Here is a 109,453-nt window from a genome sequence, read left to right as displayed (position 1 = left end):
TCGCCCACCCCCCTGCTGGGGGCGACACCAGAGGCCCGGCAAAGCCGGTTCCTCGGTGTCCCACGAAAAAGAGGGGGCCATTTTGATTGCGGGGTGAGGGCAAGAGGGGCCGCGGCGCCTTTTAGAATGCCCGCAATGTCTTATCTCGTGCTCGCTCGCAAGTTCCGTCCGAAAACCTTCGGTGAGATGGTTGGCCAGGGGCACGTGGTGCAGGCGCTCGAGAACGCGTTGACCACGCAGCGCCTGCATCACGCCTATCTTTTCACCGGGACGCGGGGCGTGGGCAAGACCACCGTCTCGCGCATTCTGGCCAAGTCGCTCAACTGCCAGGGCCCGGACGGGCAGGGCGGCATCACGGCCACGCCGTGCGGGGTGTGCCAGGCCTGCAAGGACATCGATTCGGGCCGCTTCGTCGACTACACCGAGCTCGACGCGGCATCGAACCGCGGCGTGGACGAGGTGCAGTCGCTGCTCGAACAGGCGGTCTACAAGCCGGTGCAGGGGCGCTTCAAGGTCTTCATGATCGACGAGGTGCATATGCTCACCAACACCGCGTTCAACGCGATGCTCAAGACGCTCGAAGAGCCGCCGGAGTACCTCAAGTTCGTTCTTGCCACCACCGATCCGCAGAAGGTGCCGGTCACGGTGCTGTCGCGCTGCCTGCAGTTCAACCTGCGGCCGATGGCGCCCGAGACGGTGCTGGAGCACCTGACGAGCGTGCTGCAGACCGAGCAGGTGCCGGCCGAGCCGCAGGCGCTGCGCCTGCTGGCGCGCGCGGCGCGCGGCTCGATGCGCGATGCGCTGTCGCTGACCGACCAGGCCATCGCGTTCGGCAACGGCGAACTGCTCGAAACCGGCGTGCGCCAGATGCTCGGCAGCGTCGACCGCGGCCATGTGTTCCAGCTGATCGAGGCGCTGGCGCAGGGCGACGGCAGGACGGTGGTCGACACCTCCGAGGCGCTGCGGCGCGACGGCATGTCGGCCGCTTCCACGCTGGAAGAAATGACCGCAGTGCTGCAGGCCATGGCCGTGCTGCAGGCTGTGCCCTCGCGGGCGGAGTCGGCCGATTCGGCCACCGACCCCGACGCGGCCGAGACGGCGCGCCTCGCGTCGCTGATGCCTGCCGACGAAACCCAGCTGCTCTACAGCCTGTGCCTGCACGGGCGCGGCGAGTTGGGCCTGGCGCCCGATGAGTACGCGGCGCTGACCATGGTGCTGTTGCGGCTATTGGCCTTCAAGCCTTCCAACGCGGCCGCTTCTTCGGCCTCCACGGAAAAAAAAACTCTGAATGAAGCCCGCCGGGCTGTTTCGGCCGCTGCGGTCGCAGCGCCGGCCCGGGTCGCGGCGGAGATCGCCGCAGCGCCGGTTTCGGTTTCGGCCGCTGCACCGGCGCCTCCAGCCATCCCGGCGCCCGCAGGCCAGCGTCTGGCCGTGGTCAGCGAACCCATGCGCCCGGGTGGGCCCAGGCCTTCCGCCGCGGCCGAGCCCTCGGCGCCTGCCGAGGCGCCCCGGGTGCTTGCTGTTCCCATGCGCGTGCAGCCGCCGCCGAGCCAGCGGGACGTGCCGCGGCCCGACGAGCAGCGCGGTCCGGCGCAGCCCATTCCACCGAGCGAGGACGGCGATTTCTGGCATGCCACGGTCACGCAGATGATCGCGGCCGAGAGCATCAACGCCCTGGCGCGCGAACTCGCACTGCAGTCGCAGCTGGTGGCGCGCGATGTCGACCAGTGGATACTTCGCGTGGAGCGCGAACTGCTCAACCAGCCTTCCGCCCGCGAAAAGCTCACGGATGCGTTGGCCGCGCTGGGCCATGGCGTGAAGCTCGCCATCGAGATCGGCGGCGTGGTCGACAGCCCCGCGCGCCGCAACAAGCAGGCGGCCGACGAGCGCCAGCGCGTGGCCGAGGAGGCCATTCGCAGCGATCCCGAAGTGCAGATGCTGATGCGCGAATTCGATGCGAAGATCGTGCCCGGAACACTGAAGCCGGCCTGACGCAACGCCACTGAAAACCCGTGCCGGCTCTTGCGGCATTCGGCATCGACCGCCATCTCTCTTATCCTTCCCCCATTCCAACCAATCAGGACCAACGATGTTCAACAAAGGACAACTGGCCGGCCTCATGAAGCAGGCGCAGGCAATGCAGGACAACCTCAAGAAGGCCCAGGAAGAACTGGCCACCATCGAGGTCGAAGGCGAGTCGGGCGCGGGCCTGGTCAAGGTCGTGATGACCTGCAAGCACGACGTCAAGCGCATCACCATCGACCCGAGCCTGCTGGCCGACGACAAGGACATGCTCGAAGACCTCGTGGCTGCCGCCTTCAACGCCGCGGTGCGCAAGGCCGAGGAAACCAGCGAGCAGAAGATGGGCAAGCTCACCGCAGGCATGCCGGGCCTCCCGCCCGGCATGAAGCTGCCGTTCTGAGCCATTGATGGCCGACGCCAGTTCGCTCGACGCGTTGGTCGATGCGCTGCGCCGCCTGCCCGGTGTCGGCGTCAAGTCGGCCTCGCGCATGGCGTTCCACTTGCTGCAGCACGACCGCGAGGGCGCGCAGCTGCTTGCGCGCGCATTGCAGCAGGCGGCTGGCAACGTGCGGCATTGCGAGCGCTGCAACACCTTCACCGAAGCGCCGGTCTGCCACGTGTGCCTCGACACGCGCCGCGACGCGAGCAAGCTTTGTGTGGTCGAAACGCCCGCGGACCAGGCCGCGCTCGAGCGCACCGGGGTTTTTCGCGGCTACTACTTCGTGCTGATGGGCAAGCTCAGCCCGCTCGACGGCATCGGGCCCAAGGACATCGGCCTGCAGAAGCTCTTCGACCGCGCGCTCGACGGCACCGTGAGCGAAGTCATCCTGGCCACCAACTTCACGGCAGAGGGCGAAGCCACCGCGCATGTGATCGGCGAAGCGCTCAGGCAGCGCGGCCTCAACGTGACGCGCCTCGCGCGCGGCGTGCCTGCCGGCAGCGAACTCGAATACGTGGATCTCGGCACCATCGCGCATGCCCTGGTAGACCGCCGATAGCGTGCAGCGGCCGCTGCAGCCGCTCTGCCGAACGGAGACAACATTCCAATGACTTTTTCCCTGCTCACCATCGCCTACTGGTGCGTGTTCATCGCCTGCGGCCTGCCGTATCTCGCGGCATGGGTCGCCAAGGCCGGCAGCTTCGGCCCGCGAGACAACGTGCAGCCGCGCGACTGGGCCGCAAGGCAGAGCGGCTGGCGCGCGCGCGCCAACTGCGCGCAAGCCAACAGCTTCGAAGGCCTTCCGTTCTTCATCGGCGCGGTGATCATCGCGCATCAGCTCGGCGCCAACCAGGCGCGGCTCGACATGCTGGCCGCGGCCTATGTCGTATTGCGGGTGGCCTATATCGCGCTCTACATCAAGGGCATCGGCTCCGCGCGCAGCGCGGTCTGGGCGCTCGGTTTCCTGGTCAATATCGCCATTCTTTTTCTCGCGCGATAAGCGCGCAAACAGCCTCTGCGGCGCCCCGCCACAGGCCGTTCGGCACAGGCCGCGCGGAGGTCTTCATGCTTACGTGGAAACCCGCACGGGATGACCCCGATGCAGGCAACAGGGGCGCACCCCTAAGCTCGATCGGGTTCACAGAATCAAGAGCCCGCAGGATCGCTCCATGCTCCACCGCAGAACCCTCATGACAGTCTCCGCAGTCGCTGCAGCAACGATTGCGCTGCCGCGGGTCTTTGCGCAAGCCAAGCTCGAGAAGACGAAGATTTCCATCGCAGTGGGGGGCAAGGCGGCGTTCTACTATTTGCCGCTCACCATTTCCGAGCAGCTCGGTTATTTCAAGGCCGAGGGCCTCGATGTCGAGATCTCCGATTTCGCCGGCGGCGCACGCGCGCTGCAGGCCGTGGTGGGCGGTTCGGCGGACGTGTGCTCCGGCGCCTACGAGCACACCATCAACCTGCAGGCCAAGAACCAGTTCTTCCAGGCCTTCGTGCTGCAGGGCCGCGCACCGCAGATCGCGGTGGGCGTCTCGACCAAGAACATGGCGGGCTACACGGGCATTGCCGATCTCAAGGGCAAGAAGATCGGCGTCTCGGCGCCAGGCTCCTCGACCAACATGGTGGCCAACCTCGTGCTGTCGCGCGGCGGCCTCAAGGCCAGCGATGTGAGCTACATCGGCGTGGGCGTGGCGGCCGGTGCGCTCACCGCATTGCGCTCGGGCCAGATCGATGCCATCAGCAATACCGACCCCGTCATGACCATGCTCGAGCAGAAGGGCGACGTGAAGATCATCAGCGACACGCGCACGCTCAAGGGCACGCAGCAGGTGTTCGGCGGGCCGATGCCCGCGGCCTGCCTCTACGCGCCGGTCGACTTCATCCAGAAGAATCCCAACACCTGCCAGGCGCTGGCCAATGCCATCGTCCGTGGCCTCAAGTGGCTGCAGACGGCCGGGCCCGGCGACATCATCAAGACAGTGCCTGAAACTTACCTGCTCGGCGACCGCGCGCTGTACCTTGCGTCCTTCGACAAGGTGCGCGAATCGATCGCCACCGACGGCCTGGTGCCGGCCGACGGTCCGAAGACGGCGCTCACCGCCATATCGAGCTTCGACACGGCCGTGAAGGCCGACAAGATCGACCTCATGAAGACCTACACCAACGATTTTGCTAGGCGCGCGAAAGACAGGTTCAAAGCCTGACTCCGAACGTCCCCGCGACCCGGCCTCGGCCGGGTTTTTTCTTGTGGCGGCCGATGCCAGAATTCCTGCCAGACATGTCCGACTACGCACTCGAGCTTCTCTCCATCAGCTGCACCTTCCACTCGAAGGACGATCCGGGCCAGCGCTATACCGCGGTGGCCGACACCACGCTGCGCGTGCGGGCCGGGGAGTTCGTCTCGGTGGTGGGCCCCACGGGGTGCGGCAAGTCGACCTTGCTGAACGTGGGCGCCGGTTTGCTCGAGCCTTCGTCGGGCAGCATCAAGGTCTTCGGCCAGACGCTGGCGGGCGTGAACGCGCGCGCGGGCTACATGTTCCAGACCGAAGCGCTGATGCCGTGGCGCAGCGCCATCGACAACGTGATGGTCGGGCTGCAGTACCGCGGCGTGCCCGATGCCGATGCGCGCGAACAGGCCGAGGCCTGGCTTTCGCGCGTGGGCCTTTCCGGTTTCGGCGACCGCTATCCGCACCAGCTCTCGGGCGGCATGCGCAAGCGCGTGGCGCTGGCGCAGACGCTGGTGCTCGACCCCGACATCATCCTCATGGACGAGCCCTTCAGTGCGCTCGACGTCCAGACTCGGCAGCTGATGGAGAACGAAGTGCTCGAACTCTGGAGTGCGCCGAGCGAGGGCCGCCGGGCCGCCCCAAGGCCGGAGCTCACCCCCTCGGGGGGTGGGCGCACAGCGCCCGGGGGCACACACGGACGGAAGGCCGTGCTCTTCATCACGCACGACCTCGACGAAGCCATTGCAATGAGCGACCGGGTGGTGGTGCTGTCGGCCGGCCCGGCCACGCATCCGATCGGCGAGTTCGCCATCGACCTCGCGCGCCCGCGCGACGTGGCCGAGGTGCGCACGCAGCCGCGCTTCGTCGAACTGCATACGCAGATCTGGGAGGTGCTGCGCGACGAGGTGCTCAAGGGCTATGCGCAGCAGCTGAGGAAGGCCGCATGATGCCGCGCCTGAACGAACGCAATGCGCGCTTCTGGCAGCTGGTGCTGCTCGCGATCATCCTGGTGGGCTGGCATGTGGCGTCGCGCAACCAGCAGATCGCCTTTTTCCTTGGCGAGCCGATCCAGGTGGCGGGGCGCATCTGGAGCTGGTTCCTGCCGTTCGAGGTGCCGCCGAACCTGCTGTTCCCGGAAGGCCTGAAGGGCAATGCCGACATCTACCGCCACCTGGGCACCACGCTGCTCGAAACAGTGCTGGCCTTCGGCATCGGCACTGTGCTCGGCCTGGCCTGCGGGCTTTGGCTGGCGCTGGCGCCCACGGCGAGCCTGATCCTCGATCCCTACATCAAGGCCGCCAATTCGATGCCGCGCGTGATCCTGGCGCCGATCTTCGCGCTGTGGTTCGGCCTGGGCATCTGGAGCAAGGTGGCGCTGGCCGTCACGCTGGTGTTCTTCATCGTTTTCTTCAACGTCTACCAGGGCGTGCGCGAGGTGAGCCCGGTGGTGCTGGCCAACGCGAAGATGCTCGGCGCCAACCAGCGGCAGCTGCTTCGCACCGTGTACCTGCCGAGCGCGACGAGCTGGGTGTTCTCTAGCCTGCACACCTCGGTGGGCCTGGCCTTCGTCGGCGCGGTGGTCGGCGAGTACCTGGGCTCGGCACGTGGCGTGGGCTACCTGATTCTCCAGGCCGAAGGCACCTTCGATGTGAACACCGTCTTTGCCGGCATCGTGGTGCTGACGGCCTTTGCGCTCTTGCTCGACGGCCTTGTCGGCCTGATCGAGAAGCGCCTGATGAAGTGGCAGCCGCGCAGCGGGGAGACCGAAAAACTCTAGCGCTGCGTGCGCCCGGGCCTTGGCTTTCGCTGTCCCGGGTTCAGCGCTTTTTCTTCGACGGCGTGCCGCCGCGCTTCTCGCGCACGACCTGCTTGCCTGCCGGCGACTTCACCACGTTGCTGCCGCGTGCAGCAACCGCCTTCACCGGGCTGCCGCCGCGCTTGGCGGCAACGGCGGCTCGGCCGCGAACCGGTGCCGCGCCTGTGCCGACACGGGCTTCGGGCGCAGCGCGAACCGGCAGGTACACCACCACGCTGTAGCCGCGCTTGAACGAATGATTGGGCTTGACGTCGTTCCACTCGGCCACGCTGGCGGGCTTGAGCTTGTAGCGGCGCGCGATGCTGGCCACGCTGTCGTTGCGCCCCGCCTTGACGGTGGTGCGGCGGTTGACGATCTCGGGCTGGAAGCTCAGATGGCCGCTGTCCGCCACCAGCGCCGTCACGTCTTCCTTGACGCGGGCGCCGCGCGGCACGATGAGCGTCGAACCGGCCTTGATGAGCATGCGCGGCGGAATGCTGTTGAGTGCGCGCAGGTCGGCCTCGCTCATGCCCGAGCGCTGGGCGACGTCGGCGACTGTCATCGTGGTGGGAACGACCCACGCCGTCCAGCTGGCGTACTGGCCTTGCGAGTAGGCATCGAAGTTGCGCTGGAACACAGCCGCGTTGTCCCAGGGCAGCAGGATCTGCGGTGTGCCGGCCGCAAGCAGAACCGGCTTGTGCGCGGCCGGGTTGAGGGCGCGGAAGTCCTCGAGTCGGATGTCGGCCAGCTTGGCGGCCAGTTCGACGTCGAGGTCGCGCGTGAGCGTCACGGTCTGGAAATACGGGTGGTTCGCGATCAGCGGCAGCTCGGTATTGAAGGCCTGCGGATTGGCCACGATGTTCTTCACGGCCTGCAGCTTGGGCACATAGAGCCGCGTTTCGGCCGGCATCGAAAGATCGCTGTAGGTGGTGGGCAGGCCCAGGCGCTGGTTCTTGGCGATGGCGCGGCTCACGCTGCCTTCGCCCCAGTTGTAGGCCGCCAGAGCGAGCTGCCAGTCGCCGAACATGCCGTAGAGCTTTTGCAGGTAGTCGAGTGCGGCGCGCGTGGAGGCCACCACGTCGCGCCTGTCGTCGCGGAAGATGTTCTGCTTCAGGTCGAAGTCGGTGCCGGTGGCCGGCATGAACTGCCACATGCCCGCTGCGCGCGCGCTGGAAATGGCTTGCGGGTTGAACGCGCTCTCGATGTACGGCAGCAGCGCGAGTTCGGTCGGCATGTTGCGCCGCTCGAGTTCCTCGACGATGTGGAAGATGTACTTGTTCGAGCGCTCGGTCATGCGCTGGATGTAGTCGGGGCGGCTGGCATACCACTGCTCGCGGTCGCGCACCAGGTCGCTCTCGAGGTTCGGCATCTTGAAGCCGCGGCGGATGCGGTCCCACATGTCGGCGGGCGGCGCCAGCGTGATGACGCTCTGCGAATGGGCCTCGCTGCTGGTGATGGGGGTGAGCGGCCCGCCCGGGTAGACCGGGGCGGCGCTGCCGGAGGCCTTGGAGCCGGTGCCGCCGCTGGTGGCGGTGGATTGCGGGGAGGTGGTGGAGGAGGAAGACGGGCTGGTGGTGCCCGCGCAGCCCGCGAGCAACAGTGAGCCTGCAAGGCAGACAGCAGCGATAAGTTTCATCGGAAGTCGTTTTTCCATTGGCGCAGCGCGGCAAACACGTCGGCTTCGGCCGCATCGGCGGAAAGCTCGGCGTGCTCGCGCACCGCTCTAAGGACAGTGGCTTCGCGGCTGCGAAGAAAGGGGTTGATTCGGCGTTCGGTGGCCAGTTGCGCGGGCAGCGTGGGCTGCCCTTGCGCGCGCAGGCTTTCGCAATGCGCGATGTACTGAGTCAGATCGGCATTGCCGGGTTCCACCGCGCGGGCGAAACGCAGGTTAGCAAGTGTGTATTCGTGCGCGCAGCACACGCGGGAGTCGCCAGGCAGCGCCGCCAGCGCATCGAGCGAGGCCAGCATTTGCGCCGGCGTGCCCTCGAACAGCCGGCCGCAGCCGCCGGAGAACAGCGTGTCGCCGCAAAAAAGAAGCGGCGCCCGGCCTGCGCTGGCGGGCAGAAAGTAGGCGATGTGGCCGGCCGTGTGGCCCGGCACGTCGATGACCGCGAAGCGCAGCCCGAGCACCTCGGCGCTGTCGCCGTGCGACAGCGGCGTGAAGGGCTGCGGAATGCGCTCGCGCGCCGGGCCGAAGACGGGTGCGCCGGTTGCCGCATGGAGCGCGGCCACGCCGCCCGTGTGATCGGGGTGATGGTGCGTGACTAGAATCGCGGCGAGCTGCAGCTTGTCGCGCGCCAAGGCGTCGAACACCGGTTGAGCGTCGCCCGGGTCCACCACGATCGCGTTGGACCCGTCCTGCAGCATCCAGATGTAGTTGTCAGCGAAGGCGGGCAGCGGAACGAGGGTCATGAGCGGTCAAATTATAGGTTTGCAGGATTGGTTCGCGACCCCCCCCGGCCGCTACCTGCTCGCATGGGAGCAGGCCCAGTTCGACGAGGCCGTGGCGGATGTTTTCGGCTACCACGCGCTGCAGCTCGGCGCCGCCGGCGTCGATGGCCTGCGCAGCAACCGCATGCCGCACCGCTGGCTGGCCCTGCCCGACCCTGGCCAGCAGTCCGGCAGGGCTGCGCTGTTCACCGATTTCACGGCGCTGCCGTTTGCCGCCAACAGCCTCGACCTGGTGGTGCTGCCGCATGCGCTGGAGTTGAGCGAGGATCCGCACGCGACCTTGCGGGAAGTGGAGCGGGTGCTGGTGCCCGAAGGCCGCGTGGTGATCTGCGGGCTCAATCCGGCCAGCCTCTGGGGCATGCGGCAGCGCCGCGCGCACCTGTACCGCAAGCTCGGGTTCGGCGACCTCTTCCTGCCCGAGGGCGGCGAGTTCATCGGCTACTGGCGCATGCGCGACTGGCTGCGGCTTCTGAGCTTCGAGGTGGAGTCCGGGCGCTTCGGCGTCTACCGGCCTGCGGTGCGCAGCGAGGCCTGGCTCGAACGCTGCCGCTGGATGGACACCGCCGGCGAGCGCTGGTGGCCGATCTTCGGCGCGGTGTATTTCCTGGTGGCGGTCAAGCGGGTGCGCGGCATGCGCCTGCTCAGCGCTGACTGGCGCCGTGCAGCGGCGCGCGCCACCGCGCCGGTACCCATCGCAGGCAAGATGCACAAGGCTCGCACCGAGTGCACCGATTGAATATTGAAAGAAGAAGGAAAAGAGCGTTTTGAACGAAGTCGTGATCTACACCGATGGTGCATGCAAAGGCAACCCCGGCCCCGGCGGCTGGGGCGCGTGGCTCAAGTCGGGCGCCACCGAAAAGGAACTGTTCGGCGGCGAACTCAACACCACCAACAACCGGATGGAGCTCACCGCCGTCATCGAGGGACTGGCCGCGCTCAAGCGGCCCTGCAAGGTCATCCTCTACCTGGACAGCCAGTATGTGCGCATGGGCATCACCGAATGGATCCGCGGCTGGAAGGCCAAGGGCTGGCGCACCTCGACCAAGCAGCCGGTCAAGAACGTCGAACTCTGGCAGAAACTCGACAAGCTGGTGGCCGAAGGAGGCCATCTGATCGAATGGCGCTGGGTCAAGGGCCATTCGGGCGACGTCGGCAACGAACGCGCCGACATGCTCGCCAACAAGGGCGTGGACAAGGCGCTGGGCCGGATCTGAGCCTTGACCCTCTAAGCCTCCAGCATCATCACGTCGACTTCGTCGCCCGCGGCCACGCTGCCTTGGTCGTGGTGCAGCACCACGAGGCCGTTGGCCTCGACCATCGAGCTCAGCACGCCGGAGCCCTGGTTGCCGGCAATGCGAACCTCGGGCAGCGCACCGGTCACGGCCCGCACGAAGCCGCGCTGGTATTCGGTGCGGCCGGGTTTCTTGCGGATGGCGCTCGCGGCGCGCGCGCGCAGCAGGGGCGGCGGCGCTGCAGCAATCTCGTGGCATCCCATCATGCGCAGCAATGCGGGCCGCACGAAGGCGAGAAAGGTGACCATGACGGCCACCGGATTGCCGGGCAGGCCGAAGAGCACCGCCGAGCCTGGCCCGGGCGAGGACTGCTGTCCGCGCGGAACGAGCCCGACCGCCATCGGCCGGCCGGGGCGCATGGCAACGCGCCAGAAAGCCATGTCGCCGAGCTGCTGCATCACGGCGCGCGTATGGTCGGCCGCGCCGACGCTCACGCCGCCGCTGGTGATGATGGCGTCGGCCTCGCCGGCGGCACGCTGCAGCGTGGCGGCGAGGGTGGCCGGATCGTCGCGCACCAGGCCCAGGTCGATCACCTCGCAGCCCAGCCGCGTGAGCAGGCCGAACACCGTGTAGCGGTTGCTGTCGTACACCGCGCCTTCGCGCGGCGGCTCGCCGAGGGTCAGGATCTCGTCGCCGGTCGAGAAATAGGCCACGCGCAGCCGCCGCAGCGCGGGCACCGAGGGCAGCCCCAGGCTGGCGACCATGCCCAGAGCGGCGGGCGACAGGCGCTCGCCGCGCCGCAAGGCCGGCTGGCCCTGCATGAGGTCTTCGCCCGCAAAGCGGCGGTTGTCGCCGCGGCGAAGCACCTTGACGGGAAAGCGCACGCGGTCGCCGTCGACCTTGCAGAACTCCTGCGGGATCACGGTGTCGAGCCCTTCGGGCATCACCGCGCCCGTCATGATGCGAACCGCATCGCCGGCAGCCAGCGCGCCGCGCCAGGCCGCGCCGGCCAATGCGGTACCCACCACGCGCAGTTCGATGGATGCGTCAGTGGGCGAGTCGTCCCGCAGGATCGCGCCGTCGAAGGCAAAGCCGTCCATCGCGGAGTTGTCGTGCGGCGGCACGCTGACCGGCGAAATGATGTCGTCGGCCAGCACGCGGCCCAGCGCTTCGCGCAGCGCGACCTCTTCGCGTTCCGACACCACGGCTGGCGCCACCAGTTGCGCCAGAAAGGCCTGGACACCGCCGACGCTCAGCGCCTGGGGGTCGTAGCCGGCAAGCGCGGCGGCAATGTCGGCGATGCGGCTCATCGGTTTTCCAGCGCGTGCAGTTCGGCCAGCGTGTTGGCGTTGAAGAAGGCGTCGGGCGCGTCGCCGGGCCGGTCGAAGGGCACGAGCACGGTGCGGTGCTGTGCGGTCCAGGCGTCGATCTTGCGGCCGCCGGACTGGGTGAAGTTCACCAGGCTTTCGAGCAGCGCGGTGTGCAGCAGGCAGAACACCGGCTGCGGCCGGCAGCACCGGCGCCGTGCCGGGCTCGGCGGCGGTCTCGGGGGCGCTGACCATGGCAATTTCCGCGTCGTTGGCCGTCAGTGCCTCAGCCAGCCGGCTCGCCAGATCGAGCGGAAACAGCGGCGTGTCGCAGGGCACGGTCAGCAGATAGGGCGTTTCGCAGCGCTCGAGCCCGGTCAGGAAGCCCGCCAGCGGGCCGGCATAGTCGGCCAGGCTGTCGGGCCACACCGGCACGCCGAAGGACTCGTAGGCCGCCAGGTTGCGGTTGGCATTGATCATGACCTCGCCCACCTGCATGCCCAGGCGCAGCACGGCGTGCATCGCGAGCGGCGAGCCATTGAAGTTCTGCAGGCCCTTGTCGATGCCGCCCATGCGCGAACCGCGGCCGCCGGCCAGCAGCAGCCCGGTGATCTCGCTGGGGGAAATGGAATCTTGTGTATTTGGGGTCATCCGCCGATATAGCTCATTTCGACGCGGCGCGGCGCCGGGTCGCTGGTGTCGTGTTCGCCGCTTTCGGGGCCGCGGAGTGCGCGCAGTTCGGAATAGCGGTCGACGCGGCCCTGCCAGATGTGGCCGATGGCGGAGCTGATGTCCTCGTCGGTGCCCGTGCCGCGCAGCAGCGGCCGCAGGTCATGGCCCGCGCTCGCAAAAAGGCAGAGGTAGAGCTTGCCCTCGGTGGACAGGCGCGCGCGGCTGCAGTCGTGGCAGAAAGCCTGGGTCACGCTGCTGATCACGCCGATTTCTCCGCCGCCATCGGCGTAGGCCCATCGCCGGGCGGTTTCGCCCGGCGCGCTGGGTTCGAGCGGCACCAGCGGAAACTCGGCGCCGATGCGCGCAACGACCTCGGCCGAGGGCAGCACCTCGTCCATGCGCCAGCCGTTGGTGGCGCCCACGTCCATGTATTCGATGAAGCGCAGCACCACCTTGCCGCCGTGGTGGTCGCGGAAGTAGCGCGCCATCGGCAGGATCTCCTGCTCGTTGGTGCCGCGCTTGACCACCATGTTCACCTTCAACGGGCCCAGGCCCGCGGCCAGCGCGGCGTCGATGCCGGCGAGCACGTCGGCCACCGGAAAATCGACGTCGTTCATGTGGCGGAACACCGCGTCGTCCAGGCTGTCGAGGCTCACGGTCACGCGCTGCAAGCCGGCGGCGGCCAGCGCGGCGGCCTTGCGCTGGAGCAGCGAGCCGTTGGTGGTGAGCGTGAGTGCGAGCGGTTCACCGGCCGGGGTGCGGATCTCGGACAGCTGCTCGATCAGCCCCTCGATGTTCTTGCGCAGCAGCGGCTCGCCGCCGGTGAGCCGGATCTTGCGCACGCCGTGGGCCGCGAACAGGCGCGCGAGCCGGGTCATTTCCTCGAAGCTCAGCAGCGCGCTGTGCGGCAGGTACTGGTAGTCCTTGTCGAACACATCCTTGGGCATGCAGTAGCTGCAGCGGAAGTTGCAGCGGTCGGTCACGCTGATGCGCAGGTCGGTCAGCGGCCGGCCCAGTCGGTCGAGCAGCCGCCCCGTGGCGGGCACGGCGACCTCCGGAACCGGCACCGCAGGACGTGCGCGGCCGATCTCGGAGAGCGGAATGACGATGGTGCTTTTGCTGTTCATGGGGCAAGGGCCAATTTACTCCATCGGATATGGACCGACCCGGAAAAGGCTACTCCGAAAGGCCGCCAGTCACACCGGCCGCCAGACGCAGCGCGCCCCGTCCACCTCGATGCAGCCTCAGCCGTGCTTGATGGCGACGGTCTTGAGCGTGGTGAAGCCGTAGAGCGCTTCAAAACCCTTTTCGCGGCCGTAGCCCGACGACTTGACGCCGCCGAACGGCAGTTCCACGCCGCCGCCGGCGCCGTAGTTGTTGATGAACACCTGGCCGCTGCGCACCCGCTTGGCCATGCGGAACTGCCGCGCGCCGTCGGCCGTCCACACGCCGGCCACGAGGCCGAACTGCGTGGCATTGGCGAGCGCTACCGCTTCGTCCTCGTCGGCGAACTGCATCGCGGCGAGCACCGGGCCGAACACCTCTTCCTGCGCCAGGCGGTGGTTCACCGGCACGTCGCGCAGCAGGGTGGGGGCCTGGTAGAAGCCGGTTTCGGGCGCCTCGTCGACCACGATGCCGTGGGCCACCATCGGGATGCCCGCCACCTGGGCGTCGCTCAGGAAATCCCACACGCGCTGCTGCTGCGTCTGGCGGATCAGCGGGCCGACGTCCAGGTCCATGGCGGCGGGGCCGACCCGCAGGGCCTCGAAGGCATGGCCCAGGCGTTCGAGCAGCGGCTCGTAGATGCCGCGCTGGATCAGCACGCGCGAGCCGGCCGAGCAAGTCTGGCCGGCGTTCTGCACGATGGCGTTGATGATCACCGGGATGGCCGCGTCGAGGTCGGCGTCGGCGAAGATGATCTGCGGGCTCTTGCCGCCGAGTTCGAGCGTGACCGGGCAATGCCGCTCGGCCGCCACCTGCTGGATCAGCGTGCCGATCTTCGGGCTGCCGGTGAAGCTGATGTGGTCGATGCCCTCATGCCGCGCAAGCGCGTCGCCCACTTCATGGCCGTAGCCCGTCACGATATTGAGCGCGCCGGCCGGAAAGCCGACTTCAGCCGCCAGCTGCGCCACGCGGATCAGCGAGAGGCAGGCGTCCTCGGCCGGCTTCACCACGCACACGTTGCCGGCGGCCAGCGCGCCGCCCACGCTGCGCCCGAAGATCTGCATCGGGTAGTTCCACGGAATGACGTGGCCTGTGACGCCGTGCGGCTCGCGCCAGGTGAAGACGCTGTAGCCGTCCTGGTAGGGAATGGTCTCGCCGTGCAGCTTGTCGCAGGCGCCGGCATAGAACTCGAAATAGCGCACCAGCGCCAGCGCGTCGGCGCGGGCCTGCTTCACCGGCTTGCCGCAGTCGCGCTGCTCGATGAGGGCGAGTTCGTCGATGTGCTCGGCAACCTTCTGCGAGAGCTTGTAGAGCAGGCGGCTGCGGTCGGCCGCGCTCACCTTGTGCCAGACACCCTCGAAGCAATCGCGCGCCGCTCGCACGGCGGAATCGATGTCGGCGGCATTGCTACGCTGGATTTCGTCGAAAGGCTGGCCGTCGGAAGGATCGAGCACCTGCAGGGTGCGGCCGGAGGATGACGGGACGTCGGCGTTGGCGATGAAGTTGAGTTGCATGGGGCGGGATTTTGCACCTGCTACCTGGGCGAAGCCGGCCGCGGCAGCGCCCGAACCGCGTTGAGCATGCGCTCCACATGCTTGTCCGGATTGAGGTTCTGGTAGTAGTAGGCCACCTTGCCGTTCGGCGCAATCACATACGAAAGACGATTGGCGAAGTCCGGCCGGGTCTGCATCAGGGCGTCGAAGCCGTTGATCACGGACTTGGATTCGTCCGAGGCCACGGGAAAACGGCTCTGGCAGGACTTGACCGAAAACTTCGAGAGCGTGTCGATGTCGTCGGCCGAAACCCCGATGACAGTGGCGCCGAGCGCCGCGAACTGGTCGACGGCTTCGGCAAAGGCATGCGCTTCGATCGAACAGTCGCTGGAGTCGGCCGCCGGAAAGAAGTACAACACCACCGGCCCCTTGGCCAGCGCGTCGGCCAGCGAATAGCGGAAGGTCTTGCCGCCCAGCGCGGCAGTGGCAATGAATTTGGGTGCCGGGTCGCCGATGTCCAGGGCGGCCCAGGCGGGGAGTGCCAGCCCGGCTGCGACCGTCATCAATGCGATGCGTGAGAGGATCGGTCTTGCCATGGTGTAACTCCTAGCAGGTGTGAAACGAATTCTAGGAGGGTGAGCAACTTTCGATGCGACCCAGATGAAACCAAACCGGCGGGCGCATCCATGGCAGGGGGCCAAGAAACCAAAAGGGCTGCGAGCAGCGATCCATCATGAACCCCTGGACTCAACTTCTGCGAATTTGCCTGGCCAGCGCCATGGCCATGGCGCTGGCGGCATGCGGCTCGCTGCCGCCGGCGCGTGAGCGGGCGGCCGTGAATGCCGCCGCGGCCGACCCATCCACCACGCTGGCAAAGATCGCGGCAGCCTCGACGCCGCCCGGCGAGCACTCCGGCTTTCGCCTCATGCCGCTCGGCGTGTATTCGCTGGACGCGCGCGTCCAGCTTGCGCAGCGCGCCCAGCGTTCGCTGGCGGTCCAGTACTACCAGTTCGAGAACGACGCCACCGGACGCCTCCTGATGCGCGCGCTGCGCGAGGCCGCCGCGCGCGGGGTGCAGGTGCGGCTGTTGGTGGACGACCTCTACACCGTCAAAAGCCAGCAACTGCTGCTGGCGCTTTCGGATACGCCCAACGTGGCTGTGCGGCTGTTCAATCCGTTCTGCTGCGGGCGCAACGGCTTCCTGTCGCGCTTCATGGCGTCGCCGCACGAAATAGGGCGGCTCAACCACCGCATGCACAACAAGCTGTTCGTCGCGGACGGGGTCATGGCGGTGGTGGGCGGCCGCAACATCGCCGACGAGTATTTCGTGCTGAGCGAGGCGCAGAACTTCATCGACATGGACGCACTGGTGGTGGGCAAGGTGCTGCCGCAGCTGGAGTCGATCTTCGATGCCTACTGGAACAGCGTGCAGGTCTGGCCGATTGCCGACATCGTGCGCGGCGAGAACGGCCGCACGCCCACGGTCGCCGACTTCGACGCCTGGATCGGCATGGCGGCGCCGCCGCCGAAGATCCTGCTTCCGCCGTCCGACGTGCTGGGCTACGGGCCGATCGCCGAAGAGCTCGATGGCGGCCGCATGGGGCTGCTGTGGGGCGAGGCCCGCGCCATTGCCGATCCGCCCACCAAGCCGACCACGATGACCGAGGACGAGGCCATTGCCACCAGCGTGACGATGAAGGTCTGGACGCTGCTGATGGACGCCAAGTTCGAGGTCGACCTGACCTCTCCCTACCTGGTGCCGGGCGAGCGCGGCATGGCGGCATTCGAAGACTTGGCCAGGCGCAAGGTCAAGCTCACCCTGCTGACCAACTCGCTGGCGGCCAACGACGAACCGCTGGTGCACACCGGCTATGCGCGCTACCGCGAGCGGCTGCTCAGAAGCGGCGCCGACCTGTACGAGCTGAGCCCGCAGCGCACCACCGCGGGCGAGCGCTTCGGCATGTTCGGCAAATCGCTGGGGCGGCTGCACTCCAAGACCGCGGCCATCGACAAGACGCGCATCTTCATTGGCTCGATGAACCTCGATCCGCGCTCGGCGAGCCAGAACACCGAGATGGGCGTGGTGGTCGACAGCCCCCAGCTGGCGCGCGAGATGCTGCGGGTCATCAACATCAGCAAGCTGCAGAACTCGTACCGCCTGCGCATCGCCAAGGACACCGGCACGCTGCAGTGGCTCACGAACGACGGTGAGAATGAGGTCATCCTGACGTCGGAGCCGGAATCGAGCTTCTTTCAGCGGCTGCACAACCTGATCATTGCGCCTCTCGTTCCCGAAATGTTGCTTTAACCACCCGTGGTGGCGCCAACCTCGGCGCCATCGACCCCCACGCCGTAGCAGCCACTTGCATAAGCGTATGCTGCCCCCAGATGCAATCCATGAACACGACCCACAATCCGTCTCCCAAGACCGATCTGGCAGTGACCCACGTGCTGGCTCAACTGCTGGAGCGGCTTGAGCACAGCGCCGTTCCCGTAGGCGCCGAACAATACCGCTCGGTGGTAGAACACTTGGTGCACGAATTCAACGACGTTGAACCGGGCGCCGACCTGGGTCGTCTGCTCGACGCCTATCCTGCCGCCGCCGAGGTCTATGAAAACCTCAATTACCAACATGCCGGCCTCTGCCGCTCGACGCTAGACACGGCGCTTGCAGCCGAAGTCAGCGCCAGAGAAGCCATTGCACGCGCCATGCGCAACACTGAACCGAAAAAGGACAAAGCCGATGGCCAAAGCTGAGGTCAAGACCGCCGTTGTGGCCGATGGCCTGCGTTACAAGTCGAAAGCGCCGGGCTCGCCGTTCCGCGCCTCGGCGTCGTTCAGCGGGGCAACCATGTCCTGCTTCATGTGCGGAAAGCACCGCGTACGGTCGCAATTGCGCACCCGCCAGGTGCTGGGCAAGTCGCAGACCGTTTGCGCACCCTCGTGCAAGGCACTCGACGAATCGCTTGAATAAACCGGGATTCGCCGGCTTGGCAGGGCCGGGCGACGCCTTGGCGACAATGCCCGGGCGCGCATTGCAGATTTTCTTTCCAAATCCGCCGCAATCGATATACAGTTAGACACAATTGATGCATTTATTGCATTAGTCAAAAGTTCTAATTCGTAGCCGACGGCAAATGATTTCGTATATATGCAATGACGCCCAGTGCCGGGCGATCTGCGGAAGGAACCTGCAATGAACAAGTCGCGTCATGTGGTCATGCAGGTGGTCAAGCGTTCTTCCGGAAGTGCAACCCACCATGTGGAATTCCTCATGGACAACATTTTTGCGGAGCGCCTGCGCCAGCTGCGTTCGCTGGTTCCGCCGCTGGGCAGCCTCAACAAGCAGCGCGATCTGGTGATCGACAAGGTGCGCGTGCGCCTTCCGAATGCCATCTGGCGCACGGGAAGCCAGGTCGACGATGGCGTGGAGGGCTCCTGCATCGTCATTGCGGCAGAAGGCTCGTTCAATTGCGGCGGCAAAGACCGCACGACGCGTGAAAAGCTGGTCACCTACAACTTTTCGATTTCGCGCCTGATCGAATTGCACGCCGAACGGCCCGACGGCGAAACCCTCTACATTCGCGATGGCACCTTCGCCAACGACGAACCCGCCGAGTCGGCCGCCGGCCTGTGGGTTGCTTCGCTGAATGAACCGGAAGTCGTGATGCGCGTTCCGGATGCCCCTTCGGACTTCGATACCCTGCACGACCTGACCATGCGCCCCGAGCAGCGGGCGGCCATCAGCCCTCCCACGCACCGGGCCAGCTTCTACTAACAGGCGGCGGCACCCGTCTCGGCTGCCGCGCCCAGGCGCAGGACGGCTTCGAACCGAGCGGCTGCTCAGGCCGGTTTGGCTTGCGCCGGATCGTAGAAGAACTCTTCCTGGGCGATGCGGTCGCCCTCCCAGCGTTGCCAGGCGAGCTCTTCCATGCGCATGGCCTTGCCATCCTTGAAGCGGAAATCGAAGACCCAGCGGATCACCACGTGGTCGCCGTTCACGAACACCGGCCGCACGCAGGTCGAAACCACCGAGGCCGTGCGGTCCAGCGTGGCCTGCTCGCGGGCAACCAGCGTGCTGCGGCCGCGCCGGGGCTCGGCTTGGTTCTCCCGCATGCTCGCGCCCTCGGCGTAATAGTTTTCGATGGCTTGGGCGTGCGCGCCGCTTTCCACGGCGGCGATGAAGGCCTCGAGTCGTTCCGCGGTGGGCATCAGCTCTTCACTTTCACCTCGACGCGCCGGGCTTCGCCCGCAGGGCCGTCCGCCTGGGTCTGTTCGGGCTTGGCAAGCTCGATCTTGTCCGCGGGCGCGCCGGCGGCCTTGAGCGCATCGCCAACGGCAATGGCGCGCTGCTTGGCGAGTTCGGCGTTCTTGGCAGCATCGCCGCTCGCATCGTGGTAGCCGCTCACGAGCAGGATGCCGCCGCTCTGCACGGCCTTGACGACGTCGGCCAACGCTTCCTTGGCGTTGGGCGCGACCTCGGCCTTGCCGCTCTCGAAATAGAGCTTCACCACGCCGTTCTCGACCTTCACGGCCGCGGCTTCGGCGATCGTCACGGCGCCTGAGGCCACCGCTGCCTCCGGCGTCGCGGATGCGGGTGCCTGCCCCGATGCCGGAGCCGAGGAGGCGGCCGGTGCGGTCGCGGCCGGGGGCGTCTCGACCTTGTGCGGCACAGCCGCCGCCGCATCGCCGCCGTGGAATTTGACCACCAGCGGAACGATCAGCAGCGCCACGATGTTGATGATCTTGATCAGCGGATTCACCGCCGGGCCGGCCGTGTCCTTGTAGGGGTCGCCCACGGTGTCGCCGGTGACGGCGGCCTTGTGCGCCTCGGAGCCCTTGCCGCCGTGGTGGCCGTCCTCGATGTACTTCTTGGCGTTGTCCCATGCGCCGCCGCCCGTGCACATGCTGATCGCGACGAACAGGCCGGTCACGATGGTGCCCATCAGCAGGCCACCCAGCGCCTTCGGTCCGAGCACAAGGCCGACGACGATCGGTACCACCACCGGCAGCAGCGAGGGAATCATCATTTCCTTGATGGCCGCGCCGGTCAGCATGCTCACGGCCTTGCCGTACTCGGGCTTGCCGGTGCCTTCCATGATGCCGGGGATCTCGCGGAACTGCCTGCGCACCTCCTCGACCACCGCGCCGGCCGCCCGGCCCACGGCTTCCATCGCCATGGCGCCGAACAGGTAGGGGATCAGGCCGCCGATGAAGAGGCCGACGATCACCATCGGGTCGCTCAGGTTGAAGCTGATGTTCAGCCCGAAGCTCTCCAGTTTGTGGGTGTAGTCGGCAAAGAGCACCAGCGAGGCGAGGCCGGCCGAGCCGATGGCGTAGCCCTTGGTCACGGCCTTGGTGGTGTTGCCGACGGCGTCGAGCGGGTCGGTGATGTCGCGCACGCTGGCGGGCATCTCGCTCATTTCGGCGATGCCGCCGGCGTTGTCGGTGATCGGGCCGTAGGCGTCGAGCGCCACCACGATGCCCGCCATGCTGAGCATGGCGGTTGCAGCCACCGCAATGCCGAACAGGCCCGCGAGCGTGTACGAGGCCATGATCGCGATGCAGACGAAGATCACCGGCCATGCCGTCGAACGCATCGAGACGCCCAGGCCCGCGATGATGTTGGTGCCGTGGCCCGTGGTGGAAGCCTGCGCGATGTGCTGCACCGGCTTGTACTGCGTGCCGGTGTAGTACTCGGTCACCCACACCAGCGCGGCCGTGAGCGCCAGGCCCACGAAGCAGGCGCCGAACAGCTTGAGTTGGCTGCCGCTCGCGGCAATGGCGTTGTCGGGAATCAGCCAGGCCGTGACGAACCAGAACGCGATCAGCGACAGGATGCCCGCCACCGCCAGGCCCTTGTAGAGCGCCGGCATCACGTTCACCATGCCCGGCGAGGCCTTGACGAAGAAGCAGCCGATGATCGAGGCGATGATCGACACGCCGCCCAGCGCCAGCGGATAGAGCACCGCATTGAGCGGCGCCGCCGTGACCATCAGCGCGCCCAGCACCATGGTGGCGATCAGCGTGACGGCATAGGTCTCGAACAGGTCGGCCGCCATGCCCGCGCAATCGCCGACGTTGTCGCCCACGTTGTCCGCAATGACGGCCGGGTTGCGCGGATCGTCTTCGGGAATGCCCGCTTCGACCTTGCCCACCAGGTCGGCGCCCACGTCTGCGCCCTTGGTGAAGATGCCGCCGCCCAGCCGCGCGAAGATCGAGATCAGCGAGGACCCAAAGGCAAAGCCGATCAGCGGATTGAGGATGGCCGAGAGGCTGCGGTCCGGCGTGAGATTGCCGTTGCCCGCCAGGAACCAATAGAAGACCGAGACGCCCAGCAGGCCCAGTCCCACCACCAGCATGCCCGTGATGGCGCCGCCGCGGAACGCGACGTCGAGCGCCGGGCCGATGCCTTGCGTGGCCGCCTGCGCGGTGCGCACGTTGGCGCGCACCGACACGTTCATGCCGATGAAGCCGCAGGCGCCCGAAAGCACCGCGCCCACCACGAAGCCGACGGCCGTGGTCGCATCGAGAAAGATGCCGATGAGAATGGCCAGGACCAGGCCGACCACCGCGATGGTGGTGTACTGCTTGGCGAGGTAGGCCGATGCGCCGGCCTGGACGGCCGCCGCGATCTCCTGCATCCGCGCATTGCCGGGGTCCTTGGCAAGAATCCAACTTCGAGCCCAGAAACCGTAGCCCACGGCCACGAGGCCGCAGACGATGGCGAGTATCAGGGGGGTGTTGCCGATCATGCTTTGCTTCTCCATTCGTTCGTTGTGACTTGTGGAGACGGACAGCATGGGTCCTGCGCGCAACGCGTACGGGACCCAGGTTTTCCGTCGCGTTGCTTCCTCGAAGCTCGCTGCACCGAAGTGCGGAGCCGATTGGCCAACGGCCAGAATTTACAGGCAAAAACGAGAGCGTGTGCGACCGGGCCGCGACACGGAAAGTAAACTCCGGGTTTGTCCCCATCTCCCCTCATACTTTTCAACTACTCGTAAAACGTCATGTCCTTCGACAAAGTCTCCCCCGGCAAGAACGTTCCCGACGCCTTCAATGTCGTGATCGAAATCCCGATGAACGCCGACCCGATCAAGTACGAAGTCGACAAGGAATCGGGCGCGATCTTCGTGGACCGCTTCATGACGACCGCGATGTACTACCCGGCCAACTACGGCTACGTGCCGCAAACCCTCTCTGGCGACGGCGACCCGGTCGACGTGCTGGTGATCGCGCCATATCCGTTGCTGCCCGGCGTCGTGGTGCCGTGCCGCCCGCTCGGCATCCTGATGATGGAAGACGAAGCCGGCGTCGACGGCAAGGTGCTGGCCGTGCCCACCGACAAGGTATTGCCGATCTACAGCCACTGGAAGTCGGTGGACGACGTGAACCCGATGCGCTTGAAGGCCATCAGCCACTTCTTCGAGCACTACAAGGACCTGGAAGCCGGCAAGTGGGTCAAGGTGCTGGGCTGGGAAGGCATCGACGCGGCCAAGAAGGAAGTCGTCGACGGCATCGCTGCCTACAAGAAGTAATCGGCTCCGCGGGGCGCGCGGCCGGCCGCTCAGCCGGCCTTGAACGGGCTGCGCTCGCCCAGGTGGTCCATGTAGTTTTCGATGCCTTCGCCCTCGCGCTCGAGAAAGCGCTCGACTGCGTCGGCGAACGCGGGGTGCGCCAGCCAGTGGGCGCTGGTGGTCTTCACCGGCATCAGCGCGCGCGCCATCTTGTGTTCGCCCTGCGCGCCGCCCTCGAAGCGCCTGGCGCCGTGCGCGATGCACCAAGCCAGCGGCTGGTAGTAGCAGGCCTCGAAATGCAGGCAGTCGACGCGCTCCACGGCGCCCCAGTAGCGGCCGTAAGCCACCAGCGGACCGTCTGCGTGCGTGGACAGCGCGATCAGGCTCGCTGCAATGGGCTTTCCTCCGCGCTCGGCAATGAACAGCAGCCAGGCTTCTGGCAGGGTGTCGGCCATGCGCTGGAAGAAATCGCGCGAAAGGTAGGGCGGATTGCCATGCTCGCGATAGGTGCGCGCATAGCAGCGGTAGAAGAAATCCCAGTCCGGTCGGGCGATGCCGGCGCCGCGCGACCAGCGAAAAGTCACACCGGCCTCGGCCACCTTGCGGCGCTCCTGGCGGATCTTCTTGCGCTTGTCGTGCGACAGGCTGGCGAGAAAGGCCTCGAAGTCCGCGTATCCGGTCGCCCCGCCTAGGTGCTCGGGGGCGGCATTCGTCCAGTGGAATTGCACCGTGTTGCGCAGCATCAGACCCGCTTCGGTGCATGCGGCGATGTCCGCGTCTGCGCCGAACAGCAGGTGCAGCGACGAAAGATCTTCCTTCTTGCACCAGGCCACCAGCGCCTGCACCAGCAGCGTGCGGCTTTGCGCATCGCGGGCCAGCAAGCGTGCGCCGGGCACCGGCGTGAACGGCACCGCCACCACCGCCTTGGGATAGTAGGCGAGCCCGTGCTGTTCGTAGGCATTGGCCCAGGCCCAGTCGAAGACGTATTCGCCGTAGGAGTGCGTCTTGATGTACGCCGGGCAGGCCCCCCGCAACTCGTTGCCGCGCCACAGGGTGATGAATTGCGGCGTCCATCCGCTCTCGGGCGAGGCGCTGCCGCTGTCGTGCAGCGCCGCGAGGTATTCGTAGCGCATGAATGGCGACGGCTCCGCTTCGGCCAAGAGCAGCGCGTTCCATGCTTTCGGGTTCAGGTCCGACAGTGACGCCAGCACCCGAATGACATAATCGTTCAAGCCTTTTTCTTCCTTCTGTATGACGCTCAAGCTCGCCATTGCGCAACTCAATTTCGTGGTGGGCGACCTCGCCGGCAACGCAAGAAAAATCGTCGACGCCGCGCGCCAGGCCCACGCTGAGGGCGCGCGTCTTCTGCTGACGCCCGAACTCTCGATTGCCGGCTATGCGGCAGAAGATCTTTTCCTGCGTCCCGCCTTCACCGAAGACTGCGATGATGCCGTGAAAGGCATTGCCGCCGCGCTGGCCGATCTCAAAGACATGGTCGTGGTGGTGGGGCATCCGACGGGCGGCAGCCTGCGCAGCCGCTCGGTGGCGGTGCAGATGCGCTACAACGCCGCCAGCGTGATCAAGGAAGGCCGCATCCTCGAGACCTACGCCAAGCGCGAACTGCCCAACTACCAGGTGTTCGACGAGCGCCGTTACTTCACGCCGGGGCAGGGCACCTGCGTGTTCGAGGCCGGCGGCGTCTCGGTGGGCGTGCTGATCTGCGAAGACGCCTGGTTCGACGAGCCGGCCGAACTGGCTCGCGCGGCGGGCGCCGAGGTGCTGGCCGTGATCAACGCCTCGCCGTATCACGTCGGCAAGGAAGGGGAACGCGTGGCGCGGATGGCCGACCGCGCCCGCGCTGTCGGACTGCCGCTGATCTATGCGCACCTGGTGGGCGGGCAGGACGAAGTGGTCTTCGACGGCGCGTCCTTTGCGCTGCAGGCCGACGGCGCACTGGCGATGCAGGCCGAGAGTTTCAAGGAGAGCCTGGTCTTCATGCAGCTGGAGCGCTCGCCGCAGGGCGTGGGTGTGGTGGCGGCGCCTTCGGCCATCGCGGCGCCGCGCGAAGCGGAAGCCCAGCTTTGGGATGCACTGGTACTGGGCGTGCGGGACTACATCGGCAAGAACGGCTTTCCGGGTGCCATCCTGGGGCTCTCGGGCGGCATCGACTCCGCATTGGTGCTTGCCATTGCGGTCGATGCACTCGGCAAGGACAAGGTGCGTGCGGTCATGATGCCTTCGCCTTACACCGCCGACATCAGCTGGATCGATGCGCGCGAAATGGCCACCCGCCTGGGCGTCCGCTACGACGAGATCTCGATCAAGCACACCTTCGAATCGTTCAAGGGAGCGCTGATAGAGGAGTTCAAGGGCCTCCCCGAGGACACGGCCGAGGAGAACATCCAGGCGCGCATCCGCGGCACGCTGCTGATGGCGCTGTCGAACAAGTTCGGTTCGATCGTTCTCACCACCGGCAACAAGAGCGAGATGGCCACCGGCTACTGCACGCTCTACGGCGACATGGCGGGCGGCTTCGCGGTCATCAAGGACCTGCTGAAGACCACCGTGTTCGCGCTGGCGCGCTGGCGCAATGCCCATGACCCGTACGGTACTGGTGCCTCGCCGATTCCCGAGCGCATCATCACGCGGCCCCCGAGCGCCGAACTGCGGCCCGACCAGACCGATCAGGACAGCCTGCCGCCCTACGACGTCCTCGACGGCATCCTGGCACGCTACATGCAGGACGACGAGGGCATCGACGAGATCATCGCGGCCGGCTACGAGCGTGCGGTGGTCGAGCGTGTTGCGCGGCTCATCAAGATCAATGAATACAAACGGCGCCAGGCGCCTGTGGGCATTCGGGTGACCCACCGAAGCTTCGGCAAGGATTGGCGTTACCCTATCACCAGCAAGTTCAACGAAACCGCCGGAGCGCAAAAACCATGAAGCAGATCACCGCCATCGTCAAACCCTTCAAGCTCGAGGACGTACGCGAAGCCCTGGCTGAAGTGGGCGTTACCGGCCTCACAGTGACCGAGGTCAAGGGCTTCGGGCGCCAGAAGGGGCACACCGAGCTCTACCGTGGTGCGGAATACGTGGTCGACTTCCTGCCGAAGATGAAGGTGGAAGTGGTCGTCAACGAAGGCGACGTGGAGCGCTGCATCGAAGCCATCGTCAATTCCGCACGCACCGGCAAGATCGGCGACGGAAAGATCTTCGTCACCGGCGTGGAGCGCATCGTGCGCATCCGCACCGGCGAGGAAAACGAGAACGCTGTTTAACTGGCTCGCCCCCAGGCTGCGCGCTACAGGTTTTCGGCCAGGCGGTCGTCTCGGGGGTGCAGGGGTACTTCGGCGCGCAGCGCCGTGAGCAATTCGGTGGGGTTGGTGCCGGTGCGGATCAGGTTCATCTGCCAATCGCCCATGAAGCCCTCTCGCACGCTGTGCGCCAGGAAGCCCAGCAGGCCGTCGTAGTAGCCGGCGGTGTTCAGAATGCCGGTGGGCTTGTCGTGGTAGCCGAGCTGGCGCCAGGTCCAGATCTCGAACAATTCCTCGAAGGTGCCGATGCCGCCCGGCAGCGCGACGAAGGCGTCGGCGCGCTCGCCCATCATGGCCTTGCGTTCGTGCATGGTGTCGACCACGTGGAGTTCGTCGCACAGGGGATTGGCCAGTTCCCGGTCGACCAGCGCCTTGGGAATGATGCCGACCACGCGGCCGCCGGCGTTGCGGGTGGCTTCGGCCACCGTGCCCATCAGGCCGGTGCGTCCGCCACCGTAGACCAGCTGGCCGCGGTGCTGGCCGATCCACTGGCCAACCGCTTCCGCGGCCCTGGAAAACTCGGCCCGCTCGCCAGGTCGCGAGCCGCAATACACACAGATCGAAAATTCAGGATTCATGCCGCCATCATGCCTCGTGCGGCGGGCGTCTTCATGACGCGAAGCGCTGCCACAGCGCCGCCAGCCAGATGCCCCCGCACAGGGTGAGCGACAGCAGCACGGCGGCGCTGCCCATGTCCTTGGCGCGCTTGGAGAGGTCGTGCCATTCGGGGCCGATGCGATCGATGGCGGCTTCCACCGCGGTGTTGAGCAGCTCGACGATCATCACGAGGATGGCGCTGCCGGCGAGCAGGGCCACTTCGACCCAGCTGCGGCCGAGCCAGAAGGCCGCCGGAATCATCACGATGGCCATGACGGCTTCCTGGCGGAAGGCCGGCTCGCTCCAGCCCGCCCGAAGGCCGTGCAGCGAGATCAGGGTGGCATGCCACACGCGATCCAGGCCCTTGCGGGCCTTTTGCGGGTTCACGGCGGGATCGGGAAGCTTGGGCAGGGCACTCATCGGCGGCTCATCGGCTTGGAGGTTATGAGCCGCGTACCGGCCCAGGCGTCGTGCCAGAACTGGCGCTCGGGGTGAAAGCGCGCCAGCAATGCCCAGACGGCGACCCATCCGAAGATCAGCACCGTGGATTCTCCGCCCGAAAGCTTGAAAGGTGCGATGGCGGCCAGCGGCGGCAGGAACCAGATCCAGCTGAGCAGGTAGCGCGCCAAGGCGCGGGGCTGGGTGAGGGGCCGCCCGTGCGCATCGACGATGCGGATGTTCCAGGTTTTCATGGCCAGCGTCTGTCCCCGGGTCCAGAACCAGACGAAATAGACGCCGAACACCACGAACAGGAAGGCCTGGAGCAGGTGCCGGCGGGAATCCATGGCGTCCCGCATCTGGCCGAGCGTGCTGAACAGCCAGCCTGCAACGAACACCACCGCGAACAGCAGCATGCCCTCATACAGCCAGCATGCCATGCGCCGCCACAGGCCGGGCACTATCGGAAGAGGAGCGCTGGGGGAAGTCTCTGCGAGCGATGAGGAGGGATTCGATTCCGAGAATTCGGAAGAATTTGGAGCCATCGAAACCTTGGGAATCAGGGGGGCGAGGACTGCTCGGCGCCACGGCCTGCAGGATTGGAAGCGGACGATGGCGGCGAAACCTGGGCGGCAGCCGATGGCATGGGTACCTGCGCCTCGGCCGGAGTCGGCTGCGACGTGGCGGCGGATGTGCCGGACGGGGAGGGCGTGGACACGACGGACGGGACACGTTCCGGCGGCGACGCCACCATGATGGCGGCAGGCGCCGTGGCTGGCGCGGGAGCGACAGGTGGGGCCAGCATGATGCGCGGCGTGTGCTGCCCCGCAGGCGTTACGGCAGGCACTGTCACGAGTTTCTGGGCAGGAACTGGACGCACCGGAATGGCGGCACCGCGCGGCTTGGCGGGGGCGCGCTCCGCCAGCCGGCGCCTTTCTTCCTCGCTCAAGGCCTGGTACTGCTCCCACTTGGCCTTGCGTTCGTCGGCAGGGACGCGCTTCACCTCTGCAAAGTTGAGGCGCGCCTGGGCCCGCTGCTGATTGCTCAGGGCTGCCCATTCGATCATTCGGCTGTGCAGGATGGTTTGGTCATCGGCCGACATGTTCGCGTAGTTGCGTGACAGCGCCAGCCACTTGCGCTTGTGCCCCGGGTTCAGGGCGTGCCAATGCGACGCGAGCGGCCGCAGTGCCTGCTGCTGCTCGGCGGTGAGTTCGCTCCAGTACGGCTTGGTCGCTGGAGCGGTCTTCGAAGCCGAGGAAGGCGAGGCCGTTGCCGCCTGCGCAGTACCGCCGGCCGATTTGAGCGGCGGCTCGGAACGGGGTTGGGCGCCGGCGAGCGTCAGGCCGAACAACGCAGCAGCGAGCGCGCCCGCCCAAATGACTGCGCCCGACGTTGGCGGGCGCGGCGGGCGGGACATATCGGTGCGGGAAACGGAAGGACGTCGCATTCGTTCAACGGAACTCAGTCGGAAGCGCCATCGGACTTGAGGAACTGGGCGAAGCCGGGGTCGGTGTAGGCGGCGGGAGGGAGATCGTCCGTCAGCAGGGCGGAATCGACTTCCGCCAGTTCGCTGGCACGGTTTTCGTCCTGCAGCACGCTGATGGTGATCAGCCCTGCAACCAGCGCGATCAGCGGCACCACCGAACCGATGCGGGTCCACCAGCCGCCGCCCATCGTTGCCACATGCCCCGACTGCATGACCACCGAAGCAGCCCGCAACTGGGGCGCCTGCTTGCGCATTGCGACGGCTTGCGCGCGCGCCACCCGCAGCCGCTCGCCGATGTCGTGCGGCAGCTCCTGGCTGCCGTTGGACAGCCGCGCAGCGACGCGCCGGCCGAATTGATCCTCGGCAGCAAAAGAAGAGGTTGGAACCTTAGTGTTCATAGCGAAATTCCCTTGGCTTTAAGCGCCTTGCTCAGGGCGTGCACGGCCCGCGAACAATGGGTTTTGACGCTGCCTTCGGAGCAGCCCATTGCAGCGGCCGTCTCCGCCACATCCATTTCTTCCCAGTAACGCATCAGGAAAGCCTCGCGTTGACGACCGGGCAAAGCTGCTATCTGTTCTTCGATCTCGTGGAAGACCTGGGCGCGGCGGGTCGTGTCCTCGGCACTCTCCGTTTCTCTGGAGTCGGTTGGCGAGACGAAGTTCTCCAGCAGGTCGAAATCTCCGTCGTCGCCGGCAGACTCGAAGTCGCCGAGGTTGGAGAACAGGGCGCGGCGGGTTTTCTGCCGGCGGAACCAGTCGAGCGTGCAATTCGAAAGAATGCGCTGGAACAGCATCGGCAGCTCTTCCGGCGGCTTGTCGCCGTAGTGCTGCGCCAGCTTCATCATGCTGTCCTGCACGATGTCGAGCGCCGCTTCCTCGTCCCGCACGTGGTAGACCGAGCGCTTGAAAGCGCGCCGTTCGACGCTCTTCAGAAAGTCGGAAAGTTCTTGTTCAGTGGCCAAGCGAGAGGGGGCGCCGCGGGCGCCGCATGGGGAATGGGGGTATCGGGAAGCGCTTATGTTTTTCTGCCGCGGATTATGCCCCCGTGCCTTTTCATGGGGATTTTTGCGCGGCGGCAAGCTCATCAATGTCATAATCCGCGCTGCAAGTCAAAAGGCAAACGGGTCACGGTCCGGCGGAACATCAGTCCGCTCATGGCTTTGGCCTCAAGTCCTGGCGCGGCCCCACAAGGGCTGGCAAGGGGCACCCAAGGTTTTTCGTTCCCGAAAAAACTCCAAAGGTTGATCATGGAAATCTCGAAGGCGGAACTCGCTTCCGCAGCAGCCGCGTCCTCTGGCGCCGGCAACCCAACGCAAGAACTCATGGGCGCTGAAGTGCTGGTCAAGGCACTGCAGGCCGAAGGCGTCCAGTACGTCTGGGGCTACCCGGGCGGCGCGGTTCTGTACATCTACGACGCGTTCTACAAGCAGGACACCATCCAGCACGTGCTGGTACGCCACGAGCAGGCCGCCGTCCACGCGGCCGACGGCTATGCGCGCGCCACCGGCGAAGTGGGCGTGGCGCTGGTCACCTCGGGCCCCGGCCTGACCAATGCGGTCACCGGCATCGCCACGGCGTACATGGACTCGATCCCGATGGTGATCATCTCGGGCCAGGTACCCACCGCCGCCATCGGCCTGGACGCCTTCCAGGAATGCGACACCGTGGGCATCACCCGCCCCATCGTGAAGCACAACTTCCTCGTCAAGGATCCGAAGGATCTGGCCATGACGATGAAAAAGGCCTTCCACATCGCACGCAGCGGCCGTCCCGGGCCGGTGGTGGTGGACGTGCCCAAGGACGTCTCCTTCAAGAAGACGCCTTACGCAGGCTACCCCGACAAGGTCGAGATGCGCTCGTACAACCCGGTGCGCAAGGGCCACGGCGGCCAGATCCGCAAGGCGCTGCAGCTGCTGCTGAACGCCAAGCGCCCGTACATCTACACGGGCGGCGGCGTGCTGCTCGGCAACGCCTGCAACGAACTGCGCACGCTGGTCGACATGCTCGGCTACCCGGTCACCAACACGCTGATGGGCCTGGGCGCCTATCCGGCGAGCGACCGCAAGTTCCTGGGCATGCTGGGCATGCACGGCACCATCGAAGCCAACAACGCGATGCAGAACTGCGACGTGCTGCTGGCCGTGGGCGCGCGCTTCGACGACCGCGTGATCGGCAACCCCAAGCACTTCGCGCAGAACGAACGCAAGATCATCCACATCGACATCGATCCGTCGAGCATCTCCAAGCGCGTGAAGGTCGACATCCCGATCGTCGGCGACGTGAAGGACGTGCTCGCCGAACTGATCTCGATGATCCGCGAGAGCACCACCAAGCCTGACGCCGGCGCGCTGGCCGACTGGTGGAAGACCATCGAGGACTGGCGCTCGCGCGACTGCCTCAAGTACGACCGCGGCAACAAGGACGTGATCAAGCCGCAGTACGTGGTCGAAACCCTCTGGAACATGACCAAGGACGCCGACGCGTACATCACGTCGGACGTGGGCCAGCACCAGATGTGGGCTGCGCAGTACTACCGTTTCGACGAGCCGCGCCGCTGGATCAACTCGGGCGGCCTGGGCACCATGGGCGTTGGCATTCCGTACGCCATGGGCATCAAGCTCGCGAAGCCCGATTCGGAAGTGTTCACCATCACCGGCGAAGGCTCGGTGCAGATGTGCATCCAGGAACTCTCCACCTGCCTGCAATACAACACGCCGATCAAGATCTGCTCGCTCAACAACCGCTACCTGGGCATGGTGCGCCAGTGGCAGGAGATCGAATACTCCGGCCGCTACAGCCACAGCTACATGGATGCGCTGCCCAACTTCGTGAAGCTGGCCGAGGCCTATGGCCACGTCGGCATGCTGATCGAGCGTCCACAAGACGTGGAGCCGGCGCTGCGCGAAGCGCGCAAGCTCAAGGATCGCACGGTGTTCATGGATTTCCGCACCGACCCCACCGAGAACGTGTTTCCGATGGTCAAGGCCGGCATGGGCATCACCGAGATGCTGCTGGGTTCCGAAGATCTCTGAGCGATCCTCGGCGCATTCGCTTCAATCACTCTTTACTGACGAATCTATTGCCCGCCGAGCCCGCGCATTACCGTGCACGGGGGAGGGCGGCGAAAAGAGGAGTCACGCAAACATGAAACACATCATTGCAGTGCTGCTGGAAAACGAGCCGGGTGCTCTTTCCCGCGTGGTGGGCCTGTTCTCGGCCCGCGGCTACAACATCGAATCGCTGACTGTCGCGCCGACCGAGGACGCGAGCCTCTCGCGCATGACCATCGTCACCGCCGGCTCGGACGACGTGATCGAACAGATCACCAAGCACCTGAACCGGCTGATCGAAGTGGTGAAGGTCGTCGACCTGACCGAAGGCGCGTACACGGAGCGCGAACTCATGATGGTGAAGGTGCGCGCAGTCGGCAAGGAGCGCGAGGAAATGATGCGCATGGCCGAGATCTTCCGCGGCCGCATCATCGACGTCACGGACAAGAGCTACACCATCGAACTCACCGGCGACCACGGCAAGAACGACGCTTTCCTGGAAGCGATCGACCGTAGCGCTATCCTCGAGACCGTCCGCACCGGTGCCAGCGGCATCGGGCGCGGCGAGCGCATCCTGCGCGTGTAGGGGGTGCAGAAGATCCCCTCAGTTTCATATTCCAAAACCAACACATGAGGAGAAGGTAATGCAAGACTTGCTGGGTTTCGAGAAGATGGTGACCCCGATCATCATTCGGATTCTGTACTTCCTCGGGCTGCTGGGTGTGCTCGCCGCAACGGTCATCTCGTTGTTTCAGGGCCGCATCCTGGCTGCCATCGGTATTCTTGTTTTCGGCGCGATCATGGTTCGCGTCTACAGCGAATTGCTGATCCTGCTGTTCCGCATTCACGACAACCTCGTGTCCATCAACCAGCAAATGAAGGACCGGAATCCCTCCGGCCAACTGTGAGTGAACGCACCTCCGCACCGGGGGTGCCAGAGATTAAATAGGAAAGACGCATCATGAAGGTTTACTACGACAAGGACGCCGACCTCAGCCTCATCAAGGGCAAGACGGTCGCAATCATCGGTTACGGCTCGCAAGGCCATGCGCATGCGCAGAACCTGAACGACAGCGGCGTCAAGGTCGTGGTCGGCCTGCGCAAGGGCGGTGCCTCGTGGCCCAAGGTCGAGAAGGCCGGCCTCAAGGTCGCCGAAGTGGCCGACGCCGTGAAGGCCGCCGACGTGGTCATGATCCTGCTGCCCGACGAGCAGATCGCCAACGTCTACAAGAACGACGTCGCGCCGAACATCAAGGAAGGCGCTTCGCTGGTCTTCGCGCACGGCTTCAACGTGCACTATGGCTTCGTGCAGCCGCGCGCCGACCTCGACGTGTGGATGGTCGCTCCCAAGGCCCCGGGCCACACCGTGCGCAGCACCTACACGCAAGGCGGCGGCGTGCCCCACCTCGTGGCCGTGCACCAGGACAAGACCGGCAAGGCGCGTGACCTCGCGCTGAGCTACGCCACCGCCAACGGCGGCGGCAAGGCCGGCATCATCGAGACCAACTTCCGCGAAGAAACCGAGACCGACCTGTTCGGCGAACAAGCGGTTCTGTGCGGCGGCACGGTCGAGCTGATCAAGGCCGGTTTCGAAACGCTGGTGGAAGCCGGCTACGCGCCTGAAATGGCGTACTTCGAATGCCTGCACGAGCTCAAGCTGATCGTCGACCTGATCTATGAAGGCGGCATCGCCAACATGAACTACTCGATCTCGAACAACGCCGAATACGGCGAGTACGTCACGGGCCCGCGCATCGTGACCGAAGAGACCAAGAAGGTCATGAAGCAAGTGCTCAAGGACATCCAGACCGGCGAATACGCCAAGAGCTTCGTGCTGGAAAACGCTGCCGGCGCCCCCACGCTGATCAGCCGCCGCCGCCTGAACTCCGAGCACCAGATCGAAGTCGTCGGCGAAAAGCTGCGCGCGATGATGCCCTGGATCAAAAAGAACAAGCTGGTCGACCAGACCCGCAACTGATCAGCCAATGAACCGGGTGCCGCGGCGCCCGGTTTCCGAGGGCCACCCGCTGGGTGGCCTTTTTCATGACGGGGCGAACCACCCCCCTGAACTACACTGCGAACCCATGCGATTTACAGATCAAGAAGCCATCGAACGGATGGCTGTTCGCGCAGTGCCCACGAGGGACGGAGGCAAATTCAATGCATGACGACACGGTTCCCGACGAGGTGCCTCCGCGCAAGCGCCGCAAGGGCATCTACATACTGCCGAACCTGTTCACGCTGGCCGCGCTGTTCGGCGGCTTCTATTCGGTCGTGATGGCGATGAACGCGCGCTTCGATCTTGCGGCACTCGGCGTGTTCGCCGCGATGATCCTCGACAGCCTCGACGGCCGCGTGGCTCGCATGACCAACACGCAGAGCGCGTTCGGCGAGCAGATGGATTCGCTGTCCGACATGGTGTCGTTCGGCGCCGCTCCGGCGCTCATCGCCTACGAATGGTCGCTCAAGGGCCTGGGCCGCTGGGGCTGGATTGCGGCCTTCGTCTACTGCGCCTGCGCGGCGCTGCGGCTGGCGCGCTTCAACGTCAACACCGGCGTGGTCGACAAGCGCTGGTTCCAGGGGCTGCCCTCGCCGGCGGCGGCGGCGCTCGTGGCCGGTTTCATCTGGCTCATGACCGAATGGGGCAAGCGGGGCGGCGAGGTGCTGTATCTCTCATGGACGCAGATCACGTGGATCACCTTCGCGTTCACGCTCTATGCCGGACTTTCGATGGTCACCAATGCGCCGTTCTACAGCTTCAAGGACGTCCAGATGAAAAAGAGCGTGCCTTTCGTGGTGATCGTGCTGATCGCGCTCGGCATCGCGGTCATCAACATCCATCCGCCCACGGTGCTCTTTGGCCTCTTCGTGGCCTATGGCTTGAGCGGCTATGTGGTCTATGCGTGGCGCAAGGCCAAGGGGCAGCAGGCGAGCGTGATCAGCACCTCGACCGAAGAGCCCGACGAGCGGGGCTTGCATAACTGAAGCCGGCTTGTGCTACATTCGCAATCCTCATGACCAAGATTTCGCTGCTGGCCCTACTAGCCCTCCCTCACGGGCGGAGACGGTAGCGCACGCGCAAATCCCTCACCACGGCCCGTTCGCACCAGCAACGGGCCGTTTGTCTTTGGGGTTGCTGGTTGATCACCAACCATCACAGAGAAATCGACATGTTGAAGCAACCTCAAGCCAAATACCGCGCATTCGCCCCGATCGGCCTCAAGGACCGCACCTGGCCCGATGCCGTGCTGACCAAGGCCCCGATCTGGCTGTCGACCGACCTGCGCGATGGCAACCAGGCGCTGGTGGAGCCGATGGACATCCCGCGCAAGATGCGGATGTTCGAGACGCTCGTGGCCATCGGCTTCAAGCAAATCGAAGTCGGCTTTCCTTCCGCCTCGCAAGTCGAATTCGACTTCGTGCGCAAGCTGATCGAGGAAGACCGCATTCCCGACGACGTGACGATCCAGGTGCTGACGCAGGCGCGCGACCATCTCATCGCACGCACCTTCGAATCGCTGCAGGGCGCGCCGCGCGCCATCGTGCATCTCTACAACGCCGTGGCGCCCGTGATGCGCCGCGTGGTGCTCGGCATGGACGAAGACCAGATCGTCGAGCTTGCCAGCAGCCATGCGCGCATGTTCAACGATTTCGCCGCGAAGCAGCCGGGCACGACGTGGACCTTTCAGTATTCGCCCGAAATGTTCTCGGGCACCGACGTCGTGTTCTCGAAGCGCGTGGTCGACGCGGTGACGGAAGTCTGGGCGCCGACGCCGCAGCGCAAGTGCATCGTGAACCTGCCCACCACGGTCGAGCACTCCACGCCGAACATCTTTGCCGACATGATCGAGTGGATGCACCGCAACCTCGCGCGCCGCGACTCCATCGTGCTGTGCGTGCATCCGCACAACGACCGCGGCACCGGCACGGCGGCCGGCGAACTGGCGCTGATGGCGGGCGCCGAGCGCATCGAGGGGTGCCTGTTCGGCAACGGCGAGCGCACCGGCAATCTCGACCTCGTCAACGTCGCGCTCAACCTCTACACGCAGGGTGTGTCGCCCGAGCTCGACTTCTCGAACATCGACGAGATCCGCGCGACGGTCGAGCACTGCAACCAGATCCCGGTGCATCCGCGCCATCCGTATGTGGGCGATCTCGTCTACACCTCGTTCTCCGGTTCGCACCAGGACGCGATCAAGAAGGCCTTCGCTGCGCGCAAGGAGGGCGACATCTGGGACATGCCCTATCTGCCGATCGATCCGAAGGACGTGGGCCGCAGCTACGAGGCCGTGATCCGTGTCAACAGCCAGTCGGGCAAGGGCGGCATGGCCTACCTGCTCGAAAGCGAATACGGCCTCGAGATGCCGCGCCGCCTGCAGATGGAGTTCATGCAGACCGTGCAGCGCGTGATGGACGTGGCCGGCAAGGAGCTCACCGCCGCCGACCTCTGGGAGCTGTTCGTGCGCGAATACGGCCTCGAGGCCGCGCATTCTCTGCAGCACCGCGTGATCGAGGAAGAAGGCGAGGGCGCCGGCGCCTCGGTGGTGCTGCGCGGCGACCTGCCCTGGGACGGCGAGATCCGCGCCATCGAAGGCCGCGGCAACGGCCCGATCGACGCCTTCACGCAAGCGCTGAGCAACGCCACCGGCCATGCAGTGCGCGTGATGGACTACCACCAGCACGCCATTGGCGCGGGCGCCGATGCCAAGTCGGTGGCGTACCTCGAACTGCGCGTGGACGAGGCCCAGACGCTGTTCGGCGTGGGCATCGACGCGAACGTGATCTCGGCTTCGCTGAAGGCCATTGTCTCCGGTGTGCAGCGCGCGCGGAGTCGCGGCGCGCACAGCGCACAATCGGTGGTTGAGCTCGCCTGACGCTGCCCCCGCCGTACGCGCAAGGTGCAAATGAACCAAGGAGATCCGCGATGACCGACCAACTCATTATTTTCGACACCACCTTGCGCGACGGCGAGCAATCGCCCGGGGCTTCGATGACGCGCGACGAGAAGATGCGCATCGCCAAGCAGCTCGAACGGCTCAAGGTCGATGTCATCGAAGCGGGCTTTCCGGCCAGTTCGAACGGCGACTTCGAAGCCGTCAAGGCCATTGCCGACATCATCAAGGATTCGACGGTGTGCGGCCTGTCGCGCGCCAACGACCGCGACATCTCGCGCGCGGCCGAGGCGCTCAAGGGTGCGGTGCGCGGGCGCATCCATACCTTCATCGCGACCTCGCCGCTTCATATGGAAAAGAAGCTGCGCATGTCGCCGGACGAAGTGCACGAGCAGGCGAAGCTCGCCGTGCGCTTTGCGCGCAATCTCGTGTCCGACGTGGAGTTCAGCCCCGAGGATGGCTACCGCAGCGATCCCGACTTTCTCTGCCGCGTGCTGGAAACCGTGATCAACGAGGGCGCCACCACCATCAACGTGCCCGATACCGTGGGCTACGCCATTCCCGAGCTCTACGGCAACTTCATCAAGATGCTGCGCGAGCGCGTGCCCAACAGCGACAAGGCGATCTGGTCGGTGCATTGCCACAACGACCTCGGCATGGCGGTGGCCAACTCGCTGGCTGGCGTGAAGATCGGCGGCGCGCGCCAGGTGGAGTGCACGATCAACGGCTTGGGCGAGCGCGCGGGCAACTGCTCGCTCGAGGAAGTGGTGATGGCGGTCAAGACGCGCCGCGATTACTTCGGCCTCGATCTCAACATCGACACCCAGCACATCGTGGCTGCGAGCCGCATGGTGAGCCAGACCACCGGCTTCGTGGTGCAGCCCAACAAGGCCGTGGTGGGCGCCAACGCCTTCGCGCATGCCTCGGGCATTCACCAGGACGGCGTGCTCAAGGCCCGCGACACCTACGAGATCATGCGGGCCGAAGACGTGGGCTGGGCCGCCAACAAGATCGTGCTGGGCAAGCTCAGCGGGCGCAATGCATTCAAGCAGCGGCTGCAGGAACTGGGCGTGACGATGGGCAGCGAAGCCGACATCAACGCCGCCTTCTTGCGCTTCAAGGAACTGGCGGACCGCAAGTCCGAAATTTTCGACGAGGACATTCTTGCGCTCGTCAGCGCGGAAGAGCTGTCACACGTTGACGAACAGTTTGCTTTTGTCTCGCTCGCCCAACACAGCGAAACCGGCGAACGTCCCCAGGCCAAAGTCGTTTTCACCGTCCAGGGCAAGGAAGTCACCGGTGAATCCGACGGCAATGGCCCGGTTGATGCTTCCCTCAAGGCGATCGAGTCGCACGTCAAGAGCGGCGCCGAAATGGTGCTTTACTCTGTCAATGCGATAAGTGGCTCGACAGAAAGCCAAGGAGAGGTTACAATTAGGTTACAAAATGCGGGGCGGGTCGTCAACGGTGTCGGGGCCGATCCAGACATCGTGGTCGCGTCGGCAAAAGCTTATTTGAGCGCGCTCAATAAGTTACAGAGCCAAGCTGAGAAAGTGGCGGCACAAGGATAGGTTGACTTGCGGTTCTTGAAGAAAAGGGCGCAAGTAACTGATATTGCGTGCCTTTTTTGATTTGGATACACTGCGGTTCTCATTTTCGCCGCTGGAGTTAATTAAATGTCTGAAACCCGCCCCCGCCGAGTTTCCAGCCAGCGGTTCTTGCCCGCAGTCAAATTCGTCGCCGTCGCGCTCTGCGCCACGGCGTTTTTGCTGTCCGGTGCAGAGGCCGCCAAGAAGGAAAAAACAGCCGCAACCAAGACCTCCGTGGCCAAGAAGGCCGCAGGACCGGTGCCGGTGGAAGTCAAACGTTCTGCCAATGCGTCGCGTGGCAGCAAGGCCGATCGAAGCGAAAAAGTCGTTCGCGGCGGCCGCAACGTGGTGGCCTCTATCCGCCAGAGGAATGGCCGCACCGTGGTTGCCGTGCAGCGCCGTTCGGTGGTTCGCGTCGAAACGCCTGCGCGCCAGTCCTTCGGGCAACTGGCCGGCCTGCATGGAACCGATGACGTGCTCGACCTGAAGTCGAGCGTCGCGCTCGTGATCGACCAGGACACGCACGAAGTGCTGTTCAGCAAGAACGATCACGCGGTGCTCCCGATCGCATCGCTCACCAAGCTGATGACCGGCCTCTTGATCAGCGAAGCCCGTCTTCCGAACGACGAGCTGATCACCATCACGCAGGACGACGTCGATACCGAAAAGGGCAGCCGTTCGCGCCTGACGGTCGGCACCACGCTGTCGCGCGGCGAGCTTTTGCATCTTGCCCTGATGTCGAGCGAGAACCGCGCGGCGCATGCACTGGGCCGCACCTATCCCGGCGGCCTTGCCACCTTCGTGAGCATCATGAACGCCAAGGCGAAGATGCTCGGCATGAAGGACACGCGCTACGTGGAGCCCACCGGCCTGTCGAGCCGCAACCAGTCGAGCGCGCAGGACCTCGCGCTGCTCGTCAATGCCGCTTATTCCGACGCCACGGTGCGCTCGCTGTCGACCTCGCCTGAATACCAGGTCGAAGTGGGCAAGCGCGTGCTGCAGTTCAACACCACCAACCGTCTCGTGAAGAGTCCGGATTGGGAAATTGGCGTGCAGAAGACGGGCTACATCTCCGAAGCCGGCCAGTGCCTCGTGATGCAGGCCAAGGTGGCGGGGCGCAAGCTGATCATGGTGTTCCTGGATTCGGCCGGCAAGTTCAGCCGCATTGCCGACGCGGAACGTGTTCGCCGCTGGGTCGAGGCCACGCATGCCTCCACCGGATCGCCGGCCGCAGCGCGCAGCACTGCGACTTACCAGGTCGCTGGCTGACAGAACCAGCCGCCCTGAAAAGGGCGGCCATGTCGAGAACCGCGGCGAAGCCCGGTCGATCAGCCCGCGGTGGGGCCTGAAGCGCCGCTGGCGCCGATTGCCGCAGGGCCGGCCGAAGCCGCCGCTGCAGCATCCTTGTAGCCCAGTGCTCCCGAAATTTCATTGGCCGTGGCCTGCAGCTTGGGCAGCCATCCTTCGTCGAGCCGGTCCGCCGGCGCGGAAATCGACAACCCCGCCACCAGTTTGCCCTGGTCGTCGTAGATGCCGGCGGCCATGCAGCGCACGCCCAGTTCGAGTTCCTCGTTGTCGCGTGCAATGCCGTACTGGCGCGCCTTCGACAGTTCGCGCTCGAGTGCAGGCAGCTGCGTGATGCTGTTGCGCGTGTGGCCGGCCAGGCCGGTTCGCGTGGCGTAGCTGCGCACGCGCTGCGGATCGTCGGCCGCCAGGAACAGCTTGCCGGTCGAGGTCAGGTGCAGGGCCGCCCGGCCGCCGATGGCGCGCACCACCTGCATGCCCGAACGTTCGCTGTACGAGCGCTCGATGTAGACGATCTCGTCGCCCTGGCGCATGCTCAGGTTGACGGGCTGCTGGGTGAGCTTGTGCAGCTCGCGCATCGGCCCCAGGGCGGCGTCGCGCACGTTGAGCCGGCCCTTCACCAGGTTGCCGAGTTCCAGCAGCCGCATGCCGAGCCGGTAGCTGCCGGCCTCGGGCCGGTCGACAAAGCGGCCGACCGCCAGGTCATTGAGGATGCGGTGGGTGGTGGAGGGGTGCAGGCCCGTCTTCTCGCTGATTTCCTTCAGCGAAATGGCCTCCTCGCGGGAGGCGAGCACGTCGATCAGCGCGAACATGCGCTCGATCACCTGGATGACTGGAACGGCAGGAACGTCGGATTGGTTTTTTCTCATGGCGCGATGCGGTGTGGACCGGGCGCCATTTTACCTTGTGAAATCGGATGGTGCTTGCCAGCGTCCGTCGATCAGCAGTTCGTGGGGCGAAAAGCGCGCCTTGTAGTTCATCTTGGCGCTGCCCTCGATCCAGTAGCCGAGGTAGACATGCGGCAGGCCGAGCTTGCGCGCCTGCTCGACCTGCCACAGCACGCTGTAGGTGCCGTAGCCCGTGGACGAGGCCCCCACGCTCGGCACTGCGTGTTCTCGCTGCCCCCCGAGGGAGGCGTCCGCTTGCTTGGGGCGGCCCGGCGCTGCGCGGGCGTCCGGTTCGTAGAAGGTATAGACCGCAGAAATGCCGTCGTTCAGCACATCGAGTATCGACACCATCTTCAGTGCGCCCGCCGTGCCGTCCGGCAGCGTCTCGCGGAATTCGACGAGCCTGGAGTTGACCCGGCTCTGCAGCAGGAACTGGGTGTACTGGTCGATGCTGTCGTGGTCCATGCCGCCGCCGGCGTGGCGGCCGGTCTGGTAGCGAAGATACAGCTGGTAGTGCTCGGGCACGAAGCACAGCTTGAGCACGCGCGCCAGCAGATTCTGGTGCTGCTTCACGGCGCGGCGCTGGCTGCGGGTGGGCCGGAAGCTGTTGACCAGCACGCGCAGCGGTATACAGGCGCGGCAACCGTCGCAATAGGGCCGGTAGGTGAACATGCCGCTGCGCCGGAAGCCGCTGAGCACGAGGTCGGAGTAGGCGTCGTTGTGGATCAGATGGCTGGGCGTGGCCACCTGCGAGCGGGCCTGGCGGTCCGGCAGGTAGCTGCAGGGATAGGGCGCCGTCGCGTAGAACTGCAGCGTGTGAAGCGGAAGATCCTTGAGGTGCGTCACGTCGGTTCGGAAGGTCGCGCGGAAAGGAGTTCTGCCCAGTATACGGGCTCGAAATGCCATCGTGGCCCTTGTTGTTCCCGGGCCCTGGCGACGTGCGCCACGAAGCGGCTGCGCGACATTTCGCGGGCTCCCAGGCTCGCGAGGTGGGAGGTGTTCTGCTGGCAGTCGATCATCTTCACCTGGAAGCGGCGGCACAGGCACACCAGCGCGGCCAGCGCGATCTTGGAGGCGTCCGGACGGCGTGTGAACATCGACTCGCCGAACACCGCACGGCCCAGTCCCACGCAGTAGAGGCCGCCTGCCAGCTTGCCGTCGATCCAGGTTTCCACGCTGTGCGCGTGGCCGGCCCGATGCAACGCCATGTAAGCCTCCACCATGTCCGGCACGATCCACGTGCCCGATTGGCCGGTGCGCGGCGACTGCGAGCAGGCTGCGATGACGGAGGCGAAATCGTGATCGATGCGCACCTCGCAGCCGGCCGTCCGGGTGAATCGGGCCAGCGTCTTGCGCAGCGACCGGTGCAGCTTGAATTCGGCCACCTGCAGCACCATGCGGGGGTCGGGACTCCACCAGAGAATCGGCTGGTCTTCGCTGAACCAGGGGAACACGCAGCGGCTGTAGGCGTGCACCAGGGTATCGACATCGAGCGCTCCGCCGGCGGCGAGCAGCCCGGGTACGGGATCGTGCTCGCCCCAGGCGGAGGCGGGGTCGGGCAGTGCGTCGCCGGGTTCGAGCCAGGGCAGTTGTTGCATGCCCGTAGGTATACACGGCTTCGCCCGCGCGTCGGCCGGCGCAGGAAAAATGCCCGTCCTCCAGCGGGACGGCAAACGATTGCGGCCCGCGAACCACAGGCGCTGCCCGTGAAGCGCACAAGACTATCCGAAGCCCATATAGTGCTGCTTCCCCATTTGCACTCCATGCGGATCTGCCAGGCCAGCGTTGCCCGGCGAAGGCCTGCCCAAGAGGACCATGTTGACCACTGATTCCACCCCCACGCGTTTCGGCAGCGGCCAGGCAGTGCGCCGCCTCGAGGACGAGAGCCTGCTGTCTGGCGCGGGCCGCTATACGGACGACGTCACGCTGCCTGGCCAGGCGCATCTCGTCTTCCTTCGGTCTCCCTATCCGCATGCGCACATCGTGTCGATCGACACGGCCGCCGCCGCCGCGATGCCCGGCGTGCTGCGCGTGCTCACCGGCTCTGAACTGGCCGAAGCCGGCGTCAAGCCGATGCCGGGCGCCGTGGGCTTCAAGCGGGCCGACGGCAGCGATTGCGCCAGCCCGCCGCGCCTGGCCATGGCGCACGACAGAACCCGCTTCGTGGGCGAGGCCGTGGCCGCGGTGGTGGCCGAAACCTTCCAGCAGGCACGCGATGCCGCCGAGGCGGTGATGGTCGACTACGAAGCGCTTCCCATGGTGGTCGACCTCGCAAGCGCCACCGCCGCCGGTGCGCCGCAGCTGTGCGAGGAAGCCACCGGCAACATCGCGGCTGAAATGCGGCACGGCAGCAGCGACGCCGCAACGGCCGCCTTTGCCGGGGCAAAGCACGTGGTGGCGCTCGACGTGGTCAACCAGCGCGTCGTGGCGCTGACCATCGAGCCGCGCTCGGTGCTCGCGGCGCCTGACGCCGAATCGGGCCGCCTGACGATCCGCATGAGCACCCAGATGCCTTCGGGCGTGCGCGATTCGGTGTGCGCCGCCCTCGGCCTCGCGAAGGAAAAGGTGCGCGTGGTGGTGGGCGACGTCGGAGGCGGCTTCGGCATGAAGACCGGCGCCTACCCGGAAGACATCGCCGTGGCCTTTGCCGCGATGCAGGTCGGGCGCCCCGTGAAGTGGGTGGCCGACCGCAGCGAGGAGTTTCTTTCGAGCGCGCACGGCCGCGACATCGAGGCCCGCGCCGAACTCGCGCTCGATGCGGACGGAAAGATCCTTGCGCTGCGCATCAAAACGCTGGCCAATGTCGGCGCCTATGCCACCGGCACCGGCGTTGCGATCCAGCTCTTGATCGGGCCGTGGGTGCAGACCAGCGTCTACGACATCCAGACCATCGACTTCCATTTCAAGGCGGTGCTCACCAACACCGCGCCCACGGGGGCCTACCGCGGCGCGGGCCGTCCCGAGGCGATCTTCACCATCGAGCGATTGATGGACGAGGCCGCGCGCCAGACCGGCATCGACCGCATCGCGCTGCGCCGCCGCAACTTCATCCGCCCCGAGCAGATGCCCTACAAGAACCCGATGGCGCAGACCTACGACACCGGCAAGTTCGAGTCCGTGATGGACCAGGCGCTCGTGCTGGCCGACTGGCAGGGTTTCGAGGCCCGCGCCGCCGAGTCGGCCAGGAACGGCAAGCACCGCGGCCTGGGCGTTGCCACGTTCCTCGAATGGACCGGCGGCAATGTGTTCGAGGAGCGTGTCACGGTCTCGGTGCAGGCCGATGGCGTCATCGAGGTGTTCTCCGCCGTCAACGCCATGGGGCAGGGCATTGCCACGTCGCTTGCGCAGCTGGCGGTCGATGCCTTCGGTGTGCCGATCGAGAAGGTGCGCGTCGTGCTCGGCGACACCGACCGCGGCGACGGCTTCGGCAGCGCCGGTTCGCGCTCTCTGTTCACTGGCGGATCGGCGGTTCGCATCGGCGCCGAACGCACCATCGACAAGGCGCGCGCACTCGCGGCCCAGGAGTTCGAAGCCGCCATCGACGACATCACCTATACCCGCGGTGTTTTCACCGTGGCCGGCACCGACCTCGAACTCGACCTGTTCGCTCTGGCCGGCAAGCAGCCCGAGCGCGAGATCTTCGTCGACTCCACCAGCACCGTGGCCGGCCCGACCTGGCCCAACGGCTGCCACGTCTGCGAGATCGAAATCGATCCGCCGACGGGCGAGATCAGCGTGGTGGCCTACAGCTCGGTCAACGACGTGGGCCGCGTGATCAACCCGATGATCGTTCGCGGCCAGCTCGAAGGCGGCGCGGTGCAGGGCATCGGCCAGGCGCTGTACGAACAGGTGGTGTACGACAACGAGACCGGCCAGCCGCTCACCGGCAGCCTCATGGACTACGCGGCGCCGCGCGCGGACATCGTCCAGGCCATTTTCCACATGGAAATGGACGAGTCGACACCGTGCGCCAACAACCCGCTGGGCGTGAAGGGCGTGGGCGAGCTGGGCACCATCGGCGCCACCCCCGCCATCGTGAACGCCGTGGCCGATGCCTTTGCGCGCAACGGCCTTGCGACCAGTGCTCCGCGCCTGCACATGCCGCTCAGCCCGGCGCGCGTGTGGCAGGCCATGCACACCGTCGACTGAGCATCTTCAGGCCGGGTGATCGAAGGTCCAAGGCACCATGCTCGTCACCACCGAACTGCAGACCGACGCGATCCGCGTGGCGAGCTACCGCTGCGACGCGCAGCCCGGTGCGCGGCCGTTCACCGAAACGCATGCCGGCTATTCGGTCTCGTACGTGCGCAAGGGCAGTTTCGGCTGCCACACGCGCGGCAGCGCCTACGAACTGGTGGCCGGCTCCGTGCTGGTGGGCTGCCCGGGCGACGAATACGTCTGCACCCACGACCACCATGTCTGCGGCGACGAATGCCTGGCCTTCCATCTGTCGCCGGGCTTCGTCGACCTGATCGGCGGCGACCGGCGGACCTGGCGCACCGCAGCGCTTCCGCCGCTGTCCGAACTCATGGTGCTGGGCGAACTTGCACAGGCCGCGGCCGAGGGACGCAGCGATGCGGGCCTCGACGAGTTGGGCATGTGGTTCGCGCGCCGTTTCGTCGACGTGGTGGAAGGGCGCAGCAAACCCACGCCGCAATCCACCGCCGCGCGCGACAGGCGCCGCGCGGTCGATGCGGCCATGTGGATCGACGCGAACTCGCACGACGGCATCGGCCTCGAAAGCGCGGCGTCCGAAGCCGGACTGAGTCCGTTCCATTTCCTGCGCGTGTTCTCGCAGGTGCTCGGCGTCACGCCGCACCAGTATCTGGTCCGCTCGCGCCTGCGCCATGCGGCGCGCCTGCTGGCGGACGGCGACCGCCCCGTGACCGACGTGGCCTTCGACGTCGGCTTTTCCGACCTGAGCAATTTCGTTCGCACCTTCCGCCGTGCGGCCGGTGTGTCGCCGCGCGGCTTTCGCCAGGCCGCCAGGGGCGACCGCAAGATTTTCCAAGACCGCCTCGCCGCCCTGTTCGATGATGACCGCCTGATCCACCCATCGAGCAGAAAGCCATCGCCATGTACCACCCCATCGGACTGAAAGTCAAAGACCTTGCCGCGCACCGGCGCTGCCACGCGGCGGCCTGCCGCTGAAGGCGCACAACCATGGCAACGATCTACAAGGAATTCATCGTCGAAGCCGATGTGTCGCGCGTCTGGGACGCGCTGCGCGACTTCGGCGCCGTGCACACGCGCCTTGCGCCCGGCTTTCTCACCGGCTGCGAGCTGGACGGCAAGGGCGCGCGCATCGTCAGCTTTGCCAACGGCCTGGTGGCGCGCGAACTGCTCGTGGGCATCGACGAGCCCAACCGCCGGCTGGCCTACACCGTGACCGGCGGCAAGGCCAGCCACCACCACGCCTCGGCCCAAGTGCTCGCGCATGGCGAGGGGCGCTCGCGCTTCGTCTGGATCACCGACGTGCTGCCCGACGAGTTGGCCGCTTACATCGAGCCGATGATGGCGCAGGGCGGCGTGGCGATGAAGAAGACGCTCGAGGCGGCTGGCTAGAAATCTTCGAGCGGCAAGCCCACATAGTTCTCCGCCAGCGCGGTGGAAGCTGCATGCGAATGCACGAGGTAGTCGAGTTCGGCTTCCTGGATCTTCTGGCCGAAGGCACCGGTCTCGGGAAAGCGGTGCATCAGCGAGGTGAACCACCACGAAAAGCGCTCGGCCTTCCAGACGCGGCGCAGGCAGAGGTCGGAATACCGGTCGAGCGCAGAGGCCGATTTATCGCCATAGAAGATCTCGAACGCGCGCGAGAGGTAGCCCACGTCGGCCGTCGCCAGGTTGAGCCCCTTGGCGCCGGTGGGCGGCACGATGTGCGCGGCGTCGCCGGCCAGGAACAGCGCGCCGAAGCGCATCGGTTCGGCCACGAAGCTGCGCAGCGGCGCAATGCTCTTTTCGAGCGAGGGACCGGTCACCAGCCGCTCGCGGGCTTCGGGATCGAGCCGTGTGCGCAGCTCGTCCCAGAAGGCCTCGTCGCTCCAGTTGCGGACCTGCTCGTCGGCCGGCACCTGCACGTAGTAGCGGCTGCGGTGCGCGCTGCGCATGCTGCACAGCGCAAAGCCGCGTTCGGTGTTGGCGTAGATCAGTTCGTGCGAGACCGGCGGCACGTCGGCCAGCACACCGAGCCAGCCGAAGGGGTAGACCTTCTCGTAGGTCTGGATGGCGTCGGCCGGCACGCTGGCGCGGCTCACGCCGTGGTAGCCGTCGCAGCCGGCGATGAAGTCGCATTCGATCTCGTGCGTCTGGCCGTCTTTTTCGTAGCGCACGCGCGGGCGCTGCGAATCGAAGTCGTGCAGGCTGACGTTGGCGGCGCTGTAGATGGTGGCAAGGCCCTCGGCCAAACGCGCTTCCATCAGGTCGCGCGTTACTTCGGTCTGGCCGTAGACCGTGACCTGCTTGCCGTTGGTCAGGCCATGCATGTCGATGCGGTGCCGCGCGCCCTTGAACAGCAGTTCGATGCCCCCGTGCGGCAGCCCTTCGGCCCTGGCGCGCGCATCGACGCCCGCGCGCGCCAGCAGGTCCATGGTGACCTGTTCGAGCACGCCGGCGCGGATGCGCCCGAGCACGTAGTCGCCGCTCTGGCGCTCGACGATGACGTTGTCGATGCCGGCCTTGAAAAGCAGCTGTCCGAGAAGCAGGCCTGCCGGGCCTGCGCCGATGATCGCGACCTGTGTGCGCATGTTCGTGTCTCCAATGGGTTTTCCGGGAGCGTAGGGCGTGCGCGGCCGGCTCGCGCGGCGTGCGGCAAGGCTCTGTGCGATCATGCGAATGGCTGCGCGATCATCGCGCAACACTTCGCAGATTGACCGAAATGACCATCGCCAAGGCCGACTTCATCGAGGGCATTGCCAAGGGAATGGCGGTGCTCGAAAGCTTCGACACCGAGCGCCAGCGCCTGAACGCCACGCTGGCCGCCGAGCGCGCCGACCTCACGCGGGCCGCCGCGCGGCGGCACCTGCTCACGCTGGCCCACCTGGGCTACCTGGAGACCGACGGCAGCTATTTCTGGATGGCTCCCAAGGTGCTGCGCTTCTCGGGCAGCTACCTGGCGTCGTCGCGCCTGCCGCGCGCACTGCAGCCCACCCTGAACCGGCTGGCGGCGCAGACGGGGGAGTCGTTCTCGGCCGTGGTGCTCGACGGCGAAGAGGCGGTCATCATCGCGCGCAGCGGCGCCTACGGCACGCCGACCCGCGTGCTGGCCTATGGCCTGCACCTTGGGGCCCGCTTGCCGGCCCACGCGACGTCGACCGGACGGGTGCTGCTCGCGGCCATGGCGCCGGCCCAGTTCACGCTGTGGCTCAAGGGGCGCCACCTTGCGCGGCTCACGCCGCACACCACCACCCAGGCGCGCGGCCTGCGCCAGCTGATCTCGCGCGTGCGCAAGAACGACTACTGCTTTGCCAGCGAAGAACACGAGCTCGGCGTGCAGGCGCTCGCGGTGCCGCTGCGCGACATGCAGGGCCGCACCGTGGCCGCGCTCAACGTGGTGCTGTCCGGCACGCGCTACCAGGAAGAGACGCTCCAGCGCGAGATGCTGCCGCTGCTCTTCGAGGCGGCGCGTGAAGTCCGCTCGCTGCTGTGAGATGAACTTCCGCACCGCCTCCGCCTCGAATCCCGAAACGCAAGAAACTGAACACCATGCGACTCCTGCTTCTCGAAGACGACGTGATGATCGGCGAGGCCGTGCTCGACCTGCTGCGCGCCGAGCAGTACGCGGTGGACTGGGTCAAGGACGGCGAGGCGGCCGAGTCCGCATTGCGCACCCAGCAGTACGACCTCGTGCTGCTCGACCTGGGCGTGCCGCGCCGCGACGGGCTCGAGGTGCTGCGCAGCCTGCGCGCCCGCAAGCAGCGCATGCCGGTGCTGATTGCCACCGCGCGCGACTCGGTGCAGCAGCGCATCGAAGGACTCGACGCGGGGGCCGACGACTACGTGCTCAAGCCCTACGATCTCGACGAGCTTCTGGCCCGCATCCGCGCCTTGCTGCGCCGCGCCGCGGGGCGTGCCGAGCCGGTGTACGAGCACATGGGCGTGAGCATCAACCCCGCCACGCGCGAGGTCGCGGTGGATGGCCAGCCGGTGGTGCTTTCGGCGCGCGAATGGGCCGTGCTCGAACCGCTGATCGCGCGGCCCGGCATGGTGCTGTCGCGCGTCCAGCTCGAGGAAAAGCTCTACAGCTGGAAGGACGAGATCAGCAGCAATGCGGTCGAGGTCTATGTGCACGGCCTGCGCAAGAAGCTCGGCGCCGAATTGATCCGCAACGTGCGCGGCGTTGGCTACATGGTGCCGAAGGCATGATCCGCGCGCTGACCGGATCGCTGCGCGCGCGCCTGCTGTGGTTTTTGCTCGCGGCCATTGTGCTGGCTGCCGGCGCGCAGGCGCTGGTGGCCTACCGCACGGTGCTGAAGGAGGCCGACGAGATCTTCGACTACCACATGCAGCAGATGGCGCTGTCGCTGCGCGCGGGCCTGCCGCCGAGCGCGGCCGTGGGCGGCCTGGGCAGCGGCGAGCAGAACTTCGATTTCGTGGTGCAGGTATGGACCGCCGACGGCGTGCGCATCTTCGAATCGGCCGAGCAAGCCGCACTGCCGCAACTGGCGGTGCTGGGCTTTGCCGACGTGCGCGCGCGCGGAACCACCTACCGCGTGTTCTCGATGCAGACCAGCGGGCTCGTGATCCAGGTGGCGCAGGACATGGCGGCGCGCCGCAACATGGCCGGCGCGCTGGCTCTGCGCACCGTCGCGCCGGTGGCATTGATGGCGCCGCTGCTCATGCTGGTGGTGTGGTGGGTCGTGAGCCGGTCGCTCGCGCCGGTGGCGCGCGTGCGCGGGCAGGTCGCATCGCGTCAGGCCGACGATCTTTCGCCCGTGAGCGAGGAGAACCTGCCCGACGAGGTGCGCCCGCTGGTGCAGGAGCTCAACCTTCTGTTCGACCGGGTGCGGCATGCCTTCGATGCGCAGAAGCACTTCGTCGCCGATGCGGCGCACGAGCTGCGCTCGCCGCTGGCCGCGCTCAAGCTGCAGGTGCAGGGCCTGCAGCGCGCACCCGATGCCGCATCGCGCGAGCTGGCCGTGAGCCGGCTGGTCGCGGGCATCGATCGCGCGACGCGCCTGGTCGAGCAGATGCTTGCATTGGCCCGGCATGAAGCCAGCATGGCCGCGGGCGCAAAGTCCGAGCCGGTCGACCTGGCCGAGGTGGCGCGCCTGGCCATTTCGGATGCGGTCGCGGCTGCGCAGGCCCGGCGCATCGACATCGGCATTTCGCATGCCAATCCGGCCGTGGTGGAGGGCCAACCCGAGGCACTGCGCATGCTGCTTCGCAACCTGATCGACAACGCCGTCAAGTACACGCCCGAAGAAGGACGCGTCGATGTCGGCATTGCAAGTCTCGGCAAGGCGGTCGAGCTCAGCGTGGACGACAGCGGCCCCGGCTTGCCGCAGGAAGAGCGCGAACGCGTGCTCGACCGCTTCTACCGCTCGGGCGAGCCGCAGGCGCCGGGCAGCGGACTTGGCCTGGCCATCGTGAAGTCGATCGCCGAATTGCACGGCGCCACCGTCGCGCTCGCGGCATCGCCGACGCTGGGCGGCCTGCGGGTGCTGGTGCGCTTTGCCGCCAGGGCCTGAAATCGCCGCGCGCGGTTTAAGCCGGGCTTAAGCCAGCGGACCGACATTCCTTTCATCGTGATTTGCGTGCAGACGCATTGAAAGGAAAGCTAGAAATGAACACCCGCCTGACTTCTCCCCATGCCCTGGTTCTTGCCCTGGCGACTGCCGGGGTGATCGGTGCCGTCGGTGCCGGCGCCTACACCAGTGCCCGCGCCGTGAACGCGCCGACCACCAACGCCACGAGCGTGGCGCCCGCGGCCATGGTGACGCTGCCCGACTTCTCGACCATCACATCGCGCGACGGCCCCGCGGTGGTCAACATCAGCGTGACCGGCACCGCCAAGGCCTCGGAGGACCAGGCCGCGGCCGAGATGCAGGGCATCGATCCGGACGACCCGATGTTCCAGTTCTTCCGCCGCTTCCAGGGCCAGATCGGCCCGCGCGCCCAGCAGCAGCGCGAAGTGCCGACGCGGGCGCAGGGCTCGGGCTTCATCGTGAGCCCCGACGGCATCATCATGACCAACGCCCACGTCGTGAAGGACGCCAAGGAGGTCACCGTCAAGCTGACCGACCGGCGCGAGTACCGCGCGAAGGTGCTCGGCGCCGACGCCAAGACCGACATCGCGGTGCTCAAGATCGACGCGAAGAACCTGCCCACGCTCGCGCTCGGCAACACCAAGGACCTGAAGGTCGGCGAATGGGTGCTGGCCATCGGCTCGCCCTTCGGCTTCGAGAGCACGGTGACGGCCGGCGTCGTGAGCGCCAAGGGCCGCTCGCTGCCCGACGACAGCTACGTGCCGTTCATCCAGACCGACGTGGCGGTGAACCCTGGCAACTCCGGCGGGCCGCTGCTCAACACGCGCGGCGAGGTGGTCGGCATCAACTCGCAGATCTACAGCCGCAGCGGCGGCTACCAGGGCGTGTCGTTCGCCATTCCGATCGACGTGGCGGTGCAGGTGAAGGACCAGATCGTCGCGACCGGCAAGGCCACGCATGCGCGCCTTGGCGTGGCGGTGCAGGAGGTGAACCAGGCCTTTGCCGATTCCTTCAAGCTCGACAAGCCCGAAGGCGCGCTGGTTTCCAACATCGAGAAGGGCGGCCCCGGCGACAAGGCCGGCCTGAAGGCGGGCGGACGTGATCCGCAAGGTGGACGGCCAGCCCATCGTCTCGTCGGGCGACCTGCCCGCCGTGATCGGGCAGCAGGCGCCGGGCAAGAAGGTCACGCTCGAAGTCTGGCGCCAGGGCGAGCGGCAGGAGCTTTCGGCCAAGCTCGGCGATGCGAGCGACAAGCCCGCGCAGGTTGCCAAGAACGACAGCGCGGCGGGGCAGGGCAAGCTCGGTCTTGCGCTGCGCCCGCTGCAGCCTCAGGAAAAGCGCGAGGCCGCCATCGAGAACGGGCTGCTCGTCGAGGATGTGGCAGGGCCGTCCGCCATGGCCGGCGTGCAGGCGGGCGACGTGCTGCTGGCCATCAACGGCACGCCCGCGAAAAGCCTGGAACAGGTGCGCGAGGTGGTGGCCAAGGCCGACAAGTCGGTGGCGCTCTTGATCCAGCGCGGCGAAGACAAGATCTTCGTGCCGGTGCGGATCGGGTGAAGCCCGCGCCAGGACAAAAGATGGCTTCATCCGCGGGCGGGCCTTTCGGCGCACATCCTGCCCACGTCGGCCACCATGATCGGCGTGTGCATGACCGTGATGTCGATCGGCCACCTGGGCCCGCGCGACGATCTGCGGCTCTTGATCGACCGCCTGCTGGCCATCGACGCGCTGGTCTTCCTGGCCAGCGCGCTGCTGTCTTTCATCTCGATGCGCTCGCGCAGCTCGGGCGTGCGGCTGGAGGCCTGGGGCGAGATGGTCTTCATTGCGGGCCTCGCGTTGCTGGCCCTGGGCGCGGTGACACTGGCTTTCGCGCTGCGCTGAGGGCCGAGCGGCGAATCCCGCCTTTTTACGGCGGGGTTTCCCGCCGGTTCACGAGTCCTTGTTGCCCGGATCCTTGTCGGGAACCTGTGCGTCGAGCTCATCCTTGATGGATTTGTTTCCTCGAAGGGCCAGAAAAAGTACGGCGCCCAGGCCAATGGCAACAATCACGGCAATGAATCCGCCGTCGAAGGCCCACCACCAGAACAAACCGCCCGCAACGAGCAGCAGCGCGGTGATGAGTAAAGTTTTCAAGTGCATGGCCCAAGCCGATAGTACGTTGGCGCTAATGTACGCGTCGTTACCGTTTGGCGCGTGGCTTGTGGTTCGGGATATACCCTCTTTTTGACATTTCTCGATCTGCATTAAATGCGGGCGAGCTCCCGGCCTGGCGTGCTGCGGGGGGGCGTAGCGCTCCATCGATAGGTCTTCCGCGGCTCACTCCTACATGTGCGCGCAGGCGAGCTGTCCTACGGTGCTTGAAACATCGGAGGTACTACCATGCCGCGTACGCGCAAGCCTTTCCAGCCTTCCGAAGATCCGAAGCTGGCATCCGAGGATCCCTCGGCCGTGATTCCGCCCAAGGGACACCGCAACAGGGACATCGACACCGTGAAAGTCACGGCGGGTTCACCGCTCGAGGAATCCGTCGGAAAGCAGACGAACTCAAAAGAGGGGATGAGCCACTCGTCCCAGACTGGAAGAACCTGAAGAGGGCGGTCAGCCGTATGCCAGCGCGAGTTCCGTGATTCCTTCCGGCGTGATCTTCACGACCACCGCGGATTCGTAGCTCCTGAACGAACTGCGAAGATCGAGCGGCGGGGAGATGTCCGCTTCCACGCAGCCCAGCGCCTTGAGAACCGCGATGGCCTGGATCAACTCCGGATCGCGCACATGAACCGGGAAGCTCGCGTGCTCGATCTCGAGCAGGTACTCGATGGGTGTAGCTGGCACAGTCGGGATGATGGCCCAACCGCGGCGGCTTGCGCTCAGCCTGTGTTGATGAGATTCGTGCGGACCACCTTACAACGGCGTCGGACAGGTGCATGTCCAACAGGACCGTTGCTCAGATCGGCCGCACATCGAAGAACGCTTCATCGGTATCTCCAAGATCGCGAAAGCCGGAAGTTCGGGCCGCGTCATAGGCCTTCATCCACCGCTTGGCCAGCGCCATCTCGTTTCTCGTGAGGTCGGTTTCGCTGGACTCGCTGGCATTCTGGAACGCGTGCAGTGCCTGCACGACCTCGCCGCTGAGCTGCCGATCGAGTTCACGCTGAAAGCGCTGCTCCGCCACCTTGACGGCATCGGTTGCGGGGTGCGGATAGTCGGCGAGCCGCACGATGTACGCCACTCGAGGTTCCGGCTCGATGTCTTCGAACCTGAAGGGCGGTTCTTCCGGTGCGTCGGTCTGCGATGCTGCGACCGGCTGTCTTGGAACTGCGGCTTGGGGGTAAAAAAGTTCAGCCTGGTTCATGTTCATGTTCTCCATCGAGTTCGGCAAAGCTTTGCGCACTTCCTTCGGGATCGAAACATTTTGCAGCAAACCTGTATGAATATACAGTAGTATTGGGGCATGGAAAACGTGCCTGCAACGCTCTGGATTGCCGCTTGCGCGCATCGGCTGCAGCAGCAGTGGCACACCGTCGACCCGCTCGAGCTGGAGGATGTCGCCCGCGATCTGTGGCGCGATGAACGCCTGCGATCGATGCCGCCCGAGGCTGCGGCCGTGAAGTGGCTGAAGCCGATCACCGAGCGACCTGGCTCTGTTGTTCGGGTGGCCGTTGGCCTGGAAGTTGACCACGCCTGACATCTCGCGCCAGTGCTCGAAACCTGACTTGCAGTTGCCCCGAATCTTGGTTTGCGGGGCCCTTGATGTGGCGACACCTCAAGGATTCCGCCCAGCCGCGTGCTGGGCGTTTTTTTTGTCTGGACGGCGGGTGAGCAGATCGTCCGACACGGCGAAGCCCGGATTCGAGTGAGCATCAGGCCATGCAGCCACTCCACAGAATCGCCGTCACCGTGATCGAAGAGGAAGAGGGCGCCTACCGCTGGCGCCTGGTCGAACTCGAAGGCGATGGCTGGCACATCCTCAACCAGCAGGCGAGGTCCATGAAGACCTACAAGGCAGCGATGGCGGCTGGCCTGCTCGAGTTGCAGAAGATGGTCGAGGATCTCGATGTCGGGCCGCGCGAGGATGAGCCCAAAGTGGCGAAGAGCAAGAAGAGCGGGTCCGTCTTCGGCTTCGGGTTTTGGCTGCCGAAGATGGGCTGATCTTCCAAGCGGCATCGCGCCTGCGCAGCGCCCCAGAAGGCATGGTTCCGGGGTAGGAGTACTGGATATTGGAAGCTTCCAATATCGGCCCCCAAAAGGAAATGCCCCGCTACCTTTTGAGTAGCGGGGCATCCAGAGGCCTTGCGGCTTGTGGTGGCTCCTCGACCTGGGCTCGAACCAGGGACCTACGGATTAACAGTCCGGCGCTCTACCAACTGAGCTATCGAGGAACAAGCCTCAAATTATAGCGTGGTTTTTTGAGCCTTCTGAACGCGCGAATACGGCCGCCATAAATTTCCGAAAATTTTTTGAACCCGCACTCAGAGCGACACGCTCAACCCGAGGCGCAGCGTGCGCGGCGCTCCGGGAAAGAGATAGATGTGGCCGAACTGGTAGGGCGATTCCTTCCAGTAGCGGCGGTCGAACAGGTTGTCGATGGCGAGGCTCCAGCTCGTCTGGACGCCGCGCAGCCTGGTGTCGTAGCGCAGCGCCGCATCGACGCGTGTCCACGAGGGCAGGCTGATCGAACCGTCGGGCAGCACGTTGCGGCGGCCTTCATGCGAAAGCAGTCCCAGCACCTCGAGACCGGGCACCGAAGCCACGCGGTAGGCTGCTTGTGCGCGCACTACCTGCTTGGGCACGTTGGTGGGCGACTGGCCGTTGGTGGCGGGCTCGGCAGTGCTTCCGTGGCGCTTGGCATCGATCAAGGTCACGCTGCCGCCAAGGCGCCAGGGCCCCGCGTTCCATTGCGCGCCCGCCTCGAGCCCGCGGTGCACCGCGCTTCCGTCGTAGCGACCCTCGCAGGGCGTGGTGCCGAGGCGGTTGCAGGCGTCAAGGTTCGTCATGGGTCGCTTGATGTCGAACCATGCGAGCTGCCACGCGAAGGTATCGCTGCCGCCCTTGAGTCCCAGCTCCCACTGGCGCGAGGTCAGCGCGGGCAGCGCCTCGCCTGCGTTGGTGTACTGCGAGCTCTTGTTCGGCACCACCTGCGACTCGATGCCCTTGCCCCAGCTCGCATAGGCCAGGAGGCCCGGCTGGATGGCGTAGCTGGCGGCGATCCATGGCGTGGTGATGCCGTCCTTGTAGCCGGTGGGGCGCGAGCCATCGGTGCGGATGCTGTCGCGGTCGAGCCGCGTGTGGCGCACGCCGATCCAGGTGGTGAAGCGGCTGTTCCAGCGGATCGCGTCCTGCACCGAGAGCTCGGTGGAACGTTCGTCGCGGTTGGTGTTGGCGTCGGTCAGCGTGGGGTCCGGCGGCACGATGGCCGTGGCCCAGACATTGCCGGTGCCGACGTAGTTGTAGGCCTGGTCCTGGAAGCGGTTGCGCACGCGGCTCGCGAGCAGGCCGAAGCCCAGCTCGTGCCGCACGCTGCCGGTCATCACATTGCCCTTGAGGTTCAGGCTGCCGGCGGTTTGCGTGCGCCGCTCGTTCTCGCTGCGGAAGTCGTAGAAATCGAAGGTGCCATCGGAGCAATAGCGGTCGTAATTGCCTTCGGCGCCGCAGCCGAACGCATAGGCCAGCCGGTCATCGCTCTTGAGCCTTTGCTGGCCGATCTGCGCGCTCCAGCGCCAGTCGGCATTGATCGCCTGGCTGAAGCGCACGCTGCCGGTGAGCGCATTGAATTCCGAAGGCTGCGACCACGGCTGGTTGTTGAGGTTGATCCTTGGGTCGACCGGCGCGGGCAGGGTGCTGCCCAGCAGGCTGAAGCCGTTCTGGCTCGGCTGCATCTTGTGGCTGCGCTCGATCTCGAACTCGAGCACCGAATCGCGCGTGATGCGCCAGTCGCCCGCCAGCGCGAACAGATTGCGGTTGCCGTCGAGGTTGTGCACGAGCGGCTTGAGGTTTTCGTTCGCCACGTTGAGCCGATAGCCGAACTCGCGGTTCGCGCCGAAGCGCCCGCCCAGGTCGAGCGCGCCGAGCACGCTGCCGCGGCTGGTGGTTTCGATGCGCAGCGTGCGCAGGTCCTGCTCGGTGGGCCGCTTGACCACGTAGTTGACCAGCCCGCCGGGCGCACTGGTGCCGGCCTGGATGCCGCTGGTGCCACGCAGGATCTCGATGCGTTCCTTGTTGTCGAGCGGGATCGATGTCTCGGCGCTGATCGGCAGGCCCTCGCGCCGGTAGTTGAAGCGGTTGTCCAGCACGAAGCCGCGCACCGTCAGGTAGTCCCAGTAGCCGGCCGAGTTGTAGGCGTCGGTCACCGAGGCGTCGAACTGCGTGAGGTCGGCGAGGCGGCGCGCGCCGCTCGCGCGAAGCTGCGTGCTGTCGATCACCGTGGCCGAGAGGGGCAGTTCGCGCAGCGGCACATCGCCGAAGCCGCTCACGTCGGCTTGCGGTGCGGCGCTGCTTTCGTTCACCGTGACGGCAGGCAATTCGGTTGGCTGCTGGGCCTGCGCGCCGCCGGTGGCCAGAAGAAAGGCAGCAGCCATTGCACGCGAGAGCGGCGACAGCAGCCAGGATCGGAATTGCTTTTGTGTCATTGGTTCGTTCATGCCGAGGCGGCGCTCATGGCCGCCATCCATTGCGCGGCCGTGGCCTCGGGATCTTCTGCGGCGACCAGCGCGCGCACCACCGCGACCGAGCCGACACCCGTGGCCAGCACCTCGGGCAGGCGCTGCGCATCGATGCCGCCGATGCCCACCAGCGGGTAGCCGCGCAACAGGCGCGCATAGGCCCCGAGCCGTGCCACGCCCTGCGGCGCCGTGGCCATCTTCTTGAGGGTGGTCGGATACACCGCGCCCATCGCGATGTAGCTCGGGCTCACCGCATCGGCGCGCACCATCTCGGCATAGCCGTGGGTGCTGACACCGAGCCGCAGGCCCGCATTGCGGATCTGCCGCACCTGGGCGGGCGTGAGCGCGTCGAGGTCTTCCTGGCCCAGGTGCACGCCGTAGGCGCCGGCGGCGATGGCCGTCTGCCAATGGTCATTGATGAAGAGCAGCGCGCCCATGCCGCGCACGGCATCGACGGCGGCATGCACTTCGCGCTCGGTGGCCGCAGCGTCGTCCGACTTGAAGCGCAGCTGCACCGTGGGAACCCCGGCGCGTGCCATGCGGCCGACCCCTTGCGCATCGGGCAGCACCGCATAGAGGCCGAGCCGTTCGGGGCAGGGCGCGAAGGCATCGCTACGTGCGGCCGGCGGGAATTCGCGCAAACCGAAATCTGCGGGCGTCTCGGGCCATTGGTTCGCATCGAACGCGCCGGTGCGCACCGTCTGCGCCTGCCACGCCCGCGCCAGGCATTCGGCATCGATCTCGATGAAGCCGAGCGCCGTGCAGGCTTGCTTCGCGCCGCGATACACCGGGTCGTCCGAAGAAAAGCGGCCCGCCGAAATGGCCGCGGCCGTGGCGGCACCGAAGCGCAGCCCGTGCGCCGCAACGATCGCGTGGGAGATGGCGCCGGCGTTGGCGCGGGAGCCGGTCGAAGCGTTCATGCTGCGTGATGCCAGAAGGGCGTGCCGAGCACCGGCGTGCTGGGCTGCGCGGAGTCTTGCGCGGCCATGGCGCCGGCGCGGTGGGCAGCACGGCCGGCCTGCACGGCGTCCGCGAAGGCGCCGGCCATCGACACCGGGTCTTGCGCCAGCGCCACTGCGGTGTTGAGCAACACGCCGTCGTAGCCCCACTCCATGACCTGGCAGGCATGCGAGGGCAGGCCCAGGCCCGCATCGACCAGCATCGGCACGCTGAGCCGCTCACGCAGCAACTGCAGCGCGTAGGGATTGACGGGCCCGCGGCCGGTGCCGATGGGCGCGGCCCAGGGCATCACGGCCTGGCAGCCGACATCGACCAGCCGCTGGCACAGCACGAGGTCTTCGGTGCAATAGGGCAGCACCTGGAACCCGTCGCGGATCAGCTGCGATGCGGCATCGACGAGGTTCAGCGTGTCAGGTTGCAGCGTGTAGTCGTCGCCGATGAGTTCGAGCTTGATCCACGGCGTATCGAACAGTTCGCGCGCCATCTGCGCGGTGGCGATCACTTCCTGCACGCTGTGGCAGCCGGCGGTGTTGGGCAGCACCGGCACCGCAAGGCGGCGCAGCAGTTCCCAGAAGCCGTTGCCGCTGTCGCTTGCGCCGGGGCTTGCGGACTGGCGGCGCAGCGAGGCCGTCAGCATGGCGGGCCTGGCGCGCTTCACCGCGGCTTCGAGCAGGTCCGGCGATGGGTACCGCGCGGTGCCCAGCAGCAGGCGGCTCTGGAAGGTCTGGCCGTAGAGAACCAACGGATCGTTGTCTGGCACGGAAGATGTGGTGGTCATGGTGTGTGTTGTCTCCATCTCTGCGGGTCGTTTCGCTCAGCCGCCGGTCACGGGGCGGATCACTTCGATGCGGTCTTCGGACTGCAGTGCGCGCGCCGCATGGGCCGAGCGCGGCACGAACTCGCGGTTCACGGCCACCGCGAACGGCGGCACGGCGTCCAGTGCGGCCAGCGCGTCGATCACCGTGGCGCCGTCCGGCAGCGTGAAAGGCTTGTCGTTGATCAGGACGTTGATCGTCATGCTTCGGATGTCTCCAGGCCGAGCTTCTGCGCAAGCGCGGAGCGGCCGTGCGCGAGCAGCTCCATGGCGGCATCGAGCACGGCGGGCGCGATCATGAAACCGTGGCGGTACAGCCCGTTGATCTGCAGCACGCGCGCCTGCGGCTGCCGGATGGCGGGCAGGTTGTCGGGCAGCGTGGGGCGGCATTGGGTCGCGATCTCGAGGATGCGGGCTTCGGCGAAGCCGCTGTGCACGGCGTAGGCCGCGCTCAGCAGTTCGAGCGTGGAGCGCACGCTGGCGGGCGACATGTCGTCGGATTCGATTTCGGTCGCGCCGATCACGAATACGCTGCCCGGCTTGGGTGCGATGTAGAGCGGATAGCGCGGATGCACCAGCCGCGTGGGCCGCTGCAGCGCCACCTCGGGCGCATGCACGCGGATGACCTCGCCGCGCACGCCGCGCAGCGCGTTCCACTGCGGTTTGGCACCGAGGCCGCGGCAGTCGATCACCCAGTCGGGTTGGCCCGGCGTGCCGGGGGAGAAGTCGCCGGGTGCGCGCGGCGACTGCCAATGCAGCTTCACGCCGTTGCTGGCTTGCAGCGTGGCAAGCAGGGAAGCCAGCAGCGCACGGTTGTCGAGCTGGCCCTCGCCCGGCAGAAACAAGCCCTGCGCGAAGCGCTGGCCGAGCGAAGGCTCCAGCGCGGCGATGCCGGCGCCGTCGAGCGTGCGCATCGGGGCGAGTTCGGGCACCTGCGTGCCGGTGCGCGCCAGCACGCGTGCGAGCCGCGCGGCCTCGGCGGCGTCCTGCCGGTGCCAGAGCACCAGCGTGCCTTTGCGCTGGAAGAACACGGGCTGCGCCAGTGGTGCCAGCAGCTCGGGCCAGCGGCTCAGCGCGTACTGCCCCATGCGCACAACCGGCACCGGCGCCACGGCCGATTCGGCCAGCGGCGCGAGCATGGCGGCCGCCACGCGTGCGGCGGCGCCTTCGGCCTCGGGGCTGCCGGCTTCGAACAGCTCGACCTTGCAGCCGGACCGCGCCAGCGTGACTGCGAGCAGCCGGCCCATGAGGCCTGCGCCGAGGATGGCGGCGGATTGGAATGGGAGGTTCATGGCTTTGCTCCGCGGCTGTTGCCCCCTCTCCCCTTGGGGAGAGGGCTGGGGTGAGGGCCGACGGCGCTGGCCAGGGCCGCGCGCTTGCAGACGCCCATGCCCTCACCCCGACCCTCTCCCCAGGGGGAGAGGGAGCAGGACGGCCGCGGCGCGGGCCGAAGCGCGCGTCGCCGATAATTTTCCCTATGACCCAAGCACTTTCCGATGACGCGCCGCAAGCGCCCCTGCGCTACGCACGCGTGCTCTCGATCGCCGGCTCCGACAGCGGCGGCGGCGCCGGCATCCAGGCCGACCTGAAGACCTTCGCGGCGCTCGGCTGCTATGGCATGACGGCCATCACGGCGCTCACGGCGCAGAACACGCTCGGCGTCGCAGGCATCCATGCCGTGCCGCCGGCTTTCCTGAAGGCGCAGATCCAGGCGGTGGTCGAGGACATCGGCGTGGACGCGGTCAAGCTCGGCATGCTGCATGCGCCCGAGGTGGTCGAGGTGGTGGCCTGGGCCATCGATCACTACCGGCTGCCCAACGTGGTGCTCGACCCGGTGATGGTCGCCACCAGCGGCGACCGGCTGATAGCTTCGGAAACCGTGCAGGTGCTGGTGCGCGAGCTGTTCCCGCGCGCCGTGGTGGTCACGCCCAATCTCGATGAAGCGGCCTTGCTCATCGGCCATGCCATCGATGGCATCGATGCGCTCGACGGCGCGGCCGACGAGTTGCTCGCGCTCGGCGCGCAGGCCGTGCTGCTCAAGGGTGGCCATCTGCCCGGCGACGAGGTGGTCGATGTGCTGCTGCGGTCCGACGGCACGCGCAGGCGCCTTTCCTCGCAGCGCATCGCGAGCCGCAACCTGCATGGCACCGGCTGCACGCTGTCGTCCGCCATTGCGGCGTACCTGGCGCTGGGGCATGGCCTGCCCGAAGCCGTCGAGCGCGCGCGCGCCTACATCCTCGGCGCGATGGCGGCCGGTGCGGGCGTGAAGATCGGTGCGGGCCACGGTCCGCTCAACCACGGCTTTGCGCCAGTGCCGACACACCGCCTGCGGTCGTAGATGTGGGCTTGGGCCGACTGGCCCAGGCCAGCACGAAAGTTGCCGCGAGCGTGGGCAGCGCCGAGCCGAACTGCGGCGCCCACTTGGCGAGCGCGTGGTAGGCCGCGATGCCCGCAATCCAGATCAGTGCCGCGCCCAGATCGACCCGGCGCGTGCCCGCCGACGAGATGGCGCCGCCCGTGCCCAGCCGCCCGAGGATCACGCCGTAGAGCGGCACGAACACCGAACTCAACAGCAGCAGGAACGGTTCGAGCGTGTGCATCGGCAGCACCAGCGCCAGCGCGGTGCACAGCGCGGCCAGCAGCAGGCCCCAGCGCTTCACGCTCCAGCGCGGCAGCAGGCTGTGCGTCGATACCGAGCCCGAATAGACATCGCCGTAAGCGTTGTCGAGCTCGTCGATGAGGATGAGGCCCAACGCCACCAGCCCGCCCTGCGCGAGCAGCAGCGCGGTGACCAGGCCCGTGCCCGGTTCCGCCACGCTCACCACCATCACGCCGAGCGCATAGCACCAGACGTTCGCCAGCGCGTAGCCGGCCCAGGTGCCGCTGAACGCGCTGCCCAGGCCGCCCGCGCTGCGCTTGCCGTGGCGCGCGTAGTCGGCCACCAGCGGCAGCCAAGAAACCGGCATGGCAATCACGAGGTCGAGCGCGCCGAACATGCCCATGCTGCCGTCGCCCGGCCGGGCCCAGAAGGCGTCGAGTCCCTTGGCCTGCAGCCGCGTTGCGAACTGCCAGGTCAACCAGAGCAGCGACAGCACCACCAGCGGCAGGCCGAAGCGGCTCACGAAGCGCCGCACCAGTTTCACCATGGAGCCGGCCAGGAGCGCCAGCAGCACAGCGCCCCAGAGCAGCGTGGTGAGGGCGCCGCCCAGCGGCCCACCGAGTGCCAGGCCGAACGCCTGCTGCCCGATGGCCTGCGTGCCCTCCCGCATGATCACCAGCTCGAAGGTGGTCCAGCCCACCAGCTGCACGATGTTGAGCAGCACCGGCAGCCGCGCGAAGGCACTGCCGTAGGTGGCGTGCATCAGCCCGGCGCTCGCCAGGCCGCTCTCGCAGCCCAGCCGCGCGGTCCAGGCCAGCAGGCCCGCGCCGAGCAGCGAGCCCAGCATGATCGCGATGGCTGCGTCGCGCGTGCCCACCGCCGGCACCAGGTAGGCGCCGATCTGCATCACCAGCAGCCCCACGCCCAGGCTGAACCAGAGCGATGCGTGGTCATGCCAGCCGAACACGCGCTGCGACGCGGGCAACGGCGCCAGCGCCTCGTTGGCGGAAGAACGTTCGTCGTCGTCGTGTGCCATCCAGTTGCTCCAGTGCAAAAGGTTTGGCAGGTGGGCGAGGCTCCGGCGGTGGGGCCATCGCGCGAGACAACGCGACAGGCCGCCGGACCAGCTTCCCTGCGCGAGGATTACCTCAGTCAGGTTCAAAGGGACTCTCTCAGTCAGCCCCGGAATGGATTCCGGTTCGACACCCCTAGCGTGGTGCTCCGCGCCGTGGCGCAAAGCGGAAACTATTGTACGAGCCTGCGCGCCAAGCCTCCAAACCATGGATGATGGCCCAGGTTTGGCAACCCGCATGCCGCCACTTCGAGGATGTGTCCCATGAGCGATCCTGCAATCGACCAGTCCCTTGCCCAGGCCTTCCAGCGCTTCACCGAGGCCAACCCCGCGAGCCGGCGCCAGTTCGACGAACAGGCGCGCTACATGCCCGGCGCCAACAGCCGCTCGGTGCTTTTCTATGCGCCGTTTCCGCTCACCATCGCGCGGGGCGAGGGCGCCGCGCTCTGGGACTCCGACGGCCACCGCTATGCCGATTTCATCGCCGAGTACACGGCCGGCGCCTACGGCCACTCGGCACCCGAGATACGCGATGCCGTCGTCGAGGCGATGCAGGGCGGCATCAACCTCACGGGCCACAACCTGCTCGAAGGCCGGCTCGCCAAGACCATCTGCGAGCGCTTTCCGCAGATCGAGCAACTGCGCTTCACCAACTCGGGCACAGAGGCCAACCTGATGGCGCTCACGGCCGCGCTGCACTTCACGGGAAGGCGAAAGATCGTGGTGTTCTCGGGCGGCTATCACGGCGGCGTGCTCGGCTTCGGCGCCAAGCCGCTGCCGACGACCGTGCCCTTCGACTTCCTGGTGCTGCCCTACAACGACGTGCAGGCTGTGGACGAGCAGATCGCCAGGCACGGGCCGGAGATCGCCGCGATTCTGGTCGAACCGATGCAGGGTGCGAGCGGATGCATTCCGGGGCGCCTCGACTTTCTGCAAGCACTTCGCGATGCCGCGACGAAGGTGGGCGCGCTGCTGATCTTCGACGAGGTCATGACTTCGCGCCTGGGGCCGCAGGGCCTGGCCAACAGGCTCGGCGTCCGGTCGGACCTCACCACGCTCGGCAAGTACATCGGCGGCGGCATGTCGTTCGGCGCCTTCGGCGGGCGTTCGGACGTGATGGCGCAGTTCGATCCGCGCACGGGGTCGCTCTCCCATTCGGGCACCTTCAACAACAACGTGATGACCATGGCGGCCGGGTACGCGGGCCTCACGAAGCTGTTCACGCCCGAGGCGGCCGGCGCGCTGGCCGAGCGCGGCGAGGCGATGCGTGCGCGGCTCAATGCGCTGTGCACGAAGGAGGGCGTGGCCATGCAGTTCACCGGCGTCGGCTCGCTGATGAACGCGCATTTCGTGCATGGGGAAGTGCGGCGCGTGGAAGACCTGGCGGCGGTCGACGGCCGGCTGCGGCAGCTGCTGTTCTTCCACCTGCTGAGCCAAGGCATCTACGCCTCGCCGCGCGGTTTCATCGTGCTCTCGCTGCCGCTGACCGACGCGGACATCGACCGATTCGTGGCCGCCATCGGCAGCTTCATCGGCGAATACCGCGCGCTGCTGCCTAGCGGGAAGTAGCCACGCCCAGCAGCTCGTGCAGCCGCGTGCTGGTGGTGGTGTACTGCAGCGGAATCGCCTTGCCCGGGAACACGATGGCGGTGGCGCCCCAGGCCGCCAGCGTGGCTTCGTGGAAGCCGCAGACGATGAGCTTCTTCTTGCCCGGATAGGTGTTGATGTCGCCCACCGCGAACACGCCGCGCTCGCGGGTTTCGTACTTCTCGGTGTCGACCGGCACCTGCTTGCGCTCGAGCTCCAGGCCCCAGTCGGCAATGGGGCCGAGGCGCGGGGAGATGCCCAGGCAGGCAATCAGCGCGTCGAGCGGCAGATCGACGGTCGTTGCATCGGGCGTGGTGATCTGCAGTTGCCTGCCGTCGAAAGCCGTGGGTTGGCCGACCTTGAACGCGAGCCTGCCTTCGGCCACCAGCGCACGCATCGAAGCGACGAGGCCTTCGTCGGCCTGGAAGCCGTCGCGCCGGTGGACCAGCGTGACCTGCCTTGCAATGGCCACGAGCGCAACCGCGGTTGCCAGCGCAACGTCGTCGCCGCCATTGACCACCACCGCCTGCCCGGCAAAGCGGTCCAGCGAATCGGGGTGATAGAAAAGGGAGCTGCCTTCGAACTGCGCAATGCCTTCGATTGCGATGTGCTTGGGCACGAAGGCGCCGACACCGGCCGCGATGAACACCGTCTTTGCCAGGAAAGCCGTGCCGGCGGAGGTGGTCAGCAGCAGCCGCTCATCGGCCTGCCGTTCGAGTGTGGCCACCTGCTCGCCGAAATGGAATTGCGGCTTGAAGGGCGCGAGCTGCTCCAGCAGCGATTGCGCAAGGCCGCGTCCGCTGGTGACCGGCGTGCCGGGAATGTCGTAGATCGGCTTGTCGCCATAGAGCGCCACGCACTGGCCGCCCGCGGCGGGCAGCGCATCGACGATGTGGCAGGAGATCTCGAGCAGGCCGAGCTGGAAGGCCTGGAACAGCCCGACCGGACCGGCGCCGATGATCAGCGCGTCGGTTTCGATGAGGGCTCGGCCTTCGGGGTTCAACGGACCAGTTCGCCGATCTTGTCGGTCTTGTCTTTCCACTCTTCGGCGTCAGGCAGCGCGGGCTTGCGCTTGGTGATGCTCTTCCAGCCATCGGCCAGCGAGAGCTCGGCGTTGAGCTTGATGAAAGCGATCTGGTTGGCCGGGAGGTCTTCCTCGGCATAGATCGCATTGACCGGGCATTCGGGGATGCAGACCGCGCAGTCGATGCACTCGTCCGGGTCGATCACCAACATGTTGGGGCCTTCGCGGAAGCAATCCACGGGGCATACGTCCACGCAGTCGGTGTATTTGCAGCGGATGCAGGCTTCGGAGACGACGTGGGTCATTTGTCTTCTAACGTCAGTGTGAGGTCGGGGAAAACCCGAGATTTTAGGCCTTTGCGGCGGCAGGCTGCACGAGCACGGCGGCAGCGGTCTTGTGGGAGGCCGTATCGACCAGCACCAGCGAGCCCAGGGCCCGCGATTGCGTGAAGGGCAGCACGGCCAGCGGCTGCTGCAGCGAAAGCACCACATCGCCGATGGAATTGGCTTCCAGCTGCGTGGCGGGCTCCGATTCGAGCGTGGTGATGTTCACCCGGTCGACGATGCGCGCCACCTTGGCCTTGACCCAGCGGTGGCCCTGCAACGCCCAGTAGATGCGGCCCGCAACCAGCGGCTCGTCGTCGAGCCAGGCCACGGTGGCGGTGATTTCGCGCACCGGCTCGAAGGCGTCGGGCGCGAGCAGCCAGTCGCCGCGGGACACGTCGACTTCGCGGTCGAGCACGATGCCGGCGCTGTGGCCCGCATGCACCACCTTCGGCTGGCGCGTGTGGCTCAGCACCTGGGCGACGGTGGCGGTCTGGTTGCTTGGCAGCACGGTCACGCGCTGGCCGGGTTCCACATGGCCTGAAGCCACGCGGCCCCAGAACACGCGGCGGCCCCGCGAGGTGTCGGCCGAGGCCGAGAACTTCTCGACCCACTGCACCGGGAAGGCGAAGGGCACGGCCTCGTCCTGCACGGTGACCGGCAGCTCTTCGAGCAGTTCGAGCAGGCTCGGACCTTCGTAGCCGACCCAGTCGGCATGGCGGGTGGCGACGTTCCAGCCCTTGAGCGCGGAGATTGGCACGATCGCGGCCACCTGCACGCCGGCCGCTTCCGCAAAGGCGTTCAGCGCGGTCGAGATGCGTTCGAAGGCCAGGCCGGCATCGTCGATGGCGTCGAGCTTGTTGACCGCAAACACGATCGACTGCACGCGCAGAAGATGAGCGAGCAGCGTGTGGCGGCGCGTCTGCGGCAGCAGTTCGCGCTTGACCACGGTGCCGTCTTCCACCTCGGCGGCCCAGGCCAGCTTGGTGGCATCGACCAGCACCACGGCGGCATCGGCGGCCGAGGCGGCCGTGACCATGTTGCGGGTGTATTGCTCGTGGCCCGGCGCGTCGCCGATGATGAACTTGCGCTTGGCGGTCGAGAAGTAGCGGTAGGCCACATCGATCGTGATGCCCTGTTCGCGCTCGGCCGAGAGGCCGTCGGTCAGGAGGGCCAGATCGGTTTCGCCGCCGCGCTGCACGCCGGCGAGCTGGTCCTGCAGCACGGTCTTGCTGTCGACCAGCAGGCGGCCAATCAGCGTGCTCTTGCCGTCGTCGACCGAGCCGCAGGTGATGAAGCGCAGGGCGGTGCCGGTGTCGCCGTGCACGTCGGTGGTCGCAGGGGTTGCAGTCGTCGCGCTCATCAGAAGTAACCGTCTTTCTTGCGTTTTTCCATGGATGCTTCGGAAGTCATGTCGTCCATGCGGGTGGCGCCGCGTTCGCTGACGTCGACCGACAGCGTTTCCAGTACCACGTCGCCCGCATCGGCGGCAAGGCTCTCGACCGGGCAGGTGGTCGTGATGTCGCCCACGGTGCGAAAGCGCACGTCGCGCACCTGCACGGTTTCGCCGTCGCGCGGCGGAGTCAGTTCGGTCACGGGCACCAGCAGGCCGCGGCGCTCGACCACTTCGCGCTTGTGGGTGTAGTAGATCGACGGCAGGCCGACGTGCTCGCGCTCGATGTACTGCCACACGTCGAGTTCGGTCCAGTTCGAGATCGGGAACACGCGGAAGTGCTCGCCCGGGGCCAGGCGCGTGTTGAACAGCGTCCACAGCTCGGGGCGCTGGTCCTTGGGCTGCCATTGGCCGAAGCTGTCGCGGTGCGAGAAGATGCGCTCCTTGGCGCGTGCCTTTTCCTCGTCGCGGCGCGCGCCGCCGATCAGCGCGTCGAAGCGGAATTCTTCAATGGCTTCGAGCAGCGTCACCGACTGGTGCGCATTGCGCGATTCGCCGGGGTGCGCAAGGCGCACGGTGCCGCGCGCCATCGAGTCCTCGACGCTGCGCACGATCAAATCGGCGCCCAGTTCCTCAGCGCGCTGATCGCGGTAGGCCGTCACTTCGGGGAAGTTGTGGCCGGTGTCGATCATCAGGAGCGGATACGGAATGCGGCCGGCGCCGAAGGCCTTTTCCGCGCACTTCAGCAGCACCAGCGAATCCTTGCCGCCCGAGAACAGCAGGGTGGGGCGCTCGAAAGCGGCCGCCACTTCGCGCAGGATGAAAACGGTTTCTTCTTCCAGCGCATCGAGGTGCGTGTTGGACAGGCGCGCGGGAGAGTGCATGGGCGGCAGCAGCAGTTCGGTTTCGGTACGGGCGTTCATCGGAGGAGTGCTGAATACGGGAATCGGTGAAGCGTTGGCTCTCAGTGCGCGAGATGCAATCCGCACTCGCGGTTGTCTTCGCCTTTGGTCGGGTCCACGTAGTCGAAGTTGTTGGGCAGGCCATGCGCCTCGCAGTACGCGTACAGATCCTTGGACGACCAGTGCAAGAGCGGCGCGACCTTGATCAGGCCATCGGGGTTGACGCTGACCGGGTCCATCTGCGCGCGCACGGCCGTGTCGGTGGCCCGCAGCGCGGTGAACCAGACCTTCGGTGCCGTCTCGCGCAGCGCGCGGGCAAAGGGCTCCAGCTTCACTTCTTCCGTGAAAGCGGCATGGCGCGGATCGTCGAGCGCCGGCGTCGGGCCCTCCACCGCTTCGCGATGCGCACGCGAGCGGCGCGGCAGGTAGATGTGTAGATGAAGGCCCAGCTGCTTCGTCACCTCGTCGGCAAAGCGGTAGGTGGCCTCGGTGTTGTAGCCGTTGTCCATCCAGACCACGGGAACATCCCGCTTTGCGCGCGTGACCATGTGCAGGATCACGGCCTCGAAAGGGCGGAAGTTGGTGGTGATGATCGCGCTCTGGCCCAGGCCGATCGCCCAGTCCACCAGGCCCTGCGCATTGCGGCCGAGTTCGGTGTTGATGCGTGCGAAGTCGATGTCCGTGGCAATGCTCATGTCGATGGTTTCCATGCGGGCTCAGGCACCGGCCGCGAAGTGCGGCGCGGTCTGTACCGCATCGCCCTGGTAGAAGGCGGCGAAGCGGTCGAACTGGCGCTGTGCATCGGTGGCGTCCACGCCTTCCTTCAGCACGGCGCTGGAGAAGCCGGTGCGTTCCATCTGCACCAGCTGGTCGATCAGCACGTCGCCGGTGGCGCGGATGTCGCCCTTGAAACCCAGGCGGCGGCGCAGCAGAAAAGCCTGGCTGTAAGCACGGCCATCGGTGAACTTCGGAAAGTTCAGGTCGATGCGCTCGATGTCTTCCAGGCACACCTCGATGGCGAGCGGATCGGCATCGTTGGGCAGCTGCAGGACCTTCGGGTCGCCGTCGTCGACGTGTTCTTCGGCGGCGAGGATGTTGAGGCGCCTGTTCATGCTGCCTCCTCCACCTTGAAACGCGCACCGTTGGCCGCGGCCTTGAACGGGTCGGGTCCGACGCGGCGCAGCGTGTCGATGAAGGTCTCGCCCGACACGCGGGTGTCGCGGTAGGTGGTGAGCACGGCCTCGATCACGCCCGGCACTTCGGCCGCCGAGAACGAGGGGCCCACGGCCTTGCCGGCCACCGGCGCGCCGCTGAGCGCGGAGCCGTCAGAGCCGCCCAGCGACACCTGGTACCACTCCTTGCCGTCCTTGTCGACGCCCAGGATGCCGATATGGCCGCTGTGGTGGTGGCCGCAGGAGTTGATGCAGCCGCTGATGTGCAGGTCGATCTCGCCCAGGTCGTCGAGCTCGTCGAGGTCCTGGTAGCGCTCGGTGATGGCTTCGGCGATGGGAATGGAGCGCGCATTGGCCAGCGCGCAGAAGTCGCCGCCGGGGCAGGCGATCATGTCGGTCAAGAGGTGCACGTTGGCGCTGGCAAAGCCGGCCGCGCGGGCGGCGAGCCACAGCGCATGCAGGTCTTCGGCATGCACCCAGGGCAGCACGATGTTCTGGTCGTGCGTGACGCGGGCTTCGCCGGCCGAGAAGCGGTCGGCCAGTTCGGCGAGCGTGTCGAGCTGGTCGGCCGAGGCGTCGCCGGGCGCCTGTTTCAGGCGCTTGAACGACAGCGTCACGGCGCGCAGCGCGGGGTTCTTGTGCGCGGCCACGTTGCGGGCCAGCCAGCGGGCGAACATCACGTCGTCGTCGGCGTGGGCACGCAGTTCGGCGTCGGTCTTTTCGGCGCTTTGCAGCACGCGGGTGGCGAGCGTCGGCGGCACGAAGGAGGCGGCCACGCGGTCGTATTCTTGCTGCGTGATGGTGTGCGGCGCGCCGTCGTGCTCGATGATCTGCTTGTACTCGGCCTCGACGTCGTCGATGTAGCGCTGGCCCTCGGCCTTCACCAGAATCTTGATGCGCGCCTTGTAGATGTTGTCGCGGCGGCCATAGCGGTTGTAGACCCGGATCACCGCTTCGAGGTAATTCATGATCTGCTGCCAGGGCAGGAACTCGCGCAGCACGGTGCCGATGATGGGCGTGCGGCCCATGCCGCCGCCCACCTGCACGCGGAAGCCGATCTCGCCCGCTTCGTTCTTTACCACATGCAGGCCCACGTCGTGCCAGCCGGTGGCGGCGCGGTCTTCGGTGGCGCCGGTGATCGCGATCTTGAACTTGCGCGGCAGGAACGCGAACTCGGGGTGCAGCGTGCTCCACTGGCGCATGATTTCCGCGAACGGGCGCGGATCGGCGATTTCGTCGACCGCGATGCCCGCGCGCTCGTCGCTCGTGATGTTGCGGATGCAGTTGCCGCTGGTCTGGATGCCGTGCATGTCGACCGAAGCCAGCAGGTCCATCACGTCGGCCGACTTGGCGAGCGGAATCCAGTTGTACTGGACGTTCTGGCGCGTCGAGAAGTGGGCGTAGTGCGTGGGGAGCTTGTGGCTGCCGAGCAGGCCCTGCGTCTCGACGGCCTTGCGGTAGACCTCGGCTTCGGGCTCGTCGTACTCGCGGGCGATCTTCGCCAGCACGCGCAGCTGGCGGCTCGAAAGCTCGCCATAAGGCACGGCCACGCGAAGCATCGGTGCGTAGCGCTGGACATACCAGCCGTTTTGCAGGCGCAGGGGACGGAACTCATCCTCGTGGAGGCGGCCCTTTTGCCAGCGCTCGAGCTGGTCCCGGAATTGGGCGGCCCGCTGATGAACGAACTGTCGGTCGAATTCTGTGTATTGGTACATCGTGCGTGTGTGTCTTGAAGAAGTGCGGTGCCGCACGTACAACGGGGCGCCCCAGCAAGAAGCCGAGATTCTGAAACCGGGCCTTATGGAAGCAAACTATTTTTTGGTTCGCGCTTTATGCGGATAAGCTTATTCTTCAATAGCCATGCGGGTTTGCGGGCGGTTGAATGCTTATTCTGGATAAGGGCGAAGGGGTTTGGGACGGGTGCTTTTTGGCAACGTGCTTTGATCTTGGTTCCGGGGCCGGGTCTCGCCCCGGCGGGCGACCTACTTTTCTTTGCTTCGCCAAAGAAACGTAGGCAAAAGAAAGGCGACCCCACTGTCTGCGACCCCTTCGCTGCGCTACGGGGCAACCTGCGGTGCTCGCGTTTCGCGGGGGTCCGCAGAACTCGCTTCGCTCAAACAGCTGCGGCCCTGATCCGCGAAACGCTCCGCTCCTCGGCGCATACAGAGGGGAGGGCAAACCACACGGGCCTTTGCTTCGCTCGGCCACCAAGCCACCGCAGGCGCGCAGCGCCTGTGGTGGTTGGGCTGTTGAATTTGGCTGTTGGTCTTGGGGGCCGAGCGAAGCGAAGGCTGCCCGCTCCCACCCCTTCTGTATGCGCCGAGGAGCGCAGATGGAGGCGGGATCAGGGCCGCAGCTGTTTGAGCGAAGCGAGTTCTGCGGACCCCCGCCGGAGTCGAGCACCGCAGGTTGCCCGTAGCGAAGCGAAGGGACGCAGACAGTAGGGTCGCCTTTCTTTTGCCTACGTTTCTTTGGCGAAGCAAAGAAAAGTAGGTCGCCCGCCGGGGCGAGACCCGGCCCCCGCCCTCAAAAAAACTCAACTCAACTCAACGCAACATAGAAGACATCGCCGAACAGCAGTTCAGCATCCGCACAGCCGCTTCCACCGTGTCCGCGGTAAAACGCAAGCTCACACCGTCGATGCGTTCGAACGATGGCCACTGACAGAACAGGTCGGCCATCATCGGCGACTGCGTGCGCAGAGTGACCACCTGCGGGCCCTTCAACACCAATGGGCTCGCATTGCCGCGCGCAGCCAGCGCCGCAGCCACACCGGCGCGGATCGCCTTGCGCGATTGCTCCGGCGACAGCGACACCCCGCTGTTGAACCCCGTCGCCTTCTTGGTTTCCACGAAGGTCGCATGCGGAAAGAGCACCCGGTTCTCTGCGATGAACACGTCGTCCCCGCTGGCCATGACCACCGGTGCGCCGTATTCGCCGGCCAGCGCGCCGTAGAGCCCGGCCTCGCCCAGTTCCTGCTCGCCGAGCCGGATGCCGGCAAAGGCAAAGCTGTTGATGGTGTGGGCGAGGATGCCGCGCCCCTGGGCGCGCGAGTGGTAGCCCACCATGCAGACGGCGTCCACGCCTTCCTCGACGCCGGCCACCATGCTCAGGTAGCGCGGCTTGCCCTGCACCACGCGGGCGCGCGCATCGAGCACGTCGGGCGGCATGTTGCGAAAGCCGCCATGCGAATCGTTGACCAGCACCTCGGTGGCGCCGGCCTCGAAGGCGCCGGCAATGGCCGCGCTGGCCTCGTGCGCCATCAGCAGGCGGGCGCGTTCGTACTCGGGATTGCCCGGCCGCGCCTGCTCGTGGTGGTAGACGCCCGCAACGCCTTCGATGTCGGTGGAGATCAGGACTTTCATGGGAGGGGGTGCGGTTGTGTGAAGGAAGAAAGGGAAGAGGGCGGCAGCAGTTCCGACAGCGCTGCCCGGTGATTGCCATCGCGGCCCGTCACGGCCGTGGCGCACCAGAGCGCATGCAGGATCGCCTGTTCGGTGCTGTCGGCCGCGGCCTGGAAGAGGCCGTCGAGCAATCCGTCATGCATCATGGCGATGGCCGGCATCGGGCGGTCGACGCGATCGGGCACGGTGTAGGCGGTCGAAAAGGCCAGCACGATGTCGCCGCTGCCATGGCCGAAGACCGAGCCGGTGCGTGCCAGCCCGGCGCCCGCGCGCAGCGCGAGGCGGCGCAGCTGGCGCGCGTCGAGCGGCGCATCGGTGGCAACGACGATGATGATCGAGCCCTTCTCGGGCTCCTTGCATTCGCGCGTGCTGTGCGCGGCCAGCCGTTCGCCGGCCGGATGCCCGGCCAGCACCAGTTGCGGCTGGCGCCCGTAGTTCGCCAGCACCAGCGTGCCGACGGTGTGCAGCTCCCCCCCGGGCGCCGAGACGCGCCGCGAGGCGCTGCCGATGCCGCCCTTGAGCTGGAAGCTCGACATGCCGCGCCCCGCGCCGACCGAGCCCTGCGCGAAGTCGGCGCCGGCGCTCTCGAGCGCGCGAAGGTAGTCGGTCTCGGTCACGGCCAGCCGCTGGATGTCGTTCAGAAAGCCGTCGTTGCACTCGAAGACCAGCGGGTTCACCGTCGGCAGCGACCGTCCGCTCTCGGGGTTGGCCGCGAGGCAATGGCGGATCTGCGCCGTGGCCACCGTGCCGACCGAAAAAGTGTTGGTCAGCGCAATCGGCGTCTCCAGCACACCGAGCTCTCCGAGCTGCACCAGCCCCACGCTCTTGCCGAAACCGTTGAGCACCACGGCGGCGGCCGGCACCTTGTCGCGGAACGGGTCGCCCGCATGCGGACGGATCACCGTCACGCCGGTCTGCACGCCGCCGTCGTCGAGCGTCTGGTGGCCGACCGTGACGCCTTCGACGTCCGTGATGGCATTGCGCGCGCCTTGCAGCAGGGTGCCGATGTAGGGCAGGGTGTTCGCTGGCATCAAGACAGATGGAATTATTCGCGGTCGATCTTCGGATCGAGCGCATCGCGCAGCGCATCGCCGAGCAGGTTGAACGCCAGCACGGTGAAGAAGATGGCCAGGCTCGGGAACAGCGCCACGTGCGGCGAGGTCACCATGTCGGCGCGGGCTTCGCTGAGCATCGCGCCCCATTCCGGCGTGGGCGGCTGCGCGCCCATGCCCAGGAACGAAAGGCTCGCGGCCGTGATGATCGAGGTGCCCACGCGCATCGAAAAATACACCACGATCGACGAGATGGTGCCCGGCAGGATGTGCCGCACGATGATGGTCCAGTCCGATGCGCCGATGCTGCGCTCGGCCTCGATGTAGGTCTGCTGCTTGAGCACCAGCGTGTTGCCGCGCACCAGGCGCGCGAAGGCCGGCACGCTGAACACCGACACCGCCACCACCACGTTGGTCATGCTGCTGCCGAGGATGGCGACCACGCCCAGCGCCAGCAGGATGCCGGGAAAGGCGAACAGCACGTCGGAGATGCGCATCACGATGCGGTCCCACCAGCCTTCGTAGTAGCCCGCGAGCAGGCCGAACGCCGTGCCGACGAAGCCGCCCACCAGCACCGACAGGAAGCCGGCCATCAGCGAGATGCGCGCACCCATCAGGATGCGGCTGAAGATGTCGCGGCCCAGCGGATCGACGCCGAACCAGTGCGTGGCCGAAGGCCCCGTGTTCAGCATGTCGTAGTCGAAGAAGTTCTCCGCGTCGAAGGGCACGATCCACGGCGCGAACACCGCGACGAACACCAGCAGCAGCACGAACGCCGCCGCGACGATGCCCACGGGCTGCTTCTTGAAGCGGCGCCAGCACTCGCCCCAGGGCGTGCGGACCTTGCCCGCGGTTTGAACCGCCACGACAGGAGAAAGAGGAACGATGGATTCGGCGGAAGCTTGGGTCATATCAGTCGCTCGTTGCGGCTTTTTCGTGGAACACCGCGGAACCGGCTTTGCCGGGCCGCTGGTGTTGCCCCCGGTGAGGGGGTAGGAGAAGCGACACGAAGTGCGCGTAGCCTGGGGGTGGTCATTTGTACCGGATGGTGGGATTGATGTAGCCGTACAGCACGTCCACCACCAGGTTGATCAAAATGAATTCGAGCGAGAACAGCAGCACCAGCGTCTGGATCACGGGGTAGTCGCGCATCTGCACGGCATCGACCAGGAGGCGTCCGAGGCCCGGCCAGTTGAAGACTGCCTCGACCAGGATCGAGCCGCCCAGCAGGAAGCCGAACTGCAGGCCCATCATCGTGACCACCGGAATCAGCGCGTTGCGCAGGCAGTGCTTGATGATCACGGTGCGTTCGCGCACGCCCTTGGCGCGCGCAGTGCGAACGAAATCTTCCTGGATCACCTCGACGAACGACGCGCGCGTGAAGCGCGCCATCACGGCGGCCACCGCGGCGCCCAGCGTGATCGAGGGCAGGATGTAGTGCTTCCAGGTGGCGGCGCCCACCGTGGGCAGCCAGCCGAGCTGGACCGAGAAGATCTGCATCAGCAGCATGCCCAGGGCAAATGCCGGAAAGGAGATGCCCGACACGGCCAGCGTCATGCCGAGCCGGTCGGGCCATTGGTTGCGGAACACGGCCGAGACGATGCCGATGCCCATGCCGAAGATCACGGCCCACACCATGCTGGTGATGGTCAGCATCACCGTGGGGAAGAAGCGCTCGCCGATCTCCATCGACACTGGCCGCCGCGTGCGGATCGAGGTGCCGAAGTCGCCCTGCAGCATGTGGGTGAAGAAGCTCACGAACTGCTGCGGCAGCGGCTTGTCGAGGCCGAGTTCTGCGCGGACCATGGCCACGGTCTGCTCGTCGGCATCCTGGCCGGCGGCAAGGCGCGCCGGATCGCCGGGCAGCATGTGGACGAACAGGAACACCAGCACCGCCACGATGAGCAGCGTGGGGACGAGGCCCAACAGTCGTTTGAGGAAGTAATTCAGCATGGGGTGCGGTTGCCGCGAGCGAGCGATGGCGGCATGCCATCGCCCGTCGGACAGTCAGTCAGGAAAACAGGGAGCCGGCGATCAATTCGACACTGCAATAGCGTCGATGTTGATGTTGCCGTCAGGCATCACGAACACACCCGAGAGGCGCTTGGCATGCGCCGACAGGTTCTGCTCCGTGACCATCGGCACGCGCGGCAGGTCCTTGCGGATCTCTTCCTGCGCGGTCTTGTAGAGCGCGGTCCTTTCCTTTTCGTCCACCGTCACCAGCGCCTTGGCCAGCGCGTTGTCGACCACTTCGCTCTTGTAGAACGACATGTTGTTCAGCTTGGGCGCCCAGGCTTCCGAGGCGAACAGCGGGCGCAGGCCCCAGTCGGCTTCACCGGTCGACGACGACCAGCCCGTGTAGTACATGCGGACCTTGGCCGTCTTCGGATCAGGCCATGCATCGACCTGCTCGGTGCGCTGGCCCACTTCGAGCGCCTGCACCTGCAGCTTGATGCCGATCTGCGCGAGCTGCTGTTGCACGAACTGGATCGTCTTCTGGCTGGTCGTGTTGTTGTAGGCGCTCCACAGCACCGACTCGAAGCCGTCGGGGTAGCCGGCTTCCTTCATCAGTTCCTTGGCCTTCTTCAGGTCGTAGGGAATGGGGGCCATCTTCTCGGCGTATTTCACGCCCTGCGGCACGATGCCCTGCGCGGGGAAGGCATAGCCGCCGAACGCGACCTTGGCCAGCGCTTCCTTGTTGATGGCGTAGCCGATGGCTTCGCGCACCTTCGGGTTGTCGTAGGGCTTCTGCAGCATGTTGAATGCCAGGAAGCGCGTGATGATCGACGGCGTGGCCACCACTTCGAGCTTGTCGCTCTTCTTCAGCAGTTCGGCCTGCTCGTAGGGAATCGGGTACGCGAAGTCGGCTTCGCCGGTCTGCAGCATCGCGGCGCGCGTGTTGTTCTCGAGCACCGGCTTCCACGACACCGTGTCGACCTTCGGGTAGCCCTTCTTCCAGTAGCCGTCGAACTTCTTGGCCTTGACGGCTTCGGTCTGCTTCCACTCGACGAATTCGAAGGGGCCCGTGCCCACGGGGTGGAAGGCGATGTCCTTGTTGCCCCACTTCTTCAGCGCGGTGGGCGAGATCATCGCGGCCGAGGCGTGGGCCAGCGAGTTGATGAAGGGACCGAAGGGCTCCTTCAGCGTGATGCGCACGGTGGTGGGGTTCAGCGCCTCGACCTTGCCCACGCGGTTGAACTGGTTGTAGCGCAGCAGCTTGTTGTCCTGGTTCAGCACGCGGTCGAGCGTGAATTTCACGGCCTCGGCGTTGAAGTCGGTGCCGTCGTGGAACTTGACGCCGGTGCGCAGCTTGATGGTGTAGACCAGGCCATCCTTCGACACTTCGTAGCCTTCGGCCAGCACGTTCTGCACCTTCAGGTCCTTGTCGAACTGAAACAGCCCTTCATAGAAGGACTTGGTCACGGCCGTGGTGATGGTGGTGTTGGTGTTGTACGGGTCCAGCGTCTCGGGCTGGTAGCCGATCGACAGCACCACGTCTTTCGCGGCCAGTGCCGTGCCCGATGCGGCCAGCGCGGCCAGGCCCAGCAGTGCCGATGCCCATCGCAGGGAGGAAGAAGATTGCTTCATGGAAAGAAACTCCAGTCGGTTCGAGGAAAAAGCAGGAGGGCCTGCGGGTTGAAAAAATCTGTCGATCGCTCAGAAGGCGCCGCCGATGGCATGCCGTGCCACGAAGTGGCCTGGTGCAACTTGCACCAGCGGCGGCACGTCGGGCTCGTCGCCGACGGCGCGGATCGGGCTCGGGATCTCGCCTTCGAGCAGCGCGCGCGGCTTGTGGCGGCGCGACGGGTCGGCCACCGGCACCGCGGCCATCAGCTTGCGGGTGTAGGCGTGCTGCGGCGCTTCGAACACCGCGCGGCGCGGACCGATCTCGACGATCTGGCCCAGGTACATCACGGCCACGCGGTGGCTGATGCGCTCGACCACGGCCATATCGTGCGAGATGAACAGAAAGGCCACGCCCAGCTCGCGCTGCAGGTCGAGCATGAGGTTGACGATCTGCGCCTGGATCGACACGTCCAGCGCCGACACCGATTCGTCCGCCACCACCACCTTGGGGTTGAGCGCGAGGGCGCGCGCAATCGCGATGCGCTGGCGCTGGCCACCCGAGAACTCGTGCGGATAGCGCTGCGCCACCTCGGGCGGCAGGCCCACCTTCTGCAGCAGCCAGTCGACGCGCTGCTGCGCCTCGGCGCCCTTGGCGATGTTGTGGATCAGCAGCGGCTCCATGATCGAGAAGCCCACTGTCACGCGCGGATCGAGCGAGGCGAACGGGTCCTGAAAGATGAACTGGATGTTGCGGCGCAGGGCCTGCAGCTCGCGCGTGGGCAGCTCGCGGATGTTCTGGCCGCCGAACTCGATGGCGCCGCTCTGGCTCTCGACCAGGCGCAGCAGCGAGCGGCCGGTGGTCGACTTGCCGCAGCCCGATTCACCGACCAGCGCCAGCGTCTCGCCGGGATAGAGGTCGAAGCTGATCTTCTCCACCGCATGCACGCGGCGCTTCACGCGGCCGAACAGGCCGCTGCGCACGTCGAAGCGCGTGACGAGGTCGCGCACGCGCAGGATCGGGCCAGCCTCTTCGCGCACGGTGGTTTGCGGCGTGGTGTGGGTGCAGAGCACGGTGTCGGGGCTGCCCTCGGTGCGCAGCAGCTCGAACTTGGCGGGCAGGTCGGTGCCCTGCATCGCGCCCAGCTTCGGCACGGCCGATAGCAGCGCCTTGGTGTAAGGGTGCTGCGGCGCGGCAAACACGGCGTCGGAGCTGCCGGCTTCGACCTTGTCGCCGCGGTACATCACGAGCACGCGATCGGCAATCTCGGCCACCACGCCCATGTCGTGCGTGATGAAGAGCACGCCCATGCGCATCTCCTTCTGCAGCTCGCGGATGAGCTGGAGGATCTGCGCCTGGATGGTCACGTCGAGCGCGGTGGTGGGTTCGTCGGCAATCAGCAGCTGCGGCTTGCATGAGAGCGCCATCGCGATCATCACGCGCTGGCGCATGCCGCCCGACAGCTGGTGCGGAAAGCGGTCGAGCACGTTGCGCGCTTCGGGAATGCGCACCAGCTCCAGCATGCGCAGCGCCTCGGCGCGCGCGGCCGCATCGTTCTTGCCCTGGTGGATGCGGATGGCCTCAGCGATCTGCTCGCCGGCCGTGAACACCGGGTTCAACGAGGTCATCGGCTCCTGGAAGATCATCGCGATGTCCGCGCCGCGGATGTTGCGCATTGCGCTGTCGCGTGCCTGCGCGAGGTCGAGCACTTCGCCGTTGCGGCGGCGGAACGCCATGCGCCCGCCGAGGATGCGGCCGCCGCCGTGCTCCACCAGCCGCATCAGCGCGAGTGAAGTCACCGACTTGCCCGAGCCCGATTCGCCCACCACCGCGAGCGTTTCGCCATGGTCGACGTGGAAGGAAAGGTTCTTGACCGCATCGACCGTGCGCTCGGAGGTCGAGAAACGCACGGTGAGGTCGTCGACGGCGAGGACGCGGCCGTCTGGCAGGGCGAGGGCAGGGGAGGACATGGGAGTGCGAAAGGAAGAGGGCGCGTGCGGTCAGGCGAAGATGGCTGTTGCGGGTGCTTCGTCGCCGCGCGCGTGGCCGCGGTACATGCCTTCGGTGTTGAAGGCGAGGCTCAGGTTGCCGTGGCGGTCGATGGCGATCAGCCCGCCGGTGCCGCCGATGGCGGGCAGCGACTGGTGCACCACGGCATGCGTGGCGGCTTCGAGCGTGGCGCCGCCGTAGGCCATGCGCGCGCAGATGTCGTAGGCGGCAGCGACGCGGATGAACATTTCGCCGCTGCCGGTGCAAGACACGGCGGCCGTGCGGTCGTCGGCATAGGTGCCGGCGCCGATCAGCGGCGAATCGCCGATGCGGCCGACGCGCTTGTTGGTCATGCCGCCGGTCGAGGTGGCCGCCGCAAGATGGCCGTGCATGTCGAGCGCGACAGCACCCACGGTGCCGAACTTCTTGTCTTCGTCGAGCGGCGGCGTCATGGCGGCACCTTCGTGGTCGGTCACCACGCGGCCGGTGTCGCGCACGCGGTAGAGCTGCTGGCGGCGTGCCTCGGTGGAGAAGAAGAAAGGTTCGACCATCTCGAGCCCATGCTCGCATGCGAAGGCTTCGGCGCCGGCGCCGGCCAGCAGCACATGGGCGCCGTCTTCGAGCACGGCACGCGCGGCGCGCACCGGGCGGCGGACATGGCAGACGCCGGCAATGGCACCGGCGGCGAGCGTTGCGCCGTCCATCACGGCGGCGTCGAGCTCGTGGGTTTCCTCATGCGTGAACACCGCGCCGTGGCCCGCGTTGAAAAGCGGGCACTCTTCGAGCAGTTCGACCGCCAGGCAGGTAGCGTCGAGCGCGGATGCGCCCTTCCGCAGCATCGCCTGCGCGGCACGCACGATGTTCTGCAACGCGTCGTGATAAGCCTGCGCCTGGTCTGCGCTGGTCGTGGCGGCACTGATGGTGCCGGCACCGCCGTGAATGGCGATGACGGGCGTGATGTTCTTCATCGGGAAGCTTTCTTCTTTTTGTTGCGGGCGCCGGCCGGAGCGGCACCGGCAACCTGCGTGGAGGAGGAGGCTTCCGCCCGCGGCAGGCCCTGCGCGCCATGCAGCCAGGGCCGCACCGCCTGCAGGATGCGGCCCGCGGACTGCACCGCGCGGGGCGCGCGCAGCGCCACCGCGCTGGTCAGCGCCTCGATCAATGCCAGCACGCTGGTTTCGCAGTTCGGCCGGTAGCTGGTTTCGGTCTGGCAATAGAGCACCACGTCGGCCAGCGGCGCCAGCGGGGAACTCGGGCGGTCGGTCAGCGCGAGCACGGCGCAGCCCTGGCCCTTGGCGATCTGCGCCAGCGCCACCGTGTCCGTGAGGTAGCGCGGAAAGGTCAGGCCGATGAAAAGGTCTTGCGGGCCGGCATGCATCAGCGTGCGCGCCGCATGCGTGACGCCGCTGACGCTGGACAGCATCCGCACGTCGTTGCAGCTGCCGTCGAGCCCGTGCTGCAACAGCCCGGCGAGCCAGGCGCTGGCGCCGAAGCCGGCAATGTAGACGGAGCGCGCCTTGCCGATGCGCTGCACCGCGGCTTCGCAGGCCGCGTAGTCGAGCGACTGGCGCGTGGCTTCGATGTTGCGCCGGCTCTCGTCGAGCGCAGTGGCGAACACTTCGGCCACGGTGGTCGGATGCTCAAGGTTGCCGCGCAGCCGCTCCACCGGCGCCACCAGCGATTCGAAGCCGCGCACGAGTTCGGCGCGGAAGGTGGCGTAGCCGTCGAAATCCAGCGCGCGCGCAAAGCGGTTGGCGGTGGCAACGGACACGCCCACGGCAGCCGCGAGTTCGTCGATCGGCAGCGTGGCGACTTGCAGCGGATGCTCCAGCACGAAGTCAGCCACCTGGCGGTGCGAACGCGTCAGCCGCGGCAGCGCCTGCGCGATGCGCTGGGCCACGGTGGTGCCATTGGTGTCGACGTTGGTGCTCATGGGGCGGGCGATGCACCTTGAAGGGTGCGGGCGATGAAAATGAATTTACAAATATATGACAGATAAGAAAATTTTCTGTCATTTTCGAACGATATCGCAAGTAGCGGGCCAGGAAAGAGGGGCTTTGGCGTGGTCGACGTGCGAAATCAAGGGATTACCCTGATCCCGTCTTTCATGCCCACCTTGCGGCTTCTTGACTCTCCCATGGTGTGAAGGGCGAGACTTTGCACTTTGGCTGGAAGGAGAACTCCATGGAACGTCTCATCACGGCACCGACTGCTGCGGCGCGCTTGTCTCTTGCCGACGTTGTTGCCCGGTCCGGCGCGTCAGCGCAATTGCTGCGCGACTGCGAGTCGCTCGGGCTGCTCGACGGGATGGCGCGCACCGAAGAGGACGGCTGCCGCTATGACGAACGCGCCGTGTCGACACTGCGCTTCGCGCGAAGGGCGCACGCACTGGGTTTCGAAACACCGGAAGTCGCCGCGTTGCACGCACTGTGGCGCGACGGGCATCGCGCGAGCTTCGATGTGAAGCGCGTCGCACTCGAACGGGCCGACGACCTGGCCCAGCGGATCGAGGAGCTCGCGCACATGAAGCGCCTGCTGGAGCGCCTGGCCCATTGCTGCGAAGGTGACGACCGCCCGGAATGTCCCATCCTGGATGAGCTGGCCGGGCTCCAGGGGTTCGCCAACTGCGAAGCGCGACGTGGATAGGGCTACGGCGCCGCCTTCTCCTTCTGCATGAAAACGCTCAACGGATCGTCGGGGTAGCCGCCGAACCGCTCGCGCCGCGCGTACCCTGCACGCGCATAGAACGCGAGCGCCTCGGGCTGCCGCACACCCGTTTCCAGCCGGAACACGGCACATCCGCGCGCGGCCGCTTCGGCTTCGAGAAAGCCCAGCACCTTCGCGGCAACGCCTTGTCCGCGGTGCTGCGGCCGCACGTACATGCGCTTGAGTTCGCCGTAGCCGGGGTTCACGACGAGGGCGCCGCAGCCGATGGCCGTGCCCGCCTCGTCGCGCGCGACCGCGAACAGCACGTGGGCCGCCGACAGCGCCGCAATGCTGATGCCGTAGTGGCTCTCGGGCGGGTACAGCGGCTTCTGGTATGCATCGAGGTCGGCGATGAGCTGGATGACGTCGGGTTGGTCGGGGTTTTCAATCGCGATCTGCATCGCTCGATCGTACCGGGCCGGTGGATCGCAAAGCCCGACGCGCGGCGAGGGTTCCATGCAGCGGCCAACAATGGATGCGTCATTCGTCCTGTTCGTTCGTTCATTCGATGAAAGGAGTCATACCTTGGAATACCGTCATCTCGGCAAATCGGGCCTCAAGGTCCCCGTATTGAGTTTCGGCACCGGTACTTTCGGCGGCAAAGGCGAGCTTTTCAGTGCCTGGGGCAGCACCGACGTGGCCGGGGCCCGCAAGCTGATCGACATCTGCCTGGAGGCGGGCGTCAACATGTTCGACAGCGCGGACATCTATTCGGCCGGCGCGGCCGAGTCGGTGCTCGGCGAGGCGATCAAGGGCCGCCCGCGCGACCAGCTGCTGATCTCGACCAAGGCCACCTTTCGCAGCGGCGACGGGCCGAACGAGGTGGGTTCGTCGCGCTACCACCTGGTGCGCGCGGTCGATGGCGCGCTCAAGCGCCTGGGCACCGACTACATCGACCTGTTCCAGCTGCATGGCTTCGACGCGAGCACGCCGATGGAGGAAACGCTCGCCACGCTCGACGACCTGGTGCGCGCAGGCAAGCTGCGCTACATCGGCGTTTCGAACTTCTCGGGCTGGCACCTGATGAAGTCGCTGGCGGTGGCCGAGCGCTATGGCTACGCGCGCTACGTGGCGCACCAGGCCTACTACTCGCTGGTCGGGCGCGACTACGAATGGGAGCTGATGCCGCTCGCGCAGGACCAGGGCGTGGGCGCGGTGGTCTGGAGTCCGCTGGGCTGGGGCCGGCTCACCGGCAAGATCCGCCGCGGCCAGCCGCTGCCGGCCACGAGCCGGCTGCACGTGACGGCCGACATGGGCCCGCCGGTGCCCGACGAACTGCTTTTTCGCGTGGTCGATGCGCTCGAGAAGGTCGGCACCGAGGTCGGCAAGACCGTGCCGCAGGTGGCGCTGAACTGGCTGCTGCAGCGCCCGACCGTGTCGAGCGTGGTGATCGGCGCGCGCGACGAGGCGCAGCTTCGCCAGAACCTGGGCGCCACGGGCTGGAAGCTCACGCCCGCGCAGGTGGCCGAACTCGATGCCGCCAGCGCCACGACGCGGGCGTACCCGTACTGGCACCAGCAGGGGTTCCTGGAGCGCAATCCCAATCCGGTCTAGGCTGGCATCAGCCCAAGCACCCAGCGCTCGAAGTGCTCCAGCGCCCCGGAAGCCGGGCGGCCCTCGGGATACGCGAAGTAGTAGCCCTGGCGCACGTCCAGGTGCCGGTCGATCGGGATCACGAGCTCGCCGGTGCGCAGTTCGCGCTCGATCAGGATGCGCGGCGCCAGGCCCACGCCCATGCCGGCGGCCGCAGCGGCGGTCACCATGGTGAAGAGTTCGTAGCGCGGCCCGCGCGAGGCGTGCACGGTGTAGTCCCAGCCCTGCTGCGCATACCAGTCGCGCCACGCCTGCGTGCGCGTGCCCAGGTGAACGTGGCGGCAACGCCCGAAGGCAGATTCATCCCACGGGCCGTTGGCATCGCGGAAGGCGGGGCTGCAGACCGGAACCATCTCGCCTTCGGAAAAGATCAGCCCGCCCTGGGTGCCGGGCCAGAACTGGTCGCCGAAATAGATGGCCGCGTCGTAGGCGTTCTCCTGGAACGAGAAGGGCTGCGAGCGCGCCGAAAGATTGACGGTGATGTTGGGATGCCGCCGGCTGAAATCGGGCAGCCGCGGAATCAGCCATTGCGTGGCAAAGGTGGGCACCACGGCCACTTCGAGCACAAAGCCCATCTCGTGGCCGGCGCTGATCTCCAGCGTGTCGCGGCGGATCTGGTCGAGATGGCGGCGGATGCGCGCCGCGTATTCGCGCCCGGTGTCGGTGAGCGTGAGGCGCCGCCGCACGCGCGAAAACAGCGCCACGCCCAGCCGCTGTTCGAGCGTGGCCACCTGCCGCCCGACGGCGCTTTGCGTCAGCGCGAGTTCGGCAGCCGCGCGGGTGAAGCTCCCCAGGCGTGCCGAGGCCTCGAAGGCCTGCAAGGCACCCAGGTTGGGAATATCTTTTCTCATCGTTGCTATTCTGCGTGCCGGGCTCGCGCCTTTTCGGTGAACAGCAAGAAAGGAATTTCATGCGTCGTGTGGTGATCATCGGCGGCGGTGCCATCGGCTCCGCCATCGCCTATTTCCTGAACCGGGACCCGCAGGAGGAGCCGTTCGACATTACCGTGGTCGAGCGCGACTTCTCGTACACGCAGGCGTCGTCGGCCTTGTCGGCCAGTTCGATCCGGCAGCAGTTTTCGACCGCCATCAACATCGAGATGTCGCTCTACGGCATCGAGTTCTTTCGCGGCCTTGGCGAAAGCCTGCGGGTCGAAGACAACGTGCCCGACATCGGCCTGGTCGAGCCCGGGTATCTGTACCTGGCGCCGCCGGAGGGCGTCGATGTGCTGCGCGAGAACCATGCGTTGCAGAAGGCGCACGGCGTCGACGTGATCCTGATGGCGCCCGGCGAACTGAAGGCGCGCTTTCCATGGATGTCGGCCGAGGGCATCGCGCTGGCGTCGCTGGGCCTTTCGGGCGAGGGCTGGTACGACGGCTACAGCCTGTTGCAGGCCTTTCGCAAGAAAGCCATTTCGCAGGGGGCGCGCTATGTGCAGGCGCAGGCCACCGGATTGCAGCGCAGCGGCCGGGCGGTGGCGGGCGTCGAACTCGACATTGGCAGCGTGCTCCCCGCCGACGTGGTGGTCAATGCCGCCGGCGCCTGGGCCGCAAAGGTGGCGGGCTGGGCCGGCATCGACCTGCCGGTGCGCGGGCGCCGCCGCATGGTGTTCAGTTTTTCGTGCCCCGAGACCCTGCCGGGCTGCCCGTTGGTGATCGACACCTCGGGCATCTGGCTGCGCCCCGAGGGCCGTCGGTTCATCTGCGGCTTTGCGCCGCCACAGGACCGGGACCGCGACGATGCGCCGCTCGAAGTCGACTACCGCGTGTTCGACGATTTCATCTGGCCCGCATTGGCCAGGCGCGTGCCCGCCTTCGAGGCTGTTCGCATGACCGGCGCATGGGCCGGCTACTACGAGATGAACCTGTTCGACCACAACGCGATCCTCGGCCTGCATCCGGACTGCGACAACCTGTTCTTCGCCAACGGCTTTTCCGGGCATGGGCTCCAGCAGTGCCCGGCGGCAGGGCGCGGCGTGGCGGAGCTGATCCGGTATGGCGGGTACCGCAGCCTCGACCTGTCGCCGGTGTCCTTCGCGCGGATCCTCGAGAACCGGCCATTGATCGAGAAGAACGTGATCTAGCCTTGGCGCAGGGGGAGGCGTACGATCTTCGCAAGCGAGGGTCACAGCACCATGACTGCACAGGCATTGATCGATACCGCACAGGCGCTGGTCGCCGGCGACAAGGGCTTGCTCGCGATGGACGAGAGCAACGCCACCTGCCACAAGCGCTTCGCGAAACTGGGCATTCCCCAGACCGAGGATGCACGGCGCGACTGGCGCGAACTGATCGTCACCGCGCCGGGCCTGGGCGCCAGCATCAGCGGCGCGATCCTCTTCGACGAAACCATCCGCCAGCGAACGAACTCGGGCGCGTCCTTTGTCTCGGTGCTCGCCAGCGCGGGCATCATCCCCGGCATCAAGGTCGACACCGGCGCGAAGCCGCTGGCGGGCCATCCCGGGGAGACGGTCACCGAAGGGTTGGACGGCCTGCGCGAGCGACTGGCCGAATATGCCGCCATGGGTGCGCGCTTCGCCAAATGGCGCGGCGTCATCACGCCCGGCGCCGGCCTGCCCAGCCGTGCGTGCATCGAGGTCAATGCCCACGCGCTGGCCCGCTATGCAGCCTTGTGCCAGGAGGCCGGACTCGTTCCCATCGTCGAGCCCGAAGTGCTGATGGAGGGCGATCATTCCCTCGCGCGCTGCGCGGAAATTACCGAAGAAACCCTGCATGCGGTGTTCGTCCAACTGCGTCTGCAGGGTGTGCTGCTCGAAGGCATGCTCCTGAAGCCGAACATGGTGCTGCCCGGGCACGATTGCCCGACGCAGGAGAGCGTGGACGAGGTCGCCCACGCCACGCTGTCGTGCCTGCTGCGTGTCGTGCCTGCGGCCGTGCCGGGCATCGCGTTCCTGTCGGGCGGCCAGTCGGCGCAGCTCGCTTCGGCCCGGTTGAACGCCATGAACGCGAAAGCCGGGCCGCGGCTGCCCTGGGCGCTGGCGTTTTCATACTCGCGCGCCGTCCAGCAGCCGGCGCTGGACGCCTGGAAAGGCGACGCCGCCAATGCCGCTGCGGCGCAGAAGGCGCTGGTGCACCGTGCCCGCTGCAACCAGGCCGCGCGCCGCGGTGCCTACGACGCGCTGGCGGACGCGCCGAAGCCAGGCTGAGCTTCAGCCGCCCTTCGCCGCATTCACCAGCACGGGCTTCGAGCGGTAGCTCTCCGGAAACAGCTTCCTCAAGTCTTCGATCTTCGGCAGGTCGTTGAATACGATGTACTCGTTGCCTGGATGGCGGGTGAGGAAGTCCTGGTGATAGGACTCGGCCGCATAAAACGGCTTCGCCATTTCGATGGTGGTCGCCAGTGGCTTGCCGAAGGTCCTGGCCTGGTTCAGCTGCACGATGTATGCCTTCGCGATGTGGGCCTGCTCGGCGTTCTCGGCAAACACGGTGGAGCGGTATTGAGGGCCTGTGTCCGGCCCCTGCCGGTTCAGCTGGGTCGGGTCGTGCGCCACCGAGAAATAGATCTGCAGCAGCTTGCCGTAGCTGATCTGCCGCGGGTCGTAGGTGATGCGCACCGATTCGGCATGGCCGGTGCGGCCTGAACCCACGTCCTCATAGCGCGCCGTCTTCGCTTGGCCGCCGGCATAGCCGGACACGGCGTTGTTCACGCCCCTGACGCGCTGGAACACGCCTTGCACGCCCCAGAAGCAACCGCCGGCGAACACGGCGACGTCGTATTTCGTGGTGGGCGAGGCCGGCAGGTCGGCCGCTGGCGCCGGCACGCGCCGGGCCGGCTCTGCGGACGAAGGTGCGGCATGCCAGGCCAGCGCCGCGGCAGCGAGCATGCCGGCGGTGAGTGCGGGGAATCTCATGTGCTGTCCTTGAAGGAGCCTTGGGTGCCTGGCCAATGGGAGCGACATTGCCGCTGATTCCAGCGGCCGTCAATGTTCGGGGCCGACGTGCCGGTTCAGCCGTTCGATGAGTCCTGGCAGGTCGAAGCCCTGCGCGCCCACCGACTTGGGCAGCGCATGGAAGAGGCGCGGCATCAGGTAGAGCAGCACGAAGCGATCGTCCTGGCGCCACTTGAGCACGTTCGCCCAGACGATCCGGCTCTCGCCGTGCGGGGCGCGAAGGCGCAGTGCGTCGTCGAGCAGCTCCGCCGAAAACTCTTCCCGGATCGCCTTGTACTTGCGGTAGTGCCGGCGGGCCGTCATCGGCATGAGCACGAAGCGCATGGCCAGCAGAACGCTCGCGCCGCCGACCAGCCCGCCCAGTGCGCTCGCCTGGACCTGCCGCGTGCCGAAGACCGCCGCCAGCACGAGCAGCACGGCAGCGGCGGCCAGGATCCATTGCGCCAGGCGCGGCAACCGCGCGTAGAGCTTCATGGCATCGACGTAGTCGTCTTCGGAGATCTTGAATGTCGCGGGCATCGTGCAGCGCTCGTGGGTTGCCTATGGGTGGAGGCGATGCTACAGCGCGGCCGCCGACCGCCTGCCGATCCACATGCCGGTCACGCGGTTCACGGCGGGCAGGGGCGTGCGGCCGCCGCGCCCGGACGCGTCGCCTTGCTGGTGCTGCTTTCATCCACCGCGCCGAGCGGGCGCGTGAATGTGCAGCCATAGGCCGGGTCGGCCACCGTGGCCGCGGTGATCACGTCGTCGCCGGCCGGCTTCACGCCGTCGCGCTCCCACTTGACCATCGCGTCGAAGGCTTCGACCTGCTCGGCGATCGTGAAGTCGCAATGCGAGATGCCGCGCACCGCGCGCTGCACCAGCCAGCCGCTGTTGCCCTTGACCGCCACGCGCTGGTTGTAGATCTGCTCCATGCTGAAGGGCACGTAGAGGTCGCCCAGCGTGTGCAGCGTGACCACCGGAATCTTGAACTCGCCATTCGCCTTGGGGATCCAGCGCAGGCCATCGGTGCGCAGGCGGTTGGCGTCGGCCGCCGCGCTGAGCTTGAGCGTTGCGGCGTTCAGTGCCGTGGTTCCCGGCACGTCGCCGTCGATGGTGTAGGTGAAGCGGTTGGTGTCGAGCGTGCTCCTGTTCAGGATGCCGTTGACCGTGCCGTCGCTGCCGAACACGCCCCACACCGCCGCGAACGAGCCGCCCTGCGTGAAGCCGAGGTCGAACATGGGCCGCTCGCCGCCCGTGAGGTTCTTCACCACCGAGCCGAACTTCAGGCCGGTGGCCGTGGGCGTGCCCGGGAAGGCGGTGTACAGCGTGCCCGTGACCTGCGCCTTGATGTCCGACCAGTTCACGGTCGGGTACTTCGGTAGTCCCGCGAGCGCCTGCGCGGCAACCTGCGCGCCAGCGAAGTAGTCGAACAGCTCGGTGTCGCCCGTCACGCCGCACATCGGCACCGCGCCGTGGTACTTCACCTTGTGGTTGGCGGTGGCGTAGGCCTCGTCCTCGATGGCCGCCGCCGTGATGTGGCCGCCCATCGAATGGCCCGTGATGTAGATCTTCGATGGCGCCGCGAGCTCGCGGCCGCTGGCCTTGGCGACGGCGTTGAACTGCAGGGCCAGCGCGTTGGTGTCTTCCACGCCTGCGCGCACGTCGTAGAAATTCTTGCTGTAGCTCGATGCGGCCCAGGCGTAGCCGTTCTGGATCAGGAAGCGGCGGATGGAAGGGTTGTTCACGACCAGCAGGTTGCTCTCGCCGGCATAGCCGTGGGCGTACATCACGAGCTTGCCGTTCCAGTTGGCGGGCACCTCGATGCGGTACTGCGCGCCGCCGAGCATGCCGGCCCAACGGCTGGTGGTGGTGTTGTCGATGGTGTCGCCCGCATCGGCCGCGAGCGCTGCGAAGGTGGTGGCCGCCGGGTCGGCGGGTGCGAAGGAATTGCGGCTGTCCTGCAGGCGCGTCTCTTCGGGCGGCGCAGGGGGAGGAGGAGGCGGCGCCGGCGGCGCGGGTGCCGGAGCCGGCGCCAGTGGCGTGAAGGCAAAACCGTTGCCTCCGCCCCCGCCGCAGGATGCGACGGCAAGGCTGGCTGCAAGGGCAAGAAATGTCAGGCGCGTGGAATGCATGGGATGTCTCTCTCCGTTCTTGTGTTGTTGGGAAGAAGCCCGGCGCAGCGCAGCCTGGCCGGCCCGTAGAGAACGACCGTGCTATTTCACTGAACCGGCGGCGGAGCGTAGGAGCGTTGCCGGGCGCGTCGGCCCGGGCTTTCCCGTAGCTGCTATCTCCTGCGCGACACCTGGGTGCGGCGCATCAGTCCTTGCGGCGCGTCACCACCACCGTGGCTTCGAGGCCCTCGTAGGCCTCGGCATCGCCATACCAGCTGCCCGAGATCGGCGCGGCCTGCGCCGGGTCGCGCGTGACGCCGACGCGGATCAGCTGGCCGCTGCCCATGAGGTTGTTGGTCGGGTCGAAGGCGAGCCAGCCGATGCCCGGCAGGTAGGCCTGCAGCCAGGCGTGCGTGGTGCCGGCGCCGGTCATCGATTCGCCGGGTGCCTGGGCCGCGCGGTCGAGCGCGGCGTCGTACAGGTAGCCCGAGACGAAGCGCGTGGCGATGCCCAGGCGCCGCGCGGCTTCCATCATCAGCAGCGCGTAGTCGCGGCAGCTGCCGCTGCCGAGCGCCAGCGTCTGCAGCGGCGTCTGCGTGCCTTCTTCGTCGCGCGCCCGGTATTCGAGGCTCTGGCCGATGTGCGCGTTCATGCGCGCGAGCACTTCGCGCGTGCTGTTGGGCTGGTCGGTGTGCAGGAACTGGTGGGCCCAGCGGATCAGCGTGCCGCTGGCATCGTCGTCGTGGTGCGGACGCAGGTAGTGCTCGAGATCGAGGCGCTCCTGCACCGAATAGGCGAAGGGCAGAAACTCGGCGGCCGGATCGAGCGCGAGCTGGTCCTGCTGCGCCGGCACGTGCTCGATGGTGAAGGAGCACACGATGCGCAGCTCGGTGGCCTCGCCCATGGGCTGCACCAGCGCGACCGAGTTCGAATGCGGGTCCTGGATCAGCCGCGTGAACGACTGGGGGCTCACCTGCAGGTCGGTGGCCAGCACACGCAGGTCATGGCTGTCGCGCGGGCGGAACATCACCCGGTGCAGGCCAAAGGTGACCGGCTTTTTGTAGCGGTAGACGGTGGTGTGGATGATGTCGTATTGGATGGCCATGCGATGCATTCTCGGGCCTTGGCGGGCTGGCGCCTACGCCTGGGTGCGCTGCGTTGCGAGCGCCTTGGCCAGGTTGGCGGGCAACGGCAGCGGCTCGCCGTGCCATTGCGCGGCCAGCAGCTCCGCGCACAGGGCCGCGAAGCTCAGGCCGCGCGAGCCCAGCGCGGTGCACGCCCAGAGGCTGGACGCACCGACCGCATCGGCATCGAGCGGACCGACCAGCGGCCGGCGGTCGCCCGACGCGCAGCGCACGCCGACCCAGGCGTGGGCCTCGCCGCGGTCGAAACTCGCGGCCAGTGCGGCGGCTGCGCCGGGGTGCAGGCGCTGCAGGCGCTCGCGGTTGGCGGCGGCATCGGCGTCGTTCGGTTCGAGCTCGGTGCTGTCGCGGTCGAAGGTGGCGCCGGCCAGCCAGAGGTGGCTGCCATCATCGGCCGGGACATGCGCGATCAGGTGGCCGTCACCATTGATGGGGGCCGCCGGAAGCCCGGGATCGGCCGTCATGGAACCCCACATGACCTGGCCGCGCACGGGCTGCAGCGGAAGCCCCGGAGCGAAGCGGCCAGACTCGAAGCCCGCGGCGACCACCACGCGCTCCGCCTCGGCCAGCAGCCGGTCCGCTGCATCGAACAGCTGCCATGCGCCGGCACTGCGCGCCATGCGTGCCATCCGCGCGCTGCCGCGGAATTCGATGCCCGGCCCGCGCAGCCAGGCGGTGATCAGCCGTTGCGGGCGAACCCAGCCCGCGCGCGCATGCCAGAGGGCGGGCGCATCGGCCGGCAAGCCGGCTTGCGCCAGCTGCGCGGCGCTTGCAGGCCACGATTCATTGGGGCCGCCATCGCTCCACCCGGCGGGAACGCGCGTGTCGCCGTCGGGCCGGCGCTCCAGCACGCCGCTGGCGCGCCAGTCGCGGCCTTGCTCCAGCAGGCGTTGCAGTTCGTGCCAGGTCGCGCGAATACCGGCGCGCGTGAGCCGCGACAGCAGGGCGTCGTCGGGCGAGACGTGCGGCGCCATCACGCCGACCGGCAGGCCGGAAGCGCCGGCGGCCGGGCGGTCGGCCGCATCGAGCACCATGACCTGCCATCCGCGGCGCGCCAGGCTGGCGGCCACCGCCGCGCCGGCCAGCCCGGCGCCGATCACGGCGCAGCGGCCCGGGGTTTCGATCCGCTCCGGCGCGGGGCCGCGGCGCCGAACCGTCCAGGCCGGCGCGAACACGCCGTTCAGGCAGTCGCGCTTGGGCGGCAGGCCCTGGCGCCTTTGGAGCTGGAAGCCGTTCTGCGAGAGCGCATCGCGCACCGCACGGGCATAGGTCCAGGTGGCCAGGCCGGTGCCCTGGCGCGCAAAGCGCGACACGGCCTTCAGCGTGTCGGGCGACCACATGGCCGGGTTCTGCTGCGGGCTGAAACCGTCGAGAAAGATGCTGTCGGCCTCGAAGCGCTGCGCGCGCAGCATTGGCTGCACGTCGCCGATGCACAGCGTGAGCAGCACGCGGCCCGCGTCGAAGGCCAGGCGATGAAAGCCCGGCAGCAGCCCGTGCCACTGCGCGGCCAGTTCCCTGGCCAGCGGCATCAGCTCCGGGTAGGCCCCGGCGGCGCGCAGCAGGTCTTCGGGCCCGACCGGATGCGCCTCGATGGCGACGAAGTGCAGCATCCGCGGCCGGTTCGCGTCCGCACGCCACGCTTGCCAGGTTGTCAGGAAATTGAGGCCCAGCCCGAATCCGGTTTCGAGAATCCGCCAATGCGGCCGTCCGGACCAGGCTTCAGGCAGGCCACAGCCGCCCAGGAACACGTGGCGCGACTGCGCCAGCGCCCCGGTTACGGTGTGATAGATGTCGTCGAAGCGCTCGCTGTGCGGCACGCCGTCGGCGCGCCAGGCGACGGGCTCGGCGGCCAAGGCGGGCTCAGTTCGAGGGGGGAGGAGGAGGCACGTAACCCTGGGCCACGTCGGCGCCTTCGCCGAAGAAATGCTTTTCCATCTGGCGGGCAAGGTATTGGCGGGCGCGCAGATCGGCCAGATTCAGCCGGTTTTCGTTGACCAGCATGGTCTGCTGCTTGAGCCAGGCGGCCCAGGCTTCCTTGCTGACGTTTTCCCACAGGCGCTTGCCCAGTTCCCCCGGATAGGGCGGGAAGTCGAGCCCTTCGGCCTCTTTGCCGAGCTTGATGCACTGAACCATGCGTGCCATTTTTGATTGCCTCTGGTGGGGAAAGCGGTTGCTTAGTTGATTTGGCTATTTAGAACTGAGAACTTGGTTGTTCCAGTTTCTATATGTCGTATTCAGAATACGCAGCTTCATTGATATGCCTTTTTGAGCAAGACACCATGAGCCTTCGCCGCGACTTTATCAAGCTTTCCCTGGGTGCCGGCGTGGCCGGTGCCATGGCCCTGACGGCGTTGCCGTCGTTCGCGCAGCAGGGCGCGGCTCCCGTCACGCTGCTGAACGTGTCGTACGACCCGACGCGCGAGCTCTACGTCGACTACAACCGCGCGTTTGCCAAATACTGGAAAGGCAAGACCGGCCAGGACGTGACGATCAAGCAGTCGCACGGCGGTTCGGGCAAGCAGGCCCGCTCGATCATCGACGGCATCGACGCCGACGTCGCCACCCTGGCGCTCGGCGGCGACATCGACGCGCTGGTCACGCACGGCGGGGCCGTCAAGGCCGGCTGGCAGAAGCGCCTGCCGCAAAACTCCGCGCCCTACACCTCGACCATCGTGTTCCTGGTGAAGAAGGGCAACCCCAAGGGCCTGAAGGACTGGGACGACCTCGTCAAGCCCGGCGTGCAGGTGATCACGCCCAACCCCAAGACCTCCGGCGGCGCGCGCTGGAACTACCTGGCCGCCTGGGAATTCGCCAAGCGCAAGTACGGCAGCGACGCCAAGGCCAAGGAATACATCGGCAGCCTGTTCAAGAACGTGCCCGTTCTCGACACCGGCGCGCGCGGCTCGACCATCACCTTCGTGCAGCGCGGCGTGGGCGACGTGCTGCTGGCCTGGGAGAACGAAGCCTTCCTGGCGCTGAAGGAATTCGGCCCCGACAAATTCGAGATCGTGGTGCCGTCGATTTCCATCCTGGCCGAACCCACAGTGGCGGTGGTCGACAAGGTGGTCGACAAGAAGGGCACCCGCGCGGTGGCCGAGGAATACCTCAAGTACCTGTATTCGGACGAAGGCCAGGACATTGCGGGCCGCAACTTCTACCGCCCGACCTCGGAGAAGGCCAAGGCCAAGTACGACAAGCAGTTTCCCAAGCTCACGCTGGTGACCATCGACCAGGCCTTCGGCGGCTGGGCGAAGGCGGACAAGGACCACTTCGCGGACGGCGCCTCCTTCGACCAGATCTACACGGCAAAGCAGCGCTGACCCGCCTCGAGCTCCGAAGATCCCGAAAAAAACCGAAAGCCTCCCGTGTCCGTTCTTCTGATTGCCGGCAGCCCTTCGGCGCCATCGCGCTCCACCGCCTTGCTCGAGGCCGTGGGCGAGCGGCTGGCCGGCCGCCATGCGCACATCGAGCGGCTCGCGATCCGCGACCTGCCGGCCCAGGCGCTGCTCCTGGCCGACTGGAACCATCCGGCCATCGAGCGTGCGATTGCGCAGGTGGCGCATGCACGTGTGGTCGTGGTGGCTACGCCGGTCTACAAGGCCGCCTACAGCGGCGTGCTGAAGGTTTTTCTCGATCTGCTGGCGCAGAACGCGCTCAAGGGCAAGACCGTGCTGCCGCTGGCCACCGGCGGCAGCCCGCACCACATGCTCGCGCTCGATTACGCCTTGCGGCCGGTGCTGCATGCGCTTTCGGCGCGCCACATCCTGCCGGGCGTCTACGCGACCGATTCGCAGATCGCGCTGACGCCCGAGAACGCCTACCAGGTGCATGCCGACCTGGCCGAGCGGCTCAACGAGGCCGTCGAGGTGCTCGCGACCGAAGGGCTGAAGCTGCCGGCCACGCATGGCTTCGAGCCGGTGCCTTTCTCCAAGGTGCGATGTAGCGTTTAGCACTGGCTCGCCCCCCAGTCTTCGCGCACTTCGTGTCGCTACGCCAACCCCCTACCGGGGGCAACACCAGCGGCCCGGCGGAGCCGGTTCCGCAGTGTTTCACGAAAAGAGAAAAGACCCTGGCTGCTTTGGGCAGTCGCGGGCACAGCTTTGCCTGAAGTTTTTGCACAAGGAATCACGCATGAACCCCGTTGCCACCGAAGACTCCGCGCTCGACGCGCAGCCCCGCTCCATCTGGAAGGCGCTGCGAGACCTGGCCATCAGCACGATCGTGGTGACCGCCATCGCGCTCATCGTCGGCTTCATCTCGGCCTGAGGCTGCCTCCATTCGCATTCGAAAAGGACGAACTCATGACTTCCATCTCCATTCCGCGCCGCCGCCTGCTGCAGAGCGCCGCTGCCGCCGCCATCGCATTGCCTTCCTTCGCCGCGCTGGCCCAGGCGCCGGCGCGCCAGCTGCGCATCGGCAACCAGAAAGGTTCGCTCAGCATCCTCAAGGGCCGCGGCACGCTCGAGAAGCGGCTGGCGCCGCTCGGCGTGGCTGTGAAGTGGACCGAGTTCACCGCCGGTCCGGTGCAGCTCGAAGCACTGAACGTCGGCTCCATCGACTTCGGCGACGTGGGCGAGGCGCCGCCCATCTTCGCGCAGGCCGCCGGTGCGCCGCTGGCCTACGTGGCCACCACACTGCCGCGGCCCCAATCGGAAGCCGTGCTGGTGCCCAGGGGCTCGGCCATCAGGACCGTGGCCGAGCTGAAGGGAAAGAAGGTTGCGCTCAACAAGGGCTCGAACGTCCACTACTTCATCGCCAAGCTGCTCGAGAAGCACGGCCTTGCCTACGGCGACCTGAACCTCGTCTTCCTGCCGCCGGCCGATGCGCGCGCCGCGTTCGAGAAGGGCTCGGTCGATGCATGGGTGATCTGGGATCCGTTCCTTGCCGCCGCCGAGAAATCGCTCGAAGCCCGCGTCCTGGCCGACGCGACCGGCGTGGTGGGCAACCGCGGCTACTACTTCTCGTCGCTCGGCTATGTGGCAAAGAACGCCGATGTGCTGGCTATCGCGATCGAGGAGATCAACAAGATCGATCTCTGGGGCACCGCCAACAGGAACGAGCTGGCCACCGAGCTGGCCGCCCTCTGGGGTTTGCCGAAGCCGGTGGCCGACCTGTCGGTGGCGCGCGCGGCCTACGGCACCGGCTCCATCACCAGGGCCGTTCTTGCCGAGCAGCAGAAGATCGCCGACACCTTCTTCGACCTGAAGCTGATCCCCCGAAAGATCAACGTGCTCGAGGCCGCCGCGGCGGGAATCGCGTGACGCGGGACGCAGTGCGCGATCGCGCCGCCCGCGTGCTCGCCACGACCACGCGCGCCTGGGGCATTCCCGAGCCGCGGCGCACGCAGGCTGCATTGCGGCGCCCGCGCTGCGCGCTGCCCCGCGTGCGCGGCTTCTTCTTTGCCATCTGACGCACCGACGGAAGGACGACATGCAGATATTCTGGTTTCTCCCCACGCACGGCGACAGCCGCTATCTCGGCACCAGCGAAGGCGCGCGGCCGATCGACCTGGCCTACCTGCAGCAGATCGCGGGCGCGGCCGACAGCCTCGGCTACGAAGGCGTGCTGATTCCCACCGGCCGTTCGTGCGAAGACCCGTGGGTGATCGCCTCGAGCCTGATCGGCGCGACGACGAAACTCAAGTTCCTGGTGGCAGTGCGGCCCGGCCTGCACCAGCCCAGCCTGGCCGCGCGCATGGCCGCGACCTTCGATCGCCTCTCGGGCGGCCGCCTGCTGGTGAACCTGGTCACCGGCGGCGACCAGGCCGAGCTCGAAGGCGACGGCGTGTACCTGGACCATGCGGCGCGCTACGAGCAATCGGCCGAGTTCATCCGCATCTGGCGCGAGATTCTTGTGCGCAGCCACAGCGGCCAGGCCTTCGACTACGAAGGCCGGCACCTCCGCGTAAAGGGCGCGAAGCTGCTCTATCCGCCGGTGCAGGAACCCTATCCGCCGATATGGTTCGGCGGCTCGTCGGCCGCCGCGCACGAGCTTGCGGCCGAGCAGGTCGATGCCTACCTCACCTGGGGCGAACCACCCACCGAGGTGGCCAGGAAGATCGCCGACGTGCGCAACCGCGCCGCGCGCAAGGGCCGCACGGTGGAGTTCGGCATCCGGCTGCATGTGATCGTGCGCGAGACGGAAGACGCCGCATGGAAGGCCGCGGAAGAATTGATCAGCCGTGTCGACGACGAGACCGTGATCCGCGCCCAGGCCGCCTTTGCGCGCATGGACTCCGAAGGCCAGCGCCGCATGGCCGCGCTGCATGCGGGCGGTGCCAGGCGCTCGCGCGCCGAGCTGGAGATCTCGCCCAACCTCTGGGCCGGTGTCGGCCTGGTACGCGGCGGCGCGGGCACGGCGCTGGTGGGCGACCCGAAGACCGTGGCGGCGCGCATCGAGGAATACGCGGCGCTCGGCCTCGACAAATTCATTCTCTCGGGCTATCCGCATCTCGAAGAGGCCTACCGCTTCGCCGAACTGGTGTTCCCGCTGCTCTCGCGCAAGGCGCAGGCACGGCTCGCGGGCGGCTCGCTGAGCGGACCGTTCGGCGAAGTCGTTGCCAATCTCGATGCGCCTTCGCGCTTCGCTTCCCAAAGCTAGGAAGGATCTCTCCCATGACGGAACAAGTGCAGGAACTGCCGGCGGTCGCGCCTTCACGAGAAGAAAACGCCGGCGGCGCGCTCAAGGCCTTCGGCGCCAATGTGGCGGGGCGGCTGGTGCCGTGGCTCGTGCCGGTGGGGCTGATCGTCTTCTGGCAGATTGCTTCATCGCTGGGCTGGCTCTCCACGCGGGTGCTGCCGGCACCGGTGGACGTGGTCAAGGCCGCGTGGGCGCTGGCCGTGTCGGGCGAGCTCTGGACGCACGTCAAGGTGAGCGCGGGACGCGCACTGGCGGGGCTTGCGATCGGCGGCGGAACGGGGCTGGTGCTGGGCCTCTTGACAGGTTCGGTGAAGTTCTTCGAGACGCTGCTCGACTCGACCATCCAGATGGTGCGCAACATTCCCGCGCTGGCGCTCATTCCGCTCGTGATCCTGTGGTTCGGCATCGACGAGTCGGCCAAGCTGTTTTTGATCTCGGTGTCGGTGTTCTTTCCGATCTACCTCAACACCTTTCACGGCATCCGCAACGTCGATCCGCAACTGATCGAGATGGGGCGCACCTACGGCCTGTCGCGCTGGCAGCTGTACCGCGAGGTGATCCTGCCCGGTGCGCTGTCGTCCATCCTGGTGGGCCTGCGCTTTTCGCTCGGGCTGATGTGGGTGATCTTGATCGTGGCCGAAACCATCTCGGCGCAGGCCGGCATCGGCTATCTCACGATGAACGCCCGCGAGTTCCTGCAGACCGACATCGTGCTCGTGGGCATCCTGCTGTATGCGCTGCTCGGCAAGCTGGCCGACCTGTTCGCGCGCGGGCTGGAGCAATGGTGGCTGCGCTGGCATCCTGGCTACCAGAAGAAGACGGCGAAGTGAGGTCTTCGTTTCTGGAAAACGGGATGACAAGTCGCTTCTCTATTCGTCGCCGCGTTGTGTTTGACGTGCTGTGTTCAGGGCGCGCTCCCGCCGACGAGGTACCTTGCTCCGCGAATGTCCCCCGGCCTGCGGCCTCCTCCTTTATTTCGCATTCGCGGAGGGGAGTACCCGGTGGCCTGTGCACGCGCCCTGAACAACAGCGCCCCGAAACAAGAACCTATCGGAACGAGAGATTGAAATGAATGCCGTCAAAGACTCCCCCCTCATCGCCGGCGGCGTGCGCCTCGAAGCGCGCGGCCTGCACAAGCGTTATGGCGCGCGCGAGGTACTGCGCAACACCCAGCTCAGCATCGATCCGGGGCAGTTCATCGCCATCGTCGGGCGCAGCGGCTGCGGCAAAAGCACGCTGCTGCGGCTCGTCGCCGGGCTCGAAGAGGCCAACTCCGGCGGGCTCTTCACGGACGGCAAGGCCATTGACGGCCTGCACGACGACACCCGGATCATGTTCCAGGAGGCGCGCCTCCTGCCCTGGCGCCGGGTGCTCGACAACGTGACGCTCGGCTTGCCTAATGACGCCACGGCGCGTGGCAAGGAAGTGCTCGCGCAGGTGGGCCTGGCCGACCGCGAGAACGAATGGCCGGCGCGCCTGTCGGGTGGACAGCGCCAGCGGGTGTCGCTCGCGCGGGCGCTGGTGCATCACCCGCGCCTGCTGCTGCTGGACGAGCCGCTGGGCGCGCTCGACGCGCTCACGCGCATCGAGATGCACCGCCTCATCGAGAACCTCTGGCAGCGCCACCGCTTCACCGCGCTGCTGGTGACGCATGACGTGCAGGAGGCCGTGGCGCTCGCGGACCGCGTGATCCTGATCGAGGACGGGCGCATTGCGCTCGACGAGAACATTGCGCTCGCCAGGCCGCGCTCTCAGGGCGATCCGGCGTTCGCGGCCATCGAGAAACGCATTCTCGACCGCGTGCTGCAGAAGTCGGGGGAGGCCGAGCCCACCGGCACGGACGCCAACTGGCTGCAGCCCTCCGCGCACACGTTGCGCTGGGCGATCTGAACCCGTCGTTCATCCACAGAAAAGAAAAGAGCGACCGCCTTGCCCGTGTCGCCCTTGTTTCTCCTACCCGAACCCTTCCTTCAACCTCAAAGAGAAAGAAACATCATGTCCATCCAAGCCATCAACGTCCGCAACCAGTTCAAGGGCAAAGTCCGCGAGATCATCCGCGGCGACGTCGTCTCCGAAGTCGACGTCGAAACCGCCTGGGGCATCGTGACCTCGGTCATCACTACGCGCTCGGTCGACGAGCTGCAGCTCAAGGTGGGCTCCGACGTGGTCGCGCTCGTGAAGTCGACGGAGGTTTCGATCGCGAAGCTCTGATGGACCCTCGGGCTTGCGAGCAACCCGGCGCCGCGTTGGCGCCGGGGTTTTTCCGGTTGCAGAGCCGGGTTTTCAGTTCTTGGCACATCGGCCGCGGGCTTCTACAGTGTGATGTACAGAACGCCCGGAGAGAAAGCCATGGCCAATTTCGAAGTAGGCGACATCGTTCGCGCGCTGCACGCCGCGCGCGACGAGTGGCGCGACTCCCAGCGCCGCTCGCGCGAGCCCGGCACGCGCGAGTTTCCGTCGCGCGACGCGCTCGCGCAGATCGTCGAGTCGCTCAAGGGCGCGCTCTTTCCGATGCGGCTCGGGCCGCCGGAACTGCGCCATGAGAGCGAGGATTTCTACGTCGGCCACACGCTGAACACCGCCTTGCAGGCGCTGCTGGAGCAGGCGCGGCTGGAGCTCGAATACAACGCCCGCCACGAGCCGCGCCCCTCGAGCGAGATCGACGGCGTTGCCGCCGAGGCCATCCGCCAGTTCGCGAACGCGCTGCCGCAGCTGCGCCGCCTGCTCGACACCGACGTGCTCGCGGCCTACCAGGGCGACCCGGCCGCGCGCAGCGTGGACGAGGTGCTGCTGTGCTACCCGGGCGTGCTCGCGATGATCCACCACCGGCTGGCGCACGAGCTCTACCAGCTCGGGCTGCCGCTCCTGGCACGCATCGTGGCCGAGCTCGCGCATGCGCAGACCGGGATCGACATCCACCCCGGCGCGCAGATCGATGCCGGCTTCTTCATGGACCACGGCACGGGCGTGGTGATCGGCGAGACGGCGGTGATCGGCAAGCGCGTGCGCCTGTACCAGGCCGTGACGCTGGGCGCCAAGCGCTTTCCGACCGATGCCGAAGGCAACCTGCAGAAGGGCCTGCCGCGCCACCCGGTGGTGGAGGACGACGTGGTGATCTATGCCGGCGCCACCATCCTCGGGCGCGTGACGCTGGGCAAGGGCGCGGTCATCGGCGGCAACGTGTGGATCACCGACGACGTGCCTGCGGGCGCGAGCGTGACGCAGGCCAGCCTGCAGAATGCGCCGAAGGCGAACGCGCCATAGGAACGGCACCAAGGGGCAGGCGACTTCGGCCGCGCTATGCTTGGCCGTTGTCAACTATGTAGCTTGCCTTCGCATGTCCTTGCCTCAAGCCACTTCCTCCGCTTCTTCTGCGCCCCCGGCGGTCGACGAGTCCTGCGATGTCCTCGTGATCGGCGGCGGACCCGCGGGCTCCACGATCTCGGCGCTGCTTGCGCAGCAGGGCCGCAAGGTGGTGCTGCTCGAGAAGGCGCACCACCCGCGCTTTCACATCGGCGAATCGCTGCTGCCCGGGAACGTCGAGCTGTTCGACAAGCTCGGCGTGCGCGACCAGGTCGACAGGATCGGCATGCCCAAGTTCGGCATCGAATTCGTCTCGCCCGAGCACGAGCACCGCAGCTATGTGGAATTTGCCGAAGGCATGGACAAGTCGCTCGATTCCGCCTGGCAGGTGCGCCGCTCGGAACTCGACGAACTGCTGTTCCGCAATGCCGCCACGCGCGGCGCGCAGACGCTCGAAGGCTGCAAGGTGCGCGACGTGGCCTTCGATGCCGACGGTGCCACGGTGCAGGCCGAGATGGACGATGGCGCCAGGCGCAGCTGGCGCGCCCGCTTCGTGGTCGATGCCACGGGACGCGACACGCTGCTGGCCAACAAATTCCGCTGCAAGGAAAAGAACCCCGACCACAACAGCACTGCGCTGTTCGGCCACTTCACCAACGCCGAGCGGCTCGAGGGCAAGAAGGAAGGCAACATCAGCATCTGCTGGTTCCCGCACGGCTGGTTCTGGTTCATTCCGCTGGCGGACGGAACCACCAGCGTGGGCGCGGTCTGCTGGCCGTACTACCTGAAGACGCGCGACAAGCCGCTGAAGGACTTCTTCTACGACACCATCGCGCTCTGTCCGGTGCTGGTGGACCGCCTGAAGCACGCCACGCTGGTCGACGACGCGGTGCACGCCACCGGCAACTTCTCGTATTCGAGCACCCACGCGACGGGCGACCGTTACCTGATGCTGGGCGACGCCTTCACCTTCATCGACCCGATGTTCTCGTCGGGCGTGTACCTTGCGATGCACAGCGCCTTCGACGGCGCCGCGCTGGTGGCCACCGCGCTCGACCGGCCGGCCGAACTGGCGCCCGTGCGAAAAAGTTTCGAGGCCATGATGCGCAAGGGACCGCGGGAGTATTCGTGGTTCATCTACCGCGTGACCAACCCGACCATCCGCGACATGTTCATGCACCCGGGCAATCCGTTCCGCGTGAAGGAAGGGCTGATGTCGCTGCTGGCCGGCGACATCTACCGCGGCACGCCGATGTGGCGCGCGCTCGGCATGTTCAAGTTTCTTTACTACTTCATTTCGATCACCCACCTGCGCCGCACGTGGGAGGGATGGAAGCGGCACCGCTTCAACATCCGCGACATGGGTGCATTGAAGGGCGAGACGATCCTCAAGTCGGAGTAGCGCCCCATGGCGCCCACGCCGAGCGCGAGGCGCGCAGTGTGGCCACGGCATGCGCAACGCCCGGGCCGGGACTGCCGAGCACCTCGATGCCGAGGTCTGCCAGTTCGTCCGCCACAGGTGCCATCGAGGCCTGCGCCAGAACCACCACGTCGGCGCCGATGGCGGCACCGCGAATCGCGCTTGCCAGCATCTCGATGTAGCGAGCGGTGTCGCCGGCCTCGAAGTGCGTCCAGGCCTCGGCGACGAAAAGCGTACGCGGCCTGACACCGACGCCGGCCTGCGCGGCGGCCGAAAGAACCAGCGCGGTGGTCGGCTCCAGCGTGCTTTCGAGCGCCGCTGCAATCAGCACGCGCGGGCCGGCGCGCACGGCGCGGTCGGCCATCGCGCGGTCGATGCGCTGGGCCGTGAAGGCGCCGCCCGTGGCGGTTTTTTCGGCGATGCCGCCGATGGTCGAGCAGGTGCACGCCACCACGGCGGCGCCGTCGGATGCGGCCTCGCGCATGGCCTCGTGCACGCGCGCGGCCAGCATCGGGTTGTCGATGCCCGCGGCCCGGGCTTCGTGCAGCAGTTCCTCCACCACAAGATGACGCACCTCCAGATCGGGCGCGATCTCGCGGGTGAGGCGCTCGAAGGTCGGCACATGAACCTGCGCCGTGTGGAGAAAGGCGATGGCGTCGGTCATCGAGAATTCAAGCCGCTTCGCGGGCGCGCCGTGCCTCGTAGGCCTTCAAGTGGACATAGGCCGTGCGCAGCACCGAAGGCACGGGCGAAGGGGCGGCGGGCGCGCGGCCCAGCAGGTCGCCGACGATGTGGTCGGCCTCGACCAGCGCCCCGCGCACGATGTCCTTGTACATGGAGGCCGTCATCGTGGAGCCCGGCGCCGTCATGATGGCGCGGCCGCGTTCGACGGCTGCGGGGCGCGGCGCGAAGCCGTTGTGCGCGGCGATGGCGCAGCATTCGTCGAAGATCGCGAGCGCCACGTCCTGTCCGCCCGCGCTCGCGATGTCGCCGATGGACGCGCGCATCAGGCTCGTGAGGCCCGCCGCCGAGGCGATGAAGACCCACTTCTCCCACATGTCCTGCGAGATGTTCTCGCTCAGCGTGGCATCGAACTTTGCACCGGCGAACTGGGCGGCAATGGCATCGACGCGCGCCGAGCGGCCGCCCGCGCGCTCGCCGAAGGCGAGGCCGTGCATGTCGTTGAGGTGCAGCACGCGGCCTTCGTCGTCCAGCGTGGCGGAGATCATGCACAGGCCGCCCAGCACGCATTCGCCGCCGAAGCGCCCGGCCAGGCGGTCGATGTGCTTCATGCCGTTGAGCAGGGGAAGAATGACCGTGTTCGGGCCGACGGCTGGCGCGAACGAATCCATGGTCGAGTCGAGGTCGTAGGCCTTGCTGCCGACCACGACCACGTCGAAGGGCGCCTTGATGTCTTCGGCCAGCACATGGGGCGGGGAGGGCAGCTGCAGGTTGCCGAACGGGCTCTGAACCACCAGCCCGGTCTTCGCGATCTGCGCCGCGCGCCGCGCTCGCAGCAGAAAGGTCACGTCGCGCCCCGCTTCGAGCAGCCGGCCGCCGAAATAACCACCGAGTGCACCGGCACCCACCATTAGAAATCGCATCGTGAATTGCTCCTGAGCCGAAAGGACTCGGGCGATGATGCCCGTGATTGGGCTGACCTGCTGGGCCTGCCGCAAAGGCGGGCCAGACCGAAGAGCTTTGCTGGAAAAGGTCATGGGTGCTTCGCATAATCGTCCGGTGATTCCTTCCATTCATGCTTTTCCCACCTCAAAGGAGCTTCATCCATGAGCCAGACCCGAATTGCCGTGATCGTCGGCAGCCTTCGCAAGGATTCGTTCAACCAGAAGCTGGCCCTTGCGCTGGCGCACCTCGCGCCGTCGGACTTCACGTTCGAGCATTTGCGCATCGACGATCTGCCTTTGTACAACCAGGACGACGACGGCAACCAGGCGCCTTCGGTGAAGCGGCTCAAGACCGAGATCGCGGCCGCCCAGGGTTTGCTGTTCGTCACGCCCGAATACAACCGTTCGGTTCCCGGCGTGCTGAAGAACGCGATCGACCATGCGTCGCGCCCCTATGGGCAGAGCGCCTGGGCTGGCAAGCCGGCGGGCGTGCTGGGCATTTCGGTAGGCGCCATCGGTACCGCGGTGGCGCAGCAGCATCTGCGCACTGTGCTGGCGTACCTCGATGTCCCCACGCTCGGGCAGCCGGAGGCGTTCCTTCAGGCCAAGGAAGGCCTGTTCGACGACAAGGGCCACATCGGCATTGAAGGCACGAAGAAGTTCCTGCAGGGCTGGATGGACAAGTACGTGGCCTGGGTCAAGAGCCACGCGGCGGCCTGATGTGCCGAACCGCTGTTGAAACCAGCCCATGAAAAATGCCGCCCAGGGGGCGGCATTCTTTTTTCTGGCGAAAACCGGGGCTCAGGCAGCCTGGGCCACGTCCTTCTGGTTGGCGGCTTCGGCCGTTGCCGCCCGGATGTCGGCGCGTGCCGCGGCCAGCGCGGCGGCCTTGGGCGCATCGCCCATGGCAAGGCCTTCGGCACGAACGAAGCGCACGTCGGTGATGCCGAAGAAGCCGAAGATCACTTTCAGGTAGCTCTCCTGGTGTTCCGTCGCCTGGCCGCCTTCGGTGGTCGAGTAGATGCCGCCGCGGCTGGACGCCACGATCACGGTCTTGCCGCCGGCCAGGCCCACGGGGCCCTTGTCGGTGTATTTGAAGGTGCGGCCGATCTGCGCGAGCCGGTCGATCCAGGCCTTGAGCTGGGTCGGCACCGAGAAGTTGTACAGCGGCGCGCCCACCACGATGACATCAGAAGCCAGGAACTGGCTCACGAACTGTTCCGAGAGCGCGTTCTCGCGCTGCTGGGCTTCGGTCGGCTGGGCCTGCACACCGGTCTTGATGCCCAGGGCATCGGCGCCGAAGTGCGACGGGGCGTTGGCGGCGAGGTCGAGGTACTCGACGGTGGTGTCGGGATGCGCGGCTTTCCAGGCCGCCACGATCTCGGCCGTGAGGAGGCGGGAGGTCGAATTGGCACTCAGGATGCTGGAGTCGATGTGGAGCAGCTTCATGGTCGATTGCTTTCGTGTGGAGGCCGGCGCTCAAAGTTGGCCGGCGATGGGGTAATTCTATTTTTGATGCGAGTGGGTGATAAGTAGCCAAATTTTGACTACATCGTTCTATATGCAGGACAATAAGCGCATGCAAGACCCCAACGACATGGTTTTCTTCGCCGAAGTGGCAGAGCGCGGCGGCTTTGCCGCGGCCAGCCGTGCGCTCGGCATTCCCAAGTCGCGCCTGTCGCGCCGCGTGGCGGAGCTGGAGGATCGGCTCGGCGTGCAGCTGATGCAGCGCAGCACGCGGCGGCTGTCGCTCACGCCGGCGGGGGAGATCTTCCTGCGCCACTCGGCCGCCGTGCGGGACGCGGCCCAGGCCGCGACCGAGGCGGTGGCGCAGGTGCATACCGAGCCCTGCGGCACGGTCCGCCTGAGCTGCCCGATCACCATCGCCCACAGCGGGCTCGCGCAGCTGCTGCCGCGTTTCATGGAGCTCTACCCGGCGGTGCGCATCGACCTGCGCGTGATGAACCGTCCGGTGGACCTGATCGAAGAGGGAATCGACATCGCGCTGCGCGTGCGCCCCGCCATCGAGGACAGCACCACGCTCGTGGCCAAGGTGCTGGGCACCAGCCGCGCCGTGCTCGTCGCCCGGCCAGAGCTGCTGCAGCGCCTGGGTCCGGTCCGCACGCCGGACGACCTGGCGCGGCTGCCGACGACGGCCATGTCGGCCAACGGCGAGGGCCGCAGCGAATGGCGGCTCGAGGGCCCGAACGGCGAGATTCACGTGCACGTCCATACGCCGCGCTGCGTGGCGGACGACCTGGCAACGCTGCAGCTGGCCGCGCTCGAAGGCGTGGGCGCGACGCTGTTGCCCGGCTACATGTGCCGCGCCGACGTGGAGGCAGGCCGGCTCGCGCAGGTGCTGCCCGGCTGGGGGCCGGCGCCGGTGATCGCGCACATGGTTTTTCCGCAGCGGCGGGCGCTGGTGCCGGCGGTTCGCCGGCTGATCGATTTCCTGACCGAGCACATGAGCGGGAGCCAATCGGGCATGTATTAGCCGGATCGGCGGCTCCTTATGCGGAAAACGCCATAACCAAACAAGTAGATATTCGTTTGGCATTGAAGCCGCACTTCGCACAATCCCAGGCTCTCATCCACTCAAGGAGCGACCATGGCGACCCTGCGACTCGGCGATACAGCCCCCAATTTCACCCAGGACTCCAGCGACGGCCCCCTCGACTTCTATCAGTGGGCCGGCGATTCATGGGTGGTGTTCTTCTCGCACCCGGCCGATTTCACGCCCGTGTGCACCACCGAGCTCGGCAAGACCGCGGCGCTGTCGGGCGAGTTCGCCAAGCGCGGCGTGAAGCCCATCGCGCTGAGCGTCGACCCGGCCACCCGGCACAAGGAATGGATCGGCGACATCAACGAGACGCAGAACACCACGGTCAATTTCCCGATCATTGCGGACCATGACCGCAAGGTGGCCGACCTGTACGACCTGATCCACCCGAACGCATCGGCCACGGCCACGGTGCGCAGCGTGTTCATCATCGACCCGAAGAAGGTGATCCGCGCGACCATTACTTACCCGGCATCGACCGGCCGCAACTTCGACGAGATCCTGCGCGTGATCGATTCGCTGCAGCTCACCGACAGCCACAAGGTGGCCACGCCCGTGAACTGGAAGGACGGCGACGACGTGGTCATCATCCCGAGCATCCAGGACCCGGCCGAACTCGCCGAGCGCTTCCCCAAGGGCTTCAAGGCCGTGAAGCCTTACCTGCGCATCACGCCGCAGCCCAACAGGTAGGCGGGCAGGGCAGCGCCGTCATGCAGACTTCCGTGATCATCGTGCCCGGCTGGCGCGACTCCGGGCCCGGCCATTGGCAGAGCCTGTGGGAAGAGCGCATTCCGGGCGCGGCGCGGGTGGTGCAGGACGACTGGGCCTCGCCCAAGCGCGAGGCCTGGGTGGACACGCTGGCCAGGCTGGTGCTCGAAAGCCCCGGACCGGTGGTGATTGCCGCGCACAGCCTGGGCTGCATCGCCACGGCGCACCTGCCGCCCGAAGCCGCCGCCCGCATCCGGGGCGCGCTGCTGGTGGCGCCGGCCGATCCGGAGCGCCGGGCCGTGCTGTCGGACTTCGCGCCCGTGCCGTATGCGGCCCTGCCGTACCGCAGCATCGTGGTGGCGAGCAGCAACGACCCGTATTGCCCGATCCGCTTGGCCGGCGCCTATTCACGCGCCTGGGGCAGTGAGTTTGTCCGCATGCAAAATGCGGGGCATATCAACATCGATTCGGGACATGGAGACTGGCCGCTCGGCTTGGCCCTGCTCCAGTCGCTGACCGACGAGCCCGCCGCCTGGCCTGCGGGCCGTGAATTTTCAGAAACCTTGGCAACCTCATGACTTCCAGATTCAAGACCTTCGCCGCCGTGCTCGCGCTGGCGTCTTCGGCACTCGCCGGCAGCAGCGCCTTCGCGCAGGGCACCACGCTGCTGAACGCCTCCTACGACGTGGCGCGCGAGTTCTACAAGGACTACAACGCGGCGTTCGTGGCCAACTACAAGAAGACCACCGGCAAGGACGTGAAGATCGACCAGTCGCACGGCGGCTCCAGCGCCCAGGCGCGCGCCGTGGCCGACGGCCTCGATGCCGACGTGGTGACCATGAACACCTCCACCGACATCGACTTTCTTGCCAATGCCGGCGTGGTCGCGAAGGACTGGAACAAGCAATTCCCCGAGAACGCATCGCCCACCACCTCGACCATGCTGTTCCTGGTGCGCAACGGCAACCCCAAGGGCATCAAGGACTGGGACGACCTGGTCAAGCCCGGCGTGCAGGTCGTGATCGTCAACCCCAAGACCGGCGGCAACGGGCGCTACGCCTACCTGGCGGCCTGGGGCTACGTCAAGAAGAAGGGCGGCACCGACGCCCAGGCGGCCGAGTTCGTTGGCAAGCTGTTCAAGAACGTGCCGGTGCTGGCACGCGGCGGCCGCGACGCGACCACCGCCTTCCTGCAGCGCAACATCGGCGATGCGCTGATCACCTTCGAATCCGAAGTGGTGTCGATCGATCGCGAATTCGGTTCGGGCAAGGTCGACTCGGTCTACCCGTCGATCAGCATCGTGGCCGAGAACCCGGTGGCCGTGGTCGAGCGCAGCACCAAAAAGAAGGGCACCGGCGAACTCGCCAAGGCCTACCTCGACTGGCTCTACTCCGAAGAAGCGCAGGAGATCGCGGCCAGGCATGCGCTGCGCCCGCGCTCGCAGGCCGTGCTCAAGAAGTACGCCACCACCTTCAAGCCGCTGCAGCTGTTCACGGTGCAGGAACTGTTCGGCAGCCTCGGCGAAGCACAGAAGGTGCACTTCAACGACGGCGGCCAGTTCGACAAGCTCTACACCCCTGGCGCAAAGTAAATGAGCGGCGCTGTTTCTTCGGCGCTCCCGTCCGCGGGAGCGCCTTTTGCGCGTGCCAACCGGGCCGGCGGCGCCAGGCGCGTGCTGCCTGGTTTCCACATCACGCTCGGCTTCTCGATCCTCTACCTGAGCCTGATCGTCTTGATTCCACTCTCGGCGCTGGTCTTCAAGACCTTCACGCTGAGCTGGGAGCAGTTCTGGGTGGCCGTGACCGCGCCGCGCGTGATGGCCTCGTACCGGCTCACGTTCGGCGCCTCGCTGATCGCGGCCGTGGTCAACGCCGTGTTCGGCCTGCTCGTGGCCTGGGTGCTGGTGCGCTACAAGTTCCCGGGCAAGCGCATCGTCGACGCGCTGGTCGATCTGCCGTTCGCACTGCCGACGGCGGTGGCCGGCATCTCGCTGACCGCGCTGCTCGCGGGCAACGGCTGGGTCGGGCAACTGCTGGAGCCGCACGGCATCAAGCTGGCGTTCACGCCCGCGGGCATCGTGATTGCGCTGATCTTCATCGGGCTGCCGTTCGTGGTGCGCACGGTGCAGCCGGTGCTCGAAGATGCCGAGAAGGAGCTCGAAGAAGCCGCCACTTCGCTGGGCGCGACGCGGCTGCAGACCTTCACGAAGGTGATCTTTCCGTCGATTGCGCCGGCATTGCTCACCGGCTTTGCGATGGCTTTCGCGCGCGCCATCGGCGAGTACGGCTCGGTGATCTTCATTGCCGGCAACATGCCGATGATCTCGGAGATCACGCCGCTCATCATCATCGGCAAGCTGGAGCAGTACGACTATGCGGGCGCCACCGCAGTCGCGCTGGTGATGTTGGTCATTTCATTCATCCTGCTGCTGGTCATCAACGGCCTTCAGGCCTGGCAGCGCAAGCGCGCAGGAGCATGAGATGAGTGCGCCTTCCAAAATCATTCGCCGCGCGCAGGCCGGCACCACCGAATCGCCCTGGGTGCGCTGGACGCTGATCGGCCTTGCGCTCGCGTTCATGTTCCTGTTCCTCGTGCTGCCCCTGGCCGCCGTGGCCACGGAAGCCTTGCGCAAGGGCCTCGATGCCTATATCGAGGCGCTGAAGGAGCCCGACGCCTGGAGCGCGATCCGCCTCACGCTGATCACGGCCGCCATCGCGGTGCCGCTGAACCTGGTGTTCGGCGTGGCCGCGGCCTGGGCCATCGCCAAGTTCGAGTTCCGCGGCAAGGCCTTCCTGACCACGCTGGTGGACCTGCCGTTCGCGGTGTCGCCGGTGGTGGCGGGCCTGATCTACGTGCTGGTGTTCGGCGCGCAGGGCTGGCTCGGCCCGTGGCTGGCCGAGCACGACATCAAGATCATCTTTGCCGTGCCCGGCATCGTGCTGGCGACCGTGTTCGTGACCTTCCCGTTCATCGCGCGCGAACTCGTGCCGCTGATGCAGGCGCAGGGCACCGACGAAGAGCAGGCCGCCATCGTGCTGGGCGCGACCGGCTGGCAGACCTTCTGGCGCGTGACCCTGCCCAACATCAAGTGGGGCCTGCTGTACGGCGTGATTCTTTGCAATGCGCGCGCCATGGGCGAGTTCGGCGCGGTGTCGGTGGTGTCGGGCCACATCCGCGGCCAGACCAACACCATGCCGCTGCATGTGGAAGTGCTCTACAACGAATACCAGTCGGTGGCGGCCTTTGCCGTGGCCTCGCTGCTCGCCATCCTGGCGCTGGTCACGCTGGTGATCAAGTCGGTTATCGAGTGGCGCCACGAACGCGAGATGAAGGCGATTGCCGAACTGCCGCCCGAGCGGCCCACGGCGGCTTGAAGATTTTTGGGTGGGGGAGAACCCTCACCCCGGCCCTCTCCCCGAGGGGTGAGGGAGTCATCAGAGGAAGACACAGGCAGAGATCCATGAGCATCGAAATCCGCAACATCAGCAAGCAGTTCGGCGACTTCCGGGCGCTGAACAACGTGAACCTCGACGTGGAGTCGGGCGAGCTCGTCGCGCTGCTCGGCCCCTCGGGCTGCGGCAAGACCACGCTGCTGCGCATCATCGCGGGGCTGGAAACGGCCGACACCGGCAGCATTCTCTTTTCGGGCGAAGAC

112 protein-coding genes, 1 tRNA gene and 2 pseudogenes (1 of these 115 running past the window's edge) are annotated in these 109,453 nt (G+C 66.7%); 59 read left to right on the top strand and 56 right to left on the bottom strand.

Annotation, left to right across the window (positions count from 1 at the left end; genetic code table 11):
* Positions 1–135: 135 nt before the first annotated feature.
* The 7 genes from dnaX (at position 136) to QFZ47_RS27270 (ending at position 6,466) form a co-directional block, all read left to right on the top strand.
* A complete protein-coding gene (gene dnaX / locus QFZ47_RS27300) occupies positions 136–1,992 on the top strand; it encodes a DNA polymerase III subunit gamma/tau (protein WP_307658607.1) in 1,857 nt (618 codons plus the stop codon).
* Between the two features lie 97 nt (positions 1,993–2,089).
* On the top strand, positions 2,090–2,422 hold the full coding sequence (locus QFZ47_RS27295) for a YbaB/EbfC family nucleoid-associated protein (RefSeq protein WP_012747441.1): 333 nt from the start codon (positions 2,090–2,092) through the stop codon (positions 2,420–2,422).
* A gap of 7 nt (positions 2,423–2,429) precedes the next feature.
* On the top strand, positions 2,430–3,020 hold the full coding sequence (gene recR / locus QFZ47_RS27290) for a recombination mediator RecR (protein ID WP_307658606.1): 591 nt from the start codon (positions 2,430–2,432) through the stop codon (positions 3,018–3,020).
* Between the two features lie 48 nt (positions 3,021–3,068).
* Positions 3,069–3,461, top strand: coding sequence for an MAPEG family protein (locus QFZ47_RS27285; protein ID WP_307658604.1), 393 nt, complete (start codon positions 3,069–3,071; stop codon positions 3,459–3,461).
* 169 nt (positions 3,462–3,630) lie between these two features.
* Entirely contained in the window at positions 3,631–4,665 is a 1,035-nt protein-coding gene (locus QFZ47_RS27280; RefSeq protein ID WP_307658603.1) for an ABC transporter substrate-binding protein, read from the top strand.
* A gap of 74 nt (positions 4,666–4,739) precedes the next feature.
* Complete coding sequence (locus tag QFZ47_RS27275; protein WP_307658602.1) at positions 4,740–5,636, top strand: ABC transporter ATP-binding protein; 897 nt, start codon at positions 4,740–4,742, stop codon at positions 5,634–5,636.
* On the top strand, positions 5,633–6,466 hold the full coding sequence (locus QFZ47_RS27270) for an ABC transporter permease (RefSeq protein ID WP_370880621.1): 834 nt from the start codon (positions 5,633–5,635) through the stop codon (positions 6,464–6,466). The genes QFZ47_RS27275 and QFZ47_RS27270 overlap by 4 nt, the downstream gene beginning before the upstream one ends.
* Before the next feature lie 40 nt (positions 6,467–6,506).
* Here the strand turns inward: QFZ47_RS27270 and QFZ47_RS27265 are convergent, their stop codons facing one another.
* Positions 6,507–8,120 (bottom strand): transglycosylase SLT domain-containing protein, encoded by a 1,614-nt coding sequence (locus QFZ47_RS27265; RefSeq protein ID WP_307658601.1) that lies wholly within the window; start codon positions 8,118–8,120, stop codon positions 6,507–6,509.
* A complete protein-coding gene (gloB, locus tag QFZ47_RS27260) occupies positions 8,117–8,896 on the bottom strand; it encodes a hydroxyacylglutathione hydrolase (protein ID WP_307658600.1) in 780 nt (259 codons plus the stop codon). Before gloB ends, QFZ47_RS27265 begins: the two co-directional genes overlap by 4 nt.
* Before the next feature lie 19 nt (positions 8,897–8,915).
* Here gloB and QFZ47_RS27255 point away from each other — a divergent pair, with 19 nt between their 5' ends.
* Entirely contained in the window at positions 8,916–9,671 is a 756-nt protein-coding gene (locus QFZ47_RS27255) for a class I SAM-dependent methyltransferase (protein WP_370880650.1), read from the top strand.
* A gap of 28 nt (positions 9,672–9,699) precedes the next feature.
* Entirely contained in the window at positions 9,700–10,149 is a 450-nt protein-coding gene (rnhA, locus tag QFZ47_RS27250; protein WP_047783547.1) for a ribonuclease HI, read from the top strand.
* An 11-nt stretch (positions 10,150–10,160) separates the two neighbouring features.
* Here rnhA and moeA read toward each other — a convergent pair whose 3' ends face one another.
* The 5 genes and pseudogenes from moeA to QFZ47_RS27225 all read right to left on the bottom strand — a co-directional run bounded on the left by moeA (position 10,161) and on the right by QFZ47_RS27225 (position 15,399).
* A complete protein-coding gene (gene moeA, locus QFZ47_RS27245; RefSeq protein ID WP_307658598.1) occupies positions 10,161–11,477 on the bottom strand; it encodes a molybdopterin molybdotransferase MoeA in 1,317 nt (438 codons plus the stop codon).
* A pseudogene (gene mobA / locus QFZ47_RS27240) lies at positions 11,474–12,125 on the bottom strand (molybdenum cofactor guanylyltransferase MobA). Before mobA ends, moeA begins: the two are co-directional and overlap by 4 nt.
* Entirely contained in the window at positions 12,122–13,273 is a 1,152-nt protein-coding gene (gene moaA, locus QFZ47_RS27235; RefSeq protein ID WP_307658596.1) for a GTP 3',8-cyclase MoaA, read from the bottom strand. The pseudogene mobA and the gene moaA overlap by 4 nt, the downstream one beginning before the upstream one ends.
* A gap of 117 nt (positions 13,274–13,390) precedes the next feature.
* Positions 13,391–14,824 (bottom strand): aldehyde dehydrogenase family protein, encoded by a 1,434-nt coding sequence (locus QFZ47_RS27230; protein ID WP_307658595.1) that lies wholly within the window; start codon positions 14,822–14,824, stop codon positions 13,391–13,393.
* A gap of 20 nt (positions 14,825–14,844) precedes the next feature.
* Positions 14,845–15,399, bottom strand: a complete 555-nt coding sequence (locus QFZ47_RS27225; protein ID WP_307658594.1) for a peroxiredoxin — start codon at positions 15,397–15,399, stop codon at positions 14,845–14,847.
* A 137-nt stretch (positions 15,400–15,536) separates the two neighbouring features.
* Here QFZ47_RS27225 and QFZ47_RS27220 point away from each other — a divergent pair, with 137 nt between their 5' ends.
* The 4 genes from QFZ47_RS27220 (at position 15,537) to QFZ47_RS27205 (ending at position 18,581) form a co-directional block, all read left to right on the top strand.
* Positions 15,537–17,111, top strand: coding sequence for a phospholipase D family protein (locus QFZ47_RS27220; protein ID WP_307658593.1), 1,575 nt, complete (start codon positions 15,537–15,539; stop codon positions 17,109–17,111).
* Between the two features lie 80 nt (positions 17,112–17,191).
* The gene (locus QFZ47_RS27215; RefSeq protein ID WP_307658592.1) at positions 17,192–17,560 is read left to right on the top strand and encodes a hypothetical protein; all 369 of its coding nucleotides are present in this window, start codon (positions 17,192–17,194) and stop codon (positions 17,558–17,560) included.
* A complete protein-coding gene (locus tag QFZ47_RS27210) occupies positions 17,547–17,777 on the top strand; it encodes a hypothetical protein (RefSeq protein ID WP_012747462.1) in 231 nt (76 codons plus the stop codon). The genes QFZ47_RS27215 and QFZ47_RS27210 overlap by 14 nt, the downstream gene beginning before the upstream one ends.
* A gap of 192 nt (positions 17,778–17,969) precedes the next feature.
* Positions 17,970–18,581 carry a hypothetical protein gene (locus QFZ47_RS27205; RefSeq protein ID WP_307658591.1) on the top strand — a complete coding sequence of 204 codons (612 nt, stop codon included), beginning with the start codon at positions 17,970–17,972 and terminating at the stop codon, positions 18,579–18,581.
* Positions 18,582–18,646: 65 nt separating this feature from the next.
* Here QFZ47_RS27205 and QFZ47_RS27200 read toward each other — a convergent pair whose 3' ends face one another.
* The gene (locus QFZ47_RS27200; RefSeq protein WP_307658590.1) at positions 18,647–19,015 is read right to left on the bottom strand and encodes a nuclear transport factor 2 family protein; all 369 of its coding nucleotides are present in this window, start codon (positions 19,013–19,015) and stop codon (positions 18,647–18,649) included.
* Positions 19,015–21,558, bottom strand: a complete 2,544-nt coding sequence (locus QFZ47_RS27195) for a sodium-translocating pyrophosphatase (protein WP_307658589.1) — start codon at positions 21,556–21,558, stop codon at positions 19,015–19,017. The genes QFZ47_RS27200 and QFZ47_RS27195 overlap by 1 nt, the downstream gene beginning before the upstream one ends.
* A 255-nt stretch (positions 21,559–21,813) precedes the next feature.
* Between QFZ47_RS27195 and ppa the strand changes: the two genes are divergently transcribed.
* Positions 21,814–22,341: an inorganic diphosphatase gene (gene ppa, locus QFZ47_RS27190; RefSeq protein ID WP_042576736.1), complete on the top strand. Its 528-nt coding sequence runs from the start codon at positions 21,814–21,816 to the stop codon at positions 22,339–22,341.
* 29 nt (positions 22,342–22,370) lie between these two features.
* Here the strand turns inward: ppa and QFZ47_RS27185 are convergent, their stop codons facing one another.
* Positions 22,371–23,552 carry a GNAT family N-acetyltransferase gene (locus QFZ47_RS27185; protein WP_307658588.1) on the bottom strand — a complete coding sequence of 394 codons (1,182 nt, stop codon included), beginning with the start codon at positions 23,550–23,552 and terminating at the stop codon, positions 22,371–22,373.
* Between the two features lie 19 nt (positions 23,553–23,571).
* Here QFZ47_RS27185 and QFZ47_RS27180 point away from each other — a divergent pair, with 19 nt between their 5' ends.
* Both QFZ47_RS27180 and QFZ47_RS27175 read left to right on the top strand, forming a co-directional pair.
* The gene (locus tag QFZ47_RS27180) at positions 23,572–25,266 is read left to right on the top strand and encodes an NAD+ synthase (protein ID WP_307658587.1); all 1,695 of its coding nucleotides are present in this window, start codon (positions 23,572–23,574) and stop codon (positions 25,264–25,266) included.
* A complete protein-coding gene (locus QFZ47_RS27175; RefSeq protein ID WP_012747471.1) occupies positions 25,263–25,601 on the top strand; it encodes a P-II family nitrogen regulator in 339 nt (112 codons plus the stop codon). The genes QFZ47_RS27180 and QFZ47_RS27175 overlap by 4 nt, the downstream gene beginning before the upstream one ends.
* A 23-nt stretch (positions 25,602–25,624) precedes the next feature.
* On the opposite strand, the gene QFZ47_RS27170 is transcribed toward QFZ47_RS27175, so the two are convergent.
* The 6 genes from QFZ47_RS27170 to QFZ47_RS27145 all read right to left on the bottom strand — a co-directional run bounded on the left by QFZ47_RS27170 (position 25,625) and on the right by QFZ47_RS27145 (position 29,119).
* Complete coding sequence (locus QFZ47_RS27170) at positions 25,625–26,215, bottom strand: LOG family protein (RefSeq protein ID WP_307658586.1); 591 nt, start codon at positions 26,213–26,215, stop codon at positions 25,625–25,627.
* 31 nt (positions 26,216–26,246) lie between these two features.
* Positions 26,247–26,654, bottom strand: a complete 408-nt coding sequence (locus QFZ47_RS27165) for a diacylglycerol kinase (protein WP_307658585.1) — start codon at positions 26,652–26,654, stop codon at positions 26,247–26,249.
* On the bottom strand, positions 26,651–27,112 hold the full coding sequence (locus QFZ47_RS27160; protein WP_370880620.1) for an RDD family protein: 462 nt from the start codon (positions 27,110–27,112) through the stop codon (positions 26,651–26,653). Before QFZ47_RS27160 ends, QFZ47_RS27165 begins: the two co-directional genes overlap by 4 nt.
* A gap of 119 nt (positions 27,113–27,231) precedes the next feature.
* Positions 27,232–28,119 (bottom strand): DUF3106 domain-containing protein, encoded by an 888-nt coding sequence (locus QFZ47_RS27155; protein WP_307658583.1) that lies wholly within the window; start codon positions 28,117–28,119, stop codon positions 27,232–27,234.
* A gap of 14 nt (positions 28,120–28,133) precedes the next feature.
* Positions 28,134–28,556 (bottom strand): DUF3619 family protein, encoded by a 423-nt coding sequence (locus QFZ47_RS27150; RefSeq protein WP_307658582.1) that lies wholly within the window; start codon positions 28,554–28,556, stop codon positions 28,134–28,136.
* Positions 28,553–29,119: an RNA polymerase sigma factor gene (locus QFZ47_RS27145; RefSeq protein ID WP_047783529.1), complete on the bottom strand. Its 567-nt coding sequence runs from the start codon at positions 29,117–29,119 to the stop codon at positions 28,553–28,555. Before QFZ47_RS27145 ends, QFZ47_RS27150 begins: the two co-directional genes overlap by 4 nt.
* Positions 29,120–29,404: 285 nt before the next feature.
* Here QFZ47_RS27145 and QFZ47_RS27140 point away from each other — a divergent pair, with 285 nt between their 5' ends.
* The 8 genes from QFZ47_RS27140 to QFZ47_RS27105 all read left to right on the top strand — a co-directional run bounded on the left by QFZ47_RS27140 (position 29,405) and on the right by QFZ47_RS27105 (position 38,957).
* Positions 29,405–31,189, top strand: coding sequence for an acetolactate synthase 3 catalytic subunit (locus QFZ47_RS27140; RefSeq protein ID WP_307658581.1), 1,785 nt, complete (start codon positions 29,405–29,407; stop codon positions 31,187–31,189).
* Between the two features lie 112 nt (positions 31,190–31,301).
* Positions 31,302–31,793, top strand: a complete 492-nt coding sequence (gene ilvN, locus QFZ47_RS27135; protein ID WP_012747479.1) for an acetolactate synthase small subunit — start codon at positions 31,302–31,304, stop codon at positions 31,791–31,793.
* A 58-nt stretch (positions 31,794–31,851) separates the two neighbouring features.
* A complete protein-coding gene (locus QFZ47_RS27130) occupies positions 31,852–32,115 on the top strand; it encodes a DUF4282 domain-containing protein (RefSeq protein ID WP_042579951.1) in 264 nt (87 codons plus the stop codon).
* Positions 32,116–32,168: 53 nt separating this feature from the next.
* The gene (ilvC, locus tag QFZ47_RS27125; RefSeq protein WP_093019123.1) at positions 32,169–33,185 is read left to right on the top strand and encodes a ketol-acid reductoisomerase; all 1,017 of its coding nucleotides are present in this window, start codon (positions 32,169–32,171) and stop codon (positions 33,183–33,185) included.
* Positions 33,186–33,367: 182 nt separating this feature from the next.
* Positions 33,368–34,192, top strand: a complete 825-nt coding sequence (gene pssA / locus QFZ47_RS27120; protein ID WP_021007106.1) for a CDP-diacylglycerol--serine O-phosphatidyltransferase — start codon at positions 33,368–33,370, stop codon at positions 34,190–34,192.
* 185 nt (positions 34,193–34,377) lie between these two features.
* Positions 34,378–36,081, top strand: a complete 1,704-nt coding sequence (gene leuA / locus QFZ47_RS27115) for a 2-isopropylmalate synthase (RefSeq protein ID WP_307658580.1) — start codon at positions 34,378–34,380, stop codon at positions 36,079–36,081.
* Positions 36,082–36,131: 50 nt separating this feature from the next.
* A complete protein-coding gene (locus tag QFZ47_RS27110) occupies positions 36,132–37,670 on the top strand; it encodes a 2-isopropylmalate synthase (protein WP_307658579.1) in 1,539 nt (512 codons plus the stop codon).
* A gap of 105 nt (positions 37,671–37,775) precedes the next feature.
* Positions 37,776–38,957 (top strand): serine hydrolase, encoded by a 1,182-nt coding sequence (locus tag QFZ47_RS27105; RefSeq protein ID WP_307658578.1) that lies wholly within the window; start codon positions 37,776–37,778, stop codon positions 38,955–38,957.
* A gap of 59 nt (positions 38,958–39,016) precedes the next feature.
* On the opposite strand, the gene QFZ47_RS27100 is transcribed toward QFZ47_RS27105, so the two are convergent.
* The 3 genes from QFZ47_RS27100 to aat are packed head-to-tail and all read right to left on the bottom strand — an operon-like array spanning position 39,017 to position 41,478.
* Complete coding sequence (locus QFZ47_RS27100; protein WP_307658577.1) at positions 39,017–39,862, bottom strand: IclR family transcriptional regulator; 846 nt, start codon at positions 39,860–39,862, stop codon at positions 39,017–39,019.
* Positions 39,863–39,892: 30 nt separating this feature from the next.
* Entirely contained in the window at positions 39,893–40,726 is an 834-nt protein-coding gene (locus QFZ47_RS27095; protein ID WP_307658576.1) for an arginyltransferase, read from the bottom strand.
* The gene (gene aat / locus QFZ47_RS27090) at positions 40,723–41,478 is read right to left on the bottom strand and encodes a leucyl/phenylalanyl-tRNA--protein transferase (protein ID WP_307658575.1); all 756 of its coding nucleotides are present in this window, start codon (positions 41,476–41,478) and stop codon (positions 40,723–40,725) included. Before aat ends, QFZ47_RS27095 begins: the two co-directional genes overlap by 4 nt.
* A 217-nt stretch (positions 41,479–41,695) precedes the next feature.
* Here aat and QFZ47_RS27085 point away from each other — a divergent pair, with 217 nt between their 5' ends.
* The 3 genes from QFZ47_RS27085 to QFZ47_RS27075 all read left to right on the top strand — a co-directional run bounded on the left by QFZ47_RS27085 (position 41,696) and on the right by QFZ47_RS27075 (position 45,445).
* Positions 41,696–44,029 carry a xanthine dehydrogenase family protein molybdopterin-binding subunit gene (locus tag QFZ47_RS27085; protein WP_370880619.1) on the top strand — a complete coding sequence of 778 codons (2,334 nt, stop codon included), beginning with the start codon at positions 41,696–41,698 and terminating at the stop codon, positions 44,027–44,029.
* Positions 44,030–44,066: 37 nt separating this feature from the next.
* Complete coding sequence (locus QFZ47_RS27080) at positions 44,067–44,978, top strand: helix-turn-helix domain-containing protein (protein WP_307658574.1); 912 nt, start codon at positions 44,067–44,069, stop codon at positions 44,976–44,978.
* Positions 44,979–45,043: 65 nt separating this feature from the next.
* Entirely contained in the window at positions 45,044–45,445 is a 402-nt protein-coding gene (locus QFZ47_RS27075) for an SRPBCC family protein (protein WP_307658573.1), read from the top strand.
* Here the strand turns inward: QFZ47_RS27075 and pobA are convergent.
* A complete protein-coding gene (pobA, locus tag QFZ47_RS27070; RefSeq protein ID WP_307658572.1) occupies positions 45,442–46,623 on the bottom strand; it encodes a 4-hydroxybenzoate 3-monooxygenase in 1,182 nt (393 codons plus the stop codon). The genes QFZ47_RS27075 and pobA overlap by 4 nt on opposite strands.
* 131 nt (positions 46,624–46,754) lie before the next feature.
* Between pobA and QFZ47_RS27065 the strand changes: the two genes are divergently transcribed.
* The 5 genes and pseudogenes from QFZ47_RS27065 (at position 46,755) to QFZ47_RS27045 (ending at position 51,465) form a co-directional block, all read left to right on the top strand.
* Positions 46,755–47,525 carry an IclR family transcriptional regulator domain-containing protein gene (locus QFZ47_RS27065; RefSeq protein WP_307658571.1) on the top strand — a complete coding sequence of 257 codons (771 nt, stop codon included), beginning with the start codon at positions 46,755–46,757 and terminating at the stop codon, positions 47,523–47,525.
* Positions 47,526–47,581: 56 nt separating this feature from the next.
* Complete coding sequence (locus tag QFZ47_RS27060) at positions 47,582–48,241, top strand: response regulator (protein ID WP_307658570.1); 660 nt, start codon at positions 47,582–47,584, stop codon at positions 48,239–48,241.
* Positions 48,238–49,566, top strand: a complete 1,329-nt coding sequence (locus tag QFZ47_RS27055) for an ATP-binding protein (protein WP_307658569.1) — start codon at positions 48,238–48,240, stop codon at positions 49,564–49,566. Before QFZ47_RS27060 ends, QFZ47_RS27055 begins: the two co-directional genes overlap by 4 nt.
* Positions 49,567–49,661: 95 nt before the next feature.
* Positions 49,662–51,141: pseudogene (locus QFZ47_RS27050) on the top strand (DegQ family serine endoprotease).
* Positions 51,142–51,216: 75 nt separating this feature from the next.
* Positions 51,217–51,465: a hypothetical protein gene (locus QFZ47_RS27045; RefSeq protein ID WP_307658568.1), complete on the top strand. Its 249-nt coding sequence runs from the start codon at positions 51,217–51,219 to the stop codon at positions 51,463–51,465.
* A 48-nt stretch (positions 51,466–51,513) separates the two neighbouring features.
* Here the strand turns inward: QFZ47_RS27045 and QFZ47_RS27040 are convergent, their stop codons facing one another.
* Positions 51,514–51,882: a hypothetical protein gene (locus QFZ47_RS27040; RefSeq protein ID WP_307658567.1), complete on the bottom strand. Its 369-nt coding sequence runs from the start codon at positions 51,880–51,882 to the stop codon at positions 51,514–51,516.
* Positions 51,883–51,963: 81 nt separating this feature from the next.
* On the opposite strand from QFZ47_RS27040, the gene QFZ47_RS27035 reads away from it, so the two are divergent.
* Positions 51,964–52,173, top strand: a complete 210-nt coding sequence (locus QFZ47_RS27035; RefSeq protein ID WP_307658566.1) for a hypothetical protein — start codon at positions 51,964–51,966, stop codon at positions 52,171–52,173.
* Positions 52,174–52,182: 9 nt separating this feature from the next.
* On the opposite strand, the gene QFZ47_RS27030 is transcribed toward QFZ47_RS27035, so the two are convergent.
* Positions 52,183–52,416 carry a hypothetical protein gene (locus tag QFZ47_RS27030; protein ID WP_307658565.1) on the bottom strand — a complete coding sequence of 78 codons (234 nt, stop codon included), beginning with the start codon at positions 52,414–52,416 and terminating at the stop codon, positions 52,183–52,185.
* A 112-nt stretch (positions 52,417–52,528) separates the two neighbouring features.
* Entirely contained in the window at positions 52,529–53,272 is a 744-nt protein-coding gene (locus QFZ47_RS27025; RefSeq protein ID WP_307658564.1) for a hypothetical protein, read from the bottom strand.
* A 209-nt stretch (positions 53,273–53,481) separates the two neighbouring features.
* Here QFZ47_RS27025 and QFZ47_RS27020 point away from each other — a divergent pair, with 209 nt between their 5' ends.
* Positions 53,482–53,733 carry a hypothetical protein gene (locus tag QFZ47_RS27020; protein ID WP_307658563.1) on the top strand — a complete coding sequence of 84 codons (252 nt, stop codon included), beginning with the start codon at positions 53,482–53,484 and terminating at the stop codon, positions 53,731–53,733.
* Positions 53,734–53,887: 154 nt separating this feature from the next.
* Here the strand turns inward: QFZ47_RS27020 and QFZ47_RS27015 are convergent.
* From QFZ47_RS27015 to QFZ47_RS26990, 6 genes are all read right to left on the bottom strand, one after another.
* Positions 53,888–53,963 (bottom strand) — tRNA-Asn (locus QFZ47_RS27015).
* A gap of 90 nt (positions 53,964–54,053) precedes the next feature.
* Positions 54,054–56,222 carry a TonB-dependent siderophore receptor gene (locus tag QFZ47_RS27010; RefSeq protein WP_370880618.1) on the bottom strand — a complete coding sequence of 723 codons (2,169 nt, stop codon included), beginning with the start codon at positions 56,220–56,222 and terminating at the stop codon, positions 54,054–54,056.
* Positions 56,219–57,163, bottom strand: a complete 945-nt coding sequence (gene thiE / locus QFZ47_RS27005) for a thiamine phosphate synthase (protein ID WP_307658561.1) — start codon at positions 57,161–57,163, stop codon at positions 56,219–56,221. The genes QFZ47_RS27010 and thiE overlap by 4 nt, the downstream gene beginning before the upstream one ends.
* Entirely contained in the window at positions 57,160–57,981 is an 822-nt protein-coding gene (locus tag QFZ47_RS27000; protein ID WP_370880617.1) for a thiazole synthase, read from the bottom strand. The genes thiE and QFZ47_RS27000 overlap by 4 nt, the downstream gene beginning before the upstream one ends.
* Before the next feature lie 36 nt (positions 57,982–58,017).
* The gene (gene thiS, locus QFZ47_RS26995; RefSeq protein ID WP_307658560.1) at positions 58,018–58,221 is read right to left on the bottom strand and encodes a sulfur carrier protein ThiS; all 204 of its coding nucleotides are present in this window, start codon (positions 58,219–58,221) and stop codon (positions 58,018–58,020) included.
* Complete coding sequence (locus QFZ47_RS26990; RefSeq protein WP_307658559.1) at positions 58,218–59,309, bottom strand: FAD-dependent oxidoreductase; 1,092 nt, start codon at positions 59,307–59,309, stop codon at positions 58,218–58,220. The genes thiS and QFZ47_RS26990 overlap by 4 nt, the downstream gene beginning before the upstream one ends.
* Before the next feature lie 185 nt (positions 59,310–59,494).
* On the opposite strand from QFZ47_RS26990, the gene thiD reads away from it, so the two are divergent.
* A complete protein-coding gene (gene thiD, locus QFZ47_RS26985; RefSeq protein ID WP_307658558.1) occupies positions 59,495–60,355 on the top strand; it encodes a bifunctional hydroxymethylpyrimidine kinase/phosphomethylpyrimidine kinase in 861 nt (286 codons plus the stop codon).
* Here the strand turns inward: thiD and QFZ47_RS26980 are convergent.
* Positions 60,309–61,652 carry a purine-cytosine permease family protein gene (locus tag QFZ47_RS26980; protein WP_307658557.1) on the bottom strand — a complete coding sequence of 448 codons (1,344 nt, stop codon included), beginning with the start codon at positions 61,650–61,652 and terminating at the stop codon, positions 60,309–60,311. The two genes, thiD and QFZ47_RS26980, sit on opposite strands and share 47 nt — an antisense overlap.
* A gap of 300 nt (positions 61,653–61,952) precedes the next feature.
* Here QFZ47_RS26980 and QFZ47_RS26975 point away from each other — a divergent pair, with 300 nt between their 5' ends.
* Positions 61,953–63,257: an aspartate aminotransferase family protein gene (locus QFZ47_RS26975; RefSeq protein ID WP_307658556.1), complete on the top strand. Its 1,305-nt coding sequence runs from the start codon at positions 61,953–61,955 to the stop codon at positions 63,255–63,257.
* Here QFZ47_RS26975 and QFZ47_RS26970 read toward each other — a convergent pair.
* The 15 genes from QFZ47_RS26970 to QFZ47_RS26900 form a co-directional block, all read right to left on the bottom strand.
* On the bottom strand, positions 63,244–64,278 hold the full coding sequence (locus QFZ47_RS26970; protein ID WP_307658555.1) for an NAD(P)/FAD-dependent oxidoreductase: 1,035 nt from the start codon (positions 64,276–64,278) through the stop codon (positions 63,244–63,246). The two genes, QFZ47_RS26975 and QFZ47_RS26970, sit on opposite strands and share 14 nt — an antisense overlap.
* Positions 64,275–64,604 carry a ferredoxin FdxA gene (gene fdxA, locus QFZ47_RS26965; RefSeq protein WP_021007139.1) on the bottom strand — a complete coding sequence of 110 codons (330 nt, stop codon included), beginning with the start codon at positions 64,602–64,604 and terminating at the stop codon, positions 64,275–64,277. Before fdxA ends, QFZ47_RS26970 begins: the two co-directional genes overlap by 4 nt.
* A 43-nt stretch (positions 64,605–64,647) precedes the next feature.
* Positions 64,648–65,985: a sulfate adenylyltransferase subunit 1 gene (locus QFZ47_RS26960; protein WP_307658554.1), complete on the bottom strand. Its 1,338-nt coding sequence runs from the start codon at positions 65,983–65,985 to the stop codon at positions 64,648–64,650.
* Positions 65,985–66,938, bottom strand: coding sequence for a sulfate adenylyltransferase subunit CysD (cysD, locus tag QFZ47_RS26955; protein WP_021007141.1), 954 nt, complete (start codon positions 66,936–66,938; stop codon positions 65,985–65,987). The genes QFZ47_RS26960 and cysD overlap by 1 nt, the downstream gene beginning before the upstream one ends.
* A gap of 41 nt (positions 66,939–66,979) precedes the next feature.
* Entirely contained in the window at positions 66,980–67,612 is a 633-nt protein-coding gene (locus QFZ47_RS26950; protein WP_307659026.1) for a phosphoadenosine phosphosulfate reductase domain-containing protein, read from the bottom strand.
* 21 nt (positions 67,613–67,633) lie between these two features.
* Positions 67,634–68,029, bottom strand: a complete 396-nt coding sequence (locus QFZ47_RS26945; protein WP_307658553.1) for a DUF934 domain-containing protein — start codon at positions 68,027–68,029, stop codon at positions 67,634–67,636.
* Complete coding sequence (locus QFZ47_RS26940) at positions 68,026–69,804, bottom strand: nitrite/sulfite reductase (RefSeq protein WP_307658552.1); 1,779 nt, start codon at positions 69,802–69,804, stop codon at positions 68,026–68,028. Before QFZ47_RS26940 ends, QFZ47_RS26945 begins: the two co-directional genes overlap by 4 nt.
* 831 nt (positions 69,805–70,635) lie before the next feature.
* The gene (locus QFZ47_RS26935) at positions 70,636–71,454 is read right to left on the bottom strand and encodes a M55 family metallopeptidase (protein ID WP_307658551.1); all 819 of its coding nucleotides are present in this window, start codon (positions 71,452–71,454) and stop codon (positions 70,636–70,638) included.
* Positions 71,451–72,524, bottom strand: a complete 1,074-nt coding sequence (locus QFZ47_RS26930; protein WP_307658550.1) for a P1 family peptidase — start codon at positions 72,522–72,524, stop codon at positions 71,451–71,453. Before QFZ47_RS26930 ends, QFZ47_RS26935 begins: the two co-directional genes overlap by 4 nt.
* 14 nt (positions 72,525–72,538) lie before the next feature.
* Positions 72,539–73,456 carry a glutathione ABC transporter permease GsiD gene (gene gsiD / locus QFZ47_RS26925; protein WP_307658549.1) on the bottom strand — a complete coding sequence of 306 codons (918 nt, stop codon included), beginning with the start codon at positions 73,454–73,456 and terminating at the stop codon, positions 72,539–72,541.
* Positions 73,457–73,577: 121 nt separating this feature from the next.
* Complete coding sequence (gene gsiC, locus QFZ47_RS26920; RefSeq protein WP_307658548.1) at positions 73,578–74,498, bottom strand: glutathione ABC transporter permease GsiC; 921 nt, start codon at positions 74,496–74,498, stop codon at positions 73,578–73,580.
* 81 nt (positions 74,499–74,579) lie between these two features.
* On the bottom strand, positions 74,580–76,133 hold the full coding sequence (gene gsiB, locus QFZ47_RS26915; RefSeq protein ID WP_307658547.1) for a glutathione ABC transporter substrate-binding protein GsiB: 1,554 nt from the start codon (positions 76,131–76,133) through the stop codon (positions 74,580–74,582).
* Between the two features lie 69 nt (positions 76,134–76,202).
* The gene (locus tag QFZ47_RS26910; RefSeq protein WP_307658546.1) at positions 76,203–78,080 is read right to left on the bottom strand and encodes a dipeptide ABC transporter ATP-binding protein; all 1,878 of its coding nucleotides are present in this window, start codon (positions 78,078–78,080) and stop codon (positions 76,203–76,205) included.
* A 30-nt stretch (positions 78,081–78,110) separates the two neighbouring features.
* The gene (locus tag QFZ47_RS26905) at positions 78,111–79,067 is read right to left on the bottom strand and encodes an isoaspartyl peptidase/L-asparaginase family protein (RefSeq protein ID WP_307658545.1); all 957 of its coding nucleotides are present in this window, start codon (positions 79,065–79,067) and stop codon (positions 78,111–78,113) included.
* Positions 79,064–80,032 (bottom strand): MurR/RpiR family transcriptional regulator, encoded by a 969-nt coding sequence (locus QFZ47_RS26900; RefSeq protein WP_307658544.1) that lies wholly within the window; start codon positions 80,030–80,032, stop codon positions 79,064–79,066. The genes QFZ47_RS26905 and QFZ47_RS26900 overlap by 4 nt, the downstream gene beginning before the upstream one ends.
* 251 nt (positions 80,033–80,283) lie before the next feature.
* Here QFZ47_RS26900 and QFZ47_RS26895 point away from each other — a divergent pair, with 251 nt between their 5' ends.
* A complete protein-coding gene (locus QFZ47_RS26895) occupies positions 80,284–80,745 on the top strand; it encodes a MerR family DNA-binding protein (protein WP_307658543.1) in 462 nt (153 codons plus the stop codon).
* A gap of 2 nt (positions 80,746–80,747) precedes the next feature.
* Here QFZ47_RS26895 and QFZ47_RS26890 read toward each other — a convergent pair whose 3' ends face one another.
* Positions 80,748–81,206 carry a GNAT family N-acetyltransferase gene (locus QFZ47_RS26890; RefSeq protein ID WP_307658542.1) on the bottom strand — a complete coding sequence of 153 codons (459 nt, stop codon included), beginning with the start codon at positions 81,204–81,206 and terminating at the stop codon, positions 80,748–80,750.
* 124 nt (positions 81,207–81,330) lie between these two features.
* Between QFZ47_RS26890 and QFZ47_RS26885 the strand changes: the two genes are divergently transcribed.
* Positions 81,331–82,359 (top strand): aldo/keto reductase, encoded by a 1,029-nt coding sequence (locus QFZ47_RS26885; protein WP_307658541.1) that lies wholly within the window; start codon positions 81,331–81,333, stop codon positions 82,357–82,359.
* Here QFZ47_RS26885 and QFZ47_RS26880 read toward each other — a convergent pair.
* Positions 82,356–83,249 carry a LysR substrate-binding domain-containing protein gene (locus tag QFZ47_RS26880; RefSeq protein ID WP_307658540.1) on the bottom strand — a complete coding sequence of 298 codons (894 nt, stop codon included), beginning with the start codon at positions 83,247–83,249 and terminating at the stop codon, positions 82,356–82,358. The genes QFZ47_RS26885 and QFZ47_RS26880 overlap by 4 nt on opposite strands.
* 59 nt (positions 83,250–83,308) lie before the next feature.
* Between QFZ47_RS26880 and QFZ47_RS26875 the strand changes: the two genes are divergently transcribed.
* Both QFZ47_RS26875 and QFZ47_RS26870 read left to right on the top strand, forming a co-directional pair.
* Positions 83,309–84,481 carry an NAD(P)/FAD-dependent oxidoreductase gene (locus QFZ47_RS26875; RefSeq protein WP_307658539.1) on the top strand — a complete coding sequence of 391 codons (1,173 nt, stop codon included), beginning with the start codon at positions 83,309–83,311 and terminating at the stop codon, positions 84,479–84,481.
* A gap of 51 nt (positions 84,482–84,532) precedes the next feature.
* The gene (locus tag QFZ47_RS26870; RefSeq protein WP_307658538.1) at positions 84,533–85,564 is read left to right on the top strand and encodes a class I fructose-bisphosphate aldolase; all 1,032 of its coding nucleotides are present in this window, start codon (positions 84,533–84,535) and stop codon (positions 85,562–85,564) included.
* A 3-nt stretch (positions 85,565–85,567) separates the two neighbouring features.
* Here QFZ47_RS26870 and msrA read toward each other — a convergent pair whose 3' ends face one another.
* The 6 genes from msrA to QFZ47_RS26840 form a co-directional block, all read right to left on the bottom strand.
* On the bottom strand, positions 85,568–86,269 hold the full coding sequence (msrA, locus tag QFZ47_RS26865) for a peptide-methionine (S)-S-oxide reductase MsrA (protein ID WP_307658537.1): 702 nt from the start codon (positions 86,267–86,269) through the stop codon (positions 85,568–85,570).
* Between the two features lie 69 nt (positions 86,270–86,338).
* Complete coding sequence (locus QFZ47_RS26860; protein WP_307658536.1) at positions 86,339–86,827, bottom strand: YcxB family protein; 489 nt, start codon at positions 86,825–86,827, stop codon at positions 86,339–86,341.
* A gap of 89 nt (positions 86,828–86,916) precedes the next feature.
* Complete coding sequence (locus QFZ47_RS26855) at positions 86,917–88,422, bottom strand: alpha/beta hydrolase family protein (protein ID WP_307658535.1); 1,506 nt, start codon at positions 88,420–88,422, stop codon at positions 86,917–86,919.
* Positions 88,423–88,606: 184 nt separating this feature from the next.
* Positions 88,607–89,506, bottom strand: coding sequence for a transglutaminase family protein (locus QFZ47_RS26850; protein WP_307658534.1), 900 nt, complete (start codon positions 89,504–89,506; stop codon positions 88,607–88,609).
* 33 nt (positions 89,507–89,539) lie between these two features.
* A complete protein-coding gene (gene mnmC, locus QFZ47_RS26845) occupies positions 89,540–91,396 on the bottom strand; it encodes a bifunctional tRNA (5-methylaminomethyl-2-thiouridine)(34)-methyltransferase MnmC2/FAD-dependent 5-carboxymethylaminomethyl-2-thiouridine(34) oxidoreductase MnmC1 (RefSeq protein ID WP_307658533.1) in 1,857 nt (618 codons plus the stop codon).
* A gap of 7 nt (positions 91,397–91,403) precedes the next feature.
* A complete protein-coding gene (locus tag QFZ47_RS26840) occupies positions 91,404–91,685 on the bottom strand; it encodes an oxidative damage protection protein (RefSeq protein WP_307658532.1) in 282 nt (93 codons plus the stop codon).
* 137 nt (positions 91,686–91,822) lie between these two features.
* On the opposite strand from QFZ47_RS26840, the gene QFZ47_RS26835 reads away from it, so the two are divergent.
* The 11 genes from QFZ47_RS26835 to QFZ47_RS26785 all read left to right on the top strand — a co-directional run bounded on the left by QFZ47_RS26835 (position 91,823) and on the right by QFZ47_RS26785 (position 100,887).
* On the top strand, positions 91,823–92,863 hold the full coding sequence (locus QFZ47_RS26835) for a sulfate ABC transporter substrate-binding protein (protein WP_307658531.1): 1,041 nt from the start codon (positions 91,823–91,825) through the stop codon (positions 92,861–92,863).
* Between the two features lie 45 nt (positions 92,864–92,908).
* The gene (gene ssuE / locus QFZ47_RS26830; RefSeq protein WP_307658530.1) at positions 92,909–93,493 is read left to right on the top strand and encodes an NADPH-dependent FMN reductase; all 585 of its coding nucleotides are present in this window, start codon (positions 92,909–92,911) and stop codon (positions 93,491–93,493) included.
* Positions 93,494–93,674: 181 nt separating this feature from the next.
* The gene (locus QFZ47_RS26825; protein ID WP_012748080.1) at positions 93,675–93,809 is read left to right on the top strand and encodes a hypothetical protein; all 135 of its coding nucleotides are present in this window, start codon (positions 93,675–93,677) and stop codon (positions 93,807–93,809) included.
* A gap of 35 nt (positions 93,810–93,844) precedes the next feature.
* Positions 93,845–94,804, top strand: coding sequence for a sulfonate ABC transporter substrate-binding protein (locus QFZ47_RS26820; protein ID WP_307658529.1), 960 nt, complete (start codon positions 93,845–93,847; stop codon positions 94,802–94,804).
* Complete coding sequence (locus QFZ47_RS26815) at positions 94,801–94,953, top strand: hypothetical protein (protein ID WP_307658528.1); 153 nt, start codon at positions 94,801–94,803, stop codon at positions 94,951–94,953. The genes QFZ47_RS26820 and QFZ47_RS26815 overlap by 4 nt, the downstream gene beginning before the upstream one ends.
* Before the next feature lie 20 nt (positions 94,954–94,973).
* On the top strand, positions 94,974–96,143 hold the full coding sequence (gene ssuD, locus QFZ47_RS26810) for an FMNH2-dependent alkanesulfonate monooxygenase (protein ID WP_307658527.1): 1,170 nt from the start codon (positions 94,974–94,976) through the stop codon (positions 96,141–96,143).
* A gap of 14 nt (positions 96,144–96,157) precedes the next feature.
* Positions 96,158–97,012 carry an aliphatic sulfonate ABC transporter permease SsuC gene (gene ssuC, locus QFZ47_RS26805; protein ID WP_307658526.1) on the top strand — a complete coding sequence of 285 codons (855 nt, stop codon included), beginning with the start codon at positions 96,158–96,160 and terminating at the stop codon, positions 97,010–97,012.
* Between the two features lie 238 nt (positions 97,013–97,250).
* Positions 97,251–98,072, top strand: coding sequence for an ATP-binding cassette domain-containing protein (locus tag QFZ47_RS26800; RefSeq protein WP_307658525.1), 822 nt, complete (start codon positions 97,251–97,253; stop codon positions 98,070–98,072).
* 105 nt (positions 98,073–98,177) lie between these two features.
* Complete coding sequence (locus tag QFZ47_RS26795; protein WP_007829250.1) at positions 98,178–98,393, top strand: TOBE domain-containing protein; 216 nt, start codon at positions 98,178–98,180, stop codon at positions 98,391–98,393.
* Positions 98,394–98,531: 138 nt separating this feature from the next.
* On the top strand, positions 98,532–99,446 hold the full coding sequence (gene epsC / locus QFZ47_RS26790) for a serine O-acetyltransferase EpsC (protein ID WP_307658524.1): 915 nt from the start codon (positions 98,532–98,534) through the stop codon (positions 99,444–99,446).
* A 73-nt stretch (positions 99,447–99,519) separates the two neighbouring features.
* A complete protein-coding gene (locus tag QFZ47_RS26785) occupies positions 99,520–100,887 on the top strand; it encodes an NAD(P)/FAD-dependent oxidoreductase (RefSeq protein WP_307658523.1) in 1,368 nt (455 codons plus the stop codon).
* Here QFZ47_RS26785 and QFZ47_RS26780 read toward each other — a convergent pair.
* Positions 100,874–101,569: an Asp/Glu/hydantoin racemase gene (locus QFZ47_RS26780; RefSeq protein WP_307658522.1), complete on the bottom strand. Its 696-nt coding sequence runs from the start codon at positions 101,567–101,569 to the stop codon at positions 100,874–100,876. The genes QFZ47_RS26785 and QFZ47_RS26780 overlap by 14 nt on opposite strands.
* A 7-nt stretch (positions 101,570–101,576) precedes the next feature.
* Positions 101,577–102,509: a 2-dehydropantoate 2-reductase gene (gene panE / locus QFZ47_RS26775; protein ID WP_307658521.1), complete on the bottom strand. Its 933-nt coding sequence runs from the start codon at positions 102,507–102,509 to the stop codon at positions 101,577–101,579.
* A 183-nt stretch (positions 102,510–102,692) separates the two neighbouring features.
* Here panE and QFZ47_RS26770 point away from each other — a divergent pair, with 183 nt between their 5' ends.
* On the top strand, positions 102,693–103,250 hold the full coding sequence (locus QFZ47_RS26770; protein WP_307658520.1) for an NADPH-dependent FMN reductase: 558 nt from the start codon (positions 102,693–102,695) through the stop codon (positions 103,248–103,250).
* An 81-nt stretch (positions 103,251–103,331) separates the two neighbouring features.
* On the opposite strand, the gene QFZ47_RS26765 is transcribed toward QFZ47_RS26770, so the two are convergent.
* Positions 103,332–103,979: an FMN-dependent NADH-azoreductase gene (locus QFZ47_RS26765; protein WP_307658519.1), complete on the bottom strand. Its 648-nt coding sequence runs from the start codon at positions 103,977–103,979 to the stop codon at positions 103,332–103,334.
* A gap of 130 nt (positions 103,980–104,109) precedes the next feature.
* On the opposite strand from QFZ47_RS26765, the gene QFZ47_RS26760 reads away from it, so the two are divergent.
* The 7 genes from QFZ47_RS26760 to QFZ47_RS26730 all read left to right on the top strand — a co-directional run.
* Positions 104,110–105,024, top strand: coding sequence for a LysR family transcriptional regulator (locus QFZ47_RS26760; RefSeq protein WP_307658518.1), 915 nt, complete (start codon positions 104,110–104,112; stop codon positions 105,022–105,024).
* A 114-nt stretch (positions 105,025–105,138) separates the two neighbouring features.
* Positions 105,139–105,780: a peroxiredoxin gene (locus tag QFZ47_RS26755; protein WP_307658517.1), complete on the top strand. Its 642-nt coding sequence runs from the start codon at positions 105,139–105,141 to the stop codon at positions 105,778–105,780.
* 20 nt (positions 105,781–105,800) lie between these two features.
* Positions 105,801–106,376, top strand: coding sequence for an RBBP9/YdeN family alpha/beta hydrolase (locus QFZ47_RS26750; RefSeq protein WP_307658516.1), 576 nt, complete (start codon positions 105,801–105,803; stop codon positions 106,374–106,376).
* Positions 106,373–107,389, top strand: coding sequence for a sulfate ABC transporter substrate-binding protein (locus QFZ47_RS26745; protein ID WP_307658515.1), 1,017 nt, complete (start codon positions 106,373–106,375; stop codon positions 107,387–107,389). The genes QFZ47_RS26750 and QFZ47_RS26745 overlap by 4 nt, the downstream gene beginning before the upstream one ends.
* The gene (gene cysT, locus QFZ47_RS26740; protein WP_307658514.1) at positions 107,390–108,277 is read left to right on the top strand and encodes a sulfate ABC transporter permease subunit CysT; all 888 of its coding nucleotides are present in this window, start codon (positions 107,390–107,392) and stop codon (positions 108,275–108,277) included.
* Between the two features lies 1 nt (position 108,278).
* Positions 108,279–109,172 carry a sulfate ABC transporter permease subunit CysW gene (cysW, locus tag QFZ47_RS26735; RefSeq protein ID WP_307658513.1) on the top strand — a complete coding sequence of 298 codons (894 nt, stop codon included), beginning with the start codon at positions 108,279–108,281 and terminating at the stop codon, positions 109,170–109,172.
* An 86-nt stretch (positions 109,173–109,258) separates the two neighbouring features.
* On the top strand, positions 109,259–109,453 hold the 5' end (the start) of the coding sequence (locus QFZ47_RS26730; protein ID WP_047783468.1) for a sulfate/molybdate ABC transporter ATP-binding protein. The gene runs 903 nt beyond the window's last position; only the first 195 of its 1,098 coding nucleotides appear in the window; its start codon is at positions 109,259–109,261; its stop codon lies off the right edge, out of view.

This window comes from Variovorax paradoxus (assembly GCF_030815975.1).
In the GTDB taxonomy this organism is placed as follows: domain Bacteria; phylum Pseudomonadota; class Gammaproteobacteria; order Burkholderiales; family Burkholderiaceae_C; genus Variovorax; species Variovorax paradoxus_N.
This window is presented reverse-complemented; position numbering and strand designations above follow the sequence as displayed.

Excerpts from the sequence above, each read along its gene's own strand:
- QFZ47_RS26795 (WP_007829250.1), top strand. The coding sequence starts at position 98,178 with ATGTCCATCCAAGCCATCAACGTCCGCAACCAGTTCAAGGGCAAAGTC.
- QFZ47_RS27065 (WP_307658571.1), top strand. The coding sequence starts at position 46,755 with ATGACCATCGCCAAGGCCGACTTCATCGAGGGCATTGCCAAGGGAATG.
- QFZ47_RS26855 (WP_307658535.1), bottom strand. The coding sequence starts at position 88,422 with ATGCATTCCACGCGCCTGACATTTCTTGCCCTTGCAGCCAGCCTTGCC.
- QFZ47_RS26990 (WP_307658559.1), bottom strand. The coding sequence starts at position 59,309 with ATGAACCTCCCATTCCAATCCGCCGCCATCCTCGGCGCAGGCCTCATG.
- QFZ47_RS27165 (WP_307658585.1), bottom strand. The coding sequence starts at position 26,654 with ATGAGTGCCCTGCCCAAGCTTCCCGATCCCGCCGTGAACCCGCAAAAG.
- ilvN (WP_012747479.1), top strand. The coding sequence starts at position 31,302 with ATGAAACACATCATTGCAGTGCTGCTGGAAAACGAGCCGGGTGCTCTT.
- QFZ47_RS26980 (WP_307658557.1), bottom strand. The coding sequence starts at position 61,652 with ATGGCACACGACGACGACGAACGTTCTTCCGCCAACGAGGCGCTGGCG.
- QFZ47_RS27010 (WP_370880618.1), bottom strand. The coding sequence starts at position 56,222 with ATGAACGAACCAATGACACAAAAGCAATTCCGATCCTGGCTGCTGTCG.
- QFZ47_RS26785 (WP_307658523.1), top strand. The coding sequence starts at position 99,520 with ATGTCCTTGCCTCAAGCCACTTCCTCCGCTTCTTCTGCGCCCCCGGCG.
- QFZ47_RS26750 (WP_307658516.1), top strand. The coding sequence starts at position 105,801 with ATGCAGACTTCCGTGATCATCGTGCCCGGCTGGCGCGACTCCGGGCCC.
- QFZ47_RS27195 (WP_307658589.1), bottom strand. The coding sequence starts at position 21,558 with ATGATCGGCAACACCCCCCTGATACTCGCCATCGTCTGCGGCCTCGTG.
- QFZ47_RS26940 (WP_307658552.1), bottom strand. The coding sequence starts at position 69,804 with ATGTACCAATACACAGAATTCGACCGACAGTTCGTTCATCAGCGGGCC.
- thiD (WP_307658558.1), top strand. The coding sequence starts at position 59,495 with ATGACCCAAGCACTTTCCGATGACGCGCCGCAAGCGCCCCTGCGCTAC.
- leuA (WP_307658580.1), top strand. The coding sequence starts at position 34,378 with ATGTTGAAGCAACCTCAAGCCAAATACCGCGCATTCGCCCCGATCGGC.
- ssuC (WP_307658526.1), top strand. The coding sequence starts at position 96,158 with ATGACGGAACAAGTGCAGGAACTGCCGGCGGTCGCGCCTTCACGAGAA.
- cysT (WP_307658514.1), top strand. The coding sequence starts at position 107,390 with ATGAGCGGCGCTGTTTCTTCGGCGCTCCCGTCCGCGGGAGCGCCTTTT.
- gsiB (WP_307658547.1), bottom strand. The coding sequence starts at position 76,133 with ATGAAGCAATCTTCTTCCTCCCTGCGATGGGCATCGGCACTGCTGGGC.
- QFZ47_RS26935 (WP_307658551.1), bottom strand. The coding sequence starts at position 71,454 with ATGAAAGTCCTGATCTCCACCGACATCGAAGGCGTTGCGGGCGTCTAC.
- dnaX (WP_307658607.1), top strand. The coding sequence starts at position 136 with ATGTCTTATCTCGTGCTCGCTCGCAAGTTCCGTCCGAAAACCTTCGGT.
- thiE (WP_307658561.1), bottom strand. The coding sequence starts at position 57,163 with ATGAACGCTTCGACCGGCTCCCGCGCCAACGCCGGCGCCATCTCCCAC.
- thiS (WP_307658560.1), bottom strand. The coding sequence starts at position 58,221 with ATGACGATCAACGTCCTGATCAACGACAAGCCTTTCACGCTGCCGGAC.
- QFZ47_RS27075 (WP_307658573.1), top strand. The coding sequence starts at position 45,044 with ATGGCAACGATCTACAAGGAATTCATCGTCGAAGCCGATGTGTCGCGC.
- QFZ47_RS26835 (WP_307658531.1), top strand. The coding sequence starts at position 91,823 with ATGAGCCTTCGCCGCGACTTTATCAAGCTTTCCCTGGGTGCCGGCGTG.
- QFZ47_RS26960 (WP_307658554.1), bottom strand. The coding sequence starts at position 65,985 with ATGAGCGCGACGACTGCAACCCCTGCGACCACCGACGTGCACGGCGAC.
- QFZ47_RS27175 (WP_012747471.1), top strand. The coding sequence starts at position 25,263 with ATGAAGCAGATCACCGCCATCGTCAAACCCTTCAAGCTCGAGGACGTA.
- QFZ47_RS26860 (WP_307658536.1), bottom strand. The coding sequence starts at position 86,827 with ATGCCCGCGACATTCAAGATCTCCGAAGACGACTACGTCGATGCCATG.
- QFZ47_RS27060 (WP_307658570.1), top strand. The coding sequence starts at position 47,582 with ATGCGACTCCTGCTTCTCGAAGACGACGTGATGATCGGCGAGGCCGTG.
- QFZ47_RS26930 (WP_307658550.1), bottom strand. The coding sequence starts at position 72,524 with ATGCCAGCGAACACCCTGCCCTACATCGGCACCCTGCTGCAAGGCGCG.
- QFZ47_RS26755 (WP_307658517.1), top strand. The coding sequence starts at position 105,139 with ATGGCGACCCTGCGACTCGGCGATACAGCCCCCAATTTCACCCAGGAC.
- QFZ47_RS27055 (WP_307658569.1), top strand. The coding sequence starts at position 48,238 with ATGATCCGCGCGCTGACCGGATCGCTGCGCGCGCGCCTGCTGTGGTTT.
- QFZ47_RS26825 (WP_012748080.1), top strand. The coding sequence starts at position 93,675 with ATGAACCCCGTTGCCACCGAAGACTCCGCGCTCGACGCGCAGCCCCGC.
- QFZ47_RS27230 (WP_307658595.1), bottom strand. The coding sequence starts at position 14,824 with ATGCAACTCAACTTCATCGCCAACGCCGACGTCCCGTCATCCTCCGGC.
- QFZ47_RS26945 (WP_307658553.1), bottom strand. The coding sequence starts at position 68,029 with ATGAACAGGCGCCTCAACATCCTCGCCGCCGAAGAACACGTCGACGAC.
- QFZ47_RS26905 (WP_307658545.1), bottom strand. The coding sequence starts at position 79,067 with ATGAAGAACATCACGCCCGTCATCGCCATTCACGGCGGTGCCGGCACC.
- QFZ47_RS27105 (WP_307658578.1), top strand. The coding sequence starts at position 37,776 with ATGTCTGAAACCCGCCCCCGCCGAGTTTCCAGCCAGCGGTTCTTGCCC.
- QFZ47_RS27210 (WP_012747462.1), top strand. The coding sequence starts at position 17,547 with ATGGCCAAAGCTGAGGTCAAGACCGCCGTTGTGGCCGATGGCCTGCGT.
- ssuD (WP_307658527.1), top strand. The coding sequence starts at position 94,974 with ATGCAGATATTCTGGTTTCTCCCCACGCACGGCGACAGCCGCTATCTC.
- QFZ47_RS27280 (WP_307658603.1), top strand. The coding sequence starts at position 3,631 with ATGCTCCACCGCAGAACCCTCATGACAGTCTCCGCAGTCGCTGCAGCA.
- QFZ47_RS27180 (WP_307658587.1), top strand. The coding sequence starts at position 23,572 with ATGACGCTCAAGCTCGCCATTGCGCAACTCAATTTCGTGGTGGGCGAC.
- QFZ47_RS26745 (WP_307658515.1), top strand. The coding sequence starts at position 106,373 with ATGACTTCCAGATTCAAGACCTTCGCCGCCGTGCTCGCGCTGGCGTCT.
- QFZ47_RS27200 (WP_307658590.1), bottom strand. The coding sequence starts at position 19,015 with ATGCCCACCGCGGAACGACTCGAGGCCTTCATCGCCGCCGTGGAAAGC.
- gsiC (WP_307658548.1), bottom strand. The coding sequence starts at position 74,498 with ATGCTGAATTACTTCCTCAAACGACTGTTGGGCCTCGTCCCCACGCTG.
- QFZ47_RS27285 (WP_307658604.1), top strand. The coding sequence starts at position 3,069 with ATGACTTTTTCCCTGCTCACCATCGCCTACTGGTGCGTGTTCATCGCC.
- QFZ47_RS27220 (WP_307658593.1), top strand. The coding sequence starts at position 15,537 with ATGAACCCCTGGACTCAACTTCTGCGAATTTGCCTGGCCAGCGCCATG.
- QFZ47_RS26875 (WP_307658539.1), top strand. The coding sequence starts at position 83,309 with ATGCGTCGTGTGGTGATCATCGGCGGCGGTGCCATCGGCTCCGCCATC.
- ilvC (WP_093019123.1), top strand. The coding sequence starts at position 32,169 with ATGAAGGTTTACTACGACAAGGACGCCGACCTCAGCCTCATCAAGGGC.
- pssA (WP_021007106.1), top strand. The coding sequence starts at position 33,368 with ATGCATGACGACACGGTTCCCGACGAGGTGCCTCCGCGCAAGCGCCGC.
- QFZ47_RS26890 (WP_307658542.1), bottom strand. The coding sequence starts at position 81,206 with ATGCAGATCGCGATTGAAAACCCCGACCAACCCGACGTCATCCAGCTC.
- QFZ47_RS27035 (WP_307658566.1), top strand. The coding sequence starts at position 51,964 with ATGCCGCGTACGCGCAAGCCTTTCCAGCCTTCCGAAGATCCGAAGCTG.
- cysW (WP_307658513.1), top strand. The coding sequence starts at position 108,279 with ATGAGTGCGCCTTCCAAAATCATTCGCCGCGCGCAGGCCGGCACCACC.
- QFZ47_RS27130 (WP_042579951.1), top strand. The coding sequence starts at position 31,852 with ATGCAAGACTTGCTGGGTTTCGAGAAGATGGTGACCCCGATCATCATT.
- QFZ47_RS26900 (WP_307658544.1), bottom strand. The coding sequence starts at position 80,032 with ATGAGCACCAACGTCGACACCAATGGCACCACCGTGGCCCAGCGCATC.
- QFZ47_RS27275 (WP_307658602.1), top strand. The coding sequence starts at position 4,740 with ATGTCCGACTACGCACTCGAGCTTCTCTCCATCAGCTGCACCTTCCAC.
- QFZ47_RS27160 (WP_370880620.1), bottom strand. The coding sequence starts at position 27,112 with ATGGCATGCTGGCTGTATGAGGGCATGCTGCTGTTCGCGGTGGTGTTC.
- QFZ47_RS26880 (WP_307658540.1), bottom strand. The coding sequence starts at position 83,249 with ATGAGAAAAGATATTCCCAACCTGGGTGCCTTGCAGGCCTTCGAGGCC.
- gsiD (WP_307658549.1), bottom strand. The coding sequence starts at position 73,456 with ATGACCCAAGCTTCCGCCGAATCCATCGTTCCTCTTTCTCCTGTCGTG.
- epsC (WP_307658524.1), top strand. The coding sequence starts at position 98,532 with ATGGCCAATTTCGAAGTAGGCGACATCGTTCGCGCGCTGCACGCCGCG.
- recR (WP_307658606.1), top strand. The coding sequence starts at position 2,430 with ATGGCCGACGCCAGTTCGCTCGACGCGTTGGTCGATGCGCTGCGCCGC.
- QFZ47_RS26800 (WP_307658525.1), top strand. The coding sequence starts at position 97,251 with ATGAATGCCGTCAAAGACTCCCCCCTCATCGCCGGCGGCGTGCGCCTC.
- QFZ47_RS27045 (WP_307658568.1), top strand. The coding sequence starts at position 51,217 with ATGATCGGCGTGTGCATGACCGTGATGTCGATCGGCCACCTGGGCCCG.
- QFZ47_RS27100 (WP_307658577.1), bottom strand. The coding sequence starts at position 39,862 with ATGAGAAAAAACCAATCCGACGTTCCTGCCGTTCCAGTCATCCAGGTG.
- moaA (WP_307658596.1), bottom strand. The coding sequence starts at position 13,273 with ATGAACAGCAAAAGCACCATCGTCATTCCGCTCTCCGAGATCGGCCGC.
- QFZ47_RS27225 (WP_307658594.1), bottom strand. The coding sequence starts at position 15,399 with ATGGCAAGACCGATCCTCTCACGCATCGCATTGATGACGGTCGCAGCC.
- QFZ47_RS27155 (WP_307658583.1), bottom strand. The coding sequence starts at position 28,119 with ATGCGACGTCCTTCCGTTTCCCGCACCGATATGTCCCGCCCGCCGCGC.
- QFZ47_RS27295 (WP_012747441.1), top strand. The coding sequence starts at position 2,090 with ATGTTCAACAAAGGACAACTGGCCGGCCTCATGAAGCAGGCGCAGGCA.
- QFZ47_RS27265 (WP_307658601.1), bottom strand. The coding sequence starts at position 8,120 with ATGAAACTTATCGCTGCTGTCTGCCTTGCAGGCTCACTGTTGCTCGCG.
- pobA (WP_307658572.1), bottom strand. The coding sequence starts at position 46,623 with ATGCGCACACAGGTCGCGATCATCGGCGCAGGCCCGGCAGGCCTGCTT.
- QFZ47_RS27215 (WP_307658592.1), top strand. The coding sequence starts at position 17,192 with ATGCAATCCATGAACACGACCCACAATCCGTCTCCCAAGACCGATCTG.
- QFZ47_RS27040 (WP_307658567.1), bottom strand. The coding sequence starts at position 51,882 with ATGGAGCGCTACGCCCCCCCGCAGCACGCCAGGCCGGGAGCTCGCCCG.
- QFZ47_RS27270 (WP_370880621.1), top strand. The coding sequence starts at position 5,633 with ATGATGCCGCGCCTGAACGAACGCAATGCGCGCTTCTGGCAGCTGGTG.
- QFZ47_RS26895 (WP_307658543.1), top strand. The coding sequence starts at position 80,284 with ATGGAACGTCTCATCACGGCACCGACTGCTGCGGCGCGCTTGTCTCTT.
- QFZ47_RS27170 (WP_307658586.1), bottom strand. The coding sequence starts at position 26,215 with ATGAATCCTGAATTTTCGATCTGTGTGTATTGCGGCTCGCGACCTGGC.
- panE (WP_307658521.1), bottom strand. The coding sequence starts at position 102,509 with ATGCGATTTCTAATGGTGGGTGCCGGTGCACTCGGTGGTTATTTCGGC.
- QFZ47_RS26910 (WP_307658546.1), bottom strand. The coding sequence starts at position 78,080 with ATGTCCTCCCCTGCCCTCGCCCTGCCAGACGGCCGCGTCCTCGCCGTC.
- QFZ47_RS26840 (WP_307658532.1), bottom strand. The coding sequence starts at position 91,685 with ATGGCACGCATGGTTCAGTGCATCAAGCTCGGCAAAGAGGCCGAAGGG.
- QFZ47_RS26765 (WP_307658519.1), bottom strand. The coding sequence starts at position 103,979 with ATGAAGCTGCTCCACATCGACTCCAGCATCCTGAGTGCCAATTCGACC.
- QFZ47_RS27150 (WP_307658582.1), bottom strand. The coding sequence starts at position 28,556 with ATGAACACTAAGGTTCCAACCTCTTCTTTTGCTGCCGAGGATCAATTC.
- QFZ47_RS27080 (WP_307658574.1), top strand. The coding sequence starts at position 44,067 with ATGCTCGTCACCACCGAACTGCAGACCGACGCGATCCGCGTGGCGAGC.
- aat (WP_307658575.1), bottom strand. The coding sequence starts at position 41,478 with ATGCAACAACTGCCCTGGCTCGAACCCGGCGACGCACTGCCCGACCCC.
- QFZ47_RS27140 (WP_307658581.1), top strand. The coding sequence starts at position 29,405 with ATGGAAATCTCGAAGGCGGAACTCGCTTCCGCAGCAGCCGCGTCCTCT.
- QFZ47_RS26770 (WP_307658520.1), top strand. The coding sequence starts at position 102,693 with ATGAGCCAGACCCGAATTGCCGTGATCGTCGGCAGCCTTCGCAAGGAT.
- QFZ47_RS27110 (WP_307658579.1), top strand. The coding sequence starts at position 36,132 with ATGACCGACCAACTCATTATTTTCGACACCACCTTGCGCGACGGCGAG.
- cysD (WP_021007141.1), bottom strand. The coding sequence starts at position 66,938 with ATGAACGCCCGTACCGAAACCGAACTGCTGCTGCCGCCCATGCACTCT.
- QFZ47_RS26870 (WP_307658538.1), top strand. The coding sequence starts at position 84,533 with ATGACTGCACAGGCATTGATCGATACCGCACAGGCGCTGGTCGCCGGC.
- QFZ47_RS26780 (WP_307658522.1), bottom strand. The coding sequence starts at position 101,569 with ATGACCGACGCCATCGCCTTTCTCCACACGGCGCAGGTTCATGTGCCG.
- fdxA (WP_021007139.1), bottom strand. The coding sequence starts at position 64,604 with ATGACCCACGTCGTCTCCGAAGCCTGCATCCGCTGCAAATACACCGAC.
- QFZ47_RS26975 (WP_307658556.1), top strand. The coding sequence starts at position 61,953 with ATGAGCGATCCTGCAATCGACCAGTCCCTTGCCCAGGCCTTCCAGCGC.
- msrA (WP_307658537.1), bottom strand. The coding sequence starts at position 86,269 with ATGAGATTCCCCGCACTCACCGCCGGCATGCTCGCTGCCGCGGCGCTG.
- gloB (WP_307658600.1), bottom strand. The coding sequence starts at position 8,896 with ATGACCCTCGTTCCGCTGCCCGCCTTCGCTGACAACTACATCTGGATG.
- QFZ47_RS26760 (WP_307658518.1), top strand. The coding sequence starts at position 104,110 with ATGCAAGACCCCAACGACATGGTTTTCTTCGCCGAAGTGGCAGAGCGC.
- QFZ47_RS27025 (WP_307658564.1), bottom strand. The coding sequence starts at position 53,272 with ATGTCAGGCGTGGTCAACTTCCAGGCCAACGGCCACCCGAACAACAGA.
- QFZ47_RS26850 (WP_307658534.1), bottom strand. The coding sequence starts at position 89,506 with ATGGCCATCCAATACGACATCATCCACACCACCGTCTACCGCTACAAA.
- ppa (WP_042576736.1), top strand. The coding sequence starts at position 21,814 with ATGTCCTTCGACAAAGTCTCCCCCGGCAAGAACGTTCCCGACGCCTTC.
- QFZ47_RS27000 (WP_370880617.1), bottom strand. The coding sequence starts at position 57,981 with ATGACCACCACATCTTCCGTGCCAGACAACGATCCGTTGGTTCTCTAC.
- moeA (WP_307658598.1), bottom strand. The coding sequence starts at position 11,477 with ATGAGCCGCATCGCCGACATTGCCGCCGCGCTTGCCGGCTACGACCCC.
- QFZ47_RS27085 (WP_370880619.1), top strand. The coding sequence starts at position 41,696 with ATGTTGACCACTGATTCCACCCCCACGCGTTTCGGCAGCGGCCAGGCA.
- QFZ47_RS26950 (WP_307659026.1), bottom strand. The coding sequence starts at position 67,612 with ATGAGCATTGCCACGGACATCGACTTCGCACGCATCAACACCGAACTC.
- QFZ47_RS26820 (WP_307658529.1), top strand. The coding sequence starts at position 93,845 with ATGACTTCCATCTCCATTCCGCGCCGCCGCCTGCTGCAGAGCGCCGCT.